Genomic DNA, 113398 nt, shown 5'->3' with positions numbered 1-113398 from the left:
GACTGTGAGTCGGCGAACTCCGCGTAGGTGGGGCAGTCGGCCAGCAATGATTCGTGCGTGCCACGCCCCACCAGCGCCCCGTTGTCGACGACGATCACCTGGTCTGCCTGGGCTGCGGTCGAAACTCGTTGCGTCACAAGGATCGTCGTGGCGTCGGCAAAGGCGTCGCGCAGCGCCTTACGGACGCGGGCGTCGGTGTGCACGTCCAGCGCGGCGAACGAGTCGTCGAACAGGAAGATGGCCGGGCGACGGATGACGGCGCGGGCGATCGCCAGGCGTTGCCGCTGGCCGCCCGACAGATTGATGCCGCCCTGCGCGACGCGCATGCGCAGGCCGTCATCGTGCGCCCGCACGAACCCATCTGCGTCGGCCACGCGCAGCGCTTCCCACATCTGTTCGTCCGTGACCACCTGGCCGGGCGCGGCGCCGTAGCTCAGGTTGTCCGCGACGGTGCCAGAGAAGAGGTACCCGCGCTGGGGCACCAGCCCGATCGCCGACCACAGCGTCTCGGTGCGGTAGTCGCGGACGTCGACGTCGTCGACGAGGACGGCCCCGCCCGTCACGTCGTAGAGCCGGCAGATCAGGGAGATCAGTGTCGACTTGCCTGAACCGGTGCTGCCGACGATCGCGGTGGTGGTGCCGGGCCGCGCCGTCAGCGAGATGTCTTCCACCACAGGACGTTCCGCGCCCGGGTAGGTGAAGGTCGCCCGGTCCAGGCGCACCTCCCCGGCGATGCCGCCCGACGGGGCCACCGGCTGCTCCGGATCGCCGACCGCGGCGCGGGTGGTCAGCACCTCGGTGATCCGTTCGGCACACACCGACGCTCGCGGCAGCACGACGAGCGTCATCGTCGCCATCAGGACCGCCATCAGGATCTGCGTGAAGTAGGCGAGGAAGGCGGTGAGCGAACCGACCTGCATCTCGCCGCGGTCGATGCGCAGCCCACCGAACCAGATCAGAGCGACGCTGGACAGGTTGATGGTCAGCGTGGTCACCGGCAGCATCAGCGCCTGCAGATTGCCCGCGCCCAGCGCCGTCTCGGACAGGGAGGTGTTGGCCCGGGCGAAGCGGTCGCGCTCGAAGGGCTCCCGCGCGAAGGCGCGCACCACCCGCACGCCGGACAGCTGGTCGCGCATGACCCGGTTGATGCCATCGATCAGGCCCTGCATGCGGCGCAGCAGCGGCAGCATCCGCGACATGATGAGGTAGTTCGCCACCGCCATGGTGGGAACGCTCACCAGCAGCAGCCAGGTCAGCGCGGCTTCCTGATGGATGGCCATGGCGATTCCGCCGACGCACATGATCGGGGCGGTGACGAGCACTGTCGCCGATATCTGCACCAGGTACTGGATCTGCCGGACGTCGTTGGTGCTGCGGGTCAGCAGCGTGGGGGCGCCGAACCGCGCGGTTTCTCGCTCGGAGAAGGTGGTCACGTGATCGAACACCGCGCGCCGGAGGTCGCGGCCCAAGCCCATCCCCGTTCGGGAGCCGAAATAGGTGGCAGCCACCGAGCACAGCACCTGGAAGCCGGTGACCGCCAGCATCACCAGGCCGAGCCCGACGATGGTGGCGGTGTCGCCCCTGGCGACGCCGTCGTCGATGATCGCGGCGTTGACCGTCGGCAGGTACAGCGATCCCATGGTGCTGAGCAACTGGAGCCCCATCAGCGCCGCGACCAGCCGACGGTACGGCCGGATGTACTGGCGCAGCAGTGCCAGGAGCATCTGGTAACTGTCGCACACCGCCGGCGCCCGGGTCGCGACCACCGCGCGGGGGTGCCACCCGCATCGCCGGATCGAAATGCCTGCTCAGATGGCGCGTCGGTGGTTGACCCACGGGGCTGCCGCTACAGTGCATCGTGTGACCTGCAGTTGGCATACCAGCGGTGCGGCGTAGCGTGAGGGCGCTGGCTGTTGCGGCATCGGTCCTGATGATCCTGATCCCGACGGTCACCGCCTGCTCCAGCGGCGGCGACAACAAGCCGGGCTCGTCGGGCCCCTCGACGTCGGGGAACGCGGAGGGTCACCACGGGCCGATGTTCCCGCAATGCGGCGGCGTCAGCGATCAGACGGTGGCGGAGCTGACGAAGATGAGCGGGCTGGTCAACACCGCCCGGAACTCGGTGGGCTGTCAGTGGCTGGCGGGCGGCGGAATCCTGGGGCCGCACTTCTCCTTCTCCTGGTACCGCGGCAGCCCGATCGGGCGCGAGCGCAAGACCGAGGAGTTGTCACGCGCGAGCGTCGAGGACGTCAACATCAACGGGCACGGTGGCTTCATCGCGATCGGCAACGAGCCCAATCTGGGCGACTCGCTCTGCGAGGTCGGCATCCAATTTCAGGACGACTTCATCGAATGGTCGGTCAGCTTCAACCAGAAACCGTTTCCGCCACCGTGCGACATAGCGAAAGAACTTGCCCGTCAGTCGATTGCGAACTCCAAATGATCGCCCCGACGGGTTTCGGCCGCCGTGCGAAAGCCGCCGCCACCGTGGCGATCCTCGCCCTGCTGGTCCTGACCGGCTGCTCGAAGTCGATCGGTGGGACCGCGATCAAGGCCGGTGGCAACGTCCCGCGCAACAACAACTCCCAGCAGCAGTATCCGAACCTGCTCAAGGAGTGTGAGGTGCTGACCAGCGACATCCTCGCCAAGACCGTCGGCGCGGATCCGCTCGACATCCAGAGCACGTTCGTCGGAGCGATCTGCCGGTGGCAGGCGGCCAACCCGGCCGGTCTCATCGACATCACCCGGTTCTGGTTCGAGCAGGGCAGCCTGTCCGAGGAGCGCAAGGTCGCCGACTTCCTCAAGTACAAGGTCGAGAGCCGCAACATCGCCGGGATCGAGTCGATCGTCATGCGTCCCGACGACCCCAACGGCGCGTGTGGGGTGGCCAGCGACGCGGCGGGGGTCGTGGGCTGGTGGGTCAATCCTCAGGCGCCGGGGATCGACGCCTGTGGGCAGGCCCTCAAGCTCATGGAACTGACCCTGGCCACCAACTCCTGAGCGTTACCGCGGCACTTCGAAGCCGGTCAGGGCCGCTCGGCCGGGTTCCAGCGCCTTCCAGCCGCAGGGCACGTCGAGCACGGCGATGGCCGATGTCGGAAATTTCACGGAAACGCGTTCCAGCGCAGCGTCGTTCGAGCCGTTGTCGGCCAGGATGAGCGCCAACTCGGACATCGTGGGCTCGTGGCCGACGACCAGCAGGGTGCCGACGTCGTCGGCCGTCCGCGAGATCTCGTCGATCATCGTCCCGGGCGTACTTGCGTAGATCCGATCGGTGAACCGGGTCGGGGCGTCGACCCGGGTGTTTTCCAGGGTCTGTCGCGCCCGGGTGGCGGTGGAGCACAGCACCGCGTCGATGACGGGCGCGTGGGCGCGCAACCAGTCACCGGCCAATCCGGCCTCACGAATGCCACGGGGCGCCAGCGGGCGGTCATGGTCGGCGACGCCCTCCGGGTAATCCGACTTCGCGTGCCGCATCAGCAATAGGGTGCGCCGACGGTTCATCGGGCTCACGATAATGAGTGGACACTTCGAGTGCCATGGCGCGCGCAATTGCGACTCTTCGGCCAAATGCTCCGGATATTTCAAATTGTGAACAAATAACGGGTTTCCTCGGTACCTTCTGAGCTGTCCTGAGCTTGCCGGGGATGGGAGCCGCCGATGTCGCCCTATGTGATCGCAGCGACCGAGGCCGTCGCCGTGGTGTCCGAGGACCTGACGGGGCTCGGCGAGGCGCTCAAGGGGGCGGCCGCCGCCGCGGCGCCCTCGACGACCAGGATCATTGCGGCGGCCGGTGACGAGGTGTCCGCGGCCGTCGCGAGCCTGTTCGGCGGTTACGCGCAGGAATTTCAAACGCTGACGGCGCGGGCGACGCAGTTCCAAGCCCAGTTCGCGCACGCGCTGAGCGCGGCCGGCGCGGCCTATGCCTCCGCCGAGGCCGCGAACGTGTCGGTGCTGCAGGCGCTGGGGCAACAGGCCGAGAGCCTGGGGGTCTTCGCACCCATCGAGCAACTGTTGGGCCGTCCGCTGTTCTCCACCGGCGCCGGGACCGGCGGAGCGCCGGGCGCCGGGGCGGGCGGCATCCCCAACGCCACGGTCACCCCCACCGGCGGAGCGTTGCCGACCAACACCACCGCGGCCCTCACCGCGCCCGCCACGAATGGGGTGACCGGGGTCAAGGTGGGGTTCTCGTTCCTGCAGATTCCGCTCGGCACGTCCTCCTTCTTCGGAATTCCACTGGGCCCCTTCAGCTTCCCCGCCCCGGCGCATTGGTATTTCCCGACGCAGGCGGACGGTTCGGTGCACGCCAACGGCGTCATCTATCTGCAGCACGGCTTCGGGGCGATCGGTTGGTTCTACGACCCGTTGGCCATGCAGCTGGCGCAGCAAACGGACAGCATCGTGGTGGTGCCCACCGTGCCATCGATCCCCTTGCCGTTCGGCGCCTGGCTGAACGCGCCGCAGATGCAGCAGGGCGTGGCCTCGCTGTTCCTGGGCGGCCAGACGGCGCTGAATGTCAGCGCCAACCAGGCCGGCTTCATGGGCAAGCTGCCGTCCGACTTCATCCTGGCCGGGCATTCGGCCGGCGGCGGCCTGGCGACGATCGCCGCCGGCGACTACATCGCGGATCTCGGGGCGAACACCGCCGCCAACAACCTTCGCGGCGTGGTGATGTTCGACGGCGTCGCCTCCGATTCCTCCGCCTTCGCGGCCGCGATCGCCAACCTGCAGGCGTTGCACATCCCCGACTATGTGGTGGCGGCGCCGCCCCAGCCGTGGAACCTCTTCGGTGCCACCACCAACGAGCTGGTCGGTCTGAACCCGGGCCAGTTCGTCGGTGTCGAGCTGGTCAACGGCTCGCACGTCGACTCGATGGTGGGCGAACACCCGCTCGTCGATTTCGTCGCCCAGTTGCTGACCGGGTTCTCCCCTCCGGGGAACACCCAGGCGGTGTACACCCTGTCCACTGGGTGGATCAACGACATCTACGCGGGAGCCGGACCGACCGACCCGATCTACGGCGTCTACGGACCCACCGGCGGCTACGTGTTCCCCGGCGGTCAGGCGATCATTCTGGGCCGGGCAGCCGGGATCGTCTTGCCGGTCTGATCCGGCGGCGGCGGCGGTTCACCCGGACGTGCCGGGCGAGGTCCCGCGTCTTGTCGGTGCGCAGACCTAGACTTCGCGGTGCCCTGATAGCCGCGTTGATCCGAAAGGGGCGCCGCGATGCGATTCCTGCACACCGCCGACTGGCAGCTGGGCATGACCCGCCACTTCCTGGCGGGCGACGCGCAGCCCCGCTTCTCGGCTGCCCGCCGCGACGCGGTGTCCGGTCTGGGCGCGCTCGCCGCCGAGGTCGGCGCCGAGTTCGTCGTGGTGGCGGGGGACGTCTTCGAGCACAATCAGCTGTCCCCGCAGGTCGTCGGCCAGTCCCTCGAAGCCATGCGCGCCATCGGGATTCCCGTCTACCTGCTGCCCGGCAATCACGATCCGCTCGACGCGTCGTCGGTGTACACCAGCGCGCTCTTCACGGCCGACCGCCCCGACAACGTGGTGGTGCTCGACCGGGCCGGCGTGCACGAGGTGCGCCCCGGGGTGGAGATCGTCGCCGCGCCCTGGCGGACCAAGGCGCCCACCACCGACCTGGTCGCTAAGGTCCTGGACGAACTGCCCGGCTCGTCCGAGGCGCCGGTGACCCGGATCCTCGTCGCCCACGGCGGCGTCGACGTGCTCGATCCCGACCGCGACAAACCCTCGCTGATCCGGCTCGCCAGCCTCGACGACGCGCTGGCCCGCGGCGCGCTGCATTATGTGGCGTTGGGGGACAAGCACTCCCGCACGCAGGTGGGTGGCAGCGGCCGCGTGTGGTACTCCGGCGCCCCGGAAGTCACCAATTTCGACGACGTGGAGGCCGACTCGGGTCACGTCCTCGTCGTCGACGTCGACGACAATGGCGTGACCGTCACTTCCCGCCACGTTGGCCGCTGGCGGTTCGTCACGATGCACCGGCAGGTCGACACCAGCCGCGACATCGCCGACCTCGACATGAACCTGGATCTCATGACCGACAAGGACCGCACGGTGGTCCGGCTGGCGCTGACCGGCTCCCTGACGGTGACCGACCGCGCCGCGCTGGACGCCTGCCTCGACAAGTACGCCAGGTTGTTCGCGTGGCTGGGGCTGTGGGAACGCCACAGCGACCTGGCCGTCGTCCCCGCCGACGGAGAGTTCACCGATCTCGGCATCGGCGGATTCGCCGCCGCCGCCGTCGAGGAACTCGTCGCCACCGCCCGGGCGGACACGGAACGGGCCGCCGACGCGCAGGCGGCACTGGCGCTCTTGCTGCGCCTGGCCGATAGGGGTGCCGCATGAAGCTGCATCGACTGGTTCTCACGAACTATCGCGGCATCGCGCACCGGGACATCGAGTTCCCGGACCACGGCGTGGTGGTCGTCTCCGGCGCCAACGAGATCGGCAAGTCGTCCATGGTCGAGGCGCTGGACCTGTTGCTGGAGTCCAAGGACCGCTCGACCAAGAAGGAAGTCAAGCAGGTTAAACCCGCCCACAGCGACGTCGGCTCCGAGGTTCGAGCCGAAATTAGCTGCGGACCATACCGTTTCAGCTACCGCAAGCGTTTCCACAAGAAGTGTGAGACCGAGTTGACGATGCTCGCGCCGCGGCGCGAGCAGCTGACCGGGGACGAAGCGCACGACCGGGTGCGTGCCATGCTGGCCGAGACGGTGGACAACGACCTGTGGCATGCCCAGCGGGTGCTGCAGTCGTCCTCGACCGCCGCGGTGGACCTGTCCGGCTGCGACGCGTTGTCGCGCGCGCTCGACGTCGCGGCCGCCGACAACGGGGGGCCGCAGGGCACCGAGCCGCTGCTGATCGAGCGGATCGACGCCGAATACGCCCGTTACTTCACCGCCACGGGCCGCCCCACCGGCGACTGGGCCGCCGCGATCTCCCGGCTGGCCGCCGCCGAGGCGCAGGTCGCGGAATGCACGGCGAAACTGGCCGAGGTGGACGATCGGGTATCCCGCCACGCCGTCCTCACCGAGCAGGTGGCCGAGCTGTCGCAGCAGCGCATCGCCGCCGGCCCGCGGCTGGCGGCCGCGCGGGCCGCCGCCGAGCGGATCGCCGAGCTCACCGGCGAAGCCCGCGAAGCCGAACTGCTCGCCGCCGCTGAGTCCGCCACGAGCGCCGCGGCCAGCGCCGCCCACAAGGGCCGCCTCCGATTGCTTGCCGAAATCACGACGCGCACGGCCGCCGTCGCCGCCGCCGAAACCGAAGTGCAACTGGCCACCGACGCGCTATCGGTGGCGCGGGCCGCCGCCGAGGCCGCCGACGCCGCCGCCGAGGAGGCCGTGGCACTGCTCGCGCGCCTGCAGCACCGGGCGGAGTGTGCCCGCGGTGCCGTCGACCGGCTCGCCGACCGCGAGGAGGCCGAGCGGCTGCGGTCGCGGTTGGCCAAGATCGACGCCACACAGCACGACCGCGACCGGATCCGCGCCGAGCTGTCGTCGGTGGTGGTCACCGACGATCTGCTGCGGCGGATCGAGGACGCCGCGGCCGCGGTCGACCGCATCGGCGACCAGCTGGCGTTGACGTCGGCGGCGGTCGAGTTCGCGGCCATCACCGACATCGAATTGGACACCGGTGACCGACGGGTGGCCCTGTCGGCGGGCCGAACGTGGTCGACGACCGCGATCGGCCCCACAACGGTCGGGGTCCCCGGTGTGCTGACGGCGCGCATCACGCCCGGCGCGACCACGCTGGACGTCCAGGCGAAATACGCTGCCGCGCAACGGGAGCTGTCCGACGCTCTGACCGAAGCGGACGCCAAGGACGTGGCCGCCGCGCGGGCGGCGGTGGCGCACCGCCGCGAACTGCAGAGCACCCGCGACCAGCTGACCGCCACCCTGGCCGGTCTCCACGGCGACGAACGGGTCGAGGACCTGCGCGAGCGGCTCGCGCGGCTGAGCGCGGGCAACGGGCCGGACGTCGCCGAGATGGATGCCGACGCCGCGCGCGCCGAACTCGAGGTGGCCGAGGCAGCCCGCGTGGCCGCCGCCGCCCACTGCGAGACCAGTCGACGCACCGCCGCGGCGGCCGCCGGCAGGCTCGCCGAATTGGTCACGCGCACAACGGTTGCCGAGAACAAGCTGGAAACTCAACGCGACGAGCTGGCCGCGGTCACCGACCGGCTGGCACACGAGCGGGCGTCGGTCGGGGACGAGCTCCTGGCGGCGGCGGCGGACGCCGGTCTGCTCGCGGCGCAGAGCGCCCAGCGGCGCGTCGCCGAGCTGGCGGACGTCCTGGCGGCCGCCGCGCCGGACGACGTGGCGGCCGAACTGGACGCCGCATCGCAGGCGGCCGAATCCCTGCGGGATCGCTACGAACAGGCGGCCAGCGCGCTGCGTGAGATCGACATCGAGCTGTCCGTGTTCGGCACCGAGGGCCGCCACGGCAAGCTCGACGCCGCCCGAACCGAGCTCGAGCACGCCGCCGGCCAGCACTCGCGGGTGGGCGGCCGCGCCCGCGCCGCGGAGCTGCTGCGCTCGGTGATGGCGCGCCACCGCGACACCACCCGGTTGCGCTACGTCGAGCCCTACCGCGCGGAGTTGCAGCGCCTGGGGCGGCCGGTGTTCGGACCCACCTTCGAGGTGGACATCGATAGCGACCTCTGCATCCGCGCACGCACGCTCAACGGTGTCACGGTGCCGTACGAATCGCTGTCGGGCGGGGCCAAAGAGCAGCTCGGCATCCTGGCGCGGCTGGCGGGGGCCGCCCTGGTCGCCAAGGAGGACACCGTCCCCGTGGTGGTCGACGACGCGCTCGGTTTCACCGACCCCGAGCGGCTGACCAAGATGGGCGAGGTGTTCGACACCATGGGCGCGCACGGGCAGGTGATCGTGTTGACCTGCAGCCCGGACCGCTATGACGGGGTCAAGGGCGCCCACCGCATCGATCTGACCGCGTAGCAATCGCCGGGGAAGGGGCTCTCGCGCTGATGATCGCGGGCGTCCTCGGCAGAATGGTGTCCATGGCGGGCCGACACCGATGACCATGACCGCGAAACGGCGCCGGGTGCAGGAACGGCTCGCGCGACTGCCCGGTGTGCGGCCCGTCCGCCGGCCGATCTCCCCGGACGGCCCCGACGAGTTCGACCTGTACTACGTGCGCGCCGGGCGGAAGTCCGCGCACCCGCTGGTGATCATCCCCGGGGGTCCGGGGGTGGCGTCGGTGCAGATGTACCGGGGCTTGCGGCGCCGCGCCGCCACCGCCGGCCTCGACGTCATCATGATCGAGCATCGCGGGGTGGGAATGTCGCGCCACGACGACGCCGGCGTCGACCTGCCTCCAGAAGCGATCACCGTCAACCAGGTCGTCGACGACGTCGCGGCCGTGCTCGACGATGCCCACGTGGACTCGGCCGTCATCTACGGTGCCTCGTACGGCACCTATATCGCGGCCGGCGTGGGCGTCCGCCATCCCGGCCGGGTGCGGGCGATGATCCTCGACTCGCCCCTGCTGTCCCGGCATGACATCGTGATCGTCCGCAGGGCGATTCGCCGGTTGCTGCTCAAGGGCCAGAGCCCCGAAACCGCCACCATCGCACCGAAGATGCGCAAGCTGGTCGACGCCGGAGTGATGACCGCGTCGGCCACCCAGGTCGTCGCGACCATCTACGGATACGGTGGCGCCGCGCTGTTGGAGCGGCAGCTCGACCTGCTCCTCGACGGGCGAAAGCTGTTGTGGTGGACAATGTCCCGCTTCGCCACGCTGAGCCATTTGCCGTTCCGCTACGAGGAAGACCTGGTGAGCCGCATCGCGTTGCGCGAGCTCGACTACGCCGCGGAGCCCGACGGCCTGCCGCTCGACCCCGCCGTGGCGGAGCGCGAAACACGCACCCTGACGGCGACTTTCGAGGACGAGCCGTACGACCTTCCGGCCGAGATGCCGCGCTTCGGGTGGCCGACCGTCGTGGTTTCGGGCGGACGCGACCTCATCACCCCGCCAGCGGTGGCCAACCGCGTCGCGGCCCTGATCCCCGACGCGGTGCTGCTGAAGCTGCCCAGCATGGCGCACAGCGCCATCGACTTTCGCGAGCCCGCCGCACTCGTCATCGCCAGGACGGTGTGTCGCGGTGACGTGCACAGCCTTGCCGCCCGGGCGCCGGCGCTGGATGCCATGCCGGCGCGCCCCGAGGTGCGCCTGCTGTGGCAGGCGATCGGGTTGGCCGCCGCCATCGAGGGGGCGCTGCCCATCCCGAGGCCGCTGCGGCGGCGGATCAACTCCGCATGAATCCGATTGCGGTGTAGTTCAAGTCGGCAAGTCCCGTGGCGCCGAAGTTGGCCAGGGTGCTGCGTACCGCCACGTCACCGGGGGACTGCGTCAGCGGCAAACTGAAACCCTCGGCCCAGATCAACTTGTCGAGGTCGTTGGCCAGTGCCCGCGCCTTGGCCGGGTCCAGTTCGTGGAGGGTCCCCTCGATCGCGGCGTCGATCTCCGGGCTGCCGATCTTGCCGAAATTGCTTGCGCCGTCGGACTTGTAGATCTGGGTCAGCGACGACAGCGGGAACGCGTCGCCGAGCCAGCCGAACTGCGCCATGTCGAAGGCGCCGACGTTGACGTAGTTGCTGAAGAACCCGCTGCCCGACCTCGCGACCAGCTCCAGCTTGACCCCGATCTGCGCGAGGCTGTGCTGCGCGATCTGCGCGAATTGCTTGCTGCCCTGGGCGTCGTAGAACAGGTCGCGGATGACAAGCTGGCGGCCGTCCTTCTCGCGGAACTGACCGTTCAGCTTCCAGCCGAGCGCGTCGAGCTCGCGCCGGGCCGCGTCGGGGTCGTAGGGGTCGACGCGGCTGTTGTCCTGGTAGCCCTCCTGCCCGGCCACGTAGATGTGGTTGCTCAGCGCGACCGGGTTGTTGGTGAGCCCGTATTGGACGACCTTGGCGATGGTCTGGCGGTCGATCCCCTTGGACACGGCCAGGCGTAGCGCTTTGTCGGACAGGATCGACCCGTGGGCGCCGTTGAACGTGAAGTGCGACCAGCTCGGGGCGGGCGCGCGCCGGATCGAGATGCCCTTGGTGCGCTGCGCGATGGTCAGCTGGTCCACCGATCCCACGCCGGTCGCGTCGATCGTGTTGTTCTGCAGCGCGGGTAACCGCGCGGCATCGTCGAGCACCAGGTAGGTGATGCTGTCCAGCCGGGGCCGTGGCCCCCACCATCTCGGGTTGCGGGTCAACACGATTCGCTGGGTGGTGCGGTCCAGCGACGACACGACGAACGGTCCGGCCGAGGGCCCCGGGCCCTCCAGCTGCCCCTTGTTGAACGCCTCCGGCGTCGCCGTCGCGGTCGCCGGTAGCAGCATGCCGTTGCCGGCGAACATGCCGCGCCACTCGGCGTAGGGCTGGGCGAAGGTCACGACGGCTTGGCGGTCGTCGACGCCGCGGGTCACCGACGCGACACGCTCGGCGCCGTTGGTCCCCGCGATGTCGAAGTTCTTGTCGGCCCCGCTGGTCGCATGGATCTGCGCGGCGATGTCCTGCCAGGTGATCGGTGCGCCGTCCGACCACACCGCCTTGGGGTTGATGGTGTAGGTGACCACCTGGGGCGACGTCCCGGTGAGCTCTACGCTGGTGAAGTAGTCGGTGTCGACGGTGGTCGAGCCGTCCGGCCCGATCACGAACGCCCGCGGCAGGGTTGCCTTCATCATCGAGGCGACCTCCGCGGAGTTGCCGTCGATGTGCAGGATGTTGAAGTTCGGCGGGAAGTCGCTGAGCGCCAGGCGCAGGTTGCCGCCGTCCCGCAGGGTGGCGGGGTCCTGCGGGTTGACGTCGCTGGTCCTGCCGACTTGCGCGTTGCTGCCGGTCGGCGCCGCGAGATTGATGGCCGGGGAGCACCCGGTGAGCGTCACGGCCAGCGCGAGCACCAGGCTCAGCACCCGCCGCAATCGAGCCTGCGTCCGCTGCGCCGTTGCGCCCGGAAACCGCACCCTGCGCGCAGGCTCGGCGCGGTGGGCGCGGTCTCGAGGGGCCGGACGCGCCGCGCCCCGGTCAGACACGGTTCCCCGGATCGGGTTGCGGCACCGCGCCCAGCAGCCGCCGCGTGTACTCGTGCTGCGGATCGGCGAACACCCGCTCGCTGTCGCCCTGTTCGACGATCCGACCGGCATGCATCACCACCACCTGGTGCGCGAGGTGCTTGACCACCGAGAGGTCGTGCGAGACAAACAGATACGAGAGGCCGAACTGCTCCTGCAGGTCGAGCAGCAGGTTGATGATGCCCGCCTGGATGGAGACGTCGAGCGCGGAGACCGGTTCGTCGAGCGCCAGGATCTTGGGCTGTAGCGCCAGCGCCCGCGCGATGCCGATGCGCTGCTTCTGCCCGCCCGAGAACTCGGCGGGGTAGCGGACCGCGTCCGCACGGGTCAAACCGACGATGCCGAGCAATTCGGCGACGCGGGTGTTGGTGTCGCCCTTGTCGAAGCCGTTGGCCTGCAAGGGTTCGGCGATCAGCTCGTACACGGGCAGCCGCGGATCGAGCGACGCCACCGGGTCCTGGAAGACGACCTGGATGTCGCGTCGCAGCGACCGCCGCGACCTCGGACTCAACGTGGCGACGTCGGCGCCGAGCACCTCGATCGAACCCGCCTGCGGGACGGTCAGTTCGAGGATCTCGTGCAAGGTGGTCGACTTGCCCGAACCGGATTCGCCGACGATGCCCAGGGTGCGCCCCTGGTGCAGCTCGAAGCTGACGCCGTCGACGGCGCGGACCTCGCCGACGGCGCGGCGAAACAGGACGCCCTTGGTCAGTTTGTAGGTCTTGACCAGGTCACGCACCCGCACGACGACCGGCGAGTCACCCGAGGAGGCCGGGCCCGCGTCGGTGTTGATGCCGTAGATGTCGGCGGCGCTGCGGCCGTCGACCTCGTCGGTGCGGATGCATGCCGCGCCGTGCCCGGCTCCCACCTCGAACAACCCCGGTTCCGCGGCGCGGCACTCGTCGATGGCCAGCGGGCAGCGCGGAGAGAACGGGCAGCCGGGCGCGAGGCCCGCCAACGACGGAGGGGCCCCCGGAATCGGCACCAGCCGGGTGCCCTGCGCGGCGTCCAGCCGGGGCACCGAACCCAGCAGCCCCACCGTGTAGGGCATCCGGCGGTCCCGATACAGATCGGCCACGCCGGCGGACTCGACGACGCGCCCGGCGTACATCACCAGCGCCCGGTCGGCGAACTCCGCGACCACCCCCAGGTCGTGAGTGATGATCAGCACGCCGGCGCCGGTCACGTCGCGCGCCGTCTTGAGCACTTCGAGGATCTGCGCCTGCACCGTGACGTCGAGCGCGGTGGTGGGTTCGTCGCAGATGAGCAAGTCCGGGTCATTGGCGATCGCGATCGCGATCACCACCCGCTGGCGTTCGCCGCCGGACAGCTCGTGCGGGAAGGCCCGGGCGCGCCGCTGCGGCTGCGAAATGCCCACGAGTTCAAGCAATTCCACGGCCCGCCGGCGGGCCGCCTTCTTGCCGACCCCGGACTGGTGGACTTCGATCGCCTCGGCGATCTGGTCACCGACGGTGTACACGGGCGTCAGCGCGGACATCGGGTCCTGGAACACCATGCCGACCGTCTTGCCGCGGAACCGCGACATCGCGCCGTCGGCGAGGCCCAGCAGCTCCGTGCCGTGCAGGCGCACCGAGCCGCGCACCGTCGCATACTGCGGCAGCAGGCCCACGACGGCCATCGCCGAGACGGACTTGCCCGAGCCGGATTCGCCCACCATGGCCACCACCTCGCCCGGGTCGATGCGGTAGGTGATGCCCCGCACCGCCGTCACCGGGTGGCCGTCGCCCGGAAAGTCGACCTCCAGGCCGCTGACCTCCAGAAGGGCACTCATCGGCGCGGCCCACTGCCCGGGTCGAGCGCGTCGCGCAGACCGTCGCCGGTCACGTTGGCGCACACCAGGATCAGCACCAGCACCCCCGCCGGAAACAGGAATACCCACGGGAAGGTGGTGGCCGACTGGGTGCCGTTGGCGATCAGCGTCCCCAACGACACATCCGGCGGCTGGATGCCGAACCCGAGGTAGCTCAGGCTGGTCTCGGCCAGGATCGCCGAAGCGACGTTGAGCGCGGCGTCGATGATGAGGATTGACGCCACGTTGGGCACCACGTGCCCGACGATGATCCGGCGACTGGACACGCCCATGTACCTTGCCGCGCGGATGAATTCGCGGTCACGCAGGCTCATGGTCATGCCGCGCACCATGCGTGAGCTCACCATCCAGCCGAACCCGGCCAGCAGCAGGACGAGTAGCAAGATGTTGGCCGAGTTCTTGATTCGCGGTGTGACGATGGCGATGAGGATGAACGCGGGCACCACCAGCAGCAGGTCCACCAGCCACATGAGCGCCCGGTCGCGCCAGCCGCCGAAATAGCCCGCGATCGATCCCACGGTCGCGGCGATGCCCGTCGAGATGAACGCCACGCACACGCCGATCAGCATCGACTTCTGCATCCCGCGCAGGATCTGCGCCAGCAAGTCCTGGCCCAGGGCGTTGGTGCCCAGCCAGTGACTCCCGTTGGGGGGCTGCAGCAGCGCGTTGAAGTCCAGGTCCTCGTAGGAATACGGCAGCACCGGGGGCAGCGCGTAGCAGCCGACGAACAGCAACACCAGCAGGACCAGCGACGCCACCGCGATCCGGTTGCGCGCGAACCGGCGCAGCACCAGCGTGCGGCGCGACGTGAATGTCGTCACCTCCGAACCCGAAATCCCGTGGGCGCTCATGAGACCCGCACCCTGGGATCGAGGGCGGCGTAGAAGACGTCGGAGAGCAGCCCGGCCAGCAACACCACCGTGCCGGAGAACAGCGTGATCGCGGCGATGATGTTGGTGTCCTGCGTCGAGATGCCTTGTACCAGCCATTCGCCCATGCCGTGCCAGCCGAAGATCTTCTCGACGAACACCGCCCCGGTGACGAGGCCCGCCACCCCGTAGGCGAACAGCGTGGCCAACGGGATCAGCGCGGTGCGCAGCCCGTGCTTGAGCAGGGCGCGCCGGCGGGTGAGTCCCTTGGCACGGGCGGTGCGGATGAAGTCCTGGCCGAGGACGTCGAGCATGGCGTTGCGCTGGTACCGGCTGTACCCGGCGGCGCCGATCAGGGCAAGGGTCAGCGAAGGCAGCACGAGGTGCCGTAACCGGTCGAGCAATTGGTATCCGACGCCTCCGGTCACGCCGGGCGATGTCTCGCCGGTGTAGTCGAAAAGGTGAGCGTCGAGGGCCCAGTTAGTCCGGAGCCCGGCGAGGATGAGCAGGTTGGCGATGACGAAGCTCGGGGTGCTGAGGATCAGCAGCGCGAACATGGTGACGACGCGGTCGCTGAGGTGGTATTGGCGGATCGCGCCCCACGCGCCCGCGGCGATGCCCAGCACGGTGCCCACCACCGAGCCGATGACCAGCAACCGCAGGGTGACGCCGACGCGGCGCCACAGCGTGCCGCCCACGGGCTGGCCGGTGATGGTGGTTCCGAAGTCGCCCTGCAGGGTGTGGGATGCCCAGTGCAGGTACCGGATCGGGATCGGCACGTCCAGCCCCAGCGCGTGGGCCTTGGCATCGATGACGGCCTGCGGGGGCCGTGGGTTGCGCTGCAGCAGGGTGTCGAGCGGCGAGAACGCCAACGACGTCAGGCAGTATGTCAAAAACGAGGCCAAGGCCAGCAGCAGCACATAGTTCAGCAGCCGGCGCGCGAGGAATCGAGTCATGCCCGACCGCGTCGCCCGTGTCGCATTGGGACAGGTTAACCAGCCGGGCGCGACCCGGCCGGGTACCGTCGCCCGATCCTTGCGATTCCGTTGATTCTGAAGGGTGAATTCCGGGTGGGCGGAAATTAAGATCCTCGGCGGCACCCGCGATCCGGCAAATCGGTGCCGCGAGTCCCGAGGAGCGCGTATGACCGTCACCGACCACTACCTGGCCAACAACGCCGAGTACGCGAGCGCGTTCCACGGCCCCCTGCCGTTACCCCCGAGCAAACACGTCGCCGTCGTCGCCTGCATGGACGCCCGGCTCGACGTCTACCGCGTCCTCGGCCTGAACGAGGGGGAGGCCCATGTAATCAGGAACGCAGGCGGCGTCGTCACCGACGACGTCATCCGTTCCCTCGCGATCAGCCAGCGGCTGCTCGGCACGCGAGAGATCATCCTGATCCACCACACCGACTGCGGGATGCTCACCTTCACCGACGACGACTTCAAGCGCGCCATCCAGGAAGAGGCCGGGGTGAAACCGCCCTGGGCGGCCGAAGCCTTCCCGGATGTGGCCGAGGACGTCCGGCAGTCGCTGCGTCGCATCGAGAACAGCGTCTTCGTCACCAAGCATGTCTCGGCTCGCGGCTTCATCTTCGACGTCGCCACCGGCAAGCTGGATGAAGTCATCCTCTAGCCCACCGTTGCCTCCCTCGCCGCGCCCTCTGCCGAGCAGACGCAAAATCACCTAATTCGGCCCGAATTTGGGCGATTTTGCGTCTGCTCGCGCGGGGTCCCCCCTGCTCGCGCGGGGGTGGCCTCCCTGCTCGCGCGACTCGTCATTGACATCGGCCAGCCCTGCTGATTCTATTGATGACAATAATCGTTAACTTGGTCAAACCTACCGGAATAACCATGACAGGATCCCCATGACCAACGCTGTGACAGCCGGGCCTGCCGTAGGCCAGTACGAATTGAGCCATCTGCGCTCGCTGGAGGCCGAGGCCATCCACATCATTCGGGAGGTCGCCGCGGAGTTCGAACGACCGGTGCTGCTGTTCTCGGGCGGCAAGGACTCCATCGTCATGCTCCACCTGGCGCTCAAGGCCTTTCGGCCCGGACGGCTGCCGTTCCCGGTCATGCATGTCGACACCGGGCACAACTTCGACGAGGTGATCGCCGCCCGGGACGAATTGGTCGCCGAGGCGGGGGTGCGCCTGGTGGTGGCCTCAGTGCAGGACGACATCGACGCCGGCCGCGTAGTCGAGACCATCCCGTCGCGCAACCCGATCCAGACGGTCACGCTGCTGCGGGCCATCCGGGAAAACAACTTCGACGCCGCATTCGGCGGGGCGCGCCGCGACGAGGAGAAGGCGCGGGCCAAGGAACGGGTGTTCAGCTTCCGTGACGAGTTCGGGCAGTGGGACCCGAAGTCGCAGCGGCCCGAGCTGTGGAACCTCTACAACGGGCGGCACCACAAGGGCGAACACATCCGCGTGTTCCCGCTGTCGAACTGGACGGAGTTCGACATCTGGTCCTACATCGGCGCGGAGAAGGTCAAGCTGCCGTCCATTTATTTCGCCCACCAGCGCAAGGTGTTCAGCCGCGACGGCATGTTGTTGGCGGTGCACCGGCACATGCAGCCCCGCGCCGACGAGCGTGTCTTCGAGGCGACCGTGCGGTTCCGCACCGTCGGTGACGTCACGTGCACCGGGTGCGTCGAGTCGCAGGCCGCCACCGTATCGGAGGTCATCGCCGAGACGGCGGTGTCCCGGCTGACCGAGCGCGGGGCGACCCGCGCCGACGACCGGATCTCGGAGGCCGGAATGGAAGACCGCAAGAGGCAGGGTTACTTCTGATGGCAACGTTATTGAGGCTCGCGACGGCCGGGTCCGTCGACGACGGCAAGTCCACGCTCATCGGGCGGCTGCTCTACGACTCCAAGGCGGTCATGGAGGACCAGTGGGCGGCGGTGGAGCGCACCTCGAAGGAGCGCGGCCACGACTACACGGACCTGGCGCTGGTCACCGACGGGCTGCGGGCCGAGCGCGAACAGGGCATCACCATCGACGTCGCCTACCGCTACTTCGCAACTCCCAAGCGGAAATTCATCATCGCCGACACCCCCGGCCACATCCAATACACGCGCAACATGGTGACCGGCGCGTCGACGGCCCAGTTGGTGATCGTCCTGGTCGACGCCCGCCACGGCCTGCTCGAGCAGTCCCGCCGGCACGCCTTCCTCGCGTCGTTGCTGGGCATCCGGCACATCGTCCTCGCGGTTAACAAGATGGACCTGATCGATTGGGACAGCGAGAAATTCGAGGCGATTCGCGACGAATTCCACGCCTTCGCCGCACGGCTGGACGTGCACGACGTCGCCACCATCCCGATCTCCGCGCTGCACGGCGACAACGTGGTGACCAAGTCGGACCAGACACCCTGGTACGAGGGGCCGTCGCTGCTGTCACACCTCGAGGAGGTCTACATCGCCGGTGACCGCAATCTGGTCGACGTGCGATTCCCCGTCCAGTACGTCATCCGCCCACACACCCTCGAGCATCAGGACCACCGCAGCTACGCCGGCACCGTGGCCAGCGGGGTGATGCGCCCGGGCGACGAGGTGGTGGTGCTGCCGATCGGCAAGACCACCCGCATCACCGCGATCGAGGGCCCCAACGGGCCCGTCGACGAGGCGTTCCCGCCGATGGCCGTGTCGATCAGCCTGGCGGACCAGATCGACATCTCGCGCGGCGACATGATCGCCCGCACCAACAACCAGCCCAGGGTCGCCCAGGACTTCGACGCGACCGTGTGCTGGATGGCCGACGGCGCCACGCTCGAGCCCGGCCGCGACTACCTCATCAAGCACACCACCCGCACCACCCGGGCGCGCATGACCGGGCTCGACTACCGGCTCGACGTCAACACCCTGCATCGGGACAAGACGGCAACGGCGTTGCAGCTCAACGAACTTGGCCGCGTCTCGCTGCGCACCCAGGTGCCGTTGCTGCTCGACGAGTACACCCGCAACGCGAGCACCGGCTCGTTCATCCTCATCGACCCCAACACCAACGGCACGGTGGCGGCGGGCATGGTGCTGCGTGACGTCACCGCGCAGGCCGCCAGCCCCAACACCGTCCGCCACAGCTCGTCCGCCGTCGCCGAGGCGCGCACGCGGGGCAGGACGGTGTGGTTCACCGGCCTGTCCGGTTCCGGCAAGTCGTCGGTGGCCATGCTGGTCGAGCAGAAGCTGCTCGAAAGCGACACTCCCGCTTACGTTCTCGACGGCGACAACCTGCGCCATGGGCTGAACGCCGACTTGGGTTTCAGCATGGCCGACCGGGCGGAGAACCTGCGCCGGCTCGCGCATGTGGCCGCGCTGCTCGCCGATTCCGGCCAGGTTGTTCTGGTGCCGGCGATCAGCCCGCTGGCCGAACAACGGGAGCTGGCCCGCAAGGTGCACGCCGACGCCGGCCTGGACTTCGTCGAGGTGTTCTGCGACACGCCGATCGAGGAATGCGAAAAGCGCGACCCGAAGGGCCTTTACGCCAAAGCGCGCGCGGGCGAGATCACCCAGTTCACCGGAATCGACAGCCCGTATCAGCCGCCGGTGACTCCCGAACTGCGGCTGACCCCCGCCGAGACGCTCGAGGAGCAGGCGCAACGGATCGTCGACCTGATCCGGTCGCGCGCCTAACGCGGCGGGCGGGTCCGGCCCGCCCGGGTGGCACAATCCTCAGTTGTGCGCATGTCAGCGAAGGCCGAGTACGCCGTGCGGGCGATGGTGCAACTCGCCACGGTGGGTAGCGGCACGCTGGTCAAGACCGACGACCTTGCCCAGGCGCAGAGCATCCCGCCACAGTTCCTGGTCGACATCTTGACTAATCTGCGCACCGACCGCCTGGTCCGCAGCCATCGTGGCCGCGAAGGCGGCTACGAGCTGGCGCGCCCCGGGGATCAGATCAGCATCGCCGACGTCCTGCGCTGCATCGACGGGCCGCTGGCCAGCGTCCGGGACATCGGGCTCGGCGACCTGCCCTATTCGGGCCCCACCGCGCCGCTCGCAGACGTGTGGCGCGCCTTGCGGGCCAGCATGCGGTCGGTGCTCGAGGAGACGACGCTGGCCGACGTCGCGGCCGGCAAGCTGCCCGACCACGTCGCGCGGCTGGCCGACGACTACCGCAGCCAGGAGCGCACGCGGCACGGGTCGCCGCGCGGCGGTGACTAGCCGCCCGACCCGTACGGCCTGGTCAGGATCTCCATGGCGTGCCCGGACGGGTCCAGGAAGTAGACGCCGCGCCCGCCGTCGTTGTGGTTGACCTCGCCGGGCCGTTGCTGGCGCGGATCCGCCCAGTGCCGCATGCCGCGCGTCTGGATCTTGCCGTAGATCGCGTCGAAGTCCTCCTCGGAGACCAGGAACGCGTAGTGCTGACGCCGGATCTCCTCACCCTCGGGGGCGTCGGCGTAGTCGAGGGTGACGCCATGCTCGAGTCGCACGGCCATGAAGTGCCCGAACGGCTTGGGCTCCGGCAGGCCGAACAGCTCCACGAGGAATTCGGCCGATTTCCGCTTGTCCCGTGAGGCGACGATGGTGTGGTTGAAGCTGATGCCCATGCTTCCTCTCTACCCCTCTCCATCGCCCCCGCGAGCGACCGTGTCGGTACGCCGACACGCCGTAACCGCCGTCATTTTGCGGCCGCTCGCCGGGCAAAGCGGCCGTCTACTTGGGCGCCGTGAGCTCGAGGGCGATGTTGTCGGGGTCACGGAACTCCAGGATGTAGGACGGCCCGATGTCCTTGACGGGCTCGTGCTCGACGCCGACTTCGTCGAGATGGACTGCCGCCGCGTCTAATTCGGCCTTGCTGCCCAGCCGGAACGCGATGTGGTCGAGGCCGGCGCGATCCTCGTCGAATCGGTCGGTCGCCACCGGGCGCAGCCCGAGCAGCGTGCCGCCCAGGTCGTAGATGACCCCGCCGAACAGGAAGCTCAGCTGTTTGCGGGTGGCCTCGTCAGCGTTCTCGGGAAGCTCCAACAGCACCGGCCAGCCGAACACGCTCTCGTAGAACCGTCGCGACCGCTCGATGTCGGTGACGGTGAGCCGGACGTGCGCGATGGAGGTGCTGGTCAATCCCATCCGGTCATGCTGCCACCGGACATCGCCGACATGCCAGAATCGCCGTCGTGCAGGTAGCGATGACCATGCCGGTGATGGAGCCGGACCTGAATGCGGCGGTGCTGGAGAACTGGGCCCGCGCGATCGACGACGGCCCCTTCTCCTCGTTGTGCTGGGGCGAGCGCATCGCGTTCGACAACCCCGACAACCTGACGCTGCTGGGGGCGCTGGCGGCCTGGACCCGCCGCGTCCGGTTGCTGACGACCGTGATCGTCCCTCAGTTGCACGACCCAGTCATGCTGGCGAAGGCGCTGGCCACCGGCGACGTGCTGTGCGGCGGGCGGCTGTCGGTCGGCGTCGGCGTGGGCGGCCGGCACGAGGACTATCACGCCGTCGGCGCCGACCCGGCGACCCAAACCATTCGCGGCATGGCCGAGCGCGTGGCCGTGATGAAACGGGTCTGGGCCGGGGAGAAGATCACCGAGTCGGTGCTGCCGGTCGGGCCGTCGCCGGTCCAACCGGGCGGCCCGCCCCTGCTGGTGGGCAGCATCGGGCCCAAGACCATCGAACGCGCCGCGGAGTGGGCCGACGGGCTGGCCGGAACCACGCTCGACCTCGACATCGCCAAGCAGGGCGAGCTGTTCGACGTGGCCAGGCGGGCCTGGGCGCAGGCCGGCAAACCGAAGCCGCACCTGGTCACGTCGTTCTGGTTCGCGTTCGGCGCACCCGCCCAGGCGCGCGCGCAGGTGCACCGGCACCTGCGCCGCTACATGAACTGGATCCCGGCCGAGTTCGTCGACGCGATGGCGCCGATGACCGGCTGGGCCGGCAGCGAGGACGAACTCCTCGACGTCTTGCGGGAATTCGAGCAGATCGGCACCGATGAGGTGCAGCTCATCCCGACGAGTGACGACGTCGACCAGCTCCGGCGCGCGGCCGACGTTGCGGCCCGGCTGTAGGTGAGTTGCCACGTCCGGAGGCGGGCGATTTCATTAGCGGCATGAGTCAGCCAGACCTCTCCGAGATGGCGCGGCTTGTCGCGGAGTGCGCGGGCAGAGGCGATTTCGCGGGCGCCGCGGGGCAGGCCGAGGAGCTGCTAAACGTCTGCCGGGCGGCGTGGGGTGAACGGCCCCCCGACGTGTTGGAAGTGCGAATGTCGTTGGCGACCCTGCGGCTTCGGGCCGGTGACGACGCCGCTTACGCCGACCTTGAGCGGCTGGTGCCCGACCTCGTCGACGTGCTCGGCCCCGATCACCTCAGCGCCCTGACCGCGCGCCACCTGCTGGCGAATCGGCTCGGGCGCGACCCGCTGTCGTCGCTGACCGACTGGTTGCGGCTGTTCGCCGACGCGCAGCGGGTCTTGGGCGAAGACCACGAAAACACCTTGGCGGCTCGGGAGAAGCTCGCCGAGAAGCGTTGGGAAATCGGTGATCTCGTGGGTGCGATGGCCGAGGGCGACAAGGTGCTCGGGGCGCGGCGCAGGCTGGTCGGTGACGGCCACGCCGACACTCTCGGCGCGCGACTGTTGCTGGCGATATGGCGGGGCCGGGCGTCAGATATCCCCGGGGCCGTGGCCGAACTCGAGGCGCTGCTCGGTGAATTGGGGGAGAAGCTCGGACCCCAGCACGCCCACACGTTGACGGCCCGGCACATGCTCACGCTGTGGGCGCCGCAGCGCGTCGGCGTGACGGACGGGGTCGCCGCGTGGGAGGCGCTGGTCGACAAGGAGGCGCGGCTACTCGGCGCCGATCACCCGGTGACTGTGGCATCCAGGCAGGAACTGGCGCGACGGCGCAACGCGGCGGGCTGAGCTCAGCTCGCCTCCGCTTTCGGCGGCAGCTTGTCCCCGACGGCCAGTTGCTGGGGCGGCTGGCCCTTGCGCAGGGTCGCCAGCAGCTCGCGGTAGGGGCCGACGACGTAGACGGTGTCCCCGGCGCAGAGGCGCGCGTCGCGGCGGGGGTGCAGCTTGACCGGCGCATCGTCGCGGGTGATCGCGATGACGCGGGTCTGGGTGGAGAGTTCGAACATCTGCAGCCCGTCGAGCTCGCTCCCGGCGGCGACGTGCATCCCGCCCACCATGAACGAGCGCTGGCCGACCGAGAACGTCCCCAGCACCTGCAGGCCCATCGCGGCGCCGATGAACCAGGGTGCGGCCAGCTCGACGGTGGACCGCACGTTGTCGAAGCCGAACCGCTGAGCGACGGCGGCCCCCAGCGAGCGGTCGTACACCCGGAGCACCAGCGGGACGTCGGGCCGGTGCACCTCGGGCATCACCCGCGGCCCCAGCATCTCGCGCAGGACGATGCCGGTTTCGATGTTGACCATGTCGTCCTGGGTCAGCACCGCGACCGCGCGCGCGTGCTTGACGCCGGCCGATTCCAGCGTCTGGCGCAGCGTGGCGTCCCCGAAGATCACCGGCACGTGCAATTCGGCCGCGACCGACAGGAAGCGGTTGTTCTCGTCCAGCTCGATCACCGCGACGTCATACCCCGCCCGCGCCAAATCGGCGACGACGCGACTGCCGAACGACCCCAGCCCGACGACGATGACGTGGTTGCGCAGGTGTTGGGCCCGTCGGCGGCCGGCGGAATAGGCGAAACGGCGCGAGAGCAGCAGGTCGGCGATGAACGCGACGAGGATCGCGGTGGTCATGACGCCCGCGAACATCAACATGACGCTGAACAGCCGCAGCCAGGTCGGCTGCTGGACGAAGCTGAAGTCGCCGTATCCCACCGTCGCGATGGTCTCCGTGCTGAAGTACAGCGCGTCGATCCACTGCATGCCCGGGCGCTGATAGCTGAAGCGCAGCACGATCGTGGAACCTGCCAGCAGGCACGCGGCGGCCAGCAACGCGCGCGGAAACATCGGGTTGACGTCGTTGCGCAGCGAACGCGCGGCGTCGATCAGCCGGCGCGGCCACGGCCGCCGGTAGCGCGTCGGCGCGGGCCGTGGGACCTTGATGCCGCGGCCGGCGAGCTGGTCGACGGTGCCGATCATCGCCGTCCAATCGCCGGCGCTCACCCGCAAGTCGCGGCCCGGGCACGGCACCACCGCACCCGGATCGGCGGTGTCCTTGCCGTGGATCACCGCCACCGGCGCCAGGTCGCCGTAGATCTCGCGCAGCGTCGCGTCATAGGGGACGTCGGCGCCCGACACCACGAACTCGATGCCCGCCGCCTCGAACGGGTGCGTGGTGTAGGCGAGGCAGGCCTCCACGACGGAGGGCGCCGCGAGCTCGGCCACGTCGAGTATCGCCCCCGGACCGTTGTCGTCGGCCATCGCTTCGCGCAACACGTCGTTGGCCAGCCGCGCCACCACCCGCACGCGTGGATTGGCTCTCCTTGCCAGCAAAGCGATTTCGAGATTCACCGCGTCGTCGTCACCGGCGCAGACGATCGCGACGGCGTGATCGATGCCCACCGCCGCGAGCCCGGCAGGGCTGTCGAGCTTCCCGACGCTGACGCCGGCGTTGTTGAGTTCCTCGATGATGGTCGTGGCCAGCGCGTCGTCGCCGCTGACGATGATGTGGCGGCGCATGTCACGCGCGCTTGGAGTCGTCAGGCATAAACCACCTCTGGTGACAATGGCGTTCGCTCGTTGCTATGACTATCGGGCACCTTGGGAATTTATGCCACTAAATCCGCGCGGGAGTCACGGCCCGACAACGCGGCCCAGCCACTTCTGGCTCGTCGCCGCGTAGCTGCCGTCGTTGGCAATGATGTTGAGCCGTTGGTTGACCCACTGCTGGGTCGTTGTCCCGGTCCGGTGGTCAGGTAGGCCTTCTGCTCGAAGGTGAACGAATGGTGTCCACGTCCACCCCGGACAGCCGGGATGTTGGGTGGCCTGCCAACGGATTTCGGTGGCGTCGGCTTCGCCCGCGATCAACTGGTCGGAGGTGGTGGTGTTGTCGGGGTAATGGATGACGGTTGACGTTGTGCAGGGTCGTCTTGTCGAACTGGGCGTTGGTGCCGCCGGGGTCGATGTCGGCCAGCGACTGGTATTTCGACAGGTCGGCGCATCGCACGACGGCGGCCTTCCCGTCGCGCAGGTATGGCGCCGAGTTCAGCGCCTTCTGGGCCCGGTCAAGGGTGATGGTGACGCCGCCCATCGCCAGGTGGTATCGGTTGTCGAGGCCGTTGAGCAGAGCGGACCACGTGGTGGGCACCAGTTCGACCGCGACATGCAGCCGGTGGGCCAGGTCTCCGGCCAGGTCGATGTCCAATCCGCTGCGGCGTCCCGCGCATCGCGGCAGCTGAGGGGTGGGTAATCCCGGTGCTGCAGACGCGCGCGGTGCCCACGTCGACGATCCCATCCAGGTCGGGCTGAGGCGCCGCCGGTGTGCGGCAGGGGGCGCACAGCGTGAGCGCGAACAATGCGGCCACGGCCGGGTGTCGCCCCACGGGACCGGTTTCGCTAGACGGGTTTGACGTCGGCCGGCGACCAGAACGCCCGCATCGACGTGATCTTCGCGTCCTCGTTGAACGCCATCAGCGAGATGGGCGCGATCTGCGTTCGGCCACCGTCGGCCTCGAGCGTGAGGCGCCACAGAAACGCCGCCTCGCTGCCGGCGACCCGCAGTTCGGTCAGTTCGGTCGTCTTCTGGGCGTCCTGGAACGCCGCGTAGAACGCGCGGATGGCCTCGTGCCCGCGCAGGGGGTCGGATCCGATGGGATCCTCGACGGTGGCGTCGGCGGCGTAGAGGGTCAGGATGTCGTCGGCGGTGCCGTCGGCGACGAGCTCGAGGTAGCGGTTGACGCTCTGGGTGATGGCTTCCTGGGACGGCATGGATTCGGACGCTACATCGTCGCCACCCGGCCGCCGCCGCGGTCCGGCGATACTGGCGGTGTGCCCTTCATCGAACGCGTCGCGTCCCGCGAGATCTACCGCAACCCGTGGCTCGTGCTCAGGGAGGACGAAATCCGCCGCCCCGACGGAAGCCCCGGCATCTACAGCGTGGTGGACAAACAGACGTACGCGCTCGTGATGGCCTACGACGGCGGCCGCTTCCGGTTGGTGGAGCAGTTCCGGTATCCGCTCGGCGCTCGGCGCTGGGAGTTCCCGCAGGGCACCGCGCCCGATCTTGCCGAGGCGGAACCGTCGGAGCTGGCCGCGCGCGAGCTGCGTGAGGAAACCGGTTTACGGGCCACGACGTTCGAGCCGCTCGGGCAGCTCGACGTGGCTCCCGGAATGACCAGCCAACGAGGATGGGTCTTTCTGGCGACCGGGATCGTCGAGGGCGAATCGGACCGAGAGCACGAGGAACAAGACATGCGCAGCGCCTGGTTCAGCCGCGAGGACTTCGAGGAGATGATCCGCTCCGGGGTGGTCACCGACGCGCAGTCGATCGCCGCCTACGGTCTGTTCCTGCTCGCGGGACGTTGAATCAGGAGCCATCGAGATCGACGTCAACGCGAAAAGTGCGAGTGACCAGCGCTAACGCCGATCTCGGTTGTCGCCAAAGCCGATTCGCAGCCAAGCAAGCCCACCGAAACAACCGTCGTGCGGGGGACCCCGCCGGGCCCCCACACGACGGTCCTGCATATCAAGCCGATGTGACGTACTGGGGGCAGTAGGCCGACGCGGCGTCGACGGAAAACGTCTTGGCGCCCTTGGCGCCCAGGCCCGTGGTCTTGGCCACCGCGTTGATGACCTCCTTGCTCGAGTAGCCCTGGTCGAGCGCTTTGCACACCCCGTGCGCCTCGCTGACGGCGGCCGCGGCGCTCGGTGGCGTGATCCCGTCGGCCGACAGCTGGGCGAGGAAGGCGTCGTCCATCGAGCTGGCGCCGGCGGCGCCCGCCAGGCCCAGTGCGGTCAGGCCGAGCGCGGCGGCCGTGAGGGTGGTGCCCGCCACGGAGGCGGTGAAACGGCGAGCGAACATGGAAAACTCCTCGTGCTGTTGATTCGGTGGGGCGCTTCCTGCGCCTGAAGACAGAATCGGTAGCCGGCCTTTACAAGTTCTCAACAAATTGTTGACACCAGCTCAACACGGATTTCCTAGCGCGCCGTCGACCCGTGGTCGAAAAACACCGCGAATTGCGCGCAGCAAAGCTGTCAAGTCGCGGGACATCTGAACGTGTGATAGACCAAAAACACTGCTGACACGACGATTAGCGCTATAGAGGGGGCAACGGCATGGCAATCGCAAAAGGCTTCGCCGCAACCGCGGTGTTCGCCGGCGTAGCTTTCGGCGCCGCCGGCATGGCGTGGGCCGACACTCCGACCATGGACGGCAGTTACACCGAAACCTCGACATCGCCGGACGGCAAGACGGTTTCCACCTCTTGGTCGGTCAACTCTTGCGGGGACGGATGCATCTACATAAAGGCCGGAGCCGGCGGTCATCAAGCGCATTTGGTCGATGGTCAGTGGGTGTCGGACACGTTCAACGACGCGTTGTGTCCGGATGGTTCGTATGTCATGTACGCCTCCAAGGCCCATATGACATGGGACCCGAATACCCTTGCGGGCACGGCAGACCTCACCTACATCATCCCAGCCTGCGGCAAGCCGGCAGGGTACACGCAGACCAACAAGATCGAGATCAAGCAGTCATCCTGACGTGTTGGTCTCCAGACCTCCTAAGCCACAACGAATTTGGCGCGTATCTAGAACGTGATCAACGCTGGCGCGCGCTTACTTTTGCGACGCGTAAAGGCTGCGGCACGCGAACAGGTCGACGACGGTTGCCGATCCGATCACTGCGGCGGCCACGTACGGCGCCGCGGCGCTATTTCGGCGACCCAGCAGAGCGAAGTAGGCGGCGGTCGGCGGATTGGCGGCGGCGCGCGCCAGCATCCACCGCCAGCGCGGGCGTTGGGTCAGCAGTCCCCAGGCGATCGCCAGGTCGACGACACCGATGAGCGCGAGCGGTCGCGTAGCGTCCTGGACGCCGATCGCGCGTGCTGCCGTACGGGGCGCTGATGCCAGCGCGGCACCGATGGCCGCGGTGATCAGTCCAACCCCGGTCGCGATGGTCTCGGCTTTGAGCGGAGAATTCACCGTCGGGCCTCTCTCTTCGAAGGGGCGACGAGCTGTTCAACCCTCATTCTCCACCCGTGAACCGGTCGGCGCGGGTACACATGGCCGGCCCCCGCTGACGCCCGCCTCATCTGTTGAACCCCCTGGGGTGCGCCGATATCGTTGACCAGCGACGGTCGTCGCGTCCGCGTGGGCCCGCAGGGAGGTCGGAGCCTTGACCGAAGTCGAGTGCCGACGACCTGCCCGCCTCGTCCCTACGCATCACCTGCGCCGGATGACCGGGCGCGATCCGGACGAGCGCGGCCGGGTTTCGACGCCACTCGAGCTGCTCTTCGACTTGACCTTCGTCGTCGCCTTCGGGGTGTCGGCGTCCGAGTTCACCCACCAGCTCATCGCCGACCACGTCGGTGGCGGGTTGCTCGGCTTCGCCTTCACGACGTTCGCGGTGTGCTGGGCGTGGGTCAACTTCAGTTGGTTCTCGTCGGCCTACGACACCGACGACTGGGGGTATCGCCTGACCACGATGCTGCAGATGGTCGGTGTCGTCGTCCTCACGATGGGCATACAGCCGGTGTACGCCTCGATCGAGGAGGGCAATCACGTCGACAATCGGGTGCTCGTCGCCGGCTACGTCGTGATGCGAATCGGGATGGTATTTCAGTGGTTACGCGCGGCCAGGCAAGACGCGGCTCGGCGCAGGGCATGCCTGACCTATGCGATCACGATCTCTGCGGCGCAGTGCGGATGGGTTGCCTCGACCTTGCTGCACACCTCGGTTCCGGCGACGATGGCGATCTACACCGCCCTGATGTTCGTCGAGGCTCTGGGACCGTGGATCGCCGAGCGTCGGCGCGGCGGAACCCCGTGGCACGCGGACCACATCGCCGAGCGCTACGGCCTGCTCACGATCATCGCACTCGGCGAGGGCGTCTTCGGCACGGTCGCCTCGCTGACGGCCGTGGTTGCCGCACAAGGCTGGACGGTGGATGCGGCGCTGGTGGCCCTGGCGGGAATCGGCCTGACCTTCGGCATGTGGTGGATGTATTTCGTGCTCTCTCCCGGACCGATCCTGCACGCCCACCGGGATCGGTCGCTGGCGTTCGGCTACGGCCATATCGTCATCTTCGCCACGGTCGTCGCGACCGGGGCCGGTCTGAATGCCGCCTCCTATTTCCTCGATCACCACTCCGCGCTTGACTCGGCGCAGACGGTGGCGACGGTCGGGGTGCCGGTGGGCGTCTACATCGTCGGAATCTTCGCCGTGTACGCCTACCTGGTCCGCGGACTTGATGTGGTCTTTGCCGCGGTGCTGATGTTCGTGGCGGCGCTGCTGGGCGCGGCGGTTCTGCTGGCGTCGTTGGGCATAGCGATGGCGGTGTGTCTCCTCGTCGTCACGATGGCCCCCATCGCCGTCGTGATCGGCTTCGAAACCGTCGGCCACCGCTTCGCGGAAAAAGCTGTCGCCCGGGCATTGTGCGGGCCGGAAGATGACGAGGTGAACGTCGAAACGTCCGTCACTTCAGACGGACCATCGACGTGAGTAGCGGCAGGCGCCCGGGAATCAAGCATTTCGGCTGGTAGAAAGGGTGCCCCCGGCAGGATTCGAACCTGCGGCCTTCTGCTCCGGAGGCAGCTCAGACCCTTCCGCGCCCTTCCGCGCCCATTCGTCCGCGTCGCCGGATATGCTGCCTGACCTGCGGCAACAGTTCGTGCCTTGCCGCAGCCTTCCGCACCCGTTCGCCGGGGAGTTTCGATCGAGTTGTGACACCGTCGTGACACTGAACACCCCAAATCGGCAGGTTGCCAGGTGATCTGAGCCTTCCTCCTCAGAGTGACCTTCGATCCCCGGTGTGATTAGTGAGGCCAGCGTGATGGCTGTGCTTATACATCACGGCAGCCCACCCGCGGGCAACGCCGGCCACCGGCGTGTCGCATGGTTTCGACACTGACGCGATGTAAGGCTGAAGCGAGGACAGTGCGAGGAAAGCAGGAGCGGTGACACAACCCGTGCAGGGCCGCGTTCGCCGCCGCCTGCTCCAGTGGTTAAGACAGGAGTTGGAGACCGCGGCCACCCCGGAGCCTGACACTGATCCCGATCCCGAACAGGCTTGGAAAGCGCTGACACTAGTTAACGACTGGATTAGGCATAGCGAAACAAAAGCCGGGGTCGTGCTGACCGCCGCGGGCGTAGCGGGCGGTGTCCTTTACAACTTGATCAAGGACCAGATGGAGGGCCAGCACCGTCTTCCTTGCTACCTCGTAGGCCTTGCCGTGTCCTGCAGCGTGCTCATCTTCGCAGCGGGCGGCTTTGCCGCAGCGGCGCTCATACCGCGACGCAAGATTAGGGGCCAACCAGAGGACTTCAGCAACTTGCTCTACTACTCGCATATAGCTCGCCGATTTGCGGATGATGCACCGTCGTACCACGAAGTACTGAAAGCACTAACGTCCGATCCGCACGAATTAGTGCGCCATATCGCAAATCAGGTGCACGCCAACTCGATGGTCGCGCATCGCAAATTTGAATGCACAAAATGGAGCATCATCGCTTTGATTGGCGTTCTAGTATTACTGGCGTTTCTCGCCGCATTACTAGGGTGGGCGAAATAATGGAAAGTAATTACAAAGAATACAATTTCTACAGCAGCCTACGTAGAATCGACGAGATACTTGCGACTCCCAGAGGTAACTACGAAGAAGTTGACCAGCTGCCTGATCGGTCGAGGCTGACATTCACTAACGGGTTTTACGCCAATTGCTCTGCAGTGTTTGTCGATCTCCGCGACTCATCCTCGCTGCCCACGTACTATCAGCGTCCTGCACTTGCGAAATTGTATCGGGCATACATATCTGAAGTCGTTGCCGTCCTTAATTCGATTACGAAGACGAAGGAAATCAACATAGTCGGCGACGGAGTTTGGGCAGTAATTAACACGCCCTGGAAATCAGACATAGATGATGTTTTCACCGGCATGTGTAAAATAAACAGCTTAATGAAAGTTTTGAACTGCAAGTTGCGCAAGGCCGGTTATGACAAAGTCGAAATCAAGGCGGGTATCGGCGCCGAATGGGGTCGAGCCTTGATGATTAAGGCTGGTTACGAAGGAAGTGGCATCAACGACGTCGTCTATATGGGTGATGTGGTCAATTATGCAGCGAAACTGGCAGCGAAGGGCAACCAGCGATACGCACCTCCTATGTATATAGGGAATGGATTCGCGGGCAATCTAAACGAAGAAAACCAACGTTTCCTGAAACAGGATTGGACGAACGGTTGCTACACCGCAGACACCGTCATGACACACATGCAGAACTGGTATGACGAAAATTGCACTTAGGCTATCGGTGGGTACGGTTTGACCGTCGCAGCGTTTGTTCTCGGTCTGCTCGGCTTCGGTGTCGGCGTCGCCTCGCTCACCTGGCAGATCTACACATTCCTCATGCAAGGCGCGCGGCCGAAGCTGACCCCAATCGTCGGCATGGTTATGGCTGGCGGCACGATGAGGGTCACTCACGACGCCACCCTGACCAACGCCCGACAGTCGTTGGAGATTGCGGCACAGCAGTTTTCGCCGGGTCCGCTAATTGCCGGTGTGAAGGTCGTAAACGCAGGGCGCGCGCCATTTCACGTCGCCGCTTGGGCGATCCGTGCGGACCCGACCGGCGTATCGTTCAACGCCCTGGGTGAACAGATCGGATCGCCTGAAGTGCCATGCGACATTCCGGCGGGGGCGGAGCAGATCTTCTTCACCCGCTACGAGGGGGCGCGCAATTTGAAGGTGGGCGCCGACAGCATCGAAGACAAGCCGCACCGGATAGTTGTCACCGTGTCGAGCGGCGGTCGCACCTTCGTCTCCAAACCGATGGCACCGGAGTCGTTGGCGCTGAAGGATTTCGCATAATCCACGGGGGCGGCGTGCATTCCTCGCAGCACCGGTTCTGTTGCATACGAGTCGCTTTCACATGCCTAAGCACCCCATGCGGCACCGAGAATCCCCGCGCTCGTTGAGCGTCCGCGCGAAAAAAATCCGTGTCGCAAAAATAAAAACCGACTACCTCGGTGCGGAGTCAGGCGCCCGGCCCCCTCGATAAATCTGCGCTAGATGTGGCCAAGCCATCCGTGGCTCTCCATCCCGTGCGGTTAGTTAGCCCGCTTCGGGGTCCTCGCATCTTGCAAGACCGGCTAGGTTGCCGTTCCTCTGGTGTGATGCAACTCAGCGTCCAACTGGGCCTTGCCGACGGTGTCGAACCGGCCGAGGTCCTCCTCGGAATCGTTATCGTCGACGAGCCGTAGCGCCCATACCTCACTCGGGTCGTTTGGCTGATCAACCGGCCAAATCTCGTAACGCTGGCCCGCGCCGGTTCCGGTGTAGGCGAAGAGCCCGTCTTGGTCGATGCCGTTCAACGTTCGCTTCAGCTCTCCCCAGGTGAGTGGCATGAGTTGTTCTTCCTTTCTCCACGGCACCCCCTTCCAGGTGCCTACACTCCTTTACGTGGCTCCGAGCAGGCTTTCCAGTGCGCGATGCCCGGCCCGGACAGACGCCCCGAACGGGTTGCCCGATCTGGGATGATTCGGTGATGACCGACGTCACTCTGGCCAGTGCCCTCATCAGTGGCATCCCCTCCATGCTGGTCGCACTAGTGGGCGTAGGTGGTGTCATTTACACCCAGCGGCAAGCTGATGCACGGCAGGATCGGATCGCGGCAGCAAGCCGGGAGTTCGAGCGCGAGGCAAGGACGCTCGACAAGCGCCGTGAGGCCGCCGCGGAGCTCACCACAGCAGTATGGCAACTTGCGGCACACAGCCGCGATGTAGTCCCAGAGGGCGGAGAATTTGCAGACCTCGAGCCGCGAGAAACGGCCGCCGTCTATCGCGCTCATTCAATAGCCTTGATGGTGTTGGACGCGAAAGGCCGCGCAGCGGCTCAAGCACTATTCGACACGCTGGTGACATTCGTCGGAGATTTTTCAGAGAAACAGTGGGAAGCGATCAGCGACGCGGAAGACACCCTGATTGCCGTCATCAACGGAGAGCAGCAAACGCCTCCAAACACCGCCGAGCAGTAGGCGCCCTTCCAGGGAACCGGCGTCTGGGCATTCAGTAGAACCACTGGCCGGCGTCGGCGGTGTCACGGCTGGTGTCGGCGCTGTGCCCTATCGCCGAGAGCGGTATCGCGGTTTCGTCGGGGACGGCGGCCAGGACGTCGGCCATGCCGGGGTCAGCTTCGATGAGCGACACCCAATGCTTGCTGCGCGCGGCGGTGATCTTGCCGCGGTTCACCGCGTCATCGACGGTGGCTTCGATCTTGGCTTTGGCGGCTGCGGCGGCGATCCGGCGGCCTTCCTGGGCGTCGCGGCGCAGTGCTGCGGCGGTGTCGCTGTCGAGCAGCTCTAGCCCGTGTTTCTTGGCCGCGGCGGCGACCTGCGAGGCTGAGGCCTCGTCAGGCGCCGGCAGCATCGGGTCGCGGGTGACGTCCTTGACGGTGTCGATCACCAGGCCCAGGTCGTCGGTGTCCTCGGGCAGGCCCAGCAGGGCGAGCAGGACCGCGGCCTGCGTGTCGTCGAATGTGAGAGCCATTGTGCGTCAATCCTTTTCGTTAGGAGAGGCCGGTGATCTTCTTGGCGGCGTAGGGCCGGTCGATGGCGAACGCCGGCACGCAGTAGGCCTGCACGATCCATTGGCGCGTGGCGGGGTCGCGCCACGTTTCCACGGTCAGCGGGACTTCGAAGCCCACCACCCCTAAATTGCCTTTCTGGCACACATACGCCGTGCCGGCTGGCAGGCGGGGGTTGACGAACATGCCATTGGTGAACCCGGCCGAGGCCAGCATGTCGTCGAGCCGGTCGGCGTAGGCGGTCCGCAACTGCCTGGCCTGCTCCGGATGGACCACGAGCAGGTCGTAGACGACGCCGAGCTCCTCGAGGTCGGCCATCTCCTGCACCTCAGCGAAGTGCGCGGTAGGCCGATCAGCGGAGGCGGTTATCTGGTCGAGCGGGCCGACGAACACCAGGTCGTTCCACGTGGTCGCGGTCGCGAGGCTGCCGATGTCGGCGGCTTGCAAGGCGTCCACTGTGCGCGTGTCCAGCTTGCGACAGATTTCGTTGCTAAGTTGAGTGGTCTGCTGGTCGAGGTAGTTGACGTTGTTGCGCCAGATGGCTTCCTCGGGCACCTCGAATTTCCCGCCCCAGTCTTCGACGGCCGCCAGCTTCGGGGTGGGGTCCACGCCCTCGACGACGGCGTAGGAGGTACCCGGCATGCGCTGCTCGAGGCTGCCGGCGATGAAGAAGTCCGACGCTTGCACGCTGTTGTACAGCAGCGCGCCGCCTTGGAGCTTGGCGCCGTGCTGCCGCAGGAACTTGGGTAGCAGGATCTGCGGGTCGGCCAGCCTGGCGATCTGATCACGGATGAGCGTCGGCGTTTTCAACGCGGCATCGACCGTCAACTGCCGCCCGGTAAGCGACGGGATCAGTGGGCTGGTAACGGGATTGGTCATGGCGTGAGTTCCTCTCGGGTCCTTAGGCGGGGAAGGCGACCTGCGCGATTCCGCCGTTCGGGGCGGACGCGATGGCTTGGCCGACGACGATGCCAGTCGTCGCGGTGACGGCGGTCCCGCCGGCGCCGACCTGGATCGCATCGCCGGCGGTGATCGCCCCGCCCGCGCGGACTTTCACCACACCGCCCCGGGCGACGCGGACAAGCACGCCGGCCGCGGCATCCCACGCGGCGACCCCGAACGCGCGGCTACCGGCCGCGGCGGGCGCCACGCTGACGTTGCCGGTGCCGGCGCTGCGGTCACCGCTGATCGCGACGAACTGGCGTTCGGTGACGGCCGCGGTTGCCATGCCGGTGATGTCTTGGCCGGGCGAGTAGACGTACGGGGCTGTGAGGGTCGTGCTCATCGAACTGGGGTCCTCTCCTAGGCCGGTGTGGCGGCGATAGTGGTGAGTCGTTGGATTCGGGTGCGCCGCGCGCGGGCCACGGCGACCGCGCGGGCGCGCGCGGCGCCGCCATGTGCTGGTGTCGCCGCAACCACGAGCCGGCGGGACGCCGCCGCGGCCACGCCGTACAGGTCGGTGAGGTCGGCCAGCGTTTCGACGCCGGGCGCGGTCTCGCCCAACAGCGCCACGGCGGTCAGGACCAGCGGCCATACGGTGCCGTCCGGCGCGGTGTAGTCGATCAGCGCCTCGACGGACCGCGACGGATACGAGTGCGGCAAGCACGCAGCGACCGCAGCGGGCACATCCACGAAATCACCAACCAGCGTGTCGCCCCCGTCAGCCAGACGCAGGTTGTCGATGCGTCCCAGCGCGGGGCCGCCGTCGAAGCGCGGGTCGTTGTGCCCGATCTTGAGCACCGGCTTGCGCAGCACCCCGGCGCGGTGCGCGGCCACCGCCGCCGCCAGGTCATCCGCCGTGACCCTCCACTCGCCGCTGGCGGTCGACCACGTGCCGACCTTGATCAGCTCGACCCCGCGGATCGTGCGCAGGTTAGCCGGCATAGCTACCGCCGCTTGGATGTTCGGCGTTCGCCGTATTCGATGACCGTTGCGGCCGGGTAGAGCCAGCGCGATCCGGTGCGGTGCGCGGGGAGGTGGCCGTGTCGGCGGAGGTATCGGACGTTGGCCGTGCTGCACCCGATGACGGCTGCTGCCTCTGCCGTCGTGAGTAGGTCATACGCCCGAACTTCCCCCGGATCCCGATTTTTCGCACGGCCACTTACGCTTTCGTTTGCGCTTGCGCTAGGCGCGCCCTGTTTGGGCACTTCGCGGCGCAAACGGCGCATGAGGTCCGCGGCCCGCGCCGAGGGCGTGCCGAGGCGGCCGGCGGCATGGTCCAAGACCTGCAAGAGGTAGGCGGCGTCGTCGTCGGAGATCAGCACACCGGTGAATCGCTGGATCACAAGTCACCAGCCCGGAGGATTCGCCGACGAGTTGGGCGGTCTCGCCCCGAGTGCGCAGCCGTTGGCGTGGTCCTTCGGCTCGTATGACTCGGCGCCGCAGGTGCAGCGGCGCAGCTCCCGGGGCCACTCGTCAGGGTGAGCGCCGCCGATGCTCGGTCCACGATCCTCGCCGCGGTCACGCTGTTCGACGCCCGGTGATTCACGCGGCCAGCCGCGGGACCGGTTAGACATCGGTCGGCCCGGTGCCGGCGGCGCCGATGACGGCGTCCGGGTACAGCATCGCGCCGGTGACGGCAGCGAGCTGGGCCACCAGCGCCGCGTCCAGCGCGGCCGGTTCTATGGTGCCATCGGCGCCGGTGTGCGCATGGACGATCGGGCCGACGAGGCAGAACACCGCGCGCAGGGTCAGCGCGGGCCGCTCGTAGCACTCCCGGATCGCGAGTTCGGTTGCGGCGGCAGCCATTTCCTGGTCGTCGCGCAACCGGCCAAGGGCTGCCATAGCGGCGGCGCGGCGGCAGCGCAGCCAGAAGTCCACGTCGCCGCCGATGAGTCGCTGCGCGAATCGCTCGCGTGCGCCATCGGTCAGGGATTTTGCAGCCGTGCGGGTCATGCTGATCACCGCGGCCTCGGCGCCCACCCGGTCGACCAGCTGGGCTCGGCCAGCGATGGCGGCCTGGATCATGTCGCGGTCGGAAGTGTCGACGCTGGCGACGATCATCCGGGCGGCAGCGCGGGGTAACTGGTCGATACCGGTGCCTGCGATCGCCGCGAAGTTCGCGGCTGCCTCGATACCCGGATCCGCACCCGCCAGGCACCACCAGACGGCCATCGCCGCGGCGTGGTCCTGACACCATGCAGCGCGCCGCGCCACAGCCTGGTTATTGGCCGAGGGTCCGGTCATCGCAGCGCGCCTTGCGCGCATGCCGGGCAGTCGTCGCGGTCGTTCACGCGGTCGCACAGCCAGCCACCGTTGAGCAGGTAGCCGTCCACCAGGGCGTCGGTCTCGTCATCCGGGATGACGGCGGCGGCGCACACCCGCAGCTCGAGGCGTACGCCGCACTCGCACTCGACCGCTACGGGCTTGGTCCACTCGCCTAGCAGCTCGACGCCTTCATCGGTGATCAGGACGTGGTCACCCTCGGGAACGACCATCGGGGTGTTGGGGCTCAGTTCGGCGGTCATGATTGGTTCTCCTTGGTGCTGATAGTTGGAAACTGTCGGAAGTTGGGGTGTTCTGGGCAATCGGACAGGTCATCGAGGCGGCCAGCAGCGTCGCAGTCGCATTCGTCGATGGCCCTGCGGATAGCGTCACGGAGTGTCCGCCGTTGTTTTTCGCGTGCGGCGTCCCACGCGTCGCGTCGCTCGCGGTAATTGCCGCATGGTGGGCAGGAGCGGGTCGTGCCGGCAGGCATGTGGTCGGGGCAGAAGCGAGGTGGGGGCTTCTCTCTGTCAAGGAACTCCGTCAGAGATACGTCAAGTACGACAGCTGGGTGTCGGTATCCAATCCCTGTTTTGTCGGTATCCAACGCCGGTTTTGTCGGTATCCAACTTTCGGATGCCGACACCTGGGTGTCGGAACCATCAGCGTTGGATTCCACCACTTGGATGTCGGAACCTGGATTGGCGGATACCGCCACCCAGTTGTCGGGATCCAGTTGTCGGATTTCGTATTTGGGCGCCCGCGCCCGGTGGCTGTTCTTGAAACCAGGCTCAACGAGGTCAATGATTTTGGCGTCTCTGAGATCCTGCACCGCGCGCTCCGCCGTGCGCTTCGAAGCGCCATACAGGACCGCTCGAATGTGGTCCCAGCGCACCGACCCTTGACGAGTGTGCGTCTCAGCCTTCTCCGCGATCGCGATCAGGGCATGGAATCCACGTGCAGACAGTCCGCGGGTGCGCAGCGCGTCGGCCGCGGCAATGACCTCGCCGACGAGCTGTCCACTCACACCACGCCGCCCCTGGTGGTCGCCTCCTCTTGGGTGGCGATCCACAGCTCGACAGCTTCGCGTCGGTACAAAATCCGGCGACCGAGGCGGAACGAAGCCGGCCCCTGGTTGGCGTGCCGCCAATAACGCAAGGTGGCCTGCGGCAGCCCCGTTAGTTCGCTGACCTGCGCGGCCGTCAGAAACTCCACCTGCTATCTCCAATCCATATGATGTTTGTCAACACTATATTGGATAGTACCGACTTGGAGATGTGTGGTCACACTGAAATGGTTTAGTCTGTTGGCATGGCACCAGTAGAGGCAGCGCGGGCAGAGGGCATTTTCGCCGAGAACCTGCGGGTCTTGCGGGACGCAGCGGGAATGAGCCAGTCGCAATTTGCCCGGGCGATGAGCGACCGAGGTTTCAACTGGCAGCAAGTCACCGTCTACAAAGTCGAGAAGAAACACCGCCAGATCCAGCTCGGCGAAGCCGAGGCCGCGGCGCGAATCTTGAATGTCCCACTCCAACAGATGATTCGCGCCGATAGCGAGACCGCAGTCCAACTGCAACGAATTCGCCTGCGAGCATGGCGGTTGCGTGATGCGCGGCTAAAGATGGTCGATGCAGTCGACGACTACGAGTTGGTGCGTACGGAGCTACGCGCAGCGATCGACGACGCGGCCGGGCTTCTACCGGCGAAGGAATCCGAGGAGCTACGCCGAGAGGCCAGCCTCGACGCAATCAACGACTTTGCGGCGCTGAAGCGAATGGCCAAGCCTGCAGACGAGGAGCCCGGAGCCGAATGAATAGACGGCAACTTCCCCCGCAGATCAAAAAGATCGAAGTCACCGACCGCAAAACCGGGAAATCCGTTGTCCGGTACCAACTTACGGTCGACGCAGGGCTCAATCCGCAGACGGGCAGGCGGCAACAGGTCCGCCGCCGGTACGCGACAGAGAAACAAGCCCGCGATGCGCTTGCTGAGATCGGCCAGCAGGCGGCCACCGACCAATTCGTGCCGCGCAAAGCGGTCACCGTCGACGAGCTGTGCGCCGACTGGCTGACCTCGCTGCACAACGCCCGCGCGACGACGCTCAACGCCTATCGGTACGCGCTGGCGCCGCTGCGGGAGCGCCACGGCGACATGCCGGTGCAGAAACTCACCCGGCCGGACCTCGACCGGCTACTGACTGAGTTGCGGGAAGGCGGATCCGAGACCGCGAAGGGCCACGCCAGGCGCGCATGGTCGCCGCGATCGCTCAATAAGGCGGTGGACGCTTGGCGCGCGGTGCTCGATTACGGGATGGAACGCCGCGAGCTCGCCCGCAACGTCGCCGCCGCGATGAAGAAGGTGCCGCGCGTGCACACGGAGATGGCGACGTACACACCCGACGAGATCCGCCGGGTGCTGCGTGCCGCCGACAAGGACCGCAGCGGCCACCTGTGGTATCTGGCGTTGTCGGGGCTGCGGCGCGGCGAGATCGCCGGCCTGATGTGGTCCGACATAGACCTGGCCGCGGGCACCCTCACCGTGGCGCGCAACCGGGTGCAGGCCGGCGCGGGCAACGTCGTCGAGGGCGACCCCAAGACGCTCGCGTCGCGGCGCACGCTGCCACTCGACGACGGCCTAGTGGGGGTCCTCAAACGCGCTTCGGCCCGCTACGCGCAGGAACGCCTCGCGCTGGGCGCGGCGCACGCAGACAGCGGTTATGTGGCGGTTAACGAGGCGGGGGAGCCGTACACGCCCGACGCGCTGACCCGGATGTGGCGCAAACTGGCCAAGACGGCGGGTGTGCGCCCGATCCGGCTGCATGACGCTCGTCACTCCTGCGGCACCGCGATGCACCTGCGTGGTGTGCCGATCGCGGTCATCGCCAAGTGGCTCGGCCACTGCGACCCCGCGACCACAGCACGGCTGTACACCCACAGCCAGGACGACGCGCTGAAAGCTGCCAGCGCAACGCTTGGCCAAGTTGTTACGGCGCACCACTGATCTGCGCCGATGAATGTGGGTGATTCGGTAACGCATGCACTCCAAGAGTGGGGGCGCGGTAAGTGGGATGCGGCGATGCTTCATGCATGCAATGCCGTCGACGGAACGGGTAAGAAGCGGTACCCGCAGGAAAAATCAGTCGCCGCACGGTTCAAACGGACGATTCGCGACTCCCTCGACATCTTCGGCGCGGTCGCGCTGACGGGCCTCAACGTTGGACTAATTCGATTTCCTGTGGCGGTGAAATCAGACCTTCCCGACAAGCGCCCTGATTTAGCGGATGTGATCTATGGCATTCATCGGTGCACCCACGGTCACGGCGACGAACTTCCAGAGGGTTTCGAACTGACAGCCATCGAGGATGGCGGCGACGCTGTGAGAATCCGGCTGACACGTGACGGCAAACTCCAGCTCCCGATATCAGTAGTGATGGGCCTGCTGGCCGTTGCGATCTTCGCGCCGGAGAACAAGGACCAACTCATCGGAGGCGGCGGCGACTACGCACTCAGCCTCGTGTGGCAGAGGTTGATGCTTAACGACTGGTGGGGTCGAGGAGACGACTTCCGCGAGCTCACCAAGCTTGACCAGATCGCTGACGGGCTCGTTGTTGACTTTGGTCGTTATTGGGACGGCTGGAAGCCGGTTTGATGCGAGTTGTGACATCCTCGTGACATCGAGGCCGGTTGCGGGCCTTCGTGCACCGTGTGATCCGGCAAAAGTGCTGGTCACGTGGTGCCCCCGGCAGGATTCGAACCTGCGGCCTTCTGCTCCGGAGGCAGACGCTCTATCCCCTGAGCTACGGGGGCGCTGCAACGAGGTTGTCGCGCCATGGGGCTTTGCACAAGCACGGACAGACTAGCGCATCGTGATGACCGCTCGGCCACCGCAATGGATTCGGGGTGGGAGGACCCTAGCCCATAGGATGGACGTTCGTGACCCCCGCCGACCTCGCTGAGCTGCTGAAGGCCACCGCCGTCGCGGTGCTGGCCCAACGCGGGCTCGACGCCACCGCGCTCCCGCCCGTGGTCACTGTGGAACGCCCGCGCAACCCCGAGCACGGCGATTACGCCAGCAACCTCGCCTTGCAGCTCGGCAAGAAGGTCGGCGCGAACCCGCGGGAACTCGCCGGCTGGCTCGCCGACGCGCTGGCGCGGGCCGACGGCATCGCCTCGGCCGAGGTGGCCGGGCCCGGCTTCATCAACCTGCGGCTGGAGGCATCGGCGCAGGCCGTGATCGTCAACACCGTCATCGACGCCGGCGACACATTCGGGCACTCCGACGCGCTGGCGGGGCAGAAGATCAACCTCGAGTTCGTTTCGGCCAACCCGACCGGGCCCATCCACATCGGCGGCACCCGCTGGGCGGCCGTCGGTGACGCCCTGGGCAGGCTGCTGTCCGCGCAGGGCGCGGCCGTGGCGCGCGAATACTATTTCAACGACCACGGCGCCCAGATCGACCGGTTCGCCCACTCGCTGGTCGCCGCGGCCAAGGGCGAGCCCACGCCGGCCGACGGCTACGCCGGCGCCTACATCGGCGACATCGCTCAGCAGGTGCTGCAGCGGGCGCCCGACGCGCTGAGCCTGCCGGACGCCGAGATGCACGAGACCTTTCGCCGGATCGGCGTGGACCTGATGTTCGACCACATCAAGCGGTCGCTGCACGAGTTCGGCACCGACTTCGACATCTACACCCACGAAGACTCGATGCACACCAGCGGCCGCGTCGACCAGGCGATCGCGAAGCTCCGCCAGACCGGCAACATCTACGAGAAGGACGGCGCAACCTGGTTGCGCACCAGCGCTTTTGGTGATGACAAGGACCGCGTCGTGATCAAGAGCGACGGCAAGCCGGCCTACATCGCCGGCGACATCGCGTACTACCTCGACAAGAGGCAACGCGGCTTCGACCTCTGCATCTACATGCTCGGGGCCGACCACCACGGCTACATCGCCCGGCTCAAGGCCGTCGCCGCGGCGTTCGGCGAGGATCCCGCCACCGTCGAGGTGCTGATCGGGCAGCTGGTGAACCTGGTGCGCGACGGGCAGCCCGTCCGGATGAGCAAGCGCGCCGGTACCGTCCTCACCCTCGACGACCTGGTCGAGGCGATCGGCGTCGACGCGGCCCGCTACAGCCTGATCCGGTCGTCGGTGGACACCCCCATCGACATCGACTTGGCGCTGTGGTCCTCGGCCTCCAACGAAAACCCGGTCTACTACGTGCAATACGCGCACGCCCGGCTCTCGGCGCTGGCCCGCAACGCCGCCGAGCTCGGCCTGGTCCCCGACACCGCGCACCTCGAGCTGCTCGACCACGACAAAGAGGGCGCGCTGCTGCGCAGCATCGGCGAATTCCCGCGGATCCTCGAAACTGCCGCGTCCCTGCGCGAACCGCATCGGGTGTGCCGCTACCTGGAAGACCTCGCCGGCGACTACCACCGGTTCTACGACTCCTGCCGCGTCCTGCCCCAGGGCGACGAGGAGCCCACCGACCTGCACACCGCCCGGCTGGCGTTGTGCCAGGCCACCCGCCAGGTGATCGCCAACGGGCTGACCATCCTCGGAGTCGGCGCGCCGGAGCGAATGTGAACGTCCATCCCGCCGGCCCCCGGCACGCCGAGGAGACCCGGCACAACGAGAGCCCGCCGCGGCCGCAGTCCGCCGAGGACCTGATGCGATTGGCGCCGAACGTGTGGCCGCGCAACGTCTCCCGCGACGACACCGGCGCGGCCACCGTCGCGGGCCTCTCGGTGACCGACCTTGCCCACGAGTACGGCACCCCGTTGTTCGTCATCGACGAGGACGACTTCCGTTCCCGCTGCCGGGAGATGGCGTCGGCCTTCGGCGGCGGCGCCAACGTGTACTACGCCGCCAAGGCGTTCCTGTGCGGCGAGGTCGCGCGCTGGGTCGCCGAAGAGGGCCTGTCCCTGGACGTGTCCACCGGCGGCGAACTGGCCGTCGCGTTGCACGCCGACTTCCCGCCGGAGCGAATCACCTTCCACGGCAACAACAAGTCCGTCGCCGAACTGACCGACGCGGTCAAGGCCGGGGTGGGCCACGTCGTGGTGGACTCGATGATCGAGATCGAGCGGTTGGACGCGATCGCGGCCGACGCGGGCATCGTCCAGGACGTGTTCGTGCGCCTCACCGTCGGTGTCGAGGCGCACACCCACGAGTTCATCTCCACCGCACACGAAGACCAGAAGTTCGGGCTGTCCATCGCCAGCGGTGCCGCGATGGCGGCCGTGCGCCGCGTGTTCGCGACCGACCACCTGCGCCTCGTCGGCCTGCACAGCCACATCGGCTCGCAGATCTTCGACGTCGACGGCTTCGAGGTCGCCGCGCACCGCGTCATCGGCCTGCTGCGCGACATCGTCGCGGAATTCGGCGTCGACAAGACCGCACAGATCTCGACGGTGGATCTCGGTGGCGGCCTGGGCATCTCGTACCTGGCGAGCGATGACCCGCCGCCGGTGGGCGAGCTGGCCGCCAAGCTCGGCGACATCGTGAGCAAGGAGTCCGCGGCCGTCGGACTTCCGACGCCGACGCTGGTCGTCGAGCCCGGACGCGCCATCGCCGGGCCCGGCACCATCACGCTGTATGAGGTCGGCACCGTCAAGGACGTCGACGTCAGCGCCACGGCGCACCGGCGCTACGTCAGCGTGGACGGCGGCATGAGCGACAACATCCGCACCGCCCTCTACGACGCTCAGTACGACGCCCGGCTGGTGTCGCGGACCAGCGACGCGCCGGCGACCCTGGCCCGCGTCGTCGGAAAGCATTGCGAGACCGGCGACATCGTCGTGCGCGACACCTGGGTGCCCGGCGACCTGCGGCCTGGGGACCTGCTCGGGGTGGCCGCCACCGGCGCCTACTGCTATTCGTTGTCGAGCCGATACAACATGGTCGGGCGGCCCGCCGTGGTCGCGGTGCGCGACGGACGCGCCCGCCTGGTCCTGCGCCGCGAGACGGTCGACGACCTGCTGAGTTTGGAGGTGAACTGTGTCCGGTGACGACAAGCCCGTTGGCGTAGCGGTCCTGGGGCTGGGCAATGTCGGAAGCGCTGTTGTCCGCATCATCGAGGACAGCGCCGAGGACCTCGCGGCCCGCATCGGTGCGCCGCTGGTCCTGCGCGGTGTCGGGGTGCGCCGCGTCGCCGCCGACCGCGGCGTGCCGGTCGAGCTGCTCACCGACAACATCGAGGAGCTGGTGACGCGCGAGAACGTCGACATCGTCGTCGAACTGATGGGCCCGGTCGAGCCGGCGCGCAAGGCGATCCTCAGCGCGCTCGAGCACGGCAAGTCCGTCGTCACCGCCAACAAGGCGTTGCTGGCCCAGTCCACCGGCGAATTGGCGCAGGCGGCCGAAAGCGCCCACGTTGACCTGTATTTCGAGGCGGCGGTCGCGGGTGCGATCCCCGTCATCCGTCCGCTCACCCAGTCGCTGGCCGGCGACACGGTGCTGCGGGTGGCCGGCATCGTCAACGGCACCACCAACTACATCCTCTCGGCGATGGACAGCACGGGCGCCGACTACGGCAGCGCGCTGGCCGACGCCGGCGCCCTGGGTTACGCCGAGGCCGACCCCACCGCCGACGTCGAGGGTTACGACGCCGCGGCCAAGGCCGCGATCCTGGCGTCCATCGCCTTTCACACCCCGGTGACAGCGGACGATGTCTATCGCGAGGGCATCACCAAGATCACCCCGGCCGACTTCGCGTCGGCGCGGGCACTCGGCTGCACGATCAAGCTGCTGTCGATCTGCGAGCGCATCACCGGTGCCGATGGGCAGGAACGGGTTTCGGCCCGCGTCTACCCGGCCCTGGTGCCGCTGTCGCACCCACTCGCCACCGTCAACGGCGCGTTCAACGCGGTCGTGGTCGAGGCCGCGGCGGCGGGACGGCTGATGTTTTACGGCCAGGGCGCCGGGGGCGCGCCCACCGCGTCCGCGGTGACCGGCGACCTGGTGATGGCCGCCCGCAACCGGGTATTGGGCAGCCGCGGGCCGAAGGAGTCGCGGTACGCCCAACTTCCCATCGCGCCAATGGGAATGATCTCCACCCGCTACTACGTGAGCATGAACGTGGCCGACAAGCCGGGCGTCTTGTCCTCGGTGGCAGCGGAATTCGCCAAGCGCGACGTCAGCATCGCCGAGGTCCGCCAGGAAGGCGTGGTGGACGAGGGTGGCCGGCGGGTGGGCGCGCGCATCGTGGTCGTCACCCACACCGCGACGGATGCCGCGCTTTCCGAAACCGTCGAGGCGCTCGCCGACCTGGATGTCGTGCAGAGCGTGGCCAGCGTGCTGCGACTGGAAGGGACCACCCTGTGAGCGTTTCGCATACGGCCACCCACCAACCCTGGCCGGGACTGATCGCCGCGTACCGCGATCGGCTGCCGGTCGGCGACGACTGGACCCCGGTCACGCTCCTGGAGGGCGGCACCCCGCTCATTCCCGCGATCCGGCTCTCGGAGCGGACCGGCTGCACGGTCCACCTCAAAGTCGAGGGCCTCAACCCCACTGGCTCCTTCAAGGACCGCGGCATGACGATGGCGGTCACCGACGCGCTCGCGCGCGGCCAGCAGGCCGTCCTGTGCGCGTCGACGGGGAACACCTCGGCCTCAGCCGCGGCCTACGCCGCCCGCGCCGGCATCACCTGCGCGGTGCTGATCCCGCAGGGCAAGATCGCCATGGGCAAGCTCGCGCAGGCGGTCATGCACGGCGCCAAGATCATTCAGATCGACGGCAACTTCGACGACTGCCTGGAGCTGGCCCGCAAGATGGCCGCCGACTTCCCGACCATCGCGCTGGTCAACTCGGTCAATCCGGTGCGCATCGAGGGCCAGAAGACGGCGGCGTTCGAGATCGTCGACGCGCTGGGCACCGCACCTGACGTGCACGCCCTTCCGGTGGGAAACGCGGGGAACATCACCGCGTACTGGAAGGGATACCGCGAATATCACCACGAGGGCATCATCGACAAGCTTCCGCGGATGCTGGGCACCCAGGCGGCCGGGGCGGCGCCGTTGGTGTCCGGCAAGCCGGTCAAGCACCCGGAAACGATCGCCACCGCGATCCGCATCGGTGCACCGGCGTCGTGGACGGCCGCCGTCGAGGCGCAGGAACAGTCGAACGGACGATTCCTGGCGGCCACCGACGAAGAGATCCTGGCGGCCTACCACCTGGTGGCCGAGTCGGAGGGCGTCTTCGTCGAACCCGCCTCCGCGGCCAGCATCGCCGGCCTGTTCAAGGCCGTCGACGATGGCTGGGTGTCCCGCGGGTCCACGGTGGTCTGCACGGTCACCGGTAACGGGCTGAAGGACCCCGACACGGCGCTCAGGGACATGCCCACCGTTTCCCCGCTGCCCGTCGATCCGGTGCTCGTCGTCGAGAAGCTGGGCCTCGCCTGAATGGGAGCCTGTCGGTGACCTCGTTGCTGCCCGCCGGGTTGGTGGCCAACGCCGTGGTGTCGGCGTCCAGCGCCAACCTGGGCCCGGGTTTCGACAGCCTCGGCCTGGCGTTGCATCTGTGTGACGAAATCGTCTTGGAGACAACCGAATCCGGGCTTACCGTGCACGTCGAGGGAGAGGGTGCGGACCAGGTCCCCCTGGGCCCTGAACACCTGGTGGTGCGCGCCGTCGAACGCGGGCTGCAGGCCGCGGGCGTGCGCGCCGGGGGGCTGGTGGTGCGCTGCCGCAACGCCATCCCGCATTCCCGAGGCCTGGGCTCCTCTGCCGCTGCCGTGGTCGGCGGTCTCGCTGCGGTGAACGGGCTTGTCGCACAGACGGATTCGGCACCGCTCAGCGAAGCCCAATTGATTCAGCTGTCCTCCGAGTTCGAGGGGCACCCCGACAACGCCGCGGCGGCAGTGTTGGGCGGTGCTGTGGTGTCCTGGATCGCCCGCGGCGGCGACGGGCCGCAATATTCGGCGGTGCCGCTGCGGCTCCACCCGGACATCCGCCTGTTCTGCGCCATTCCCGAGGAGCGCTCGCTGACCGCGGAGACCCGGGTGCTGCTGCCCTCCCGGGTCAGCCACGAGGACGCGACGTTCAACGTGAGCCGGGCCGCGTTGCTGGTCGTGGCGCTCACCGAACGACCGGATCTGCTGATGGCGGCCACTGAAGATGTCCTGCACCAACCGCAGCGCGCGCCGGCGATGCCGCGCTCGGCGGAATATTTGCGGCTGCTGCGGCGTCATAACGTGGCGTCGACTCTCTCGGGGGCTGGTCCCTCGTTGATCGCACTGACCACGGAGCAGGAATTACCGTCGGTGGCGACGGAGTTCGGGGCGGCAAACGGATTCACGGTCACGGCGATGACCGCGGGCGAAGGAGTTCGCTGGAGTCCCGGAGTCACCGTCCCGGGTTGATCCACAGCGTGGCCGGAGGGTTTGCTTGCTTCCGACCAGGATGCGGGCTATCCTCGGACCCGTCCAGCAATCGCAGCATCTGCATCTGCATCCATACTGCATTGCGGCTAGGACGACCTACCAATTCTTCTCGTGGACGAGGTTCGCCGTTTTCTCCGCCGATCCAGGCGATCACCGCTGCAGAGTCGATGATTGGGCGCACTCGGCGCATCTGCTGAATGCAACGACCCCCCGTATGACCTGATCAGCGGGGGAAGAAAGGAAATCCGTGACTGATACGGACCTGTTCACGGCTGGCGAGAGCACGGACAGCGACCAGCTCTCCACCCCCGTGACCCCAGACACACCCAACGTCAAAACCGATGCCCCGGTTGGCTCTCTGTCCGCCATGGTGCTGCCGGAGTTGCGTGCGCTGGCTAACCAAATCGGCGTCAAGGGGACGTCGGGCATGCGTAAGAACGAACTCATCGCCGCGATCAAAGACCTCCGCGACAAGGCCAACGGCACTTCTACCGCGGCGCCCAAGTCTGACAACGGCGACAAATCCGACACCGCCACCGCCGAAGCGCCGGCCGCTCAACCGGAGGCGCCGGCCGAGCAGGGGGAAAAGAACGGTTCGACCGCCGAGGCGCCACGCCGCGAACGCCGCAGCGCCTCCAGGGAGGCCGGCAACGCCGCCCGCAACGCCGGCGCCGACCGCGACGGCGCGAACCCCGGCGACGGCGCCGGCAACAACGGCCGCCAGGGCGGCCAACAGGACACCAAGGCCGACGAGCGCGGGAAAGACGCCGCCAGCGACCAGCAGGGCTCGGGCGGCCAGCAGAACCGCGGCGGCGCGAACCAGCAGGACGACGACGGCGAGGGCCGCCAGGGCCGGCGCGGACGCCGGTTCCGCGACCGCCGGCGCCGCGGCGAGCGCACGGGCGAGGGCGCCGACGCCGAACTGCGCGAGGACGACGTCGTGCAGCCGGTGGCCGGCATCCTGGACGTGCTCGACAATTACGCGTTCGTGCGCACCTCCGGGTACCTCGCCGGCCCGCACGACGTCTACGTGTCGATGAACATGGTGCGCAAGAACGGGCTGCGCCGCGGCGACGCGGTGACCGGCGCGGTTCGGGTGCCCCGCGACGGCGAGCAGCCCAACCAGCGGCAGAAGTTCAACCCGTTGGTGCGCCTGGACAGCGTCAACGGCGGCTCGGTCGAAGACGCCAGGAAGCGGCCGGAATTCGGCAAGCTGACGCCGCTGTACCCCAACCAGCGGCTGCGCCTGGAAACTACCCCCGACCGCCTGACCACCCGGGTCATCGACCTGATCATGCCGATCGGCAAGGGTCAGCGTGCGCTGATCGTCTCGCCGCCCAAGGCGGGTAAGACGACGATCCTGCAGGACATCGCCAACGCGATCACCAAGAACAACCCGGAATGCCACCTCATGGTCGTGCTCGTCGACGAGCGGCCCGAAGAGGTCACCGACATGACCCGCTCGGTCAAGGGCGAGGTGATCGCTTCGACGTTCGACCGGCCGCCGTCGGATCACACCTCCGTCGCCGAGCTGGCCATCGAACGCGCCAAGCGGCTCGTCGAGCAGGGCAAGGACGTCGTGGTGCTGCTGGACTCGATCACCCGCCTCGGGCGCGCCTACAACAACGCATCGCCCGCCTCGGGCCGGATCCTGTCCGGTGGTGTCGACTCCACTGCGCTGTACCCGCCGAAGCGGTTCCTGGGCGCCGCCCGCAACATCGAGGAGGGCGGGTCGCTGACCATCATCGCCACCGCGATGGTCGAGACGGGCTCCACGGGTGACACGGTCATCTTCGAGGAGTTCAAGGGCACCGGTAACGCCGAACTCAAGCTGGACCGCAAGATCGCCGAGCGCCGCGTGTTCCCGGCTGTGGACGTCAACCCGTCGGGCACCCGCAAGGACGAGCTGCTGCTCAGCCCGGACGAGTTCGGCATCGTGCACAAGCTGCGTCGCGTGCTGTCCGGGCTGGACTCGCACCAGGCCATCGACCTGCTGATGTCGCAGCTGCGCAAGACGAAGAACAACTACGAGTTCCTGGTCCAGGTGTCGAAGACGACGCCGGGGTCGATGGACAACGACTAGCGGTTCACGCCTGATCAGCCGGGTCGGTCACGACACATAAACCACGCACACGACACGCCCGGTGACGTCTCAGTGGATTATGTTTCGCGCCCGACCCCCCGCCGGGAATGCGAAGGCCTGCCCCGCTGTTTTGGGGAGATACCGGTTGAGCTGGCATAATTGACGCTCGACCAGACCGAAGAGGACAGCATGAAAACAGATATTCATCCCGAATACGCCGAGACCACGGTGGTCTGCGGTTGCGGCCACACCTTCCAGACGCGCAGCACCAAGCCGGGCGGACGCATCGTCGTCGAGGTCTGCTCGCAGTGCCACCCGTTCTACACCGGCAAGCAGAAGATCCTCGACAGTGGCGGCCGGGTCGCGCGCTTCGAGAAGCGGTACGGCAAGCGCAAGGCCGACGCCGCCGGCAAATAGCCGTATACCGACGCCCGAACTGTGCGCAAACCGCACGGGCCGGGCGTCGGTTCGTGTCTGCGGTAGAAGCGCGTGCGGACGGGCAGGAGGTGAGACATGACGCAGCCGGTACAGACCATTGACGTGCTGCTGGCCGAGCACGCCGACCTCGAGCGCGCCCTGTCGGATCCGGAACTGCACAGCAATCCCGGCGAGGCCCGCAAGGCCGGCCGTCGCTTCGCCCGTCTGGCCCCGATCGTGGCCACCTACCGCAAGTTGGCGTCGGCCCGCGGCGACCTGGAAACGGCGCGCGAATTGGCCGCCGACGACGAGTCCTTCGCCGACGAGGTGACCCAACTCGAGGCGCGGGTGGCCGAGCTGGACACCCAGCTCACCGACATGCTGGCGCCGCGCGACCCGCATGACGCCGACGACATCGTGCTCGAGGTGAAATCCGGTGAGGGCGGCGAGGAGTCGGCACTGTTCGCGGCCGACCTGGCAAGGATGTACATCCGCTATGCCGAGCGGCACGGCTGGACCGTGACGGTCCTCGACGAGACCACCTCCGACCTGGGCGGTTACAAGGACGCGACGCTGTCCATCGCGAGCAAGGGCGACTCGGTCGACGGCGTGTGGTCGCGAATGAAGTTCGAGGGTGGCGTGCATCGCGTGCAGCGGGTTCCGGTGACGGAATCGCAAGGCCGCGTTCACACGTCGGCCGCCGGTGTGCTCGTCTACCCCGAACCCGAAGAGGTCGGCGAGGTGCAGATCGACGAATCGGATCTGCGCATCGACGTGTACCGCTCGTCGGGCAAGGGCGGCCAGGGTGTCAACACCACCGACTCGGCCGTGCGGATCACCCATTTGCCCACCGGGATCGTCGTGACCTGTCAGAACGAGCGATCGCAGCTGCAGAACAAGGCCCGGGCGCTGCAGGTGCTGGCCGCGCGCCTGCAGGCACTGGCCGAGGAGCAGGCGCAGGCGGACGCGTCGGCCGACCGCGCCAGCCAGATCCGGACGGTGGACCGCAGCGAACGGATCCGTACCTACAACTTCCCCGAGAACCGGATCACCGACCACCGGATCGGTTTCAAGGCCCACAATCTCGATCAGGTGCTCGACGGCGACCTCGACGCGTTGTTCGATGCGCTGAGCGCCGCCGACAAGCAGTCGCGACTGCAACACACATGAACACGCTGCGGCGCGCGATCGACTGTGCTGCGGCGCGGCTCGCCGAAGCCGGGATCGACTCCGCGCGTTACGACGCCGAGCAGCTCGCCGCACACCTGGCGGGCACCGAACGCGGCAGGCTCGCCGTCCTCGACCCGCCCGGCGATGACTTCTTCGAGCGTTACCGCGACGTCGTGGCCGCGCGCTCGCGGCGGGTGCCACTGCAGCATCTCATCGGGACGGCGGCCTTCGGGCCGGTGCTCCTGCAGGTCGGCCCGGGCGTGTTCACGCCGCGCCCCGAGACCGAGGCCATGTTGGAATGGGCCACCGCCCAGCCGCTTTCGGCAAACCCGGTGATCGTCGATCTGTGCACCGGCTCCGGCGCTTTGGCACTCGCATTGGCGCGTCACCGACCCGCCGCTCGGGTGATCGCCGTCGACGATTCCGACGCAGCGCTCGAGTACGCGCGGCGAAACGTCGCGGGCACGAACATCGAGGTCGTGCGCGCCGACGTCGGCGAGCCGGGTCTGTTTCCCGAGCTTGACGCGGCGGTAGACCTGGTCGTGGCCAACCCGCCCTACGTTCCGGACGACGCCACGGTGGGACCGGAAGTGGCGGAGCACGATCCGCACCACGCGGTGTTCGGCGGCCCGGACGGAATGGCGCTGATCGGTCCCATCGTCGGCCTCGCCGGGCGATGGCTGCGCCCGAGCGGGCTGTTCGCCGTCGAGCACGACGACACCACGTCGGCGCGGACTGTCGAATTGGTCGAGCGCGCAGGCCTGTTCGGCGATGTCGAGGCCCGACACGACTTTGCCGGCCGCCCGCGATTCGTGACTGCGCGCAGGGGCAGAGCGTGACCGAGGTCTTCGACTGCACCGACCCGAACCAGCGCGCGCTCGGCATCGCGTCGGCGGTGACGGCGCTCAAGGGCGGCCGCCTGGTCGTCATGCCGACCGACACCGTGTACGGGATCGGTGCCGACGCCTTCAACAGCGCGGCCGTGGCCGCCCTGCTGTCGGCGAAGGGCCGGGGCCGGGACATGCCGGTGGGGGTCCTGGTCGGTTCCTGGCACACCATCGAGGGCTTGGTGTACACGATGCCGGACGGCGCGCGCGACCTGATCCGCGCGTTCTGGCCCGGCGCGCTCAGTCTGGTGGTGGCGCAGGCGCCGTCGTTGCAGTGGGACCTCGGGGACGCACGCGGCACCGTGATGCTGCGGATGCCGCTGCACCCAGTGGCCATCGAGCTGCTGCGGGAGGTGGGGCCGATGGCGGTTTCGAGCGCCAACGTCTCGGGCCGTCCACCCGCGGTGCACGCCGGCGAGGCGCGCGCTCAGCTCGGCGACCTCGTCGACGTCTACCTCGACGGGGGCCCGTCGCAGCAGCAGGCTGCCTCGACGATCCTCGACCTCACCGGGGCGACTCCGCGCATCCTGCGGGAAGGCCCGGTGAGCGCCGAGCGGATCGCGGAGGTGCTCGGTGTCGAACCGGCGAGTCTGACCGCCCAGCGTGGTTGAGCCCGACTCAGGTCGGTGCAGTACGGTTCCGGGGTGTCCAGCGTCCCGGCCAGCGAGCTAGCTACCCTCGCCGGGGGATTCCTCTCCCTGTCCGACCGCGGCGCCGGCGTGCCGCTGCGGGAACTCGCACTGGTCGGCCTCACCGCGGCGATCATGACCTACTTCGCGACCGGGCCGGTGCGGGTGCTGGCCACCCGCCTGGGGGCGGTCGCCTATCCGCGGGAACGCGACGTGCACGTGACGCCCACCCCCCGGATGGGCGGGCTCGCAATGTTTCTCGGTGTGGTCTCCGCCGTCTTCCTGGCGTCCCAGCTTCCCGCTCTGACCCGCGGCTTCGTCTATTCGACCGGCATGCCTGCGGTGCTGGTGGCCGGCGCGGTGATCATGGGCATCGGCCTCATCGATGACCGCTGGGGGCTGGACGCGCTGACCAAGTTCGCGGGTCAGATCACCGCGGCGAGCGTGCTCGTCACTATGGGGGTCGCCTGGAGCGTCCTCTACATACCTATCGGCGGCGTCGGCACCATCGTGCTCGACCAGGCCTCGTCCATTCTGCTGACGCTGGCGTTGACGGTGTCGATCGTCAACGCGATGAACTTTGTCGACGGGCTCGACGGCCTGGCCGCGGGGCTGGGCCTCATCACGGCGCTGGCGATCTGCATGTTCTCAGTGGGTCTGCTGCGCGACCACGGCGGCGACGTGCTGTTCTATCCGCCCGCCGTCATCTCGGTGGTCCTCGCGGGTGCCTGCCTGGGCTTCCTGCCCCACAACTTCCACCGCGCGAAGATCTTCATGGGCGACTCCGGCTCCATGCTGATCGGGCTCATGCTCGCCGCGGCCTCTACCACCGCGGCCGGGCCGGTCTCACAGAACGCCTACGGGGCCCGTGACGTGTTTGCTCTTCTGTCGCCGTTCCTGCTGGTCGTGGCGGTCATGTTCGTGCCGATGCTCGACCTACTCCTGGCGATCGTCCGCCGGACCCGGGCGGGCCGCAGCGCCTTCAGCCCCGACAAGATGCACCTGCACCATCGGTTGCTGCAGATCGGGCACTCGCACCGGCGGGTGGTACTGCTGATCTATCTGTGGGTCGGCATCGTCGCGTTCGGCGCCGCGAGCACCATCTTTTTCGACCCACGCGATACCGCTCTGGTCATGCTCGCGGCCATCCTCGTGGCCGGTGTGGTGACACTGATTCCGCTCCTGCGCCGTCGCGACGACTACGACGACGACGACTACGACACGCGGTAGTAGCAGGTGTCCACCATGTGGTACGGTGCAGGTAGAACCCCCAAAACCAGCCTCGCAGGGCGCCGCGCGAGCGGCCTTCCGGACGCTCGTCCGGACGCGCCGTTTGGAGATCGGTGCCGTGAGATACCCCTTGGGTGATTCGGCTGTGACGTGCGATACGCTCGGCGGGCCACCGATCAGTCGGTCGGGGGGTTCCCGTTCCGTCAACCTGGGATTGAGGTGCTGCAGTGACGACACCAGCGCAGGATGCGCCGTTGGTGTTTCCCTCTGTTGCGTTCCGCCCCGTTCGTTTGCTAGTGATCTGTGTCGCGGTCACCGCAGCGGCGGTGGTCGCCGCCGCGTCGCTCGGCCACCTGATGTTCGGGGTGTTCTTCGGTGTCGGGCTGCTCCTCGGTTTGCTCAACGCGCTGCTGGTGCGGCGTTCGGTTGCGTCCATCACCGCGGGGGATCACCCGCTGAAAAGGAACATGGCACTCAACTCGGCGTCGCGGCTGGCCGTCATCACGGTGCTCGCGCTGATCATCGCCTTCGTTTTCCGGCCTTCCGGGCTGGGGGTGATGTTCGGGCTGGCGCTGTTCCAGGTGCTGTTGGTGGCAACGACCGCGCTGCCGGTCTGGAAGAAGATCCGCGCCGGAGCGGCGGGAGAGCCGATGGTGCCTTCCGCGGCCCAGCCGGCGTCCACGGAAGGGCCGGCAGGATCCGGCGAAAGGAGCCTCGGGGATGACTGAGATCGTCCTGGCCGAATCCCAGATCGAGGTTGGCCAGCACAACACGGCGACCTGGTTGGGCCTGACCGTCAATACGGACACGATCCTGTCGACCGCGATCGCCGCGGTGATCGTGCTCGCGTTGGCGTTCTTCCTGCGCGCGAAGATCACCTCAAAGGGCGTTCCCAGCGGCGTTCAGTTGTTCTGGGAGGCCATCACCGAGCAGATGCGCAGTCAGATCGAGAGCGCCATCGGCATGCGGATCGCCCCGTTTGTGCTCCCACTGGCGGTCACCATCTTCGTGTTCATCCTGATCTCCAACTGGCTGTCGGTGCTGCCGCTGCAGTACACCGACAAGTCCGGACACACCACCGAGCTGCTGAAGTCGGCTGCGGCGGACATCAACTACGTGTTGGCGCTGGCCCTGTTCGTCTTCGTCTGCTATCACGTCGCGGGGATCTGGCGTCGCGGCATCATCGGGCACCCGCTGGCGGTCCTCAAGGGTCACGTGGCGTTCCTGGCCCCGATCAACCTGGTCGAGGAGCTCGCCAAGCCGATCTCGTTGTCGCTCCGACTTTTCGGCAACATCTTCGCCGGGGGCATCCTCGTGGCGCTGATCGCCCTGTTCCCGCCCTACATCATGTGGCTGCCCAATGCCATCTGGAAGTCGTTCGACCTCTTCGTCGGGGCGATCCAGGCCTTCATCTTCTCGATCCTGACCATCCTGTACTTCAGCCAGGCGATGGAGATCGAGGAGCATCATGACTGATCCCGTCACGAATCGTCCCGAACCAAGCACGACTACAGGAGCCTGGTAGACCGCTACCAGATAGCCACCACATAAAGGAGGAAAGAATGGACCCCACTATCGCAGCCGGTGCCCTCATCGGCGGTGGGCTCATCATGGGCGGCGGCGCGATCGGTGCCGGTATCGGTGACGGTATCGCGGGTAATGCATTGGTATCCGGCATCGCTCGGCAGCCCGAGGCGCAGGGGCGGCTGTTCACGCCGTTCTTCATCACCGTCGGTCTGGTCGAGGCGGCGTACTTCATCAACTTGGCGTTCATGGCGCTGTTCGTCTTCGCCACCCCGGTCACCTAACTCGTTGTTATGGGCGACGCGAATCTGATTGTCCTGGCGGCCGGCCAGGGCGGCGAGGGAGGCAAGGGCGGAGGCAGCAACTTCCTCGTTCCCAACGGCACCTTCTTCTTCGTACTGGCCATCTTCCTCATCGTGCTTGCCGTCATCGGCACCTTCGTCGTTCCGCCGATCCTGAAGGTGATGCGGGAACGCGACGCCATGGTCGCCAAGACCGTCGCGGACAACAAGAAGGCGTCCGAGCAATTCGAGGCCGCGCGGGCCGACTACGAAGAAGCCTTGAAGGAGGCCCGGGTTCAGGCGTCGTCGTTGCGCGACGACGCCCGGGCAGAAGGCCGTAAGGTGGTCGAGGACGCGCGCGCCGGTGCCGAGCAACAGGTGTTGTCGACGTTGCAAATGGCCTCCGAGCAATTGAAGCGAGAGAGAGACGCGGTGGAGCTGGACCTGCGCGCGAACGTGGCGGGCATGTCGGCGACGCTGGCCGGTCGCATCCTCGGCGTCGACGTCGCTCCCGCCACCGCAACTGGAAACTCTGGACGGTAATCAACGCATGTCGACATTCATCGGACAGCTGGTGGGATTCGCCGTCATCGTCTTCTTGGTGGTGCGTTACGTGGTGCCGCCGGTGCGTCGCCTGATGACCGCCCGGCAAGAGGCAGTGCGTCAGCAGCTCAAAGACAGTGCGGCAGCGGCCGATCGGTTGACCGAGTCGACCACCGCCCACAGCAAGGCGGTTGAGGAGGCCAAGGTCGAAGCCGAGCGCATCGTCGAAGAGGCGAAAACGGACTCGGGCCGCATCACCGAGCAGATGGCGGCCCAGGCCGAGGCCGAGGCGGAGCGCATCAAAGTGCAGGGTGCCCGCCAGGCGGAGCTGCTCGGAACCCAGCTGGCCCGCCAGCTTCGCCTGGAACTTGGCCATGAGGCCGTCCGCCAGGCCCGGGAGCTGGTGCGCAACTACGTCTCCGACGAGGCGCAGCGGTCGTCCACCGTCGACCGCTTCCTCGACGAACTGGATGCCATGGCGCCGGCGCCTGCCGACGTCCAATACCCGGTGCTGGCGAAGATGCGCACGGCCAGCCGCCAAGCGCTCCGCAACCTTACGGACAAGCTGAAGACCGTCGTCAAAGACCTTGACAACAAGGCGCTTACGACGCTTTCCAGCGAGCTGGTCTCGGTCGCCGCGATGCTCGACCGCGAGATCGTCGTCACCCGTTATCTCACGGTGCCGGCCGAAGACTCGGGGCCCCGGATCCGGTTGCTCGAGCGGTTGTTCTCCGACACGGTCGGCGACGCCACCCTCGAGGTGCTGCGGGCCGCCGTCTGCGAGCACTGGTCGGCGAGCTCCGACATCGTCGATGCCCTCGAACACGTGTCGCGGCAAGCTCTGCTGGAGATCGCCGAACGCGAGGACCGGGTCGGCGAGGTCGAGGAGCAATTGTTCCGGTTCTCCCGTGTTCTCGATGGCCAGCCCCGCCTCGCAATCCTGTTGGGCGACTACGCAACTCCAGCGGAAGCGCGGGTGCGCTTGCTGCGCAACGTGCTTGAGAACGCCAGCGGCAAGGTCAACCCGATCACCTTGGCGCTGCTGTCGCAAACCATCGCGTTGCTGCGCGGCGAGCCCGCCGAGGAGGCTGTTCAGTTTCTGGCGAAAGTCGCGGTGGCTCGCCGGGGTGAAATCGTCGGACAGGTCAGCGCGGCAGCCGAGCTCAGCGACGCCCAACGCACCCGCCTCACCGACGTGCTGAGCCGTATCTACGGCCACCCGGTGACTGTGCACCTGCAGATCGACCCCGAATTGATGGGTGGGCTGTTGATCCGAGTGGCCGACGAGGTGATCGACGGGACGCTCTCGGCCCGGCTGGCCGCGGCTCAGGCGCACCTGCCCGACTGAACACCAACCCGCCACCACAACGACCTACCGAAGACCGACACAGACCGACGCGAACGACAAGTAGGAAGACGAAAAGCCATGGCTGAGTTGACAATCTCCGCTGATGCCATCCAGAGCGCCATCGAGGAATACGTAGACTCCTTCACCTCCGACACCTCCCGCGAGGAAGTGGGGACCGTCATCGACGCCGGAGACGGCATCGCCCACGTCGAAGGCCTGCCGTCCGTGATGACGCAGGAGCTGCTCGAGTTCCCCGGCGGCGTGCTCGGCGTCGCGCTCAACCTGGACGAACACAGCATCGGCGCGGTCATCCTGGGTGACTTCGAGAAGCTCGAGGAGGGCCAGCAGGTCAAGCGCACCGGCGAGGTGTTGTCGGTCCCCGTCGGCGACGCCTTCCTGGGCCGCGTGGTCGATCCCCTCGGCCACCCGATTGACGGGCGCGGCGACATCGAGACGGACATCCGCCGCGCGCTGGAGATCCAGGCGCCGTCGGTGGTGCAGCGGCAAAGCGTGAGCGAGCCGCTGCAGACCGGGATCAAGGCCATCGACGCGATGACGCCGATCGGGCGCGGTCAGCGGCAGCTCATCATCGGCGACCGCAAGACCGGCAAGACCGCGGTGTGTGTGGACACCATCCTCAACCAGCGGGAGAACTGGGAGTCCGGCGACGAAAAGAAGCAGGTCCGCTGCGTGTACGTGGCCATCGGGCAGAAGGGCACGACGATCGCTTCGGTCCGGCGAGCGCTCGAGGAGGGCGGGGCCATGGACTACACGACCATCGTCGCGGCTCCGGCGTCCGACTCCGCTGGCTTCAAATGGCTTGCGCCCTATACGGGTTCGGCCATCGCCCAGCATTGGATGTACGACGGCAAGCACGTGCTCATCGTCTTCGACGACCTGAGCAAGCAGGCCGAGGCGTACCGCGCGATCTCCCTGCTGCTGCGGCGTCCGCCGGGCCGCGAGGCGTACCCGGGTGACGTCTTCTACCTGCACTCGCGGCTGCTGGAGCGCTGTGCGAAGCTCTCCGACGAGCTCGGTGGCGGTTCGATGACCGGTCTGCCGATCATCGAGACCAAGGCCAACGACATCTCGGCCTACATCCCCACCAACGTCATTTCGATCACCGACGGGCAGTGCTTCCTGGAGTCCGATCTGTTCAACCAGGGTGTGCGGCCGGCGATCAACGTCGGTGTCTCGGTCTCCCGCGTCGGTGGTGCCGCACAGATCAAGGCGATGAAGGAGGTGGCCGGGTCGCTGCGTCTGGACCTGTCGCAGTATCGCGAGCTGGAATCGTTCGCGGCCTTCGCATCGGATCTCGACGCCACCTCGAAGGCTCAGCTGGAGCGCGGCGAACGGCTGGTCGAGCTGCTCAAGCAATCGCAGTACCAACCGATGCCGGTTGAGGAGCAGGTGGTTTCGATCTTCCTGGGCACCGGCGGCCACTTGGACTCGGTGCCGGTCGAGGACGTCAGGCGCTTCGAGACCGAGCTGCTCGACCACATGCGGGCGTCCGAGGAGAAGCTCCTGGCCGGGATCCGCGACACCAAGAAGCTCGACGAAGAGGCCGAGAACCGGCTGGTCGAGATCATCAACAAGTTCAAGAAGGGATTCGGGGCCAGCGGCGGCGGATCGGTGGTGCCCGACGAGCACGTCGAGGCGATGGACGAAGAGGACCTGGCAAAGGAGTCGGTGCAAGTCAAGAAGGAAAAGCCGAAGGAAAAGAAGGACGCCAAGAAGGACGCCCCGAAGGACAAGAAGTAGCTAAAGATGGCTGCCACACTCCGCGAACTACGCGGCCGGATTCGCTCGGCCGGGTCGATCAAGAAGATCACCAAGGCCCAGGAGATGATTGCGACCTCGCGCATCGGTAAGGCGCAGGCCCGGCTGCACGCCGCGCGCCCGTACGCATTTCAGATCACCGCGATGCTCACCACCCTGTCCGCCGAAGCCGCCCTGGATCACCCACTGCTGGTCGAGCGGGAAGAACCCAAGCGGGCCGGCGTCCTGGTGGTGTCGTCTGACCGTGGGTTGTGCGGCGCATACAACTCCAGCATCTTCCGTCGCTCCGAAGAGCTCTTCTCCCTGCTCAGGGAGGAAGGGAAGACACCGGTGCTGTACACCGTGGGCCGCAAAGCGCAGAACTACTTCAGATTCCGCAACTGGGACATCACCGAATCCTGGACGGGCTTCTCCGAGCAACCGCAGTACGAAAATGCCGCCGAAATCGCTTCCACGTTGGTCGACGCCTTCATGAAGGGCGCGGGCGATGGTGGCGATGAGCTGTCGGACGACCAGGGCGTCGACGAACTGCACATCGTCTACTCGGAGTTCAAGTCGATGATGTCGCAGGCGGCGGCGGCGCACCGTATCGCCCCGCTGGTCGTGGAGTACGTCGAAGAGGCCGAGGAACTCCACACGTTGTATTCGTTCGAGCCCAGCGCGACAACGCTTTTCGACGCGTTGTTGCCGCGGTACATCACGACCCGGGTCTACGCGGCGCTGCTCGAATCCGCGGCGTCGGAGCTGGCCTCGCGCCAACGCGCGATGAAGTCGGCGACCGACAACGCGGACGACCTGATCAAAGAACTGACCCTGATGGCGAACCGGGAACGTCAGGCTCAAATCACCCAGGAGATCAGCGAAATCGTCGGTGGCGCAAACGCGCTCGCCGACGCTAAGTAGCACACGAGGAAGAAGAAAATTATGGCTGCTACTACCGAAACCGCAGAGAAGACCGAAAAGGCCGACGACACCGAGATCAACGGTCGCGTGGTTCGCGTCACCGGTCCCGTCGTCGACGTCGAGTTCCCGCGCGGCTCGATCCCCGGGCTGTTCAACGCGCTGCACGCCGAAATCACCTTCGAGGAGCTCAAGAAGACGCTCACGCTGGAGGTGGCCCAGCACCTGGGGGACAGCCTCGTTCGGGCGATCTCACTGCAGCCCACCGACGGCCTGGTGCGCGGCGTCGCGGTCAAGGACACGGGCAGGCCGATCTCTGTGCCGGTCGGTGAGGCCGTGAAGGGCCACGTCTTCAACGCGCTCGGTGACTGCCTGGACAAGCCCGGCTACGGCGAGGACTTCGATCACTGGTCGATTCACCGCAAGCCGCCGGCCTTCGAGGACCTCGAGCCCCGCACCGAGATGCTGGAGACCGGGCTGAAGGTCGTCGACCTACTCACCCCGTACGTGCGAGGCGGGAAGATCGCCCTGTTCGGCGGCGCCGGGGTGGGCAAGACGGTGCTGATCCAGGAGATGATCAACCGCATCGCCCGAAACTTCGGTGGCACCTCGGTTTTCGCCGGCGTGGGGGAGCGCACCCGCGAGGGCAACGACCTCTGGGTCGAGCTCAAAGAGGCCGATGTGCTCAAGGACACCGCTCTGGTGTTCGGCCAGATGGACGAGCCACCCGGCACCCGTATGCGGGTGGCGCTGTCAGCCCTGACCATGGCGGAATGGTTCCGCGACGAGGCCGGCCAGGACGTGCTGCTGTTCATCGACAACATCTTCCGGTTCACGCAAGCCGGGTCCGAGGTGTCCACGCTGCTCGGCCGCATGCCGTCGGCGGTGGGGTACCAGCCGACCCTGGCCGACGAGATGGGTGAGTTGCAGGAGCGCATCACCTCGACCCGCGGCCGGTCCATCACGTCGATGCAGGCGGTCTACGTGCCCGCCGATGACTACACCGACCCCGCGCCGGCGACGACGTTCGCGCACCTCGACGCGACCACCGAGCTGTCGCGTTCGGTGTTCTCCAAGGGCATCTTCCCCGCGGTGGACCCGCTGGCCTCCAGCTCGACCATTCTCGACCCCGGCATCGTCGGCGACGAGCACTACCGCGTCGCGCAGGAAGTCATCCGAATCCTGCAGCGGTACAAGGACCTTCAGGACATCATCGCGATCCTTGGTATCGACGAGCTGTCCGAAGAGGATAAGCAGCTCGTGCAGCGCGCCCGGCGCATCGAGCGGTTCCTGTCGCAGAACATGATGGCGGCCGAGCAGTTCACCGGTCAGCCGGGTTCGACGGTGCCGGTGAAGGAGACCATCGAGGCGTTCGACAAGCTGACCAAGGGAGAGTTCGACCACATTCCCGAGCAGGCGTTCTTCCTGATCGGCGGGCTCGACGACCTGGCCAAGAAGGCCGAGAGCTTCGGCGCCAAGCTGGATGCCTGAGGCTGAGTCGAAAGGCGTTATGGCATGGCGGATTTGAATGTCCAGATAGTCGCCGTTGACCGGGAGATCTGGTCGGGTGAGGCAACGTTTCTGTTCACCCGCACCACCGTCGGCGAGATCGGCATCCTGCCGCGCCACATCCCGCTGGTAGCACAGTTGGTCGACGACGCGATGGTGCGCGTCGAGCGGGAAGGCGAGGACGACCTGCGCGTAGCGATCGACGGCGGATTCCTGTCGGTCACTGAGGAGTCGGTCACCATTCTGGCCGAGTCCGCCGCGTTCGAGTCGGAGATCGACGAGAGCTCCGCGCGCGAGGATTCCGAGTCCGACGACCCGCGCATTGCGGCGCGGGGCCGCGCCAGATTGCGCGCCGTCGGCGCGATCGACTAACGCTCGATGAGCGCGCCCATGATTGGCATGGCCGTGCTCGTTGTGGTGTTAGCGGTGGCGGTCCTTGCTCTCAGCTACCGGTTGTGGAAGCTCCGCCAGGGCGGTACGGCGGGGATCATGCGCGACATTCCCGCCGTCGGCGGTCACGGTTGGCGGCACGGTGTCATCCGGTACCGGGGCGGGGAAGCAGCGTTCTACCGGCTGTCCAGTCTGCGGCTGTGGCCGGACCGGCGGCTCAGCCGCAGGGGAGTGGAGATCGTTTGCCGGAGGCCGCCGCGCGGCGACGAATTCGACATCATGACCGACGAAATCGTGGTGCTCGAGTTGCGCGACACGACGCAGGAACGCAGGCCCGGCTACGAGCTGGCGCTCGACCGCGGCGCATTGACCGCCTTCTTGTCCTGGCTGGAATCCCGTCCCTCGCCGCGCGCACGCCGCCGCAGCGTCTGAGCCCTTCGGGGGTACCCGAAATTCAGGCGGTGGCCTCCCTCGCCCAAGCGTGCGCTGACCGTATGAATCCGCCCGGGCAAAAGTGTGTCTGAGCGCCGGCTCGACGCCATCCCCGCGGGCTCGGCGCCGAACAAAGAGACACCGGCACCGGTCAAACCGCGCCCGGTCCGTCGCCGCCCGGCTTCCCCCCGGGGCTCCACAGCACATCGCCGTCGGGGTTGGCGACGCGCGCCAGGATGAACAGCAGGTCCGACAGCCGGTTCAGGTACTTGGCCGGCAGAGCGCTCATCGAATCCGGCGCTGCCTCGACCGCGGCCCAAGCCGAGCGCTCCGCCCTGCGCACTACGGTGCGCGCGACGTGCAGCAACGCCGACAACGGCGAACCTCCCGGCAGCACGAACGAATTCAGGGCCGACAGCGACTCGTTGTATTCGTCACACCACCCTTCGAGCCGATCGATGTAGGGCTGGGTGACGCGGAGCGGGGGGTATTGGGGATTTTCAACGACGGGAGTGGACAGGTCCGCGCCCGCGTCGAACAGTTCGTTCTGGATCTGGTGGAGCACGCCGGCGATCTTGTCGTCGGGCCGACCCAATGCGACGGCGACGCCGATGGCGGAATTGGCCTCGTCGCAGTCCGCGTACGCGACCAGGCGGGGGTCGTTCTTGGAGACCCGGGAGAAGTCGCTCAACCCCGTGGTTCCGTCGTCGCCCGTCCGCGTATAGATGCGGGTCAAGTGCACTGCCATGAGCAAACCGTACTCGGCGAGGCGCGTCACCTGACTGACAAGCCGATACCGCTTCACTAGACTTGCGCGGGTGGCTGAGCGATTCGTGGTGACCGGCGGCAACCGGTTATCCGGCGAAGTCGCAGTGGGGGGCGCCAAGAACAGCGTGCTGAAACTCATGGCCGCGACGCTTTTGGCCGAGGGCACCAGCACAATTACCAACTGCCCCGACATCCTTGACGTGCCGCTCATGGCGGAGGTCTTGCGCGGCCTGGGCGCCACGGTCGAACTCGACGGGGACGTCGCCCGCATCACCTCGCCCGACGAGCCGAAATACGACGCGGACTTCGCGGCGGTGCGGCAATTCCGCGCTTCCGTCTGCGTACTCGGACCGCTGGTCGGCCGGTGCAAGCGGGCCAGGGTCGCGCTCCCCGGCGGGGACGCGATCGGGTCGCGGCCGCTGGATATGCACCAGGCGGGGCTGCGGCAGTTGGGCGCGCAATGCAACATCGAGCACGGCTGCGTGGTCGCCCAGGCGGACACGTTGCGCGGCGCCGAGATCCAGCTGGAGTTCCCCTCGGTCGGAGCAACCGAAAACATCCTGATGGCCGCCGTCGTCGCCGAGGGCGTGACAACCATCCACAACGCGGCGCGCGAGCCCGACGTCGTCGACCTGTGCACGATGCTCAACCAGATGGGTGCGCAGGTCGAAGGCGCGGGGTCACCCACCATGACCATCACCGGCGTGCCGCGGTTGTACCCGACCGAACACCGCGTGATCGGGGACCGCATCGTCGGTGCCACGTGGGGGATCGCGGCTGCGATGACGCGTGGGGACATCTCGGTGACCGGTGTCGACCCCGCCCACCTCCAGGTAGTGCTGCACAAGTTGCACGACGCCGGCGCCACCGTTACCCAGACCGACAACAGCTTCCGCGTGACGCAGTACGAACGGCCGAAGGCCGTCAACGTCGCCACGCTGCCGTTCCCTGGATTCCCGACGGACCTGCAGCCGATGGCGATCGCACTGGCCTCGATCGCCGACGGCACGTCGATGATCACGGAGAACGTCTTCGAGGCCCGGTTCCGGTTCGTCGAGGAAATGATCCGGCTCGGCGCGGACGCCCGCACCGACGGGCATCACGCCGTCGTCCGGGGACTGCCGCAATTGTCGAGCGCACCGGTGTGGTGTTCGGACATCCGCGCTGGCGCAGGCCTGGTATTGGCCGGTTTGGTCGCCGACGGTGACACCGAGGTCCACGACGTGTTTCACATCGATCGGGGCTACCCGTTGTTCGTGGAAAACCTGGCGATTTTGGGAGCGGAGATCGAGCGGGTACAGTAGTGAAAGTCAGTGCCCCACAGGCGCGGTCATCACTCGAAGGAGACCGAGACCGGGGCTTGACTCCCTCACCGGATCGGTACTAGCCTGGCACGGCTGCCCCGAAGCGGTCACCCACGAAGATGACCAAATTGGGACTTGACGCCTCAGCCAAGTTCGTATTAAGCTGGCAGGGTTGCCCCAAAACGGGCAGAACAAGTGTTGTTTGAGAACTCAATAGTGTGTTTGGTTAATAAGTTTGTTGTTGTTTTTTTGGCCACGCCTAGCACCCCCCGTGTGTGGGTGTGGCCGTATTGATGCCAGTTTTTGGCGTCTTGTCAGGTATCTCTGATTTGAATTCACCTCGGTTTCGAGGAGTTTTTGTTTGGAGAGTTTGATCCTGGCTCAGGACGAACGCTGGCGGCGTGCTTAACACATGCAAGTCGAACGGAAAGGTCTCTTCGGAGATACTCGAGTGGCGAACGGGTGAGTAACACGTGGGCAATCTGCCCTGCACTTCGGGATAAGCCTGGGAAACTGGGTCTAATACCGGATAGGACCTTTAGGCGCATGCCTTTTGGTGGAAAGCTTTTGCGGTGTGGGATGGGCCCGCGGCCTATCAGCTTGTTGGTGGGGTGATGGCCTACCAAGGCGACGACGGGTAGCCGGCCTGAGAGGGTGTCCGGCCACACTGGGACTGAGATACGGCCCAGACTCCTACGGGAGGCAGCAGTGGGGAATATTGCACAATGGGCGCAAGCCTGATGCAGCGACGCCGCGTGGGGGATGACGGCCTTCGGGTTGTAAACCTCTTTCAGCAGGGACGAAGCGCAAGTGACGGTACCTGCAGAAGAAGCACCGGCCAACTACGTGCCAGCAGCCGCGGTAATACGTAGGGTGCGAGCGTTGTCCGGAATTACTGGGCGTAAAGAGCTCGTAGGTGGTTTGTCGCGTTGTTCGTGAAATCTCACGGCTTAACTGTGAGCGTGCGGGCGATACGGGCAGACTAGAGTACTGCAGGGGAGACTGGAATTCCTGGTGTAGCGGTGGAATGCGCAGATATCAGGAGGAACACCGGTGGCGAAGGCGGGTCTCTGGGCAGTAACTGACGCTGAGGAGCGAAAGCGTGGGGAGCGAACAGGATTAGATACCCTGGTAGTCCACGCCGTAAACGGTGGGTACTAGGTGTGGGTTTCCTTCCTTGGGATCCGTGCCGTAGCTAACGCATTAAGTACCCCGCCTGGGGAGTACGGCCGCAAGGCTAAAACTCAAAGGAATTGACGGGGGCCCGCACAAGCGGCGGAGCATGTGGATTAATTCGATGCAACGCGAAGAACCTTACCTGGGTTTGACATGCACAGGACGCCGGCAGAGATGTCGGTTCCCTTGTGGCCTGTGTGCAGGTGGTGCATGGCTGTCGTCAGCTCGTGTCGTGAGATGTTGGGTTAAGTCCCGCAACGAGCGCAACCCTTGTCTCATGTTGCCAGCGGGTAATGCCGGGGACTCGTGAGAGACTGCCGGGGTCAACTCGGAGGAAGGTGGGGATGACGTCAAGTCATCATGCCCCTTATGTCCAGGGCTTCACACATGCTACAATGGCCGGTACAAAGGGCTGCGATGCCGCAAGGTTAAGCGAATCCTTTTAAAGCCGGTCTCAGTTCGGATCGGGGTCTGCAACTCGACCCCGTGAAGTCGGAGTCGCTAGTAATCGCAGATCAGCAACGCTGCGGTGAATACGTTCCCGGGCCTTGTACACACCGCCCGTCACGTCATGAAAGTCGGTAACACCCGAAGCCAGTGGCCTAACCCTTTGGGAGGGAGCTGTCGAAGGTGGGATCGGCGATTGGGACGAAGTCGTAACAAGGTAGCCGTACCGGAAGGTGCGGCTGGATCACCTCCTTTCTAAGGAGCACCACGAGAAACACCCCAACTGGTGGGGTGTGAGCCGTGAGGGGTTCTCGCCTGTAGTGGGCGGGAGCCGGGTGCACGACAACAAGCGAATGGCCAGACACACTATTGGGCCCTGAGACAACACTCGGCCAAGTCCGTGTGGAGTCCCCCCATCTTGGTGGTGGGGTGTGGTGTTTGAGTATTGGATAGTGGTTGCGAGCATCTAGATGGATGCGTTGCCCTTAGCGGCGCGTGTTCATCTTGTGTAATTTCTTTTGATTTTTGTGTAAGTAAGTGCTTAAGGGCGCATGGTGGATGCCTTGGCATCGAGAGCCGATGAAGGACGTGGGAGGCTGCGATATGCCTCGGGGAGCTGTCAACCGAGCGTTGATCCGAGGATTTCCGAATGGGGAAACCCAGCACGAGTGATGTCGTGTTACCCGTATCTGAATATATAGGATACGGGAGGTAACGCGGGGAAGTGAAACATCTCAGTACCCGTAGGAAGAGAAAACAATTGTGATTCCGTCAGTAGTGGCGAGCGAACGCGGATCAGGCTAAACCGCACACATGTGATACCGGGTAGGGGTTGTGTGTGCGGGGTTGTGGGATTGATACATCTCAGCTCTACCTGGCTGGGGGGTAGTTAGAAAGTGTTGTGGTTAGCGGAAATGGCCTGGGACGGTCTGCCGTAGACGGTGAAAGCCCGGTACGCGAAAACCCGACACCTACCTCGTATCAATTCCCGAGTAGCAGCGGGCCCGTGGAATCTGCTGTGAATCTGCCGGGACCACCCGGTAAGCCTAAATACTTCTCGATGACCGATAGCGGATTAGTACCGTGAGGGAATGGTGAAAAGTACCCCGGGAGGGGAGTGAAAGAGTACCTGAAACCGTGCGCCTACAATCCGTCAGAGCCTCCTTGTGGGGTGATGGCGTGCCTTTTGAAGAATGAGCCTGCGAGTCAGGGACATGTCGCGAGGTTAACCCGTGTGGGGTAGCCGCAGCGAAAGCGAGTCTGAATAGGGCGCATCCCCTTTGGGGTGTAGTGGCATGTTCTGGACCCGAAGCGGAGTGATCTACCCATGGCCAGGGTGAAGCGCGGGTAAGACCGCGTGGAGGCCCGAACCCACTTAGGTTGAAGACTGAGGGGATGAGCTGTGGGTAGGGGTGAAAGGCCAATCAAACTCCGTGATAGCTGGTTCTCCCCGAAATGCATTTAGGTGCAGCGTTGCGTGTTTCACCACGGAGGTAGAGCTACTGGATGGCCGATGGGCCCTACTAGGTTACTGACGTCAGCCAAACTCCGAATGCCGTGGTGTATAGCGTGGCAGTGAGACGGCGGGGGATAAGCTCCGTACGTCGAAAGGGAAACAGCCCAGATCGCCGGCTAAGGCCCCTAAGCGTGTGCTAAGTGGAAAAGGATGTGCAGTCGCAAAGACAACCAGGAGGTTGGCTTAGAAGCAGCCACCCTTGAAAGAGTGCGTAATAGCTCACTGGTCAAGTGATTGTGCGCCGATAATGTAGCGGGGCTCAAGCACACCGCCGAAGCCGCGGCAACCGTAAGGTTGGGTAGGGGAGCGTCCCCCATTCAGCGAAGCCCCCGGGTGACCGGTGGTGGAGGGTGGGGGAGTGAGAATGCAGGCATGAGTAGCGATAAGGCAAGTGAGAACCTTGCCCGCCGTAAGACCAAGGGTTCCTGGGCCAGGCCAGTCCGCCCAGGGTGAGTCGGGACCTAAGGCGAGGCCGACAGGCGTAGTCGATGGACAACGGGTTGATATTCCCGTACCCGTGTATGCGCGTCCCTGATGAATCAGTGGTACTAACCATCCAAAACCGGACCGATCATTCCCCTTCGGGGGCGTGAAGGTTCGGGGCTGCATGGGACCTTCGCTGGTAGTAGTCAAGCGATGGGGTGACGCAGGAAGGTAGCCGTACCAGTCAGTGGTAATACTGGGGCAAACCTGTAGGGAGAGCGATAGGCAAATCCGTCGCTCATATTCCTGAGAGGTGATGCATAGCCGATTGAGGCGAATTCGGTGATCCTCTGCTGCCAAGAAAAGCCTCTAGCGAGCTCATACACGGCCCGTACCCCAAACCGACACAGGTGGTCAGGTAGAGAATACCAAGGCGTACGAGATAACTATGGTTAAGGAACTCGGCAAAATACCCCCGTAACTTCGGGAGAAGGGGGGCCGGAACACCGTGAACAGCCTGCGCTGGGAGCGGGATCCGGTCGCAGAAACCAGTGAGAAGCGACTGTTTACTAAAAACACAGGTCCGTGCGAAGTCGCAAGACGATGTATACGGACTGACGCCTGCCCGGTGCTGGAAGGTTAAGAGGACCCGTTAACCGTAAGGTGAAGCGGAGAATTTAAGCCCCAGTAAACGGCGGTGGTAACTATAACCATCCTAAGGTAGCGAAATTCCTTGTCGGGTAAGTTCCGACCTGCACGAATGGCGTAACGACTTCTCAACTGTCTCAACCATAGACTCGGCGAAATTGCACTACGAGTAAAGATGCTCGTTACGCGCGGCAGGACGAAAAGACCCCGGGACCTTCACTACAACTTGGTATTGGTGTTCGGTACGGTTTGTGTAGGATAGGTGGGAGACTGTGAAACCTCAACGCCAGTTGAGGTGGAGTCGTTGTTGAAATACCACTCTGATCGTATTGGACACCTAACGTCGAACCCTTATCGGGTTCACGGACAGTGCCTGGTGGGTAGTTTAACTGGGGCGGTTGCCTCCTAAAATGTAACGGAGGCGCCCAAAGGTTCCCTCAACCTGGACGGCAATCAGGTGTTGAGTGTAAATGCACAAGGGAGCTTGACTGCGAGACTTACAAGTCAAGCAGGGACGAAAGTCGGGATTAGTGATCCGGCACCCCCGAGTGGAAGGGGTGTCGCTCAACGGATAAAAGGTACCCCGGGGATAACAGGCTGATCTTCCCCAAGAGTCCATATCGACGGGATGGTTTGGCACCTCGATGTCGGCTCGTCGCATCCTGGGGCTGGAGCAGGTCCCAAGGGTTGGGCTGTTCGCCCATTAAAGCGGCACGCGAGCTGGGTTTAGAACGTCGTGAGACAGTTCGGTCTCTATCCGCCGCGCGCGTCAGAAACTTGAGGAAACCTGTCCCTAGTACGAGAGGACCGGGACGGACGAACCTCTGGTATACCAGTTGTTCCACCAGGAGCACCGCTGGATAGCCACGTTCGGGCAGGATAACCGCTGAAAGCATCTAAGCGGGAAACCTTCTCCAAGATCAGGTTTCTCACCCTTTTAGAGGGATAAGGCCCCCCGCAGACTACGGGTTCGATAGGCCAGACCTGGAAGCCCAGTAATGGGTGCAGGGAACTGGCACTAACCGGCCGAAAACTTACTACACAATCGCAACCACAATTCAGACCCGCGCTATTATTGGCGTGGACACCACACCCCCCACCGATACCCAAATTTAAATAGAGTTACGGCGGCCACAGCGACAGGGAAACGCCCGGTCCCATTCCGAACCCGGAAGCTAAGCCTGTCAGCGCCGATGATACTGCCCTATCGGGTGGAAAAGTAGGACACCGCCGAACATATACAAAAACACCCCCGCCTCGCGGGGGTGTTTTTGCATTCTTGATCCGCCTGCTAATCGAACAAAGTCAGATGCGCATTCGCCGATGCGCGACGCTTTTCCAGGCCGAGCAGGGTCCGCTTGCGATCGAGTCCCCCGCCGTAACCGGTAAGGCTTCCGCCGGCGCCGATCACGCGATGGCACGGGACGATGATTGCGACGGGATTGCGCCCATTGGCCAGGCCCACCGCCCGCGCGGAACCTGGGGCGCCGATCTGTTCGGCGATCTGTCCGTAGGACCGGGTTTCCCCGTAGGGGATCGTCCGGAGCGCCGTCCAGACGCGCCGCTGAAACTCGGTGCCCCCCAGGTCCATTGCGATATCGAAGTCGGTGAGCTCGCCGGCGAAGTATGCCGCGAGTTGCTCGACGACGTCTTCGAAAGCCTTCGGGTCGGGCGTCCAGTCAGCGCGGCTGGGTTCGTAGGTCTGGTCGACCATCCGGAGGTGGGCCAGAACCGAGTCCCGTCCCGCCAGGGTCAGAGGTCCGATCGGGCTGTCGATGATGCGATAGGTGATCATGCGACCTCCTGTGGTGGCCAGTGGTTAACCGGATGATCGAGGGTGGTCCAAAGGTGCTGGGTGGCGTACGAGCGCCACGGACGCCAACGCGCGCTGTGTTCGACCAAGTGTCGCCGGTCGGCCGGCAGGCCGAGTCGGTCAGCGGCAAGCCGCAGGCCGAGGTCGCTGGCGGGGAAAGCGTCCGGGTCGCCCAGCCCGCGCATCGCAATCACCTCGGCGGTCCATGGGCCGATTCCCGGCACCGCGAGCAACTGCGTGCGGGCGCTGTCCCAGTCGCTTCCTGCATCCAGCGCCAGGCTGCCGTCGGCGAGGCCGCCGATCAAGGCCCGCAGCGTGCGTCGACGGGCCTCGGGGACCCCCAGATGGGCGGGATCGATCGCGGCGAGCTGATCGACTGACGGGAAGGTGTGCGTCAGCCCCCCTCCGGGATCGTGGATCGGCTGCCCGTAGGCGGCGACCAGCCTCCCTGCGTGAGTCCGCGCGGCCTTGGTGGACACCTGTTGGCCCAGCACCGCGCGCACGGCCAGTTCCGACTCGTCGACTGTGCGCGGAATGCGCTGCCCGGGAGCCTTTCTCACCACCGGCCCTAAGTCGGGGTCGCCGGACAGCGCTTCGACCACCGCCTCGGGGTCGGCATCGAGATCCAGCAGCCGGCGACAGCGGGCAATGGCCGTCGTGAGGTCGCGGAAGTCGTCCAGTACCAACGCGCACCGGACATGGTCGACTGCGGGCGCCAGGGTGACCACCGCGGTCCCGCGGGGAAGCCGCAGGCTGCGCCGGTAGGCGCCGTCGCGGATTTCCTCGCAGCCGGGCGCGGTCGCGGCGGCCAGGTGGCCGAAGACGCCGTCGTAGGCGAATGGCGTGCGCACCGGCAGCCGGAGGCATACCGCACCAGGGGAAGCGGTGTCGGACCCGAACCGGCCGGCCGCCCGCCCCCTGAGCGCCGACGGCGTGGCCTCGAACACGAGCCGCACGGTGTCGTTGAATTGGCGGATGCTCGAAAATCCGGCGGCGAACGCCACGTCCCCGAACGGGAGGTCCGTGGTTTCGATCAGGACGCGGGCGGTCTGGGCCCGCTGTGCCCGGGCGAGGGCCAGCGGTCCGGCGCCGACCTCGGCCTGCAGCAGCCGCTCCAACTGGCGGGTGGTGTAGCCGACATGGGCGGCGAGGCCCCCGACGCCCTCGCGGTCGACGGTGCCGTCGGCGATCAGTCGCATCGCTCGCGCGACGACATCGCCCCGGACGTTCCACTCGGGGGAACCGGGGGAGGCGTCGGGGCGGCACCGCTTGCAGGCACGGAAACCCGCTCGCTGAGCGGCTGCCGCGCTTGGATAAAACCGCACGTTGCGGGCGAAGGGCGGCCGGACGGGGCAGCTGGGGCGGCAGTAGATCCGCGTGGTCAGCACGGCGGTGACGAACCAGCCGTCGAACCGGGCGTCCTTGGACTGGACGGCCCGGTAACAGCGTTCGAAGTCTGCGTGCACGTCTCCACAGTGACACCAGTCGGCCGACAAAACTAGCGGAAAAACGACACGGCAGTCGCCGGTCTACTTCAGCCCTCAAGAGCCGCGGCGGCGGCGATGAAATCCCGGGCCGGTCTGGACAAGGGCCGAGCGGAATCCCAGATCATCCCCACCTCGCGGTAGGCGTCGGCGTCGGCGAGCCGCAGCACGCCGACGCCGTGCGGGTGCTCACTGCCGTCGATTGGCAACAGGCTGATGCCCAGTCCGGCGGCCACCAAGCCGCTGGTCGTGCTCAGGGTTGCCGATTCCAGGACGATTCGCGGGCGAAACTGCGCCGCGGCGCACAGCTCATCGAGCAGCCGTCGCATGCCGAAACCGGGGTGCATCGCGACGAAGGGCTCGTCGGCCAGGTCGGTCATGGAGACCGCCGCCGCGTTCGACAACCGGTGGCCACGGGGGACCGCGACACCGAGCCGCTGACGAAACAGGCTGCGCCACGCGAGATTTGGCTTCCGTGACCGGGGTGACACCACCCCGATGTCAACCGACCCGGAGTGGACCAGGTCACCGATCGATTCGGCGGCGCCCTCGTGGAGTGTGAAGTTCACTCGCGGCGAGGTCGCCTTGAACCCGGCGATCAGCCGCGGCACGACCGTCGACCCGAACGAGCCCAGGAAGCCCAGCCGGATCTCACTCACGGACGGATTGCTCAGGTCGTCGATCGCGCGCCTGGCCGAGTCCAGTTCCAACTGCGCCCGGCGCGCGTGTTCGTAGAAAATCCGCCCGTAGGTGTTGAGCGCGAGTCGCCGGCCGTGGCGATCGAACAGTGCGACGCCCAGTTGCCGCTCCAGGCGCGCGAGCATCCGGGTGAGCGTTGGCTGGGCGAGATGCAGCTGGTCGGCCGCCGCCGTGACATGTTCCAGCTCCGCGAGTGTGACGAACCACTCGTAGTCACCATCCGCCACGCCGACCGCCTCCACTAATGCAGTTAGGGCATGATAAACCGGCGATCGATTCATTTCCGTTCGAAGCGGACCGGGCGGAGCATCGATGGTATGCCCCAACACGTTGCGATCCGCGCCGGAACCGGCGAATTCCGGCGCATCACCGCGGCGCTGTACGGCGCCGGTCTGGCCAGCTTCGCCGCGATGTACTGCGCCCAGGCCCTGCTCCCCGCGCTGTCGATGAGCTACCGGATCACTGCGGCCACGTCGGCGCTGACCGTCTCCTTGACCACGGGCATGCTGGCCTTATCCATCATCCCGGCGAGCGTCCTCTCCGAGCGCTACGGGCGGATCCCCGTGATGCTGACTTCCGGCGTGGCGGCGACCGTCATCGGACTGTTGTTGCCGTTCAGTCCCACGCTCGGCGTCTTGCTTGCCGGCCGGGCGTTGCACGGCGTCGCGCTCGCGGGGATCCCCGCTGTGGCGATGGCGTTCCTCGCCGAGGAGGTGCACGCCTCGTCGCTCGGTGCGGCGATGGGCCGCTACATCGCGGGCACCACGGTGGGGGGCCTGGTGGGCCGAATCGTCCCGGCTCTGCTCGTCGACGTCACCAATTGGCGAGTGGCGCTGCTGGCGTCTTCCTTGACGACGCTCGCGGGCACCGTGGTGTTCGCGGCGCTGGTGCCGCGATCCCGGTTCTTCACCCCGAAGGCGGCGAGCGTCCGGGCCACCGCACGCAGCATTGCCGCACACGTGCGAAACCCGGTGCTGCTCAAGCTTTTCGCGCTGGGTTTCGCGCTCATGGGCGGATTCGTGACCGTGTATAACTACCTGGGTTATCGACTGGCCGCCCAGCCGTTCGGGCTGACATCCTCGGCGGTCGGCTTGCTGTTTCTGTTGTACCTCGTGGGCACCTGGACGTCGATCGCGGCGGGCCGCCTCGCCGACCGCAGGGGGCGCTCGATCGTTCTGTGCGGGGCCTTGCCCATCACCGCGCTCGGCCTGTTGCTCACCGTCCCGCCCACTCTCGGCGCGATCGTCGTCGGCGCCGGCGTGTTCACCGGTGGGTTCTTCGCCGCTCACACCGTTGCCAGCGGCTGGGTGGGCGCCGTGGCGCATCGCGACCGCGCCGAGGCTTCCGGCCTGTACCTGTTCAGCTACTACGTGGGCGGCTCGGTGGCCGGCGCGCTCGGCGGTCTGATCTTCGGTGTCGGCGGCTGGCCGGCGACGGTGTGGTTCGTCGGTGCGCTGCTGTCGGCCGGCGCGGTCCTGGTCGCACTGCTGGTGCGCGCGGCTACACCCGCGCGCACCGCAGTCGCGGTCCGATGACCGGTGAGGCGCCTGCCGTTAGGGCCCGGGAGGCGTACCCACGCAGACGGGCCCGGCGCAGGCCCCGGCACCACCGGGTCCGGCCGAAGCTCCGGCGCCTGGCACGCCCGCGCTTGCGCCACCGGGCCCGGCGCCGGCGCCACCGCCCGGGACGGCCGTCGACGCGCCGCCGGGTCCCACGCTCTGGCCCGGCGCCCCCGGTGCGGCGGGGCTGGTGGCCGTAGGAGCCGTCGTCGTCACGCTGGACGGCGGCGTGACGGTCGTGGTCACGGTCGAGGTCGACGGGCTCTTGTTCTTGTCGCCCGAGCATCCCGCGGTCAGCGTGCTCAGGGTGAGTGCCGCGGCCACTCCTGCGGCGACGGAAACCCGGCGGATAGTTCCACTAGCGGTCATGTCTGTACCCAACTTCCCTCGAAGCCGTTGTTCTTAGCCCATCTACCCACTCGTGGCCAAAGCTAAGCCTTTGAGCCCCGCGGTGCGCTTGCGGACGCCGGCGCGGGTACAAGCCACAGCACATGGTCATGCGTGAAGCGGCGGCGTCAACCGCGGAGTCGGGTTGCCCGAAACGGATGGAGTTCGGGCTGTGCAGCGGCGTGCGTCCTGACGGTCGATGCGAAATATGGCCGGGCCCTTGCGTATTCGACAATGCGGTGCCATGGTCGGAGAACTCGGGTGGGCGGCCGACGCGCGCCGCTGGTGCTGACCGATTTCAGTTGTGCGCCGTTCGATCGCGACGTTGCCGCGACGGCCGCCGTTTGGCGCCGGGCTGTGACGCACTCGCCGGCCGGCACGGGGCGCGCGGGCCTGGCAACTGGCCGAAGGGCAGAGTTCGACGATCGGCGAGTTGCTTGGGAACGGAACGCTCACCGGCGAATTGCTGGTGCTGCGCCACGCGTGACGCTCACTGACACTCGGCTTCTCCCAGCGGGAGGGCCAGGCGGGTGGGTTGGTCGTGGCCCCGGAGAGTCACGGTGTCGCCCAAAGTCCAACGCGCGCGCTCACTTTCACCCGCCCCCTGTACGGTGGTCGCGGTCGCCAACAGGAGGGTCGGCTCCCCCTTGGCCAGCTCGCAGAGCCGGGCCGCCTCGTTGACCGGCTCGCCGATCACGGTGTACTCGAACCGCTCTCGGGCGCCGACGTTGCCGGCGACCACCTGACCCGCCGCCACCCCGATGCCGGCCCGGCACTCGTCGATTTCCCTGCGCAGCCGATCGGCGATGCAGCGGGCGGCGGCCAGCGCCCGATCCTCCGGGCTGTCGAGGTGATTCGGAGCGCCGAAGATGGCCAGCGTCGCGTCACCCTCGAACTTGTTGATCAGACCGCAGTGGCGGTCCACCTCTTCCACGATGATGCCGAAGAACCGGTTGAGCAGCTGCACGATTTCGGCCGCAGGCCGGCTGGTCACCAGCTTGGTGGAGCCGATGATGTCGATGAACACCACGGCGACGTGCCGTTCTTCGCCGCCCAGTTTCGGCCGCTCCCGTTCGGCGGCCAGGGCGACCTCGCGTCCGACGTGGCGGCCGAAGAGATCCCGCAGGCGTTCGCGCTCGCGCAGTCCATTGACCATCGCGTTGAAGCCACGTTGCAGCTCGCCCAGCTCGGTGCCGTCGAAAACCACCAGGTCTCCGCGCAAGTCGCCCTGTTCGACGCGCTGGAGCGCCGCGCGCACCACCCGCACCGGTGTGGCGGTGAGCCAGGCGAGGATCCACATGAGGAGGCAGCCGAAGATCAAGGTGGCGAATGACACGATCAGCACGCCGACCGCGAACTGGGTCTCGGTCAGGTTCCGCATGAGGATCACAAAGGTCGCCAGCAGGCCGATGCCGATGACGGGCACGCCCGAACCGAGGAACCAGACCAGCATGGTGCGGCCCATGATGCCGGACGCCAACCGCCGCGGCGGGGGTCCCGCCTCCAGCGCCTGCGCCGCGACCGGGCGCAGCGCGAACTCGGCGAGCAGATAGCTGCCTGTGGCGACCAGGACGCCGCAGAACGTCACCGCGACCAGGAATCGGGGGATGAACATCGTGTTGACGAGGCCGTACAGGGTGGTCAGCACCACCGTGCCGGTACCCCACAGGATGAGGTCGACGACGGCGAGTCGCCACGGGGCCAAGAAGACATTGCGCTCGTCGTCGCGGTCGGGCTGGCGTTCCTCGATCGCCCAGCGCAGCGAGAGCACGGTTCGGCGGGTGATCCAGTACGTACCCACCGCAAGCGCGAGCGCGATATAGGCGGGCGCGGCCCCGAACGTGATCCACAGTGGTGCGTCGTCGAACACGCTCGGAGCCGGAATGGCCACCGTCACTATCAGCAGCGCGACGCCGATGCCGATCAGGTTCGCCCCGAGCACCAGGACGGTCAGGATGAGCTGAATGCGTATCCGTCGGCGCTGTTGGCTTTCGGAGACCCGGCCGAGCAGCAACGAGCCATACGCGGGGGTCGCCGGCAGCCGGCCGCTCTGACGGGTCACCGTCTCCAGCACCCGGCCGATGCGCTGTGCCACGGACGTCTTAGCCGACATGGTGGCGCCAGCCTAATTTGTCGGTCACGCTCTAAGGTGAGTCGGGTGCGTCTAGTGATTGCCCAGTGCACCGTCGATTACGTCGGCCGACTCACCGCGCACCTGCCGTCGGCGCGCAGGCTACTGCTGTTCAAGGCCGATGGTTCGGTCAGCGTGCACGCCGACGACCGTGCCTACAAGCCGCTGAACTGGATGAGCCCGCCGTGCTGGCTGAGCGAAGACCCCAGTCGTGAGGCGCCTGTCTGGGTGGTGGAGAACAAAGCGGGTGAGCAGTTGCGAATCACCGTCGAGGAGATCGAGCACGACTCCAGCCACGACCTCGGGGTGGACCCCGGCCTGGTCAAGGACGGCGTCGAGGCGCACCTGCAGGCGTTGCTCGCCGAGCACGTCCAATTGCTGGGTGAGGGATACACGCTGATCCGCCGCGAGTACATGACCGCCATCGGCCCGGTCGACCTCTTGTGCCGTGACGAACGCGGTGGTTGTGTCGCGGTCGAGGTCAAGCGCCGGGGCGAGATCGACGGCGTGGAGCAGCTCACCCGATATCTGGAGTTGCTCAACCGGGACACCGTCCTCGCGCCGGTGCGCGGAGTGTTCGCCGCTCAGCAGATCAAACCCCAGGCGCGTACGCTTGCGGTCGACCGCGGAATCCGTTGCATCACTTTGGATTACGATCAGATGCGAGGAATGGACAGCGACGAGTACCGGCTGTTCTGACGGTCTCCCGACTAGAATGAGCCGCATGGCTCGGGGTCGCAGGCCGTCACGCCGGCAGGTGCCGCTCCCACCGCTGCCCGCCCCCCGCCGCATCGAGATCGGCCCCGACGGTCACGAGTACGAGGTCCGTCCGGTCGTTGCGGCTCGTGCCGTCAAGGTCTACCGCTGTCCCGGGTGCGATCACGAAATCCGTTACGGAACAGCGCACCTGGTGGTCTGGCCGACGGATTCGACGCTCGGCGGAGCCGAAGATCGAAGGCACTGGCACACGCCATGCTGGAGTCACCGCGCGACGCGCGGCCCAACCCGGCGGTGGTCTTGACGGGCGGTGCTAAGCGGCCGGTTCGACCAGCTCGATGAGGACCCCGCCGCCATCCTTGGGGTGGATGAAGTTGATTCGCGAGTTCGCCGTGCCGCGCCGGGGCGCGTCGTACACCAGGCGCACCCCCTGGGACCGCAGGCGCTCGCTGAGACCGTCGAGGTCGCTGGTCCGCACGGCCATCTGCTGGATGCCCGGGCCGCGCTTGTCGAGGAACTTGGCAATGGTCGACGAGTCGTCGATGGGTGCCATCAGCTGGATCTGCGCGGTGCCGCTCGGCGCGCCCCGCACCGCTAGCATGGCTTCCCGGATCCCCTGGTCGTCGTTGACTTCCTCGTGCACCAGAATCATGCCGAGGTGGTCGTGATACCAGGCGATTGCCGCGTCCAGGTCGGCGACTGCGATGCCGACGTGATCGATCGCCGTCACCAGCGCGGTGGCCAGGACCTGACGGGCGTCAACTTGATCGGTCGTCATCACACCACGGTAACCTGACGGCAAAGATTCCGCCTCTCCGGGGATCGGGATCCCGCCGTCCGCGCACATCCAGGAGGAACTCATGACCACGTCGGTGATCGTTGCTGGAGCACGGACACCCATCGGCAAATTGATGGGCTCGCTGAAGGATTTCTCGGCGAGTGATCTCGGCGCGATCGCGATCTCCGGCGCGCTGCGGAAGGCCAATCTGCCCGCATCTGCGGTCGACTACGTGATCATGGGTCAGGTCCTGACGGCCGGGGCCGGCCAGATGCCGGCGCGGCAGTCCGCGGTGGGGGCCGGTATCGGCTGGGACGTTCCGGCGCTGACCATCAACAAGATGTGCCTGTCCGGGATCGACGCGATCGCTCTTGCCGACCAGCTCATTCGCGCCGGGGAGTTCGACGTCGTGGTGGCCGGCGGCCAGGAATCGATGACCAGGGCGCCGCATTTGCTGATGGACAGCCGCGCGGGCTACAAGTACGGCGACGTCACCGTGCTGGACCACATGGCCTACGACGGCCTGCATGACGTGTTCACCGACCAGCCGATGGGCGCGCTCACCGAGCAGCGCAACGACGTCGACAAGTTCACCCGCGAGGAGCAGGACGCGTACGCCGCCCGGTCCCACCAGCGGGCCGCCGCGGCGTGGAAGGACGGCGTCTTCACCGACGAGGTGGTACCGGTCGACGTCCCGCAGCGCAAGGGTGAGCCGCTGCAGTTCGCCGAGGACGAGGGAATCCGCGCCGACACCACGGTCGAGTCGCTGGGCGGCCTGAAGCCAGCATTCCGCCGCGACGGCACCATCACCGCGGGGTCGGCCTCCCAGATCTCCGACGGCGCGGCTGCGGTCGTGGTGATGAAGAAGGAAAAGGCGCAGCAGCTGGGGCTTTCCTGGCTGGCCGAGGTCGGCGCCCACGGCGTGGTGGCCGGCCCGGATTCGACCCTGCAGTCGCAGCCCGCCAACGCGATCAAGAAGGCGATCGGCCGCGAGGGCATCTCCGTCGACCAGCTGGGCGTGATCGAGATCAACGAGGCGTTCGCGGCGGTCGCGCTCGCCTCGACACGCGAACTGGGTGTCGACCCGGACCTGGTGAACGCCAACGGCGGCGCCATCGCCGTGGGGCACCCGATTGGCATGTCCGGGGCCAGGATCGCCCTGCACGCGGCGTTGGAGCTCAAGCGCCGGGGCTCCGGCTACGCCGTTGCGGCCCTCTGCGGGGCGGGTGGGCAGGGCGACGCCCTGATCCTGCGGGCCGGCTAGCCCGGCCAAGCGTTTGCTCGGTGGCTCCGGCGGGATGCGGATGAGCCAATTTTGTGATTTGTGTCATAGTTGCTGGTTGAGCCGCTCTTCGCGGCGCGATTTCGCCCTCGGTGATCGCCGGTCACACCGGGTGGATCGGCGGGCGATCCGCATGACAAACTTGTCGGCGTGACGCGTCCGCGACCCCCAATCGGGCCCGCAATGGCCGGTGCGGTCGACCTGTCCGCTCTCAAGCAGCGAGCCCAGCAGGCGGCGCCGGCGGGCGGAGCTCAAGGCCAGCCATCGCCCCCTCCCGGTACCACGGAGATCACCGAGGCCAATTTCGAGGCCGAAGTCCTCGTGCGGTCGGACGAGGTGCCGGTCGTTGTCCTGCTGTGGTCCCCGCGCAGCGAGGCGTGCGTTCAGTTGGTCGACATGCTGTCCGCCCTGGCCGCGGAGGACAAAGGCACGTGGTCGCTGGCGACGGTCAACGTCGACGTGGCCCCGCGGGTGGCGCAGATCTTCGGCATCGAGGCGGTCCCCACCGTGGTGGCGCTGGCCGCCGGCCAACCGCTATCGAGCTTCCAGGGGATGCAACCGCCCGACCAGTTGCGCCGCTGGGTGGACTCGCTGATTTCCGCAACGGCCGGAAAGCTCAGGGGCCCAAGCGGATCCAGCGAGGAGCAGGCGGTCGACCCCGAGCTGGAAATGGCTCGTCAGCAACTCGAAACGGGCGACTTCGACGCCGCGAGGGCGTCGTATCAGTCGATCCTCGACGCCAATCCGGCCAGCGCCGAGGCCAAGGGCGCGATCCGCCAGATCGACTTCCTTTCGCGCGCCACCGCACAACACCCCGACGCCGTCGCCGTTGCCGACGCCGCGCCAGGTGACATCGACGCCGCATTCGCCGCCGCCGACGTCCAGATCCTCAACCAGGACGTGGCCGGCGCGTTCCAGCGCCTGATCGCCTTGGTGCGCAGCACATCCGGCGACGAGCGCACAAAGGTGCGCACCCGGCTGATCGAGCTGTTCGAACTCTTCGACCCCGCCGATCCTGAGGTGGTCGCCGGCCGGCGCAATCTGGCAAACGCGCTGTACTGAAGTTCGTTGGGGCGCGGTGGGCCCGCATCCCGTTCAGCGGCCGGCGAACTCCGCCTTCCCGAGCCCCCGCTCGATGAACGAGTTCATGCCGATCTTGTGGTCCTCGGTGCCGTCGATGCACTTCTTGGCCGCGGCCTAGGCGCAGGAGGGGCCGGCGCTGAACTGCGCCATGGAATCCGACATGACGCGCCGATCGCAGCACAACGCCAGTTCCAGACCGATTCCCCAGGGCGTAGCGGTTGCCGGTCGCGGTTTGCGCTGCGGCGATGAGGCCCCCGGCCAAGGCACGTTTCTGTGCGTTGCTGCGGCCTTGGCGCATATCGCAGGAGATGATTGACACTCGGGCTCCGCCTTTGAGAATCGCTAATTGAGCTGCTCCTCGCGTCCGGGCACCGAGGCATCGAACGCGTTGAGCGTGACGGCGACCATCGAGAAGCAGCCGACCAGAAAGACGATTTCGGCAAGTCCGTCTGCGCCGAACGTCCTCAGCGCCGCCTGGTAAGTGGTCTCGGGCAGCGGCGCGCCGCGATTGAGCGCCGCCGCCATGTCGTAGGCGACACCCTCGTCGTGGCTGAGGTCGCTGGGGCGTTGGCCGGCGACAATGGTCGCGATTTTGCGCTCGGCAAGCCCCGCCCGCTTCGCGAAGTACTCGTGACCGTAGATCTCGTAGCGCGCCCCGAACTTGGCGGCGGTCACTAGGATTATGAGTTGGTGTATGGCGGAGGGCAATACAGCGTGTTCCCATAGTGACCGGTTGAAGGCCCATGCGGGGGCGCCGAAGTGCGGGAAGTGCAACCACCCGTTGAAGGGACCGATCAGCGCACCGTCGTCGCGCCGGGCGACGAGCTCCCCGAAATTGGCCTCGATCACTTCCGCCATATCGTCGTACAGGTCTTTCTGGTCCGCGTTCAAGCATTCGGGCGGCAGCAACGGTAGGCGCGTCTTCGTTGTCACAGGCCAATTCTGCGTCTGGCTGGATGCGGCTGCCACGACGTGTTCGCTACCACTGGTAAGCGCGGCTTCTCACGCGAGCGTGTTGCCGCGGCCGATGCCCACCACGCGTGACGGCGGGGATCGGCAGACCGCGGCCCGGCGAAAACGTCGGTGGCCGAACCGTATTGGCAAAACTGCGGTAAGAATGTTTGAGTAATGGCATGAATGACCGAGTCAATGCGCAGCGACGTACCTGTGCGATCAGTGTGCTGGGCGGTCCGACGACCGTCATCGACATCGCGGGCCGCCGGCTCGTGATGGACCCGACCTTCGATCCGCCCGGTGAGCATGCCTACCTGACCAAGCTCTCCGGGCCCGCGGTGAGCGCCGAGGCGCTGGGGGCAGTGGACGCGGTGTTGATCAGCCACGACCAGCATCCCGACAACCTGGACGACGACGGCCGCCGCATGGCGCTGGCCGCGCCGCTGGTGCTCACCAACCCCGGCGCGGCGGACCGGTTGGGGCCACCTTCGGTGGGGCTCGCGGCGTGGCAGTCGTATGATCTGCCCGGCGGGTCGGGATCACTTGCGGTGCAGGCTGTCCCGGCGGTCCACGGCCCCGCGGACGGGCAACGCGATGCGAGCGGCCACGTCAACTGCGAGGTGACGGGGTTCGTGCTATCCGGGCCCGGCCTGCCCACGGTGTACATCAGCGGCGACAACGCCTCGATGCGCGTCGTCAAGGACGTCGCCGACCGAATCGGCACGATCGACGTCGCGGTGTTGTTCGCGGGGGCCGCGAGGGTGCCGGCCAAGGAGCGAGGCCGACCCCTGACGCTGACAGCGGCGCGTGCCGCCGCCGCCGCCGAGATACTCGGCGCCAAGGCCGTGATTCCCGCCCACGTCGACGGCTGGGCCCACTTCAGCGAGAGCGCAGACGAATTCGCGGCGACCTACGACGCCGTCGGCATCAGCGATGTGCTACGAACCGCCGCCCACGGCGAGTGGATCGACCTCTAGCAGCCGGCTACTCAGGCTTGAGCCACAACGCCGACGTGGGCGGCAACACCAGCACCGCCGAGGCCGGGCGTCCGTGCCAGGGATCCTCGGTGGCATCGACGCCGCCCATGTTGCCGATGCCGGCCCCGTTGTAGTCGGTCGCGTCGGTGTTGAGCACCTCCCGCCAGCGGCCGGCGTACGGTAGGCCCAGCCGGTAACCGCTGTGCTCACTGCCCGAGAAGTTGAACACGCAGGCCATCACAGAGCCGTCGCTCCCGTAACGCAGGAAGCTCAGCACGTTGTTGGCCGAATCGTTGGCGTCGATCCAGGAGTAGCCGTCGGGAATGGTGTCCTGGCTCCACAGGGCGGGGTGGCCGCGGTAGATGGCGTTAATGTCGCGAACCAGGCGCAAAATCCCGTTGGAGAAGCCCTGCTCGTCGAGCTGCCACCAGTCCAGGCCGCTCTGTTCGGACCATTCGGCGCGCTGCCCGAATTCCTGCCCCATGAACAGCAGTTGCTTGCCCGGGTGAGCCCACTGGTAGGCCAGCAGGCTGCGCAAGCCCGCGGCCTTGGTGTGGTTGTTGCCGGGCATGCGCCCCCACAGCGTGCCCTTGCCGTGCACCACCTCGTCGTGACTGATCGGCAGCACGTAGTTCTCGCTGAACGCGTAGAGCATCGAGAAGGTCATCTCGCCGTGGTGGTAGCTGCGGTGGATCGGGTCGCGGCTGAGGTAGTCAAGCGTGTCGTGCATCCAGCCCATGTTCCACTTCATCGAGAAGCCAAGGCCGCCAAGGCTTGTCGGGCGGGTAACGCCCGGCCACGACGTCGACTCCTCGGCGATGGTGACGATACCCGGTGCGGTCTTGTGCGCCGTTGCGTTCATCTCCTGTAAGAACTGCACGGCTTCGAGGTTTTCCCGCCCGCCGTAGACATTGGGCGTCCACCCACCCGCGGGCCGCGAGTAGTCCAGGTAGAGCATGGACGCCACCGCGTCCACGCGCAGGCCGTCAACGTGGTACTCCTCGAGCCAGTACAGCGCGTTGGCGACCAGGAAGTTGCGCACCTCGGCCCGGCCGAAGTCGAATACGTAGGTACCCCAATCGAGCTGCTCGCCCCGCTTGGGATCGGAGTGCTCGTAGAGCGCGGTGCCGTCGAACCGTCCCAACGCCCACGCGTCCTTCGGAAAGTGCGCCGGCACCCAGTCCACGATGACGCCGATGCCGGCCTGATGCAGGGCGTCGACCAGCGCGCGGAATTCGTCGGGCGTGCCGAAGCGTGACGTCGGCGCGTAGTATGACGTGACCTGGTAGCCCCACGATCCGGCAAACGGGTGCTCGGACACCGGCAGCAACTCGATATGGGTAAAGCCTTGTTCGACAACGTAATCCGTGAGCTCGCGGGCAAGTTGCAGGTAACTGAGGCCGGGTCGCCACGAGCCCAGGTGGACCTCGTAGGTGCTCATCGGTTCGAAGACGGGGTTGCGCTGCACGCGCTGGGTCAGCCAGTCGGCGTCGTTCCAGGTGTACTCGCTGCGCGTCACGCGCGACGCGGTGTGCGGTGGGATCTCGGTGGCGAAGGCCATCGGGTCGGCCCGTTCGGTCACGATGCCGTCGGCGCCATGCACGCGGAACTTGTAGAGCCCTCCGATCGGGAAGCCGGGCCAGAACAGCTCCCACACCCCCGACGATCCCAGCGATCGCATGGGGGCCTCGTTGCCGGTCCAGCCGTTGAACTCACCGATCAGCGTGACGCCCTTCGCGTTGGGCGCCCACACGGCGAACGACACGCCGTCGACCACGCCGTCCGGGGTCGTGAACGAGCGCGGGTGCGCGCCAAGCACTTCCCACAGCCGCTCGTGTCGGCCCTCCCCGAACAGGAACAGGTCGACCTCGCCCAGCGTGGGAAGGAAACGGTACGCGTCGGCGACGACGTAGGGCTCGGCGCCGTCGTATGTGACCTGCAACCGGTAGTCGATCAAGTTGGCGAACGGCAATTCGACGGCGAACAGACCCGAGTCGATGTGCTGCAGCGGAAAACGCTCCTCGCCGACGAGGGCGACGACCTCCGTCGCATGGGGGCGGTACGCCCGGATGACGGTGTGGTCGCCGTACTCGTGCGCGCCCAGGACGCCATGCGGGTTGAAGTGCGTGCCGGCAAGCAGGCGCGACAGGTCGTCGGCGTCCGGTGCCAGGTGCGTGCCGGCGAGTTGGTCGGCTTGGCTCATATCACAATCCCTCCGGTCCCTTTGGTGGCCTGCGGAGCAGCTTCATGCGCGATTCGTGGGGCACCAGCGGCATATTGATGATGTGGGCGACCGTCTGAGCCGGATCGAGCCGGACGTAATTGTTCTGGCCCCATTGGAATTCTTGGCCGGTGATCTCGTCACGGACCCAGAAGCGCTCATAGGGTTCCATACCCAAAGCCGCCATATCCAAAAACAGCGTCGCTTCTTCGGGCCCGAACGCGTTCAGCGTCACGACCACGAGGACGCAGTCACCGGTTTCCGGGTCGAACTTGCTGTAGGCCAGCATTGCGTCGTTGTCCACGCTGTGGAAATGAATCGTGCGCAACTGCTGCAGCGCGGGATGCAGGCGGCGGATCGCGTTGAGCCGCGCGATGAACGGCTCCAGCGAACGTCCCTCGGCCAGCGCGCCCGCGAAATCGCGGGGCCGCAGTTCGTACTTCTCTGAGTCCAGGTACTCTTCGCTGCCCTCCCGAAGGGCCCGGTGTTCGAACAGCTCGTAACCCGAGTACACGCCCCACGCCGGGCCCATCGTCGCCGCGAGGACCGCACGGATCGCGAACATGCCCGGGCCGTTGTGCTGCAGTATCGCGTGCAGGATGTCGGGGGTGTTGACGAACAGGTTCGGGCGCCGGAAGTCCGCCGCGGCGGCGATGGCCTCGCCGAATTCGGTGAGCTCCTGCTTGGCCGTGCGCCAGGTGAAATAGCTGTAGGACTGCGTAAATCCCAGCTTGGCCAGGCCGTACTGGCGCGCGGGCGGGGTGAATGCCTCGGAGAGGAAGAGCACGTCGGGGTCGGCGGCCTTGAGCTGACCGATCAGCCACGCCCAGAAGTTCGGCGGTTTGGTGTGCGGGTTGTCCACCCGAAAGAACTTGACGCCGTGGTCCATCCAGTGCCGAACCACCCGGAGCACCTCGTCATAGAGCCCGGCGGGGTCATTGTCGAAGTTCAGGGGATAGATGTCCTGATACTTCTTCGGCGGGTTCTCCGCGTAAGCGATGGTGCCGTCGGGCAATTCGGTGAACCAATTGCGATGTTCGCGCGCCCACGGGTGATCTGGCGCGCACTGCAGTGCCAGGTCTAGCGCCACCTCCATGCCCAGGTCGCGTGCCGCGGCGACGAAGCGGTCGAAGTCCTCGATGGTGCCCAGGGCGGGGTGGACGGCGTCGTGGCCACCCTCGTCGCTGCCGATCGCCCATGGCGAACCGACGTCCCCGGGTGCGGCGGTGGGAGAGTTGTTGCGGCCCTTGCGATGTATCTTGCCGATCGGATGGATTGGCGGCAGGTAGACGACGTCGAACCCCATCCCCGCGATGCGCGGAAGCTGCTCTATCGCGGTGGTGAAGGTGCCGTGCACCGGGTTGCCGTCGGCGTCCCAGCCGCCGGTGGACCGCGGAAACATCTCGTACCACGAGCCGAAGCGGGCCAGCGGTCGGTCCACCCAGACCCCGTACTGTTCGCCGCGGGTGACCAGGTCGCGCAACGGGTAGGTGGCCAGAAGCTCCTCGATCTGCCCGGACAGGGCCAGCGCGGTGCGGCTCACCGGATCCCCGGGTCTCCGCAGCGCCGTAGCCGCCTCCAGCAGGGGCCCGCGCAGCGCGCGCGGCACACCGGTCGCGGCGCGTTCGAGCAGCGCGGCCCCGACCAGCAGATCGTTGGACAACTCGGATTCGCCCTGGCCTGCGTCGAGCTTGGCGACCAGGCCGTGCCGCCAGGTTTCGATCGGGTCACCCCATCCGTCGACCCGGAACGTCCACAGCCCCACCCGGTCGGGGGTGAACTGGCCGTGGAAGACGTAGGGCTCGAGTCCCTCGGTCATGGGAAACAGCAGCGGCTTGATGCGCGGCTGCTCCGCGGTCTCGGTGGCCCGAGTCTCGAGCGGCTTTTCCGGCGCCTGCACCGCCTTGATCCGACGGGTTTCGCCGACCTGTGGATAACGCGGGCCCAGATAGCGGACGACCAGTGTCGCCGCGACGGCATCGTGGCCCTCGCGCCACACCGCAGCGCTGACCGGGATGACCTCACCGACCACAGCCTTGGCCGGGTACGCGCCGCAGGAAACGACGGGCTGGACGTTATCGATTTCGACACGACCGGGCACAACCACTCCATTCAGATTGTGTGCGGCCAGACCGCGGTGTGCTTCGTCGCGGAATGCCTGTCGGCTGAGGAAACTTCCTGTCGTGAGAACTTCGCGCGGGCCGCTTCGTCGCGGCCCGACATCTAACCGATACCCACCCTAGTGTCCGGCCACACCCCCGGCGGGAAACGTCTGTCGCAGCGCGTGCGAGCCCCGGAATCCTCAGTAAGGTAAGGACACGTGAAAGCCCTTCGCCGGTTCACCGTCCGTGCACACCTTCCCGAGCGCCTGATCGCGCTGGACCAGCTCTCGACGAACTTGCGCTGGTCATGGGACAGGCCGACCCGGGACCTGTTCGCGACGATCGACCCGTCACTGTGGGAGCGGTGCGGCAGCGACCCGGTGGCGTTGTTGGGCGCGGTGAACCCCGCGCGCCTCGACGAGCTGGCGCTCGACGAGGCGTTCCTCGGCCGTCTCGACGAGCTGGCCGCCGACCTCAACGACTACCTGACCCGGCCGCTGTGGTACCAGCAGCAGGAGGCCGACGGGGTTGCGATGCCGTCCGGTATCGCCTACTTCTCGATGGAGTTCGGCGTCGCCGAGGTGCTACCCAACTACTCGGGGGGTCTGGGCATCCTCGCCGGGGACCACCTGAAGTCCTCGTCAGATCTCGGCGTTCCGCTGATCGCGGTGGGCCTGTACTACCGCTCGGGGTATTTCCGGCAGTCGCTGACCGCGGACGGCTGGCAGAACGAGACCTACCCGTCGCTGGACCCGCAAGGGCTGCCGTTGCGGCTGCTCACCGAAGCCGGTGGCGATCCCGTGCTGGTTCAGCTCACGCTGCCCGATTCGGCGCAGCTGTACGCCCGCGTCTGGGTCGCGCAGGTGGGCCGCGTTCCGCTGCTCCTGCTCGATTCCGATGTCCCCGAGAACGAGCACGACCTGCGCAGCGTCACCGACCGGCTCTACGGGGGTGACCAGGAACACCGCATGAGGCAGGAAATCCTGGCCGGCATCGGAGGGGTCCGGGCCGTCCGCGCGTTCACCGCCGTCGAGGGGCTGCCCGCGCCCGAGGTCTTCCACATGAACGAGGGGCACGCGGGTTTCCTCGGCGTGGAGCGCATCCGCGAGCTGATCGCCGGCTCCGGATTGGATTTCGACACCGCGCTGACCGTCGTGCGCTCCAGCACGGTGTTCACCACCCACACCCCTGTGCCCGCGGGCATCGACCGGTTCCCGATGGACATGGTGCAGCGCTACCTCGGCGGCAAGCCGGGCGCTGACGGCGAGTCCGCGCTGCTGCCGGGCGTGCCGACCGCCCGCATCCTTGCGCTGGGCGCCGAGGATGACCCGGCCAAGTTCAACATGGCCCACATGGGACTGCGGCTGGCGCAGCGCGCCAACGGCGTCTCGCTGCTGCACGGCCGGGTGAGCCGGGCCATGTTCAACGAGCTCTGGCCGGGGTTCGATCCCGGCGAGGTGCCGATCGGATCGATCACCAACGGGGTGCACGCGCGCACCTGGGCGGCGCCGCAATGGCTGCAGCTGGGTCGCGAGCTGGCAGGTTCGGACTCGTTCAGCGACCCGGGCGTCTGGCTGCGGCTGCAGCAGGTCGACCCCGGCCACCTGTGGTGGATCCGCTCCCAGCTGCGGTCGCTGCTCATCGAAGACGTGCGGCGCCGGTTGCGCAACTCCTGGCACGAGCGTGGTGCGTCCGAAGCCGAACTGGGCTGGATCGCAACGGCTTTCGACCCCGACGTGCTGACCATCGGGTTCGCGCGGCGGGTGCCGACGTACAAGCGTCTGACGCTGATGCTGCGGGACCCCGATCGGCTCGAGCAGCTGCTGCTGAATGAGGAGAGGCCGATCCAGCTCATCGTCGCGGGCAAATCCCACCCGGCCGACGACGGCGGGAAAGCGCTCATTCAGCAGGTGGTGCGTTTCGCCGACCGCCCCGAGGTGCGGCACCGCATCGCCTTCCTACCCGACTACGACATGTCCATGGCCCGGCTGCTGTATTGGGGCTGCGACGTCTGGCTGAACAACCCGCTGAGGCCGCTGGAGGCCTGCGGCACCTCGGGGATGAAGAGCGCGCTGAACGGCGGCCTGAACCTGTCCATCCGCGACGGCTGGTGGGACGAGTGGTACGACGGCGAAAACGGGTGGGAGATACCGTCCGCCGACGGCGTCGCCGATGAGGCGCGGCGCGACGACCTGGAATCCAGCGCGCTCTACAGCCTGCTGGAGCAGTCGGTGGCACCGAAGTTCTACGAGCGCGACGAGCACGGCGTACCGCCCCGCTGGATCCAGATGGTCCGCCACACGCTCCAAACGCTGGGCCCGAAGGTGTTGGCGTCCCGGATGGTGCGCGACTACGTCGAGACGTATTACGCGCCGGCCGCGCAGTCGCTGCGGGAGACGATCGCTCCGGTCGAAGGAGACAAGGGCGAGTTCGGCGCGGCGCGCGAGCTGGCCGCCTACCGTCGGCGCGTGGAGGAGGCGTGGCCGAAGATCGCCATCACTGATGTCGACAGCACCGGGTTGCCGGACAGCCCGCAGCTCGGATCGAAGCTGACGCTGACGGCGACCGTGCAGCTGGCCGGGTTGCGGCCCGATGAGGTCGAGGTGCAGGCGGTGGTCGGCCGGGTCGATTCCAACGACGCCCTGCTGGATCCGGTGTGCATCGACATGTCGCACACCGTGACGGTCGACGGCGGCAGCGAGGTGTTCGTGACGACGACGCCGCTACCGTTGGCGGGCGCGGTCGGCTACACCGTGCGCGTGTTGCCGCACCACTCGTTGCTGGCCGGGGGCAACGAGCTCGGCCTCGTCACGCTGGCCAGGTAGCCCCGTCAGGACGTCACGCCGTCCGTCGCCGTCCGCAGCCGTTCCAGCGCGGCGCGGACCTGGGCGGCGTTGGTGGTCTGCCAGAACGGCGGCAGCGAGTCCCGCAAGTAGCGGCCGTAGCGCGCGGTGACCATCCGGGAATCCAGCACCGCGACGACCCCGCGGTCGGTGATGCGGCGCAGCAGTCGGCCCGACCCTTGCGCCAGCAGCAGCGCGGCGTGGCTGGCGGCGACGGCCATGAAGCCGTTGCCCCCCCGCGCGGCGACGGCGCGCTGCCGCGCGCCCAGCAGCGGGTCGTCGGGCCGCGGAAACGGGATGCGGTCGATCAGCACCAGCGACAGCGACGGGCCCGGCACGTCGACGCCCTGCCACAGCGATAACGTGCCGAACAGCGAGGTCTCGGGGTCGGCGCTGAACTGCTCCACCAGCGCCGAAGTGCTGTCGTCGCCCTGGCACAGCACCGGCGTCGACAGCCGTGCGCGCATGGCCTCGGCCGCGGCCCGGGCCGCCCGCATCGACGAGAACAGGCCCAGGGTGCGCCCGCCGGCGGCGGTGATGAGGTCGGCGATCTCGGTGAGCTGCTCCGCCGAGCCCGTCCCGTCGCGGCCGGGCGGGGGCAGGTGCGCGGCTATGTAGAGGATCCCCGCCTTGGCATGCTGAAACGGCGATCCGACGTCCAGCCCGCGCCAGCCCGGCGCCTGGCCGCCGTCGCCGCTGAGCCCCCACGCCGCCGCCATCGCGTCGAACGTGCCGCCGACCGTCAGCGTCGCCGACGTCAGCACGGTTGTCGCGCGGGAGAACACCCGGGTGCGCAGCAGGTCGGCCACCGACAGCGGCGCCACCCGCAGTACCGCGCGTGTGGCGCCGCGATTGTCCTCGTGATCTAGCCAGACGATGTCGGTGCGGTCGGGGATCGCGGGGGTGAACGAGGCGAGGATGCGCGACGCGGTATCCGAGATCTCGCTCAGCGCGGCGACGGCCTCGGCGCGCGCCGCGGCCGCCTTGGCGTCGCTGGTCGTCTCGATCGCCGACCGTGCGGCGGTGGCCGCGTCGCGCAGCGTGGTGACGTAGGTGGCCAACTCGTCGTCGAGGTAGTCGAGGCGGCCGGGGGTGCCATCGTGGATGGCCGCGGCGAAGTTGGCCGTCGCGGCCTCCAGCCGCTGGGTCAGCTCCGGGCTGACCAGGCGGGTGACCCGTCGCGACGCGACCCCGAGGGCCGCCGACGTCAGCTCGGCGGTGGCCACCGACGTCACGCGGTCCACCAGCTCGTGCGCCTCGTCCACGACCAGCAGCGCGTGCTCGGGCAGCACCGCCGACTCGGCCACCGCATCGATGGCCAGCAGCGCATGATTGGTGACGACGACGTCGGCCATGCCGGCGATGCCGCGCGCCCGCTCCGAGAAGCATTCCGAACCGAACGGGCAGCGCGCCACCCCGAGGCATTCGCGGGCGGACACGCTGACCTGCGACCAGGACCGGTCCGGGACGCCGGGTTTGAGGTCGTCGCGGTCACCGGATTCGGTGTCGGACGCCCAGGCGGTGAGGCGTTGCACGTCCCGGCCCAGCGCGGTGGCCGCCATGGGATCGAAAAGCTCCTCCTGCGGCCGGTCGTTGCCGTCTTCGTCGGGGCCCTGAACGCCCTGCGCGCCGTTGTGAATCTTGTTCAAACACAGGTAGTTTCGTCGGCCTTTGAGCAGGGCGAACCGCGGGGTCCGGGCCAGCGCGTCGCCGAGCGACTCGGCGAGCCGGGGCAGGTCGCGCTCGACGAGTTGGCGCTGCAGCGCAATCGTGGCGGTCGAGACCACGACGGGGGAGTCGTCGCCGATGGCGCGGACGATCGCGGGAACCAGGTATGCGAGCGACTTACCGGTCCCGGTGCCGGCCTGGACGACGAGGTGTTCGCCGGTGTCGAACGCCCGCGCGACCGCGGTCGCCATCTCGACCTGGCCGGCGCGCTCGCTGCCGCCGAGCGCGGCGACCGCGGCGGCGAGCAACTCGGGCACGGACACGGACACGTCTTCGGTCGTCGGCGGCCTAGCGCCGCTCGGAAGGGATCAGCGTGGTGGGGATGGCGGGCTCGCCGTGCGAGAGGTTCAGGCCCTCCCAGGGCAGGCTGCGCAGGCCGGTGGCGACCAGCTCGCGCGCCGCGGCGAGATCGGGTTTGGCAACCACCTCCCCGGCGCGGACCAGCGGGATGGTCACCACCCGGAAGGGCTCGGCGGCGGCGGGCGGACGTCCCGCCGGGTGGACCACTTCCTCGGTGATGGTGCCGGTCGGGCGGGACAGGCGCAACGCCTCTTTGCGGCCGCCGCGAGTCTCCTTGTGGCTGCTGCGCTTCTGCACCGGCATGCCGTCGACTTCAACCAGCTTGTAGACCATGCTCGCGGTCGGCGCGCCGGAGCCGGTGACCAGCGACGTCCCGACGCCGAAAACGTCCACCGGCTCGGCGCCGAGCGCGGCGATCGAGTACTCGTCGAGGTCGCCGGATACCACGATGCGCGTGCCGGTGGCGCCCAGTTGGTCGAGCTGGTTGCGGACCTGCCGCGTCAGGACGCCGAGCTCGCCGGAATCGATGCGCACCGCGCCCAGCCCCGTTCCGGCCGCGGCCACCGCATTGGCCACGCCGGCGGTCACGTCGTAGGTGTCGACCAGCAGCGTCGTGTCGACGCCCAACGCGGCGACCTGGGCCCGGAACGCGGCTAGCTCATCCGGCCCCTCTTCGGTGGTGTGCACCATGGTGAACGCGTGCGCGGAGGTGCCTTCGGTGGGAATCCCGTATTCCCCCTGGGCCTCCAGGTTTGACGTCGCGGCGAAACCGGCGATGTAGGCGGCGCGGGCCGCGGCGACCGCCGCCCGTTCGTGCGTCCGCCGAGACCCCATCTCGACCAGCGGACGGTCCCTGGCGGCGCTGACCATGCGCGCCGCCGCGGAAGCGATCGCGGTGTCGTGGTTGAAGATCGACAGCGCCAGCGTCTCGAGCACGACACATTCGCCGAAGGTGCCGGTCACCGACAGCACGGGGGAGCCGGGGAAGTACAACTCGCCTTCGGCGTAGCCGTCGATATCGCCGCCGAACCGGAAATCGCGCAGGTACGCCAGGGTGTCCGCGTCGAGGAACTCCGCGAGCATCTGGCAGGCCTCATCATCGAACGTGAAGTGCGGCAACGCTTCCAGCAGCCGGCCGGTGCCGGCGACCACCCCGTAACGGCGACCGTCCGGCAGGCGGCGCGCGAACAGCTCGAAGGTCGTCCGGCGGCCGGCGGTGCCGTCGCGCAGCGCCGCTGCCAGCATCGTCAACTCGTACTTGTCGGTCAGCAGGCCAGCCAGCAGCGGCTCGTTCATTCCGCAACGGTAACGGCTTGGAGCGCCGGGCGTATGCCTCGGTATCGTGTACCGCATGGTTGTTGCGTCAGCGCCCACTAAGCCGGGCACTACCGGGCAACGCGAGTCGGCTCCGGTAGACGTCACGGCCAGCCCCTGGGTCACGATCGTGTGGGACGACCCCGTCAATCTGATGACTTATGTGACCTACGTGTTCCAGAAACTGTTCGGCTACAGCGAGCCGCACGCCACCAAGCTGATGTTGCAGGTGCACAACGAGGGCAAGGCCGTGGTGTCGGCGGGCAGCCGGGAGAACATGGAAGTCGACGTGTCCAAGCTGCATGCCGCCGGTTTGTGGGCGACCATGCAGCAGGACCGCTGAGATTCGAGGGCTCCGGCGATACCCTGTGCGCAAATGGAAGCGGGTCGACACCGCGAACGGTCCCCGTTTTCGGTCCGCCCTGGCTTCCCATGAGGCGGCGCTGCTCAAGAATCTCGCCGGTGCGATGATCGGCCTGCTCGACGAACGCGAATCCTCCTCGCCGGCAGACGAACTCGAGGAGATCACCGGCATCAAGACCGGAAACTCGGAACCCCCGCGGGACCCGACGCTGCGACGGCTGCTGCCGGATTTCTTCAAGCCCGACGACGGTGACGTCGCGCAGGACCCCTCGCAAGCCGGCCCCACCGAGGCCCTCAACGCCGCGCTGCGCAGCCTGCACGAGCCGGAGATCATCGACGCCAAAAGAGTTGCCACCCAACGGTTGCTGGACACCGTTCCGGACAATGGCGGGCGTTTCGAGCTGACCGAGCAAGACGCGGAGGCGTGGGTCGCCGCGGTCAACGACATTCGGCTCACCCTCGGAGTGATGCTTGATGTCGGGCCCCAGGGGCCCGAACGCCTGCCGCCCGATCATCCGCTGGCCGTGCACTTCGACGTCTACCAGTGGCTGACCGTGCTGCAGGAATACCTGGTGCTGGTGCTGATGGGCTCCCGATGACCATCACCGACGTCGGGGGCATCCGCGTCGGCCACTACCACCGGCTGGATCCGGACGCGTCCCTGGGCGCGGGTTGGGCCTGCGGCGTCACCGTCGTGCTGACCCCGCCCGGCACCGTGGGGGCGGTGGATTGCCGCGGCGGCGCGCCGGGCACTCGGGAGACCGACCTGTTGGATCCCGCCAACACGGTCCGGTTCGTCGACGCGGTGTTGCTCGCCGGGGGGAGTGCCTACGGCCTGGCGGCCGCGGACGGCGTCATGCGCTGGCTGGAGGAACGGGACCGCGGGGTGTCGATGGGGGGCGGGGTGGTGCCCATCGTGCCCGGAGCCGTCATCTTCGATCTGCCGGTCGGAGGCTGGGACCGCCGGCCGACGGGCGAGTTCGGCTATCTGGCCTGCGACGCCGCGGGGGACGCCGGGGCGTGCACCGCCGTCGGGAACGTTGGTGCCGGGGTGGGCGCGCGGGCCGGGGTGCTCAAGGGCGGCGTCGGAACGGCGTCGATGATGCTGTCGTCGGGCGTCACCGTCGGGGCGGTCGTCGTGGTGAACTCCGCGGGCGACGTCGTCGACCGCGCCACCGGCCTGCCGTGGATGGCCGACCTGACCGCCGAGTTCGGGCTGATGCCCCCGCCTGTCGAGCAGGTCGAGGCGTTCGCGGGGTTGCCGTCCCCGCTCAGCCCGCTCAACACCACGATCGCCGTCGTGGCGACCGACGCCGCCGTCAGCGCCGCCGCTTGTCGGCGCATCGCGGTCGCGGCCCAGGACGGTCTGGCCCGCGCCATTCGGCCCGCCCACACCCCGCTCGACGGTGACACGGTGTTCGCGTTGGCGACCGGCGCGGTCGAGGTGCCACCGCCGGCCGACGCGCCCGCGGCGATGTCGGCGGAGACGGGGCTGACGACCGAAGTGGGCGCGGCGGCCGCCGATTGCCTGGCGCGCGCGGTGCTGATCGGTGTGCTTGCGGCCGAGTCGGTTGCTGGGATACCGACCTACCGCGGCATGTTGCCCGGGGCGTTTGGCTGACGAGGCGACAGCGCCGCCGATCGGCGCGGCGCTACGACCGGTGCGGGGTCGCCTCGATAGCGACGTACATGCCCGAGCCCGCGATGACCCGGTCCAGGGTGAACCCGCCGTCTTCGAGCAACCGGCGCCATTGCGACTCGGTGCGCTCCTTGCCGCCGAGCATTGCCATCATGGTGAAGTCGATGACCTTGGTGGCGTGCGGGGCGTCGTCTTCAGGGACCACCAGCTCGATGAGGATCAGCCGTGCGTCGGGGGCCGCAACGCCGGCGATGTTACGCAGGATGCGTGCAGCCGAGGTGTCGTCCCAGTCGTGCAGCACCGCCGAGAGCACGTAGACATCCGCCGCGGGAACGCCGTCGAAGAAGTTGCCAGCGATGACGGTGGTACGGCCACTGAGCCTGGCCGCTGCCAGGACGGCGGGCGCAGCGGTGACCATGCCGGGCATGTCGAAGACGATTCCGCTGCGGCCTGGCAGGCGCGTCAGGATCTCGGCGAGCACGGACCCGTCGGCCCCGCCGATGTCGGCGATGGTGCGTCCCCCCGGAAGGTCCAGCCGGTCGAGAAGATCTCCGCGGCCGCCCGCCGTGAAGCTGGCCATTGCCGCGTTTTGCAGCTCGGCACGCTCCGAGCTGGCATTGATCCAATCGAAGAAAGGCACTCCGAGGTATTCGGTGGCGGCGACTTCTCCCGTGCGCACCGTGTGCACGAGTTTGGTGAACGGCGCGTAGTGAGTTTGCATGAGGTAGCGCGCGACGGCACGCATCGAGTTGGCCGGGCCGTCGGCCAGTGTGCGGCCCAGCTCGGTGACGTAGACCTTTCCGCCGCTGGAAGCGAAGACGCCCAACGGGGTGAGGAAGCGGATGAGCCGCGCGAGCGCTCCGGCGTCGGCGCCCACCCGCGGCGCCAGGACGCCCTGCGTCGTCATCGGAGAACGGGCGTCCCAGATCGTCAAAATCGCCCACCAGTTCTAGACATCCGATCCGGCGCGGTGCGGGCCGGCCCGACGCACACCTTGGCGTTCCTCGCGGCAGCACGGGTTTTGGCAGCTCGGGTCGAGAGGCGGCGTAACCGCCCGCGTCGCTACCGACGTGCCGTCCGACGGCGGCTGTGCCGGTACCCTTAACTACGCCGAGGACGGTTTGAGAGGGCAGCGACAAAATGACCATGCCGAGGAAACGGCCCGGCGCACCTGCACCGCAGACCAAGAAACAACCCCGCTGGATGGTGGGTGCCGCCACGATCCTCACCTTCGTGGCCTTGCTCTACGTCGTGGAGCTCGTCGACCAGCTGACGCGGCATTCGCTGGACGCCAACGGCATCAGGCCGCTCGAGGCCGACGGGCTGTGGGGAATCGTCTTCGCCCCGGTTCTGCACGCGAACTGGGCGCACCTGGCCGCCAATACCGTTCCCATGTTGGTGCTCGGGTTCCTCGTCACCCTGGCCGGGCTGTCCAGGTTCGTGTGGGCCACCGCCATCGTGTGGATCCTGGGCGGCTTTGGCACCTGGCTCATCGGGAACGTCGGCAGCTCGTGCGGACCGACCGACCACATCGGGGCTTCCGGCCTCATCTTCGGCTGGCTCGCTTTTTTGCTGGTGTTCGGAATCTTCGTCCGCCGAGTCTGGAACGTCATCATCGGCCTGGTCGTGTTGTTCGCCTACGGCGGCGTCTTGCTGGGCGCCATGCCGGTGCTCGGCCAATGCGGCGGCGTCTCCTGGCAGGGCCATCTGTGCGGGGCGATCGCAGGGGTGCTGGCAGCGTGGATGTTGTCGGCGCCGGAACGCAAGGCCCGGGCCGGGCACAAAGCCGGCGCCGCGCGCCACCCCAGGCGATGACCGCGCCGTTCGCGCCCGTCGGCGTCTTCGACTCCGGCGTCGGGGGACTGACCGTCGCCCGCGCCATCATCGACCAATTGCCGGACGAGGACCTGATCTACGTCGGCGACACCGCCAACGGCCCGTACGGTCCGCTGACCCTGCCCGAGATCCGCGCGCATGCGCTGGCCATCGCCGACGACCTCGTCGGGCGCGGGGTGAAGGCGCTCGTGATCGCGTGCAACACCGCGTCGGCCGCGTGCCTGCGGGATGCCCGCGAGCGCTACGACGTGCCCGTGGTCGAGGTCATCCTGCCGGCCGTGCGCCGCGCGGTCGCCGCCACCCGCAGTGGTCGCATCGGGGTCATCGGCACCCGGGCGACCATCACCTCGCACGCCTACCAGGACGCGTTCGCCGCCGCCCGCGACACCGAGATCACCGCCGTGGCCTGCCCCCGGTTCGTCGACTTCGTCGAGCGCGGCGTGACCAGCGGGCGCCAGGTGCTCGGCCTGGCCGAGGGATATCTCGAGCCGCTGCAGCGGGCGCAGGTCGACACCCTGGTGCTGGGCTGCACCCACTACCCGTTGCTGTCCGGCATCATTCAGCTGGCCATGGGTGACAACGTCACGCTGGTGTCCAGCGCCGAGGAGACCGCCAAGGAAGTGCTGCGCGTGCTCACCGAGCGGGACGTGCTGCGTCCCCATGACGCGCCGCCGGCCACCCGTGTCTTCGAGGCCACCGGTGACCCCGAAGCGTTCACCAAACTGGCGGCGCGATTCCTGGGTCCCGCGGTCACCGGCGTCCAACCGGTGCACCCCTTTGGTTCGGTGTAGATCGGATGGTGGCGACATGGGGGCACCTCCCGCTTGCGGGGGACTTTGCCCGGCTGCGCCGCGCTCGCGATCGCCACTGGTGCGCGCCGAGATTCTCATCACATCAATGCGGCGATGTTTTCGTCACGGTGCTATCGGGCATGGCACAGTAGTGTCCGTGCGAATAACCGTGCTCGGCTGCTCGGGCAGCGTGGTGGGGCCGGATTCGCCTGCGTCGGGATATCTGCTTCGCGCGCCGGACACGCCTCCTCTGGTCCTCGACTTCGGCGGCGGGGTCTTGGGCGCGCTGCAGCGCTTCGCCGATCCGAGCGCGGTGCACGTCCTGCTGACCCATCTGCACGCCGACCACTGCCTGGATCTGCCGGGGCTGTTCGTGTGGCGCCGCTACCACCCTTCGAAGCCCGACGGCAAGGCGTTGTTGTACGGCCCCAGCGACACGTGGTCGCGGCTGGGCGCGGCGTCGTCACCCTACGGCGGCGAGATCGATGACTGCTCCGACATCTTCGACGTCCGGCACTGGGTCGACAACGAGCCCGTGCAATTCGGGTCTTTGACCGTCCTGCCCCGGGTGGTGGCCCACCCGACCGAGTCCTACGGCATGCGGATCACCGACTCCAGTGGGGCGTCTTTTGTCTACAGCGGCGATACCGGCATGTGCGAACAGCTCGTCGAGCTGGCCCGCGACGCCGATGTCTTCCTCTGCGAGGCGTCGTGGACGCACGCGGCGGATCGGCCGCCCGCCCTGCACATGTCCGGCACCGAGGCGGGCAGGGCCGCAGCCGAGGCCGGGGTCCGCGAGCTGCTGCTGACCCACATCCCCCCGTGGACCTCCCGCGAGGACGTCATCAGCGAGGCGAAAGCGGAATTCGACGGTCCCGTGCACGCCGTGGTCTGCGGCGAGACCTTCGACATCCGCCGCTCCGAACGGGTCTGAGCGTGGCCCGTCGGGCCTGGCTTAGGGTTACGGGGTGACCAGACGAGAAGACGGCCGCCTTGACGACGAGCTTCGCCCCGTAGTCATCACGCGGGGGTTCACCGATCATCCGGCGGGTTCGGTGTTGATCGAATTCGGCCATACCAAGGTCATGTGCACGGCCAGCGTCACCGAGGGCGTTCCGCGCTGGCGCAAGGGATCGGGCCTGGGCTGGCTGACCGCGGAGTACGCGATGCTGCCGTCGGCCACCCACACCCGTTCGGACCGCGAATCGGTCAAGGGCCGGCTGTCCGGGCGCACCCAGGAGATCAGCCGGCTCATCGGCCGATCGCTGCGGGCATGCATCGACCTGCGCGCGCTCGGCGAGAACACGATCGCCGTCGACTGCGACGTGCTGCAGGCCGACGGTGGCACCCGCACCTCGGCCGTCACCGGCGCCTACGTGGCGCTGGCCGACGCGGTGACGTACCTGTCGGCCGCCGGCAAGCTGTCGGATCCGCGACCGTTGTCGTGTGCGATCGCGGCGGTCAGCGTCGGGGTGGTCGACGGCAGAATCCGCGTCGACCTGCCCTACGAGGAGGACTCGCGCGCCGAGGTCGACATGAACGTCGTCGCCACCGACACCGGGACCCTCGTCGAGGTGCAGGGCACCGGTGAAGGTGCGACGTTCCCGCGGTCCACGCTGGACAAGCTGCTGGACGCGGCGCTGGCCGCATGCGACCAGTTGTTCGCCGCGCAGCGGGAGGCGCTGGCGTTGCCCTATCCGGGTGTGCTGCCCGAGAGCGGCCCGCCGCCGAAGGCGTTCGGCAGCTGACCGGCGTCCCGACTCGGAAAACCCAACCGGCCGCCAAATCAGACTCGGGTTAGCCCTCTGTCAGGGGTGACCGGTAGTCATATGACGAGTATCACAGTGCGTCGCGTTCGAAGGGCTGTCAAGCCTCACGCACCTGGACGGCCGGGTGGCCGACCGTCACATCGTTGGCCTGAGCGCAGCCGAAGGCGGCTCGGCCCTCCCGGCTAATTTGTGTGTATGGGTGGCGCTTGCGGAGGCGACGGCGTGTATCGGATCGACCGGTGACCGAATTGCTGGTCGCCAGCCGCAATCCCAAGAAGCTGGCCGAATTGCGTCGGGTGCTCGACGCGGCCGGCCTCACGGGGCTGACGTTGGTGTCTCTGCGCGACGTGCCCCCTTTCGACGAAGCGCCCGAAACCGGTGCGACCTTCGAAGACAACGCATTGGCCAAGGCGAGGGATGCCTTCGCCGCGACGGGCCTGGCCTCGGTGGCCGACGACTCCGGTCTGCAGGTGGTCGCCTTGAACGGCATGCCCGGCGTGCTGTCGGCGCGCTGGTCGGGTGCGCACGGTGACGATGCAGCGAACACCGCGCTGCTGCTGGCGCAGTTGCGGGACGTGCCCGACGAACGGCGCGGTGCCGCATTTGTGTCCGCCTGCGCCCTGGCCGGGCCGTCCGGCGAGGTCGTCGTGCGCGCCGAGTGGCCCGGCAGCATCGCCCGAGAACCCCGGGGCGACGGTGGTTTTGGCTATGACCCGGTCTTCGTTCCGGACGGCTCCGACCGCACCGCGGCGCAGCTCAGCCCCGAGGAGAAGGACGCGAACTCTCATCGCGGTCGCGCTCTCGCGCTGCTGGTACCGGCGCTACGCGAATTGGCTGACTAGGGCTTTCGACTCCCACTCGCCGCGCTTTGGCTACACACCCCCGCCGTTTCTGCGGCGATGGCGATCGACATTGTGCCCGCCTCCGAGAGCGCATGGGGCGGGGATCTACAGGCCGAAGCGCGCCTTGACGTCCTTGGTCTGGAAGTGTTCGACGACGATGCCGAGCAGCGGGACGGTCCCGGCCAGCAGCACACCGATCGTCTTCGGAATCGGCCACCGCACCTTGACCGCCAGGTTGAACGCGGTCAGGACGTAGACGAAGTACACCCAGCCATGGACCACCTCGATCCAGCGGATCTCGTGGTGCAGGACTAGGTGCGAAAAGATCTCATAGCACAGGGCGATCAGCCAGAGTCCCGTTGCCCACGCCATGATCCGGTAGCCGAGCAACGCGGTACGGATCTTCTCGACGGGGAATGCGGACGCCGGCGTCTCCGGTGTGCTCATGCGGTGGTCCTGTTCTGTTTCTCGGTGTCCTGCTTGGCAAGCTCGGCAAGGTAGGCGTTGTACTCGGCCAGCTCGGGATCATCGGACGGCTGCCGCACCGCCTGAGGGCGCTCGGGCAGCAAGCCAGCGGGTATCTCGGTGAGCTCGGCGCCGCGCCGGGGCTCCGGCGGCATCTCTTCGTAGCGCACATACTTGCGGTACGCGTACACGCAGAACCAGGCAAACAGCGGCCACTGCAGCGCGTAGCCCAGGTTCTGGAACGTGCCCGAGACCGACTGGAACCTGGTCCACTGCCACCAGCCCAGCGCCAGGCAACCGCAGGCCGCGACGATCACCAAGGCGATCAACGCGGGCCTGCGACGACGGGTAGTGGGCACCCCTTGACGGTACCGCTCACGATTTTGGTCCGACGAATTCGTCGAGCCCTGCCACCGCCGCGTCGTCGACGTCTCCGACGCAACCGCACTTGTGCCGATTTTCGCTCCGCGGAGCGATCCGACGAGCAGGTCGATGGTGTCCGCGAGCTTGAGCCAGCCTCTGTTGTCATCACACATAGTGGCGGCTCCCGCGAGCGCGCCAGCACAGTCAACGAGCCGACCGAGGGGTGACGGAGCTCGTAGGAGTCGGCTTCGCATGGCTTGACGCGGTGATCGCGCCACAGCGCACGGGTGGTCGGCGAACCGGCGCGGCGACGGGCGCGCCGCCTTGGATCCGCGCGTTACGATCGGCAGGCTGCGGGCGTGATGGAACGGCAGACATGCCGGCTTTAGGTGCCGGTGCTCGAAAGAGCGTGAGGGTTCGAGTCCCTCCGCCCGCACCGATTCGGCCGGCCCCGGGTGCAAATGCGACGGGCCAGCGACTAAACGGGTCAAACCCTTCTCGCCGGGTACCTCAGGTGCACGGGACAAAGGGGGACGCCATGGCGATCGAACAACGGCAACCACCATCGAGCGACAAAGCCTTCGCGGACGAGATCGAGCGCGCCGAACGCGGGTCCCGGCACGCACGCGAACGCGCGGCCATGGCGGGTATTTCCACCGCCAGAAGCTTCGATGAATCCGCGCGACGGCACGAAGAGCTTGCAAGGGTCCAAGACGAGACCGTCCGGCAAGGCGTCTCGCACTTCGAGATGCACCGCGAATCCGCAGTGCTCCATAGGAAGGCGGCAGCCGAGGACCGGCACCTGGCCGAACTCAAGCGAAACGAGTCCGAGCCCGACCTCTCGTAGGCGCGACAGGTCGGGTCACCCGTCCAGGAAGCGCCCCCGCACCTCCGGCGGCGGAATCGGACAGGTGTCGTGCTTGCCGAAGACGCGATAGCGGATGCCGGCGAACCCGTCGTAGAGCCGATCACGCAGGGGAGCCGGCAGCAGACGGGCGGCCCCGAGCACACGCCACGGGCCGCCCAGATAATCCACGACGCGCAGGGCGGCCCCGGATCGCACTGCGACGCGTTCGCCGTCGCGGCCGGGTTGGTCGACGAACACCATCGAATCGACGTCCTCGATCCCCGGGTGCCGGTCGATGATCGCCCGGGCGAAGTCGCTGTCCAGGGCGGCGAACCGCAGGGTGCCGCGCCGATCGAATCGAAGGATCGTCTGCACCGCCCGGTTGCAGACGCCGCAGACACCGTCGTACAGCAGGACCGGCGGCGTTTCAGCACCCATGCCGCCACGTTACTGACGCCGGGCGCGCCGCCGGGCCCCGAGGTTGACGTTTGGTAAGGCGACCCTTAGTTTGTGGGGGTAACTTACCTACGTCGGAGTGTGGTGCCAGGTGCAAAGTGTCGCGTCGCGGCAGGGAGGGCGACCCCCGCTCATCGGGCTGGACGACGTCGTGCGCGCCGGACGAGACCTGGGCATGCGACGGCTGAGCATCAACGCGGTCGCGGCGCGGCTGGGAGTGTCGGGCACGGCCCTGTACCGCCACGTCGGAAACCGGTGGGAACTCGAACGCCTCGTCGGCGAAAGCGTGCTCGCCGAACTCGACCTGCGCGACGACCCGGGCGCGGACATCGAGCGGCACCTGGTGTCATTCGGGCTGCAACTGCGGGACTTCACCGCCGAGCACCCCGGGTTGGCGTCCTATCTGCAGGTGCTCTTCCCGCGCGGCGACGCGGGGGCTCGGGTGCTGACCCAGGAGGTGGAGGCGCTGCGCCGGCGGGGCTATTCCGCGGACGCGGCGATGGTGCTGAGCAGCGCGGTGGCGACCCTCGCGATCAGCCTGGCGGCGCGCGAAGAGAACACGGCCAACGCCACCGACGGTGACCAGGCCGGCGCCTTCGCCGTCGAGCGTGACGCCGCGGCCGAACGGTTGGCAGGCGACGCGCGACTGGGCGCGGCCCACGCCCGGCTGCCGCAAGTGTCCGATTCAGAATTCGTGCGGCTGCTGCTGGCCGCATCGGTCCGGGGTCTGGTCGCGGTCATCCCGCCGGGCCGGCCGATCGACGAGGCTGTCGCGGAGCTGAGTGCCGCGAGAGAGGACCGGTGATGGCACGCGGGTTCCAGGGTGTGATGCTGCGGGGCTTCGGCGCCCGCGACCATACCGCAACTGTGGTCGAAACCCTCAGGATCGCACCGCATTTCGTGCGGGTGCGGATGGTGTCGCCGACGTTGTTCGACGAGATAGAGGCCGAGCCTGCGGCGTGGCTGCGGTTTTGGTTTCCCGATCCCGACGGATCGACCACCGAATTTCAGCGCGCCTACACGCTCTCCGAGTCGGACGCCGCAACCGGGCGCTTCGCGGTCGACGTCGTCCTGCACGATCCGGCCGGCCCGGCTTCGCGCTGGGCGCGCACCGTGCAGCCCGGCGCCACGATCGCGGTCATGTCGCTCATGGGCTCGTCGCGGTTCGAGATGCCCGACGAGCAGCCGGCCGGCTACCTGTTGATCGGCGATTCCGCGTCGATCCCGGGAATGAACGGCATCATCGGCGTCGTGCCCGACGACGTCCCGATCGAGATGTACCTCGAGCAGCACCACGACGACGACATCCTGATCCCGCTCGCGCGGCACCCGCGGCTGCGCGTCCACTGGGTTACGCGCCGCGACGAGAAGTCGCTCGCCGCCGCGATCGAGAGCCGGGACTGGTCGGACTGGTATGCGTGGGCGACACCCGAGGCCACCACCCTCAAGCACGTGCGCACCCGGCTGCGCGACGACTTCGGCTTCCCCAAGTCGGCGATACACGCCCAGGCCTATTGGAGCGCCGGCCGCGCCATGGGCACCCGCCGCGGCGACGACGCCGACGCACCCGAGGGCGCCGCACCCGACGCGGTTGCGGTGAACGATGCTGAGCGGCAAGAACAGCCGGCTGCAGCCCCGCCCGCCCGCGGCAATTGGCGCGCGCAGGGCGCCGGCCGACTGCTCGCGCCGCTGCGGTCGGCGTTGATCCTGTCTGGTCTGCTGCAGGCCGTCATCACCTTGGTGCAGCTGGCGCCGTTCCTGCTGCTGGTCGAGCTGTCCCGGCTGCTGCTGTCCGGGGCGCCGGCGTCCCGGCTGTGGGGGGTGGGAATGGCCGCCGTCACGCTGCTGGGGCTGGGCACCGTGCTCGGCGCCGGCCTCACGCTGTGGCTGCACATCGTGGACGCGCGATTCGCCGGTGATCTTCGAAAGCGGTTGTTGAGCAAGCTTTCCCGCCTGCCGCTGGGCTGGTTCACCGCGCGCGGGTCGGGCTCCATCAAACAGCTCGTGCAGGACGACACGCTCGCTCTGCACTACCTGATCACGCACGCCATCCCCGACGCCGTCGCCGCCGTCGTCGCGCCGGTGGCGGTGCTGGTCTACCTGTTCGTCGTCGATTGGCGCGTGGCGCTCGTGCTGTTCGTGCCCATCTTCGTCTACCTGGTGCTCACCTCCTCGGTCACCATCCAGTCGGGTCCGCGCATCCCGCAATCGCAACGCTGGGCCGACAGGATGAGTGGCGAGGCCGGCGCCTTCCTCGAGGGTCAACCGGTGATTCGGGTCTTCGGTGGTGCCGCCGCGTCCAGTTTCAGGCGTCGCCTCGACGAGTACGTTGGCTTCCTCACCGCGTGGCAGCGCCCGTTGGCCGGCAAGAAGACGTTGATGGACCTGGCCACCCGCCCGTCGACGTTCCTGTGGCTGATCGCCGCCTCCGGCACGTTGCTGACCATCACGGGTTCGATGAACCCGGTGAATCTCCTGCCATTCCTGTTGCTGGGCACCGCATTCGGTGCGCGGCTGCTTGGCATCGCCTACGGGCTCGGTGGTATCCGCGCCGGGATGCTCGCCGCCCGTCGCCTGCAGAACACCCTCGACGAACCCGAGCTGGCGGTGCAAGAAGATCAGCCCCCGTCGGACGACTTCCCGGCCACGGTGACGTTCGACCGGGTCACCTTCGGCTATCGCCCCGATGTGCCGGTGATTCATGACGTGTCGCTGACCTTGCGGCCCGGCACCGTCACCGCGCTCGTCGGGCCGTCCGGCTCGGGTAAGTCGACCCTGGCCGCGCTGCTGGCGCGCTTCCACGACGTGCAGCACGGCGCGATCCGCATCGGCGGGCGCGACATCCGGTCGATGACCGCCGACGAGCTTTACGCGCGGGTAGGCTTCGTCCTGCAAGAGACCCAGCTCGTGCACGGCACCGCCGCCGAGAACGTCGCGCTGGCCGTCCCCGACGCCACCGCGGCCCAAATCGAGGCCGCCGCGCGTGAGGCGCAGATCCACGAACGCATCACGCGTCTGCCCGACGGCTACGACACCGTGCTCGGCGCGGGAACCGGGCTTTCGGGGGGCGAGCGGCAACGGATCACCATCGCCCGGGCCATCCTCGCCGACACCCCCGTCCTGATCCTCGACGAGGCCACCGCGTTTGCCGACCCGGAGTCGGAATATCTTGTGCAGCAAGCGATTAACCGACTCACCCGGGATCGCACGGTGCTGGTCATCGCGCATCGGCTGCACACCGTCGTCGGTGCCGACCAGATCGTGGTGCTCGACCATGGGCGGATCGCTGAACGCGGCACCCACGACGAGCTGTTGGCGGCCGATGGCCGTTACCGCCGATTGTGGGAGAGCGGGAGTCGCAGCCCCGTGGCGGTCACCACGGAGGGGTCGCGATGATTCGCACCTGGCTGAGCCTCGTGCCGGCGCACCGTCGGCAAAACGTCGTCACTTACGTGACGCTGGCGCTGCTGTCCGTGGTGGTGCGTGCGGTGGCGACGGTGCTGTTGGTCCCGCTGCTGGGCGCGCTGTTCGGCGACACCCCGCACCGGGCGCTGGTGTGGCTGGGCTGGCTCACCGCGGCCACCGTGTTCGGGTGGGTGATCGACACCGCGACCGCGCGGATCGGTTTCGATCTGGGTTTCACCGTGCTCGACCACACCCAGCACGACGTGGCGGACCGGCTCCCCGGGATTCGGCTGGACTGGTTCACCGCCGAGCACACCGCGACGGCCCGGCAGGCGATCGCCGCGACGGGCCCCGAGCTGGTCGGCCTCGTGGTCAACCTGCTGACGCCCTTGATCTCCGCCGTCCTACTGCCCGGGGCGATCGCCCTTGCGCTGCTGCTTGTTTCGTGGCAGCTCGGGGTCGCCGCCCTGGCCGGTGTGCCCTTGATGTTGGGGGCGCTGTGGGCTTCCGGGCGGCTCGCCCGGCGCGCGGACGCCGCGGCCGCCGCGGCCAACACCGCGCTGACAGAGCGGATCATCGAATTCGCGCGCACCCAGCAGGCGTTGCGGGCCGCGCGACGCGTCGAGCCGGCGCGCAGCCTCGTCGGCGATGCGCTGGCCGCCCAGCACGGGGCCACGATGCGTCTGCTGTCGATGCAGGTGCCGGGCCAGCTGTTGTTCAGCCTCGCCAGCCAGCTGGCGCTTATCCTGCTGGCCGGCGCGACGACGGCGCTGACGGTGGCGGGCGCGGTCACCGTGCCCGAGGCCATCGCCCTGATCGTGGTCATCGCAAGGTATTTGGAGCCGTTCACGACGATCAGCGAGCTGGCGCCAGCCCTCGAGAGCACGCGCGCCACGCTGGCCGGCATCAGGTCGGTGCTCACCGCGCCGGCCATTCCCGTCGGCGGTGGCGCGCTGCACGACGCGGGCGCGGCGCCGCGCATCGAATTCGACGATGTCACATTCAATTACGACGGTGCGGGCGCACCGGTGCTCGACGGCGTCAGCTTCTCGCTGGAGCCCGGAACCACGACGGCGATCGTTGGTCCCTCCGGCTCGGGGAAGAGCACGATCGTCGCGCTGATCGCTGGTCTGCATCAGCCGACGCGCGGCCGGGTCCTCATCGACGGCGTCGACGCCGCGACGCTCGATGCCGATGCGCGGCGGGCGGCCGCAAGCGTCGTCTTCCAGCACCCCTACCTGTTTCACGGCAGCATCCGCGAGAACATCCTCGCCGGTGATCCCGCGGCGGACGACGAGCGGTTCGCGCGGGCGGTGGCGCTGGCGCGGGTCGACGAACTCACCCGGCGACTGCCCGAGGGCATCGAGACCGTCGTCGGCGAGGCCGGATCGGCGCTGTCGGGCGGTGAACGTCAGCGGGTCAGCATCGCTCGGGCGCTGCTGAAGCCGGCCCCGGTGCTGCTGGTCGACGAGGCGACCAGCGCCCTGGACACCGAGAACGAGGCCGCGGTGGTCGACGCACTCGTCGGCCCGCTGTCGCGCACCCAGGTGATCGTCGCTCACCGGCTGGCCAGTATTCGGCACGCCGACCGCGTTCTCTTCCTCGACGGCGGCCGGGTGGTCGAGGATGGCACCGTCGAAGAATTGCTGAGTGCCGGAAGGCGTTTCAGTGAATTTTGGCGGCAACAGCACGACGCTGCCGAATGGCGCATCATGGCCGAGTAGGTGCGGACCTCGCGACTTTGTCGAATGCCCTACAGTAGCTGCGTCGGGCGGTGCCGTCCGGGTAGCGGAGGCGAATTGTGAGTGCCGTGGTGTCCATCCCGCGCCATCCGGGCGACGTGACCGCCGCATGGTTGTCCGCCGCGCTCAGCCGGCATCGCGCGCCCGTCGAGGTGGCCGAGGTGAACGTGGTCGCCATCGGCACCGGGCAGACCGGGGCGACGTTCCGCGTGACTGCCCGCTACGCCGCCGATCCTGTGGATCTCCCGCAGACGTTTGTGATCAAGTTGCCGGCCCAGGACGACGCTGTGCGCGCGCGGGTAGCAATCGGCTATCGCAGCGAGTGTGCGTTCTACGCCGCCGTGGCCGATCGTGTCCGGGTCCCGACGCCGCGGTGCTTTTACTGCGAGATCACCGAGGACGGGTCGGACTACGCGCTGCTCCTTGCCGACCAGGCGCCCGCCGTGCAGGGCGATCAGATCGCCGGGTGCGGTGAGCGCCAGGCGCGGCTCGCGGTGGCGGCGCTGGCCGGATTGCACGGTCCCAGTTGGTGTGATCCCGTCTGGCTCGACCTGCCCGGCCTGGCATTCGCGCGGCCCGACGCGGCGTCGGCGAAAGGCCTCGGCGATGTGGCGAAGCTGAGCGCCGACATCACCCTGGACAAGCTCGGCGACCGAATGAGCGGTGACGACCGCGAAACATTCACGGAGACAATGGCACTGGTGGGACGTTGGCTGCTCGCCGAGCATGACCGCTTCGCCCTGCTGCACGGCGACTTCCGTCTCGACAATCTGTTGTTCGACCCGGGCCAGCGCTGGGTGAGCGTGGTCGACTGGCAGACGCTCGGCGTGGGCCTCCCAGCCCGGGACCTCGCCTATTTCACGGCGACCAGCCTGGACTCGGAGCTGCGCTCGGATATCGAGCGGGACCTCGTCGACCACTATCACCACACGCTGGCGGACCACGGCGTCACCGAATACGACCGCGAGACATGCTGGCGCGACTACCGGCTGGGAATGCCGCAGGCACTGCTCATCTCGGCCCTCGGCTTTGCCTTCGCCACCTCAACCGAACGCGGTGACGACATGGTGCTGACCATGCTGCGCCGCGGCTGCCAGTCGATCCGCGACCTGGGGACGCTGGGATTGATCGCTGACCGCTAGGCGCGGTGACGGCTCACAGGTCGCCGGTGAAGTCCGCGCTGAGCCACCGGTCGGGGCGAACCGTGAACAAGACCTCGTCGACGCCTTCCATGCTGCGGGCGAAGGCGTGGCCACCCTCCTCGCCGAGATAGCGGATCGCGGTGTTCAACAGTGCTTCGGGGGGAGCGGGCCTGGTGGTCTCGACGACGGTGCCTTCCACCACCACGTACTGGTACGGGGGCTCCTCACGCTGAACCACCAGCGTCACCGCGCCCGCCCGCTCGATGAGCCGGGCCTTCCGGCTGGACGCACCCGTCGCGATGCGGATGTCGCCACCGGGGGAGTAGTCGTACCAGATCGGGACGCTCGCCGGCGGGCGCCCATCGGTGGTGGCCACGCTCAACACGGCGACATGCGTGGCCGCGAGGAACTCCTGACGTTCGGTTTCGCTGAAGCTTCTCATGTCGCCTTCAATCTCCCAACGCGACGAAGCTATTCCCGATGCACGTGATCAGTTTTTCGGCGGCCCTGCCCGGCCGTCACCGTCGCTGCGCGGCCTTGACCAGGTTCGACCCGATGATGAGGCGCTGGATCTCGCTGGTGCCCTCGTAGAGGCGCAGCAGGCGCACGTCGCGGTAGATGCGTTCGACGGCTAGGCCCTGCATGTATCCGCTGCCGCCGTGCACCTGCACGGCGAGATCCGCGACCTTACCGGCCATTTCGGTGCAGAAGAGCTTGGCCGCCGAGGGCGCGACCCGCCGATCTTGGTTGGTCACCCACAACCGGGCGGCATCGCGGACCAGCGCGCGGCCCGCCATCACGCCGGTCTGCTGGTCGGCCAGCATCGCCTGAACCAGTTGGAAGCTCCCGATCGGCGTTCCGCCCTGCGTGGCGGTCGCGGCATAGGACACCGACTCGTCGAGCGCGCGCTGGGCCGTGCCCACCGCGAGGGCGGCGATGTGGACGCGCCCCCGGGCCAGCGACGTCATCGCCGCACGGTAACCGATGTCCTCGGCCCCGCCGATCAGCGCGTCATCGTCGACCCGCACGTCGTCGAAGCCGACGTCGGCGGTCCATGCGCCTTCCTGGCCCATCTTGGCGTCCTTGGCGCCCACCTGGACGCCCGCGGCTTCCGCCGGAACCAGGAAGACGGCGATCCCGGGGCTGCTTTCGTCCGCCGGCCGGGTGCGCGCGAACACCACGAACAAGTTCGCGATGGGCGCGTTCGTGATGAAGCGTTTCTGGCCCGAGATCACCCAACCGTTTCCGTCCCGGACGGCTTTGGTGCGCAGGCCGGCGGGGTTCGACCCGGCGCCCGGTTCGGTCAGCGCGAAGGAGGCCGTCACCTCTCCGGACGCCATCGGCTCGAGCCAGCGGCGCTTCTGCTCGTCGGTGCCGAAGCCGACGAGGACCTGCCCGGCGATCCCGTTGTTGGTGCCGAACATCGATCGCAGCGCCAGCGAGGTGTATCCCAGTTCCATTGCCAGCTCGACGTCTTGGATGAGGTTCAGGCCGAGGCCGCCCCATCGCTGAGGGATCGCGTAGCCGAACAGGCCCATCTTCTTGGCCTGCTCACGCAGGTCGTCGGGCACTCGATCGTCGGCCAGGATCTCCTGCTCGCGCGGCACCACCGCGGTCCGGACGAAGTGACGGGTTTGGGCAGCGATCTCCGCGAAGTCGTCATCGGTGACTTCCTGGACTTCGGCTGTGGTCATGTGCAGACGCTCCTCTCGGCACGGGTGCCGGTCAACCGGGGGAGCGACATCCCCCCGACTTCCGGGGACGGATCCTATATGAAATACGATATTGGCAATCGCGAGTCCACGTCGATAGACAAGCTCAGGGAGGCGTAGTCACGGTGTCGTTGCTATCCGGTCAGACCGCAGTGATCACGGGCGGTGCGCAGGGTCTGGGTTTCGCGATTGCGCAGCGGTTCGTCGCCGAGGGGGCCCGGGTGGTGCTCGGGGACTTGAATCTCGAGGCGACCGAGGCCGCGGCGAAGGAACTGGGTGGCGATGACGTCGCCGTGGCGGCGCGCTGCGACGTGACCGACGCCGCCGACGTCGAAGCCCTGATCGCCACCGCGATCGAACACTTCGGCGGCCTGGACATCATGGTCAACAACGCCGGAATCACCCGCGACGCGACGATGCGCAAGATGACCGAGGAGCAGTTCGACCAGGTCATCGACGTGCACCTGAAGGGGACGTGGAACGGCACACGGCTTGCGGCGGCAATTATGCGCGAACAGAAGCGCGGCGCGATCGTGAACATGTCGTCCGTGTCGGGCAAGGTCGGCATGGTCGGCCAGACCAACTACTCGGCCGCCAAGGCGGGCATCGTCGGCATGACCAAGGCGGCCGCCAAGGAGCTCGCCTATCTCGGGGTTCGGGTCAACGCGATCGCCCCCGGCCTGATCCGTTCGGCCATGACCGAGGCCATGCCGCAACGCATCTGGGATCAGAAGGTCGCCGAGATCCCGATGGGTCGTGCCGGTGAGCCGAGCGAGGTCGCCAGCGTCGCGCTGTTCTTGGCCTCCGACCTCTCCTCGTACATGACGGGCACCGTCATGGAGGTCACCGGCGGACGGCACATCTAGTGAAGCGGGAAATGCGCCAGGCGGTCATCTGCGAACCGGTGCGGACGCCGATCGGCCGCTACGGCGGGATGTTCAAATCCCTGACGGCGGTCGACCTGGCCGTCGCCGCGCTGAAAGGTCTGCTCGAGCGCACCGGCATCCCGCCCGAGGCGGTGCACGACGTCATCCTCGGGCACTGCTACCCGAACAGCGAGGCCCCGGCGATCGGGCGCGTGGTGGCGCTGGATTCGGGCCTGCGCGTGACGGTTCCAGGCATGCAGGTCGATCGGCGCTGCGGATCCGGGCTGCAAGCGGTGATCCAGGCGTGCCTGCAGATCGGCGGCGGTGACCAGGATCTCGTCATCGCCGGGGGCTGCGAGAGCATGAGCAACGTCGCCTTCTACTCCACCGACATGCGCTGGGGTGGCGCCCGCGGCGGCGTTCGGGTGCACGACGGGCTGGCGCGGGGACGCACGACCGCCGGTGGCCGGCACTATCCGGTTCCGGGCGGGATGCTGGAGACGGCCGAGAATCTGCGCCGCCGGTACGGGATCTCGCGGCAGGAGCAAGACGAGCTCGCGGTGCGGTCGCACCAGCGCGCGGTCGCCGCGCAGAAGAACGGCGTACTGGCCGACGAAATCATTCCGGTCACCGTCAGCGGGCGGCACGGCGAAGAGTCGATCGACACCGACGAGCACCCCCGCTCCGACACGACGCTGGAGTCGCTGAGCAGGCTCAAACCCGTTCTGCTGGAAGATGATCCGGAGGCAACCGTGACGGCCGGCAACGCCAGCGGCCAAAACGACGCCGCGTCGATGTGTGTGGTGACTACGCCCGAGAAGGCGGCGGAACTCGGCCTGACGCCCCTGGTGCGGCTGGTCTCGTGGGGACTGGCGGGTGTGGCGCCCAACATCATGGGCATCGGCCCGGTGCCGGCGACCGAGGCCGCGCTCGCCAAGGCCGGCCTGCGGTTGAGCGATATCGACCTCATCGAGCTCAACGAAGCCTTCGCCGCGCAAGCGCTCGCGGTGATGCGGGAATGGGGTTTCGGACTCACCGATCACGACCGAACCAACGTGCACGGATCCGGCATCTCGCTCGGACATCCCGTCGGCGCGACCGGCGGCCGGATGCTGGCCAGCCTGGCCCGCGAACTGGACCGCCGCCGGGCGCGGTACGGGCTGGAGACCATGTGCATCGGCGGCGGCCAAGGCTTGGCCGCCGTCTTCGAGCGGGTGGCGTCAACGTGAACCCGGCCCTGCCGCTGAGCGGGCTCACCGTGGTGGAGGTTTCCAGCTTTGTCGCCGCGCCGTTGTGCGGCATGACGCTGAGTCAGCTTGGGGCGCAGGTGATCCGGGTCGACCCGATCGGTGGGGCTTCGGACGTGCACCGCTGGCCGCTTGCGGCGGACGGCACGTCGATATATTGGACGGGCCTGAACAAGGGAAAGCGTTCGGCCGTCATCGATCTGCGGTCCTCCGAGGGCCAGGAGCTCGTCCAGCGGCTGATCGTCGAGGGTGACGGGATCGTGGTGACCAATGCCGCCGGCCTGTCCTGGCTGAGCCATGACCGCCTGGCGGCCCAGCGTTCCGACGTCATCCACGTGCAACTGCTCGGCCGCGGCGACGGCTCGACCGGGGTGGACTACACCGTGAACGCGGGCGTGGGCTTCCCGCTCGTCACCGGTCCGGCCGACCACGGGGGCCCGGTCAACCACGTCCTCCCCGCGTGGGACGTGTGCTGCGGCCTCTACGCGGCGTTGGCCGTCGTCACCGCCGTCCGCCGCCGCGACCTGTCCGGCTCGGGCGCGCGCATCAGCCTGGCCCTCGAGGACGTCGCGTTGGCCACCGCGGGAAACCTGGGTCTGCTCACCGAGCCCCAAGTCAACGGGACACAGCGCGAGCGCCTCGGCAACGCCATCTACGGCCAGTACGGCCAGAACTTCACCGGTGGCGACGGGACCGAGTTCATGGTCGTCACATTGACACGCCGGCACTTTCGCGACCTGGTCGACGTGACGGGCACCGGCGCCGCCGTGTCGGCGCTCGCCGATGCGCTGGGCGTTGACTTCGGCTCCGAGGGCGACCGCTACCGCTACCGTGACGTGCTGTCGGGCCTGTTCGCCCCCTGGTTCGCCGAACGCACGGTTGACGAGATTACCGCTGCGCTGTCGGACACCACCGTGCTGTTCGAGCGATACCGCAGCTTTGCGCAGGTCGCCGCCGAGCCCAAGGTGGCCGCCAACCCGCTGTTCTCCCGGCTGCATCAACCGGGTCTCGGAGACTACCTCGCGCCCGGGTCACCGATCGCCATCGACGGCGATCATCCCACCAGCGGTCCGGCGCCGGCGTTGGGACAAGACA

107 protein-coding genes, 2 tRNA genes, 3 rRNA genes and 1 pseudogene (2 of these 113 only partly in view) are annotated in these 113398 nt (G+C 67.5%); 71 read left to right on the top strand and 42 right to left on the bottom strand.

The genetic code is table 11. The features are described from left to right. A protein-coding gene (locus G6N56_RS09980; RefSeq protein ID WP_085255533.1) for an ABC transporter ATP-binding protein crosses the window boundary here: on the bottom strand, window positions 1–1724 show its 5' portion. The gene continues 43 nt to the left of window position 1, outside the view; the window shows 1724 of its 1767 coding nt (coding positions 1–1724); its start codon is at window positions 1722–1724; its stop codon lies off the left edge, out of view. Window positions 1725–1885: 161 nt separating this feature from the next. Between G6N56_RS09980 and G6N56_RS09975 the strand changes: the two genes are divergently transcribed. Both G6N56_RS09975 and G6N56_RS09970 read left to right on the top strand, forming a co-directional pair. Further along, window positions 1886–2443, top strand: a complete 558-nt coding sequence (locus G6N56_RS09975; protein WP_085255517.1) for a DUF3558 domain-containing protein — start codon at window positions 1886–1888, stop codon at window positions 2441–2443. Further along, window positions 2440–3000 (top strand): DUF3558 domain-containing protein, encoded by a 561-nt coding sequence (locus tag G6N56_RS09970; protein WP_085255516.1) that lies wholly within the window; start codon window positions 2440–2442, stop codon window positions 2998–3000. Before G6N56_RS09975 ends, G6N56_RS09970 begins: the two co-directional genes overlap by 4 nt. A gap of 3 nt (window positions 3001–3003) precedes the next feature. Here G6N56_RS09970 and G6N56_RS09965 read toward each other — a convergent pair whose 3' ends face one another. After that, entirely contained in the window at window positions 3004–3504 is a 501-nt protein-coding gene (locus tag G6N56_RS09965; protein ID WP_085255515.1) for a SixA phosphatase family protein, read from the bottom strand. Between the two features lie 156 nt (window positions 3505–3660). Between G6N56_RS09965 and G6N56_RS09960 the strand changes: the two genes are divergently transcribed. From G6N56_RS09960 to G6N56_RS09945, 4 genes are all read left to right on the top strand, one after another. Continuing rightward, window positions 3661–5109 (top strand): PE domain-containing protein, encoded by a 1449-nt coding sequence (locus G6N56_RS09960; protein WP_085255514.1) that lies wholly within the window; start codon window positions 3661–3663, stop codon window positions 5107–5109. A 117-nt stretch (window positions 5110–5226) separates the two neighbouring features. Beyond that, window positions 5227–6372: a metallophosphoesterase family protein gene (locus tag G6N56_RS09955; protein ID WP_085255513.1), complete on the top strand. Its 1146-nt coding sequence runs from the start codon at window positions 5227–5229 to the stop codon at window positions 6370–6372. Continuing rightward, window positions 6369–8984: an AAA family ATPase gene (locus tag G6N56_RS09950; protein ID WP_085255512.1), complete on the top strand. Its 2616-nt coding sequence runs from the start codon at window positions 6369–6371 to the stop codon at window positions 8982–8984. Before G6N56_RS09955 ends, G6N56_RS09950 begins: the two co-directional genes overlap by 4 nt. A 79-nt stretch (window positions 8985–9063) precedes the next feature. Then, window positions 9064–10308, top strand: coding sequence for an alpha/beta fold hydrolase (locus G6N56_RS09945; protein ID WP_085255511.1), 1245 nt, complete (start codon window positions 9064–9066; stop codon window positions 10306–10308). On the opposite strand, the gene G6N56_RS09940 is transcribed toward G6N56_RS09945, so the two are convergent. The 4 genes from G6N56_RS09940 to G6N56_RS09925 all read right to left on the bottom strand — a co-directional run bounded on the left by G6N56_RS09940 (window position 10295) and on the right by G6N56_RS09925 (window position 15765). Then, window positions 10295–11959 (bottom strand): ABC transporter family substrate-binding protein, encoded by a 1665-nt coding sequence (locus tag G6N56_RS09940; protein WP_085255510.1) that lies wholly within the window; start codon window positions 11957–11959, stop codon window positions 10295–10297. The genes G6N56_RS09945 and G6N56_RS09940 overlap by 14 nt on opposite strands. A gap of 103 nt (window positions 11960–12062) precedes the next feature. Next, window positions 12063–13901 (bottom strand): dipeptide ABC transporter ATP-binding protein, encoded by a 1839-nt coding sequence (locus tag G6N56_RS09935; RefSeq protein WP_085255509.1) that lies wholly within the window; start codon window positions 13899–13901, stop codon window positions 12063–12065. Next, window positions 13898–14761 (bottom strand): ABC transporter permease, encoded by an 864-nt coding sequence (locus tag G6N56_RS09930; protein WP_142280576.1) that lies wholly within the window; start codon window positions 14759–14761, stop codon window positions 13898–13900. The genes G6N56_RS09935 and G6N56_RS09930 overlap by 4 nt, the downstream gene beginning before the upstream one ends. A 26-nt stretch (window positions 14762–14787) precedes the next feature. Continuing rightward, complete coding sequence (locus G6N56_RS09925; protein ID WP_085255507.1) at window positions 14788–15765, bottom strand: ABC transporter permease; 978 nt, start codon at window positions 15763–15765, stop codon at window positions 14788–14790. Window positions 15766–15952: 187 nt separating this feature from the next. Here G6N56_RS09925 and G6N56_RS09920 point away from each other — a divergent pair, with 187 nt between their 5' ends. From G6N56_RS09920 to G6N56_RS09905, 4 genes and pseudogenes are all read left to right on the top strand, one after another. Next, window positions 15953–16444 carry a beta-class carbonic anhydrase gene (locus tag G6N56_RS09920; RefSeq protein ID WP_085255506.1) on the top strand — a complete coding sequence of 164 codons (492 nt, stop codon included), beginning with the start codon at window positions 15953–15955 and terminating at the stop codon, window positions 16442–16444. Between the two features lie 176 nt (window positions 16445–16620). Continuing rightward, window positions 16621–17606, top strand: a pseudogene (gene cysD / locus G6N56_RS09915) (sulfate adenylyltransferase subunit CysD). Continuing rightward, window positions 17606–19447, top strand: coding sequence for an adenylyl-sulfate kinase (cysC, locus tag G6N56_RS09910; protein ID WP_085255504.1), 1842 nt, complete (start codon window positions 17606–17608; stop codon window positions 19445–19447). The pseudogene cysD and the gene cysC overlap by 1 nt, the downstream one beginning before the upstream one ends. A 45-nt stretch (window positions 19448–19492) precedes the next feature. After that, window positions 19493–19978, top strand: coding sequence for an Rrf2 family transcriptional regulator (locus tag G6N56_RS09905; RefSeq protein ID WP_085255503.1), 486 nt, complete (start codon window positions 19493–19495; stop codon window positions 19976–19978). Here the strand turns inward: G6N56_RS09905 and G6N56_RS09900 are convergent. Both G6N56_RS09900 and G6N56_RS09895 read right to left on the bottom strand, forming a co-directional pair. Further along, window positions 19975–20364, bottom strand: a complete 390-nt coding sequence (locus G6N56_RS09900) for a VOC family protein (RefSeq protein ID WP_085255502.1) — start codon at window positions 20362–20364, stop codon at window positions 19975–19977. The genes G6N56_RS09905 and G6N56_RS09900 overlap by 4 nt on opposite strands. A gap of 106 nt (window positions 20365–20470) precedes the next feature. Next, window positions 20471–20884, bottom strand: a complete 414-nt coding sequence (locus tag G6N56_RS09895; RefSeq protein ID WP_085255501.1) for a VOC family protein — start codon at window positions 20882–20884, stop codon at window positions 20471–20473. A gap of 59 nt (window positions 20885–20943) precedes the next feature. Between G6N56_RS09895 and G6N56_RS09890 the strand changes: the two genes are divergently transcribed. Together G6N56_RS09890 and G6N56_RS09885 are read left to right on the top strand one after the other, a co-directional pair. Then, a complete protein-coding gene (locus tag G6N56_RS09890) occupies window positions 20944–21822 on the top strand; it encodes an LLM class flavin-dependent oxidoreductase (protein WP_085255500.1) in 879 nt (292 codons plus the stop codon). Between the two features lie 41 nt (window positions 21823–21863). Beyond that, window positions 21864–22673 (top strand): tetratricopeptide repeat-containing protein, encoded by an 810-nt coding sequence (locus tag G6N56_RS09885; RefSeq protein ID WP_085255499.1) that lies wholly within the window; start codon window positions 21864–21866, stop codon window positions 22671–22673. A gap of 2 nt (window positions 22674–22675) precedes the next feature. On the opposite strand, the gene G6N56_RS09880 is transcribed toward G6N56_RS09885, so the two are convergent. The 3 genes from G6N56_RS09880 to G6N56_RS09870 form a co-directional block, all read right to left on the bottom strand. Then, complete coding sequence (locus G6N56_RS09880) at window positions 22676–24400, bottom strand: NAD-binding protein (protein WP_085255498.1); 1725 nt, start codon at window positions 24398–24400, stop codon at window positions 22676–22678. A gap of 232 nt (window positions 24401–24632) precedes the next feature. Continuing rightward, window positions 24633–25085 carry a transporter substrate-binding domain-containing protein gene (locus tag G6N56_RS28980; protein ID WP_232069259.1) on the bottom strand — a complete coding sequence of 151 codons (453 nt, stop codon included), beginning with the start codon at window positions 25083–25085 and terminating at the stop codon, window positions 24633–24635. A gap of 191 nt (window positions 25086–25276) precedes the next feature. Further along, window positions 25277–25648: a nuclear transport factor 2 family protein gene (locus G6N56_RS09870; protein WP_085255497.1), complete on the bottom strand. Its 372-nt coding sequence runs from the start codon at window positions 25646–25648 to the stop codon at window positions 25277–25279. Window positions 25649–25708: 60 nt separating this feature from the next. On the opposite strand from G6N56_RS09870, the gene G6N56_RS09865 reads away from it, so the two are divergent. Then, entirely contained in the window at window positions 25709–26245 is a 537-nt protein-coding gene (locus G6N56_RS09865) for an NUDIX domain-containing protein (RefSeq protein WP_085255496.1), read from the top strand. A gap of 160 nt (window positions 26246–26405) precedes the next feature. On the opposite strand, the gene G6N56_RS09860 is transcribed toward G6N56_RS09865, so the two are convergent. Beyond that, complete coding sequence (locus tag G6N56_RS09860; protein WP_085255495.1) at window positions 26406–26741, bottom strand: DUF732 domain-containing protein; 336 nt, start codon at window positions 26739–26741, stop codon at window positions 26406–26408. 254 nt (window positions 26742–26995) lie between these two features. On the opposite strand from G6N56_RS09860, the gene G6N56_RS09855 reads away from it, so the two are divergent. Further along, the gene (locus G6N56_RS09855; protein ID WP_085255494.1) at window positions 26996–27421 is read left to right on the top strand and encodes a hypothetical protein; all 426 of its coding nucleotides are present in this window, start codon (window positions 26996–26998) and stop codon (window positions 27419–27421) included. Between the two features lie 75 nt (window positions 27422–27496). Here G6N56_RS09855 and G6N56_RS09850 read toward each other — a convergent pair whose 3' ends face one another. Then, the gene (locus G6N56_RS09850; RefSeq protein WP_085255493.1) at window positions 27497–27862 is read right to left on the bottom strand and encodes a hypothetical protein; all 366 of its coding nucleotides are present in this window, start codon (window positions 27860–27862) and stop codon (window positions 27497–27499) included. A 253-nt stretch (window positions 27863–28115) separates the two neighbouring features. Between G6N56_RS09850 and G6N56_RS09845 the strand changes: the two genes are divergently transcribed. From G6N56_RS09845 to G6N56_RS09830, 4 genes are all read left to right on the top strand, one after another. Next, window positions 28116–29381: a low temperature requirement protein A gene (locus G6N56_RS09845; protein ID WP_085255492.1), complete on the top strand. Its 1266-nt coding sequence runs from the start codon at window positions 28116–28118 to the stop codon at window positions 29379–29381. Window positions 29382–29836: 455 nt separating this feature from the next. Continuing rightward, window positions 29837–30451, top strand: coding sequence for a Pycsar system effector family protein (locus G6N56_RS09840; protein ID WP_142280573.1), 615 nt, complete (start codon window positions 29837–29839; stop codon window positions 30449–30451). Next, window positions 30439–31179 carry an adenylate/guanylate cyclase domain-containing protein gene (locus tag G6N56_RS09835; protein ID WP_158090715.1) on the top strand — a complete coding sequence of 247 codons (741 nt, stop codon included), beginning with the start codon at window positions 30439–30441 and terminating at the stop codon, window positions 31177–31179. Before G6N56_RS09840 ends, G6N56_RS09835 begins: the two co-directional genes overlap by 13 nt. An 18-nt stretch (window positions 31180–31197) precedes the next feature. Next, window positions 31198–31743, top strand: a complete 546-nt coding sequence (locus tag G6N56_RS09830) for a hypothetical protein (protein WP_085255489.1) — start codon at window positions 31198–31200, stop codon at window positions 31741–31743. A 281-nt stretch (window positions 31744–32024) separates the two neighbouring features. Here G6N56_RS09830 and G6N56_RS09825 read toward each other — a convergent pair whose 3' ends face one another. Further along, a complete protein-coding gene (locus tag G6N56_RS09825) occupies window positions 32025–32279 on the bottom strand; it encodes a hypothetical protein (RefSeq protein WP_085255488.1) in 255 nt (84 codons plus the stop codon). Window positions 32280–32419: 140 nt separating this feature from the next. On the opposite strand from G6N56_RS09825, the gene G6N56_RS09820 reads away from it, so the two are divergent. Next, window positions 32420–32908: a hypothetical protein gene (locus tag G6N56_RS09820; RefSeq protein ID WP_085255487.1), complete on the top strand. Its 489-nt coding sequence runs from the start codon at window positions 32420–32422 to the stop codon at window positions 32906–32908. 31 nt (window positions 32909–32939) lie between these two features. On the opposite strand, the gene G6N56_RS09815 is transcribed toward G6N56_RS09820, so the two are convergent. From G6N56_RS09815 to G6N56_RS09775, 9 genes are all read right to left on the bottom strand, one after another. Next, window positions 32940–33419, bottom strand: a complete 480-nt coding sequence (locus G6N56_RS09815; RefSeq protein WP_085255486.1) for a hypothetical protein — start codon at window positions 33417–33419, stop codon at window positions 32940–32942. Window positions 33420–33438: 19 nt separating this feature from the next. Beyond that, the gene (locus G6N56_RS09810; protein ID WP_085255485.1) at window positions 33439–34335 is read right to left on the bottom strand and encodes a major capsid protein; all 897 of its coding nucleotides are present in this window, start codon (window positions 34333–34335) and stop codon (window positions 33439–33441) included. Window positions 34336–34357: 22 nt separating this feature from the next. Then, complete coding sequence (locus G6N56_RS09805; RefSeq protein WP_085255484.1) at window positions 34358–34741, bottom strand: capsid cement protein; 384 nt, start codon at window positions 34739–34741, stop codon at window positions 34358–34360. Between the two features lie 17 nt (window positions 34742–34758). Continuing rightward, on the bottom strand, window positions 34759–35340 hold the full coding sequence (locus G6N56_RS09800) for a hypothetical protein (RefSeq protein WP_085255483.1): 582 nt from the start codon (window positions 35338–35340) through the stop codon (window positions 34759–34761). 2 nt (window positions 35341–35342) lie between these two features. Next, window positions 35343–35624: a helix-turn-helix domain-containing protein gene (locus G6N56_RS29755; protein ID WP_408632698.1), complete on the bottom strand. Its 282-nt coding sequence runs from the start codon at window positions 35622–35624 to the stop codon at window positions 35343–35345. Window positions 35625–35964: 340 nt separating this feature from the next. Further along, a complete protein-coding gene (locus G6N56_RS09790; protein ID WP_142280570.1) occupies window positions 35965–36642 on the bottom strand; it encodes a hypothetical protein in 678 nt (225 codons plus the stop codon). After that, the gene (locus G6N56_RS09785; RefSeq protein WP_085255480.1) at window positions 36639–36923 is read right to left on the bottom strand and encodes a hypothetical protein; all 285 of its coding nucleotides are present in this window, start codon (window positions 36921–36923) and stop codon (window positions 36639–36641) included. The genes G6N56_RS09790 and G6N56_RS09785 overlap by 4 nt, the downstream gene beginning before the upstream one ends. After that, on the bottom strand, window positions 36920–37687 hold the full coding sequence (locus G6N56_RS09780; RefSeq protein WP_142280569.1) for a hypothetical protein: 768 nt from the start codon (window positions 37685–37687) through the stop codon (window positions 36920–36922). Before G6N56_RS09780 ends, G6N56_RS09785 begins: the two co-directional genes overlap by 4 nt. Beyond that, complete coding sequence (locus tag G6N56_RS09775) at window positions 37684–37875, bottom strand: helix-turn-helix transcriptional regulator (RefSeq protein WP_085255479.1); 192 nt, start codon at window positions 37873–37875, stop codon at window positions 37684–37686. The genes G6N56_RS09780 and G6N56_RS09775 overlap by 4 nt, the downstream gene beginning before the upstream one ends. A gap of 96 nt (window positions 37876–37971) precedes the next feature. On the opposite strand from G6N56_RS09775, the gene G6N56_RS09770 reads away from it, so the two are divergent. From G6N56_RS09770 to G6N56_RS09760, 3 genes are read left to right on the top strand one after another with little or no spacing between them, the layout of a single operon-like run. Then, complete coding sequence (locus tag G6N56_RS09770) at window positions 37972–38472, top strand: helix-turn-helix transcriptional regulator (RefSeq protein ID WP_085255478.1); 501 nt, start codon at window positions 37972–37974, stop codon at window positions 38470–38472. Continuing rightward, window positions 38469–39659 (top strand): tyrosine-type recombinase/integrase, encoded by a 1191-nt coding sequence (locus tag G6N56_RS09765; RefSeq protein ID WP_085255477.1) that lies wholly within the window; start codon window positions 38469–38471, stop codon window positions 39657–39659. The genes G6N56_RS09770 and G6N56_RS09765 overlap by 4 nt, the downstream gene beginning before the upstream one ends. Window positions 39660–39668: 9 nt before the next feature. Further along, the gene (locus G6N56_RS09760) at window positions 39669–40307 is read left to right on the top strand and encodes an Rv1289 family protein (protein ID WP_085255476.1); all 639 of its coding nucleotides are present in this window, start codon (window positions 39669–39671) and stop codon (window positions 40305–40307) included. Between the two features lie 82 nt (window positions 40308–40389). On the opposite strand, the gene G6N56_RS09755 is transcribed toward G6N56_RS09760, so the two are convergent. Further along, window positions 40390–40465, bottom strand: a tRNA-Arg gene (locus G6N56_RS09755). A 126-nt stretch (window positions 40466–40591) separates the two neighbouring features. Between G6N56_RS09755 and argS the strand changes: the two genes are divergently transcribed. The 21 genes from argS (at window position 40592) to G6N56_RS09650 (ending at window position 62164) form a co-directional block, all read left to right on the top strand. Further along, window positions 40592–42244: an arginine--tRNA ligase gene (argS, locus tag G6N56_RS09750; RefSeq protein WP_085255475.1), complete on the top strand. Its 1653-nt coding sequence runs from the start codon at window positions 40592–40594 to the stop codon at window positions 42242–42244. Beyond that, window positions 42241–43668 carry a diaminopimelate decarboxylase gene (lysA, locus tag G6N56_RS09745; RefSeq protein WP_085255474.1) on the top strand — a complete coding sequence of 476 codons (1428 nt, stop codon included), beginning with the start codon at window positions 42241–42243 and terminating at the stop codon, window positions 43666–43668. The genes argS and lysA overlap by 4 nt, the downstream gene beginning before the upstream one ends. After that, the gene (locus tag G6N56_RS09740; protein ID WP_085255473.1) at window positions 43658–44983 is read left to right on the top strand and encodes a homoserine dehydrogenase; all 1326 of its coding nucleotides are present in this window, start codon (window positions 43658–43660) and stop codon (window positions 44981–44983) included. Before lysA ends, G6N56_RS09740 begins: the two co-directional genes overlap by 11 nt. After that, the gene (gene thrC / locus G6N56_RS09735) at window positions 44980–46062 is read left to right on the top strand and encodes a threonine synthase (protein WP_085255472.1); all 1083 of its coding nucleotides are present in this window, start codon (window positions 44980–44982) and stop codon (window positions 46060–46062) included. The genes G6N56_RS09740 and thrC overlap by 4 nt, the downstream gene beginning before the upstream one ends. A gap of 14 nt (window positions 46063–46076) precedes the next feature. Next, complete coding sequence (thrB, locus tag G6N56_RS09730) at window positions 46077–47021, top strand: homoserine kinase (protein ID WP_408632674.1); 945 nt, start codon at window positions 46077–46079, stop codon at window positions 47019–47021. Window positions 47022–47289: 268 nt separating this feature from the next. Continuing rightward, on the top strand, window positions 47290–49125 hold the full coding sequence (gene rho, locus G6N56_RS09725) for a transcription termination factor Rho (protein WP_085255471.1): 1836 nt from the start codon (window positions 47290–47292) through the stop codon (window positions 49123–49125). Between the two features lie 189 nt (window positions 49126–49314). Next, entirely contained in the window at window positions 49315–49542 is a 228-nt protein-coding gene (rpmE, locus tag G6N56_RS09720) for a 50S ribosomal protein L31 (RefSeq protein ID WP_085255531.1), read from the top strand. A 96-nt stretch (window positions 49543–49638) separates the two neighbouring features. Then, a complete protein-coding gene (gene prfA, locus G6N56_RS09715; RefSeq protein ID WP_085255470.1) occupies window positions 49639–50712 on the top strand; it encodes a peptide chain release factor 1 in 1074 nt (357 codons plus the stop codon). Beyond that, the gene (prmC, locus tag G6N56_RS09710; protein WP_085255469.1) at window positions 50709–51551 is read left to right on the top strand and encodes a peptide chain release factor N(5)-glutamine methyltransferase; all 843 of its coding nucleotides are present in this window, start codon (window positions 50709–50711) and stop codon (window positions 51549–51551) included. The genes prfA and prmC overlap by 4 nt, the downstream gene beginning before the upstream one ends. After that, window positions 51548–52210 carry an L-threonylcarbamoyladenylate synthase gene (locus G6N56_RS09705; RefSeq protein ID WP_085255468.1) on the top strand — a complete coding sequence of 221 codons (663 nt, stop codon included), beginning with the start codon at window positions 51548–51550 and terminating at the stop codon, window positions 52208–52210. The genes prmC and G6N56_RS09705 overlap by 4 nt, the downstream gene beginning before the upstream one ends. A gap of 15 nt (window positions 52211–52225) precedes the next feature. Continuing rightward, window positions 52226–53458, top strand: a complete 1233-nt coding sequence (locus tag G6N56_RS09700; RefSeq protein WP_085255467.1) for a glycosyltransferase family 4 protein — start codon at window positions 52226–52228, stop codon at window positions 53456–53458. A 227-nt stretch (window positions 53459–53685) separates the two neighbouring features. Next, complete coding sequence (locus G6N56_RS09695; RefSeq protein WP_085255466.1) at window positions 53686–54186, top strand: ATP synthase subunit I; 501 nt, start codon at window positions 53686–53688, stop codon at window positions 54184–54186. After that, window positions 54179–54934 (top strand): F0F1 ATP synthase subunit A, encoded by a 756-nt coding sequence (gene atpB / locus G6N56_RS09690; protein WP_085255465.1) that lies wholly within the window; start codon window positions 54179–54181, stop codon window positions 54932–54934. The genes G6N56_RS09695 and atpB overlap by 8 nt, the downstream gene beginning before the upstream one ends. A gap of 86 nt (window positions 54935–55020) precedes the next feature. Continuing rightward, window positions 55021–55266 (top strand): F0F1 ATP synthase subunit C, encoded by a 246-nt coding sequence (locus G6N56_RS09685; RefSeq protein ID WP_071509226.1) that lies wholly within the window; start codon window positions 55021–55023, stop codon window positions 55264–55266. Window positions 55267–55275: 9 nt separating this feature from the next. Continuing rightward, a complete protein-coding gene (locus G6N56_RS09680) occupies window positions 55276–55806 on the top strand; it encodes a F0F1 ATP synthase subunit B (RefSeq protein ID WP_085255464.1) in 531 nt (176 codons plus the stop codon). A 7-nt stretch (window positions 55807–55813) separates the two neighbouring features. After that, entirely contained in the window at window positions 55814–57154 is a 1341-nt protein-coding gene (locus G6N56_RS09675; protein ID WP_085255463.1) for a F0F1 ATP synthase subunit B/delta, read from the top strand. A gap of 78 nt (window positions 57155–57232) precedes the next feature. After that, on the top strand, window positions 57233–58915 hold the full coding sequence (gene atpA, locus G6N56_RS09670) for a F0F1 ATP synthase subunit alpha (RefSeq protein WP_085255462.1): 1683 nt from the start codon (window positions 57233–57235) through the stop codon (window positions 58913–58915). A gap of 6 nt (window positions 58916–58921) precedes the next feature. Next, window positions 58922–59836 carry a F0F1 ATP synthase subunit gamma gene (locus tag G6N56_RS09665; RefSeq protein WP_085255461.1) on the top strand — a complete coding sequence of 305 codons (915 nt, stop codon included), beginning with the start codon at window positions 58922–58924 and terminating at the stop codon, window positions 59834–59836. Window positions 59837–59857: 21 nt separating this feature from the next. Beyond that, window positions 59858–61324 carry a F0F1 ATP synthase subunit beta gene (atpD, locus tag G6N56_RS09660; RefSeq protein WP_085255460.1) on the top strand — a complete coding sequence of 489 codons (1467 nt, stop codon included), beginning with the start codon at window positions 59858–59860 and terminating at the stop codon, window positions 61322–61324. Between the two features lie 24 nt (window positions 61325–61348). Continuing rightward, window positions 61349–61714 (top strand): F0F1 ATP synthase subunit epsilon, encoded by a 366-nt coding sequence (locus tag G6N56_RS09655; RefSeq protein ID WP_085255459.1) that lies wholly within the window; start codon window positions 61349–61351, stop codon window positions 61712–61714. 6 nt (window positions 61715–61720) lie between these two features. Further along, window positions 61721–62164, top strand: a complete 444-nt coding sequence (locus G6N56_RS09650; protein ID WP_085255458.1) for a DUF2550 domain-containing protein — start codon at window positions 61721–61723, stop codon at window positions 62162–62164. Window positions 62165–62315: 151 nt separating this feature from the next. On the opposite strand, the gene G6N56_RS09645 is transcribed toward G6N56_RS09650, so the two are convergent. Next, window positions 62316–62912 (bottom strand): cob(I)yrinic acid a,c-diamide adenosyltransferase, encoded by a 597-nt coding sequence (locus tag G6N56_RS09645; protein ID WP_085255530.1) that lies wholly within the window; start codon window positions 62910–62912, stop codon window positions 62316–62318. 70 nt (window positions 62913–62982) lie between these two features. Between G6N56_RS09645 and murA the strand changes: the two genes are divergently transcribed. The 4 genes from murA to rrf all read left to right on the top strand — a co-directional run bounded on the left by murA (window position 62983) and on the right by rrf (window position 69682). Further along, window positions 62983–64236, top strand: a complete 1254-nt coding sequence (murA, locus tag G6N56_RS09640) for a UDP-N-acetylglucosamine 1-carboxyvinyltransferase (RefSeq protein WP_085255457.1) — start codon at window positions 62983–62985, stop codon at window positions 64234–64236. Between the two features lie 358 nt (window positions 64237–64594). Beyond that, window positions 64595–66114, top strand: a 16S ribosomal RNA gene (locus tag G6N56_RS09635). A gap of 276 nt (window positions 66115–66390) precedes the next feature. Next, window positions 66391–69488: ribosomal RNA gene (locus tag G6N56_RS09630) — 23S ribosomal RNA — on the top strand. 81 nt (window positions 69489–69569) lie between these two features. After that, window positions 69570–69682: ribosomal RNA gene (gene rrf / locus G6N56_RS09625) — 5S ribosomal RNA — on the top strand. The 16S, 23S and 5S rRNA genes sit together here, the layout of an rRNA operon. Before the next feature lie 55 nt (window positions 69683–69737). Here rrf and G6N56_RS09620 read toward each other — a convergent pair. The 3 genes from G6N56_RS09620 to G6N56_RS09610 all read right to left on the bottom strand — a co-directional run bounded on the left by G6N56_RS09620 (window position 69738) and on the right by G6N56_RS09610 (window position 72669). After that, entirely contained in the window at window positions 69738–70241 is a 504-nt protein-coding gene (locus G6N56_RS09620) for a methylated-DNA--[protein]-cysteine S-methyltransferase (RefSeq protein WP_085255456.1), read from the bottom strand. Next, a complete protein-coding gene (locus G6N56_RS09615; protein ID WP_085255455.1) occupies window positions 70238–71725 on the bottom strand; it encodes a DNA-3-methyladenine glycosylase 2 family protein in 1488 nt (495 codons plus the stop codon). Before G6N56_RS09615 ends, G6N56_RS09620 begins: the two co-directional genes overlap by 4 nt. 68 nt (window positions 71726–71793) lie before the next feature. After that, window positions 71794–72669, bottom strand: a complete 876-nt coding sequence (locus G6N56_RS09610) for a LysR family transcriptional regulator (RefSeq protein ID WP_085255529.1) — start codon at window positions 72667–72669, stop codon at window positions 71794–71796. Between the two features lie 90 nt (window positions 72670–72759). On the opposite strand from G6N56_RS09610, the gene G6N56_RS09605 reads away from it, so the two are divergent. Continuing rightward, window positions 72760–73977: an MFS transporter gene (locus G6N56_RS09605; protein ID WP_085255454.1), complete on the top strand. Its 1218-nt coding sequence runs from the start codon at window positions 72760–72762 to the stop codon at window positions 73975–73977. Between the two features lie 18 nt (window positions 73978–73995). On the opposite strand, the gene G6N56_RS09600 is transcribed toward G6N56_RS09605, so the two are convergent. Further along, window positions 73996–74370, bottom strand: coding sequence for a hypothetical protein (locus tag G6N56_RS09600; RefSeq protein ID WP_142280566.1), 375 nt, complete (start codon window positions 74368–74370; stop codon window positions 73996–73998). Between the two features lie 508 nt (window positions 74371–74878). Further along, on the bottom strand, window positions 74879–76501 hold the full coding sequence (locus G6N56_RS09590; RefSeq protein ID WP_085255453.1) for an adenylate/guanylate cyclase domain-containing protein: 1623 nt from the start codon (window positions 76499–76501) through the stop codon (window positions 74879–74881). Between the two features lie 45 nt (window positions 76502–76546). On the opposite strand from G6N56_RS09590, the gene nucS reads away from it, so the two are divergent. Next, window positions 76547–77218 (top strand): endonuclease NucS, encoded by a 672-nt coding sequence (nucS, locus tag G6N56_RS09585; protein WP_085255452.1) that lies wholly within the window; start codon window positions 76547–76549, stop codon window positions 77216–77218. Between the two features lie 25 nt (window positions 77219–77243). Next, a complete protein-coding gene (locus tag G6N56_RS28975; protein WP_085255528.1) occupies window positions 77244–77540 on the top strand; it encodes an Rv1322 family protein in 297 nt (98 codons plus the stop codon). A gap of 9 nt (window positions 77541–77549) precedes the next feature. Here the strand turns inward: G6N56_RS28975 and mce are convergent, their stop codons facing one another. Further along, a complete protein-coding gene (gene mce, locus G6N56_RS09575) occupies window positions 77550–78017 on the bottom strand; it encodes a methylmalonyl-CoA epimerase (protein WP_163645100.1) in 468 nt (155 codons plus the stop codon). Between the two features lie 79 nt (window positions 78018–78096). Here mce and G6N56_RS09570 point away from each other — a divergent pair, with 79 nt between their 5' ends. Further along, window positions 78097–79278: an acetyl-CoA C-acetyltransferase gene (locus tag G6N56_RS09570; RefSeq protein ID WP_085255450.1), complete on the top strand. Its 1182-nt coding sequence runs from the start codon at window positions 78097–78099 to the stop codon at window positions 79276–79278. A 168-nt stretch (window positions 79279–79446) separates the two neighbouring features. Next, on the top strand, window positions 79447–80358 hold the full coding sequence (locus G6N56_RS09565) for a tetratricopeptide repeat protein (RefSeq protein ID WP_085255449.1): 912 nt from the start codon (window positions 79447–79449) through the stop codon (window positions 80356–80358). 363 nt (window positions 80359–80721) lie between these two features. Here the strand turns inward: G6N56_RS09565 and G6N56_RS09560 are convergent, their stop codons facing one another. Beyond that, entirely contained in the window at window positions 80722–81348 is a 627-nt protein-coding gene (locus tag G6N56_RS09560) for a carboxymuconolactone decarboxylase family protein (RefSeq protein ID WP_232069258.1), read from the bottom strand. A gap of 164 nt (window positions 81349–81512) precedes the next feature. Here G6N56_RS09560 and G6N56_RS09555 point away from each other — a divergent pair, with 164 nt between their 5' ends. After that, entirely contained in the window at window positions 81513–82310 is a 798-nt protein-coding gene (locus G6N56_RS09555; protein WP_085255447.1) for an MBL fold metallo-hydrolase, read from the top strand. A gap of 7 nt (window positions 82311–82317) precedes the next feature. On the opposite strand, the gene glgB is transcribed toward G6N56_RS09555, so the two are convergent. Together glgB and G6N56_RS09545 are read right to left on the bottom strand one after the other, a co-directional pair. Continuing rightward, complete coding sequence (glgB, locus tag G6N56_RS09550; protein ID WP_085255446.1) at window positions 82318–84513, bottom strand: 1,4-alpha-glucan branching protein GlgB; 2196 nt, start codon at window positions 84511–84513, stop codon at window positions 82318–82320. Between the two features lies 1 nt (window position 84514). Next, window positions 84515–86632 carry an alpha-1,4-glucan--maltose-1-phosphate maltosyltransferase gene (locus G6N56_RS09545; protein ID WP_211287383.1) on the bottom strand — a complete coding sequence of 706 codons (2118 nt, stop codon included), beginning with the start codon at window positions 86630–86632 and terminating at the stop codon, window positions 84515–84517. Window positions 86633–86851: 219 nt separating this feature from the next. Between G6N56_RS09545 and G6N56_RS09540 the strand changes: the two genes are divergently transcribed. After that, the gene (locus tag G6N56_RS09540) at window positions 86852–89458 is read left to right on the top strand and encodes a glycosyltransferase family 1 protein (protein ID WP_085255444.1); all 2607 of its coding nucleotides are present in this window, start codon (window positions 86852–86854) and stop codon (window positions 89456–89458) included. A 5-nt stretch (window positions 89459–89463) separates the two neighbouring features. On the opposite strand, the gene G6N56_RS09535 is transcribed toward G6N56_RS09540, so the two are convergent. Both G6N56_RS09535 and G6N56_RS09530 read right to left on the bottom strand, forming a co-directional pair. Next, window positions 89464–91473 carry an ATP-dependent DNA helicase gene (locus G6N56_RS09535; protein WP_232069257.1) on the bottom strand — a complete coding sequence of 670 codons (2010 nt, stop codon included), beginning with the start codon at window positions 91471–91473 and terminating at the stop codon, window positions 89464–89466. Window positions 91474–91492: 19 nt separating this feature from the next. Beyond that, on the bottom strand, window positions 91493–92800 hold the full coding sequence (locus tag G6N56_RS09530; protein ID WP_085255443.1) for a nicotinate phosphoribosyltransferase: 1308 nt from the start codon (window positions 92798–92800) through the stop codon (window positions 91493–91495). A 55-nt stretch (window positions 92801–92855) separates the two neighbouring features. Here G6N56_RS09530 and clpS point away from each other — a divergent pair, with 55 nt between their 5' ends. From clpS to G6N56_RS09515, 3 genes are read left to right on the top strand one after another with little or no spacing between them, the layout of a single operon-like run. After that, complete coding sequence (gene clpS / locus G6N56_RS09525) at window positions 92856–93161, top strand: ATP-dependent Clp protease adapter ClpS (RefSeq protein ID WP_085255526.1); 306 nt, start codon at window positions 92856–92858, stop codon at window positions 93159–93161. A gap of 25 nt (window positions 93162–93186) precedes the next feature. Continuing rightward, complete coding sequence (aosR, locus tag G6N56_RS09520; RefSeq protein WP_085255442.1) at window positions 93187–93780, top strand: oxidative stress transcriptional regulator AosR; 594 nt, start codon at window positions 93187–93189, stop codon at window positions 93778–93780. Then, a complete protein-coding gene (locus G6N56_RS09515) occupies window positions 93777–94802 on the top strand; it encodes a P1 family peptidase (RefSeq protein ID WP_085255441.1) in 1026 nt (341 codons plus the stop codon). The genes aosR and G6N56_RS09515 overlap by 4 nt, the downstream gene beginning before the upstream one ends. A 31-nt stretch (window positions 94803–94833) precedes the next feature. Here the strand turns inward: G6N56_RS09515 and G6N56_RS09510 are convergent, their stop codons facing one another. After that, window positions 94834–95727: a methyltransferase gene (locus G6N56_RS09510; RefSeq protein ID WP_085255440.1), complete on the bottom strand. Its 894-nt coding sequence runs from the start codon at window positions 95725–95727 to the stop codon at window positions 94834–94836. 239 nt (window positions 95728–95966) lie between these two features. Between G6N56_RS09510 and G6N56_RS09505 the strand changes: the two genes are divergently transcribed. The 5 genes from G6N56_RS09505 to G6N56_RS09485 all read left to right on the top strand — a co-directional run bounded on the left by G6N56_RS09505 (window position 95967) and on the right by G6N56_RS09485 (window position 100058). Beyond that, window positions 95967–96635, top strand: a complete 669-nt coding sequence (locus G6N56_RS09505) for a rhomboid family intramembrane serine protease (protein WP_085255525.1) — start codon at window positions 95967–95969, stop codon at window positions 96633–96635. Next, window positions 96632–97447: a glutamate racemase gene (gene murI / locus G6N56_RS09500; RefSeq protein WP_085255439.1), complete on the top strand. Its 816-nt coding sequence runs from the start codon at window positions 96632–96634 to the stop codon at window positions 97445–97447. The genes G6N56_RS09505 and murI overlap by 4 nt, the downstream gene beginning before the upstream one ends. 151 nt (window positions 97448–97598) lie before the next feature. Continuing rightward, window positions 97599–98381, top strand: coding sequence for a cyclic nucleotide-degrading phosphodiesterase (locus G6N56_RS09495; protein WP_085255438.1), 783 nt, complete (start codon window positions 97599–97601; stop codon window positions 98379–98381). A gap of 34 nt (window positions 98382–98415) precedes the next feature. Then, complete coding sequence (rph, locus tag G6N56_RS09490) at window positions 98416–99195, top strand: ribonuclease PH (protein WP_085255437.1); 780 nt, start codon at window positions 98416–98418, stop codon at window positions 99193–99195. Window positions 99196–99455: 260 nt separating this feature from the next. Continuing rightward, window positions 99456–100058 (top strand): non-canonical purine NTP pyrophosphatase, encoded by a 603-nt coding sequence (locus G6N56_RS09485; protein WP_085255436.1) that lies wholly within the window; start codon window positions 99456–99458, stop codon window positions 100056–100058. Window positions 100059–100163: 105 nt separating this feature from the next. Here the strand turns inward: G6N56_RS09485 and G6N56_RS09480 are convergent, their stop codons facing one another. After that, a complete protein-coding gene (locus G6N56_RS09480) occupies window positions 100164–100505 on the bottom strand; it encodes a DUF3817 domain-containing protein (protein ID WP_085255435.1) in 342 nt (113 codons plus the stop codon). Next, entirely contained in the window at window positions 100502–100882 is a 381-nt protein-coding gene (locus G6N56_RS09475; protein ID WP_085255524.1) for a hypothetical protein, read from the bottom strand. The genes G6N56_RS09480 and G6N56_RS09475 overlap by 4 nt, the downstream gene beginning before the upstream one ends. 357 nt (window positions 100883–101239) lie before the next feature. On the opposite strand from G6N56_RS09475, the gene G6N56_RS09470 reads away from it, so the two are divergent. Both G6N56_RS09470 and G6N56_RS09465 read left to right on the top strand, forming a co-directional pair. Then, window positions 101240–101322: transfer RNA gene (locus tag G6N56_RS09470), tRNA-Leu, on the top strand. A gap of 102 nt (window positions 101323–101424) precedes the next feature. Further along, window positions 101425–101733, top strand: coding sequence for a hypothetical protein (locus tag G6N56_RS09465; RefSeq protein ID WP_085255434.1), 309 nt, complete (start codon window positions 101425–101427; stop codon window positions 101731–101733). Between the two features lie 15 nt (window positions 101734–101748). Here the strand turns inward: G6N56_RS09465 and G6N56_RS09460 are convergent, their stop codons facing one another. Further along, window positions 101749–102171 carry a thiol-disulfide oxidoreductase DCC family protein gene (locus G6N56_RS09460; RefSeq protein WP_085255433.1) on the bottom strand — a complete coding sequence of 141 codons (423 nt, stop codon included), beginning with the start codon at window positions 102169–102171 and terminating at the stop codon, window positions 101749–101751. Window positions 102172–102280: 109 nt separating this feature from the next. Here G6N56_RS09460 and G6N56_RS09455 point away from each other — a divergent pair, with 109 nt between their 5' ends. The 4 genes from G6N56_RS09455 to G6N56_RS09440 all read left to right on the top strand — a co-directional run bounded on the left by G6N56_RS09455 (window position 102281) and on the right by G6N56_RS09440 (window position 108478). Next, window positions 102281–102994 carry a TetR family transcriptional regulator gene (locus G6N56_RS09455; RefSeq protein WP_085255432.1) on the top strand — a complete coding sequence of 238 codons (714 nt, stop codon included), beginning with the start codon at window positions 102281–102283 and terminating at the stop codon, window positions 102992–102994. Beyond that, on the top strand, window positions 102994–105585 hold the full coding sequence (locus tag G6N56_RS09450; RefSeq protein ID WP_085255431.1) for an ABC transporter ATP-binding protein/permease: 2592 nt from the start codon (window positions 102994–102996) through the stop codon (window positions 105583–105585). Before G6N56_RS09455 ends, G6N56_RS09450 begins: the two co-directional genes overlap by 1 nt. Beyond that, window positions 105582–107318 carry an ABC transporter ATP-binding protein gene (locus G6N56_RS09445; protein WP_085255430.1) on the top strand — a complete coding sequence of 579 codons (1737 nt, stop codon included), beginning with the start codon at window positions 105582–105584 and terminating at the stop codon, window positions 107316–107318. Before G6N56_RS09450 ends, G6N56_RS09445 begins: the two co-directional genes overlap by 4 nt. A gap of 86 nt (window positions 107319–107404) precedes the next feature. Further along, the gene (locus G6N56_RS09440) at window positions 107405–108478 is read left to right on the top strand and encodes a phosphotransferase family protein (protein ID WP_085255523.1); all 1074 of its coding nucleotides are present in this window, start codon (window positions 107405–107407) and stop codon (window positions 108476–108478) included. A gap of 13 nt (window positions 108479–108491) precedes the next feature. On the opposite strand, the gene G6N56_RS09435 is transcribed toward G6N56_RS09440, so the two are convergent. Together G6N56_RS09435 and G6N56_RS09430 are read right to left on the bottom strand one after the other, a co-directional pair. Then, window positions 108492–108920, bottom strand: coding sequence for a pyridoxamine 5'-phosphate oxidase family protein (locus G6N56_RS09435; protein WP_085255429.1), 429 nt, complete (start codon window positions 108918–108920; stop codon window positions 108492–108494). Between the two features lie 76 nt (window positions 108921–108996). Beyond that, a complete protein-coding gene (locus G6N56_RS09430; RefSeq protein ID WP_085255428.1) occupies window positions 108997–110172 on the bottom strand; it encodes an acyl-CoA dehydrogenase family protein in 1176 nt (391 codons plus the stop codon). Between the two features lie 143 nt (window positions 110173–110315). Here G6N56_RS09430 and fabG point away from each other — a divergent pair, with 143 nt between their 5' ends. The 3 genes in view from fabG to G6N56_RS09415 are tightly spaced (at most 11 nt apart) and all read left to right on the top strand, a layout consistent with a single transcriptional unit that may run on beyond the window. Beyond that, window positions 110316–111056 carry a 3-oxoacyl-ACP reductase FabG gene (gene fabG, locus G6N56_RS09425; RefSeq protein ID WP_085255427.1) on the top strand — a complete coding sequence of 247 codons (741 nt, stop codon included), beginning with the start codon at window positions 110316–110318 and terminating at the stop codon, window positions 111054–111056. An 11-nt stretch (window positions 111057–111067) separates the two neighbouring features. Further along, window positions 111068–112285, top strand: coding sequence for an acetyl-CoA C-acetyltransferase (locus G6N56_RS09420; RefSeq protein ID WP_085255522.1), 1218 nt, complete (start codon window positions 111068–111070; stop codon window positions 112283–112285). After that, a protein-coding gene (locus G6N56_RS09415) for a CoA transferase (RefSeq protein ID WP_085255426.1) crosses the window boundary here: on the top strand, window positions 112282–113398 show its 5' portion. It continues 113 nt past the right edge of the window; the window shows 1117 of its 1230 coding nt (coding positions 1–1117); its start codon is at window positions 112282–112284; its stop codon lies off the right edge, out of view. The genes G6N56_RS09420 and G6N56_RS09415 overlap by 4 nt, the downstream gene beginning before the upstream one ends.

The sequence above is a fragment of the Mycobacterium saskatchewanense genome, assembly GCF_010729105.1.
GTDB classification, from domain to species: domain Bacteria; phylum Actinomycetota; class Actinomycetes; order Mycobacteriales; family Mycobacteriaceae; genus Mycobacterium; species Mycobacterium saskatchewanense.
This window is presented reverse-complemented; position numbering and strand designations above follow the sequence as displayed.

What these genes read in the sequence shown, in the direction of transcription:
- prmC (WP_085255469.1), top strand. Translation starts at nt 50,709, where the DNA reads ATGAACACGCTGCGGCGCGCGATCGACTGTGCTGCGGCGCGGCTCGCC.
- G6N56_RS09790 (WP_142280570.1), bottom strand. Translation starts at nt 36,642, where the DNA reads ATGACCGGACCCTCGGCCAATAACCAGGCTGTGGCGCGGCGCGCTGCA.
- G6N56_RS09570 (WP_085255450.1), top strand. Translation starts at nt 78,097, where the DNA reads ATGACCACGTCGGTGATCGTTGCTGGAGCACGGACACCCATCGGCAAA.
- G6N56_RS09765 (WP_085255477.1), top strand. Translation starts at nt 38,469, where the DNA reads ATGAATAGACGGCAACTTCCCCCGCAGATCAAAAAGATCGAAGTCACC.
- G6N56_RS09770 (WP_085255478.1), top strand. Translation starts at nt 37,972, where the DNA reads ATGGCACCAGTAGAGGCAGCGCGGGCAGAGGGCATTTTCGCCGAGAAC.
- G6N56_RS09675 (WP_085255463.1), top strand. Translation starts at nt 55,814, where the DNA reads ATGTCGACATTCATCGGACAGCTGGTGGGATTCGCCGTCATCGTCTTC.
- G6N56_RS09960 (WP_085255514.1), top strand. Translation starts at nt 3,661, where the DNA reads ATGTCGCCCTATGTGATCGCAGCGACCGAGGCCGTCGCCGTGGTGTCC.
- atpB (WP_085255465.1), top strand. Translation starts at nt 54,179, where the DNA reads ATGACTGAGATCGTCCTGGCCGAATCCCAGATCGAGGTTGGCCAGCAC.
- G6N56_RS09600 (WP_142280566.1), bottom strand. Translation starts at nt 74,370, where the DNA reads ATGACCGCTAGTGGAACTATCCGCCGGGTTTCCGTCGCCGCAGGAGTG.
- G6N56_RS09950 (WP_085255512.1), top strand. Translation starts at nt 6,369, where the DNA reads ATGAAGCTGCATCGACTGGTTCTCACGAACTATCGCGGCATCGCGCAC.
- clpS (WP_085255526.1), top strand. Translation starts at nt 92,856, where the DNA reads ATGGTTGTTGCGTCAGCGCCCACTAAGCCGGGCACTACCGGGCAACGC.
- G6N56_RS09555 (WP_085255447.1), top strand. Translation starts at nt 81,513, where the DNA reads ATGAATGACCGAGTCAATGCGCAGCGACGTACCTGTGCGATCAGTGTG.
- G6N56_RS09885 (WP_085255499.1), top strand. Translation starts at nt 21,864, where the DNA reads ATGAGTCAGCCAGACCTCTCCGAGATGGCGCGGCTTGTCGCGGAGTGC.
- G6N56_RS09445 (WP_085255430.1), top strand. Translation starts at nt 105,582, where the DNA reads ATGATTCGCACCTGGCTGAGCCTCGTGCCGGCGCACCGTCGGCAAAAC.
- G6N56_RS09480 (WP_085255435.1), bottom strand. Translation starts at nt 100,505, where the DNA reads ATGAGCACACCGGAGACGCCGGCGTCCGCATTCCCCGTCGAGAAGATC.
- G6N56_RS09945 (WP_085255511.1), top strand. Translation starts at nt 9,064, where the DNA reads ATGACCATGACCGCGAAACGGCGCCGGGTGCAGGAACGGCTCGCGCGA.
- rpmE (WP_085255531.1), top strand. Translation starts at nt 49,315, where the DNA reads ATGAAAACAGATATTCATCCCGAATACGCCGAGACCACGGTGGTCTGC.
- G6N56_RS09605 (WP_085255454.1), top strand. Translation starts at nt 72,760, where the DNA reads ATGCCCCAACACGTTGCGATCCGCGCCGGAACCGGCGAATTCCGGCGC.
- G6N56_RS09825 (WP_085255488.1), bottom strand. Translation starts at nt 32,279, where the DNA reads ATGCCACTCACCTGGGGAGAGCTGAAGCGAACGTTGAACGGCATCGAC.
- G6N56_RS09860 (WP_085255495.1), bottom strand. Translation starts at nt 26,741, where the DNA reads ATGTTCGCTCGCCGTTTCACCGCCTCCGTGGCGGGCACCACCCTCACG.
- G6N56_RS09430 (WP_085255428.1), bottom strand. Translation starts at nt 110,172, where the DNA reads ATGACCACAGCCGAAGTCCAGGAAGTCACCGATGACGACTTCGCGGAG.
- G6N56_RS09820 (WP_085255487.1), top strand. Translation starts at nt 32,420, where the DNA reads ATGACCGACGTCACTCTGGCCAGTGCCCTCATCAGTGGCATCCCCTCC.
- murI (WP_085255439.1), top strand. Translation starts at nt 96,632, where the DNA reads ATGACCGCGCCGTTCGCGCCCGTCGGCGTCTTCGACTCCGGCGTCGGG.
- glgB (WP_085255446.1), bottom strand. Translation starts at nt 84,513, where the DNA reads ATGAGCCAAGCCGACCAACTCGCCGGCACGCACCTGGCACCGGACGCC.
- G6N56_RS28975 (WP_085255528.1), top strand. Translation starts at nt 77,244, where the DNA reads ATGGCTCGGGGTCGCAGGCCGTCACGCCGGCAGGTGCCGCTCCCACCG.
- G6N56_RS09955 (WP_085255513.1), top strand. Translation starts at nt 5,227, where the DNA reads ATGCGATTCCTGCACACCGCCGACTGGCAGCTGGGCATGACCCGCCAC.
- atpD (WP_085255460.1), top strand. Translation starts at nt 59,858, where the DNA reads ATGGCTGCTACTACCGAAACCGCAGAGAAGACCGAAAAGGCCGACGAC.
- G6N56_RS09460 (WP_085255433.1), bottom strand. Translation starts at nt 102,171, where the DNA reads ATGGGTGCTGAAACGCCGCCGGTCCTGCTGTACGACGGTGTCTGCGGC.
- G6N56_RS29755 (WP_408632698.1), bottom strand. Translation starts at nt 35,624, where the DNA reads ATGCGCCGTTTGCGCCGCGAAGTGCCCAAACAGGGCGCGCCTAGCGCA.
- G6N56_RS09760 (WP_085255476.1), top strand. Translation starts at nt 39,669, where the DNA reads ATGAATGTGGGTGATTCGGTAACGCATGCACTCCAAGAGTGGGGGCGC.
- G6N56_RS09450 (WP_085255431.1), top strand. Translation starts at nt 102,994, where the DNA reads ATGGCACGCGGGTTCCAGGGTGTGATGCTGCGGGGCTTCGGCGCCCGC.
- G6N56_RS09810 (WP_085255485.1), bottom strand. Translation starts at nt 34,335, where the DNA reads ATGACCAATCCCGTTACCAGCCCACTGATCCCGTCGCTTACCGGGCGG.
- G6N56_RS09900 (WP_085255502.1), bottom strand. Translation starts at nt 20,364, where the DNA reads ATGGGCATCAGCTTCAACCACACCATCGTCGCCTCACGGGACAAGCGG.
- G6N56_RS09965 (WP_085255515.1), bottom strand. Translation starts at nt 3,504, where the DNA reads ATGAACCGTCGGCGCACCCTATTGCTGATGCGGCACGCGAAGTCGGAT.
- G6N56_RS09645 (WP_085255530.1), bottom strand. Translation starts at nt 62,912, where the DNA reads ATGGCAGTGCACTTGACCCGCATCTATACGCGGACGGGCGACGACGGA.
- G6N56_RS09420 (WP_085255522.1), top strand. Translation starts at nt 111,068, where the DNA reads ATGCGCCAGGCGGTCATCTGCGAACCGGTGCGGACGCCGATCGGCCGC.
- G6N56_RS09620 (WP_085255456.1), bottom strand. Translation starts at nt 70,241, where the DNA reads ATGATCACCTATCGCATCATCGACAGCCCGATCGGACCTCTGACCCTG.
- G6N56_RS09935 (WP_085255509.1), bottom strand. Translation starts at nt 13,901, where the DNA reads ATGAGTGCCCTTCTGGAGGTCAGCGGCCTGGAGGTCGACTTTCCGGGC.
- G6N56_RS09530 (WP_085255443.1), bottom strand. Translation starts at nt 92,800, where the DNA reads ATGAACGAGCCGCTGCTGGCTGGCCTGCTGACCGACAAGTACGAGTTG.
- G6N56_RS09970 (WP_085255516.1), top strand. Translation starts at nt 2,440, where the DNA reads ATGATCGCCCCGACGGGTTTCGGCCGCCGTGCGAAAGCCGCCGCCACC.
- G6N56_RS09650 (WP_085255458.1), top strand. Translation starts at nt 61,721, where the DNA reads ATGAGCGCGCCCATGATTGGCATGGCCGTGCTCGTTGTGGTGTTAGCG.
- atpA (WP_085255462.1), top strand. Translation starts at nt 57,233, where the DNA reads ATGGCTGAGTTGACAATCTCCGCTGATGCCATCCAGAGCGCCATCGAG.
- G6N56_RS09800 (WP_085255483.1), bottom strand. Translation starts at nt 35,340, where the DNA reads ATGCCGGCTAACCTGCGCACGATCCGCGGGGTCGAGCTGATCAAGGTC.
- G6N56_RS09435 (WP_085255429.1), bottom strand. Translation starts at nt 108,920, where the DNA reads ATGAGAAGCTTCAGCGAAACCGAACGTCAGGAGTTCCTCGCGGCCACG.
- prfA (WP_085255470.1), top strand. Translation starts at nt 49,639, where the DNA reads ATGACGCAGCCGGTACAGACCATTGACGTGCTGCTGGCCGAGCACGCC.
- G6N56_RS09890 (WP_085255500.1), top strand. Translation starts at nt 20,944, where the DNA reads ATGACCATGCCGGTGATGGAGCCGGACCTGAATGCGGCGGTGCTGGAG.
- G6N56_RS09680 (WP_085255464.1), top strand. Translation starts at nt 55,276, where the DNA reads ATGGGCGACGCGAATCTGATTGTCCTGGCGGCCGGCCAGGGCGGCGAG.
- G6N56_RS09925 (WP_085255507.1), bottom strand. Translation starts at nt 15,765, where the DNA reads ATGACTCGATTCCTCGCGCGCCGGCTGCTGAACTATGTGCTGCTGCTG.
- cysC (WP_085255504.1), top strand. Translation starts at nt 17,606, where the DNA reads ATGGCAACGTTATTGAGGCTCGCGACGGCCGGGTCCGTCGACGACGGC.
- G6N56_RS09510 (WP_085255440.1), bottom strand. Translation starts at nt 95,727, where the DNA reads ATGACGACGCAGGGCGTCCTGGCGCCGCGGGTGGGCGCCGACGCCGGA.
- G6N56_RS09920 (WP_085255506.1), top strand. Translation starts at nt 15,953, where the DNA reads ATGACCGTCACCGACCACTACCTGGCCAACAACGCCGAGTACGCGAGC.
- G6N56_RS09855 (WP_085255494.1), top strand. Translation starts at nt 26,996, where the DNA reads ATGGCAATCGCAAAAGGCTTCGCCGCAACCGCGGTGTTCGCCGGCGTA.
- G6N56_RS09815 (WP_085255486.1), bottom strand. Translation starts at nt 33,419, where the DNA reads ATGGCTCTCACATTCGACGACACGCAGGCCGCGGTCCTGCTCGCCCTG.
- G6N56_RS09880 (WP_085255498.1), bottom strand. Translation starts at nt 24,400, where the DNA reads ATGCGCCGCCACATCATCGTCAGCGGCGACGACGCGCTGGCCACGACC.
- G6N56_RS09655 (WP_085255459.1), top strand. Translation starts at nt 61,349, where the DNA reads ATGGCGGATTTGAATGTCCAGATAGTCGCCGTTGACCGGGAGATCTGG.
- G6N56_RS09515 (WP_085255441.1), top strand. Translation starts at nt 93,777, where the DNA reads ATGACCATCACCGACGTCGGGGGCATCCGCGTCGGCCACTACCACCGG.
- G6N56_RS09805 (WP_085255484.1), bottom strand. Translation starts at nt 34,741, where the DNA reads ATGAGCACGACCCTCACAGCCCCGTACGTCTACTCGCCCGGCCAAGAC.
- G6N56_RS09870 (WP_085255497.1), bottom strand. Translation starts at nt 25,648, where the DNA reads ATGCCGTCCCAGGAAGCCATCACCCAGAGCGTCAACCGCTACCTCGAG.
- G6N56_RS09505 (WP_085255525.1), top strand. Translation starts at nt 95,967, where the DNA reads ATGCCGAGGAAACGGCCCGGCGCACCTGCACCGCAGACCAAGAAACAA.
- G6N56_RS09845 (WP_085255492.1), top strand. Translation starts at nt 28,116, where the DNA reads ATGACCGGGCGCGATCCGGACGAGCGCGGCCGGGTTTCGACGCCACTC.
- G6N56_RS09895 (WP_085255501.1), bottom strand. Translation starts at nt 20,884, where the DNA reads ATGGGATTGACCAGCACCTCCATCGCGCACGTCCGGCTCACCGTCACC.
- G6N56_RS09665 (WP_085255461.1), top strand. Translation starts at nt 58,922, where the DNA reads ATGGCTGCCACACTCCGCGAACTACGCGGCCGGATTCGCTCGGCCGGG.
- G6N56_RS09685 (WP_071509226.1), top strand. Translation starts at nt 55,021, where the DNA reads ATGGACCCCACTATCGCAGCCGGTGCCCTCATCGGCGGTGGGCTCATC.
- G6N56_RS09465 (WP_085255434.1), top strand. Translation starts at nt 101,425, where the DNA reads ATGGCGATCGAACAACGGCAACCACCATCGAGCGACAAAGCCTTCGCG.
- G6N56_RS09785 (WP_085255480.1), bottom strand. Translation starts at nt 36,923, where the DNA reads ATGACCGCCGAACTGAGCCCCAACACCCCGATGGTCGTTCCCGAGGGT.
- G6N56_RS09590 (WP_085255453.1), bottom strand. Translation starts at nt 76,501, where the DNA reads ATGTCGGCTAAGACGTCCGTGGCACAGCGCATCGGCCGGGTGCTGGAG.